A 111,481-nucleotide genomic window follows, 5' to 3' on the forward strand; every position below is an offset into this window, starting at 1 on the left:
GCGTTGTCCGAGTCAGCCTCGGACCTGCTGGACCTCAAGGAGACCCTCGACCAGCGTAACCAGGACGCGCAAAACCTGTTGCAGCAACAGGCGCGGATCAACACCGAGTTGCAAGAGGGCCTGATGCGCACGCGCATGGTGCCGTTCGAGCGCATGCTGCCGCGCCTCAAGCGTATCGTGCGGCAAGTGGCCGGCGAGCTGGGCAAGGACGTGGAATTCGTGGTCGGCAATGCCGAGGGCGAGATGGACCGCAACGTGCTGGAACGCATGGCTGCGCCCCTGGAACATATGCTGCGCAACGCCGTCGACCATGGCCTGGAATCGCGGGATGCGCGGTTGTTGGCGGGCAAGCCGGAGAAGGGCCGGATCACCCTGGACCTGAGCCACGAAGGCGGCGACATCATCTTCGACATGCGTGACGACGGTGCGGGCGTGCCTCTGGATGCGGTGCGGCGCAAGGCGATCAAGCGCGGCCTGCTGGACCCGGAGATGGAGATCAGCGACCGCGACGTGTTGCAGTTCATCTTGCAGCCGGGCTTTTCCACCGCCGAAAAAATCACCCAGATTTCCGGGCGCGGCGTGGGCATGGACGTGGTGCATGAAGAAGTGCGCCAACTGGGCGGCAGTATGGTGATCGACTCCACGCCGGGGCAGGGCGTGCACTTTCGCATTCGCCTGCCGTTTACCGTGTCGGTCAACCGGGCATTGATGGTGCAGTGTTTTGAGGATCAGTACGCGATTCCGCTGAACACCATCCAGGGCCTGGTGCGCGTGCTGCCCAATGAGCTGGAAGGGCATTACCAACTGGACCCGCCGGTGTATGAATACGCCGGCCAGCACTACGAGTTGTATTACCTGGGCGAGTTGCTGCACACCGTGGCCCGGCCCAAGCTATTGGGGCAAAGCCAGCCGCTGCCGGTGCTGCTGATGCAGTGCAACGAGCGGTACATTGCGGTGCAGGTGGACGATATGGCCGGCACCCGGGAAATCGTGGTCAAGGGCCTCGGCCCGCAGTTTGCGGCGGTGCAGGGGCTGTCGGGGGCGACCATCCTCGGCGATGGCCGGGTGGTGTTGATCATCGACCTGCTGGCGCATATCCGCGCCCTGGCCCCGGCCTTGCCGGCCCAGGCGGCGGACACCGCATTGGCGGTCAACGAGCCGCAGAAAAAACAGCGGTTGCTGGTGCTGGTGGTGGACGATTCGGTGACCGTACGCAAAGTCACTAGCCGCCTGCTGGAACGCAACGGCATGAACGTACTGACCGCCAAGGACGGCATCGACGCCATCGCCTTGCTTGAAGAACACACCCCCGACCTGATGTTGCTGGACATCGAAATGCCGCGCATGGATGGTTTTGAAGTGGCGATCCAGGTGCGCAACGACCCGCGGCTCGCGCGCCTGCCGATCATCATGATCACCTCGCGCACCGGCCAGAAACATCGCGACCGGGCCATGGCGATTGGCGTCAACGACTACCTTGGCAAGCCCTATCAAGAGTCGGTGTTGCTCGAAAGCATCGCCTACTGGAGCCCGAAACATGCTTGACCACCGCACCAGTCAACTCACCGGCTTGCTGCTGCCCCTGGCCGACCGCCACCTGCTGCTGCCCAACGTGGCGGTGGCCGAGCTGATCGACTTCCAGCGCGGCGAACCGGCCAGCGACGCCCCGCCGTGGTACCTGCGGCCAGTGACCTGGCGCGACCAGCAACTGCCCCTGATCAGCTTTGAAGCGGCCTGCGGTGGCACCAGCGTCGTCAGCGAACGCGCACGAATCGTCGTGCTCAACGCCCTGGGCGGGCGCCCGACATTGAAGTTTATTGCGCTGGTGATCCAGGGCATTCCCCGCTCGTACAAGCTCGACAGCCAGTTGAGCTATGTGGACGTCCCCCTGTCGCCGCTGGAACTGGCGGCGGTACAGGTCGGCGAGCATGTGGCGAAAGTGCCGGACCTGATGGGGCTGGAAGCGCTGCTGGTCGAAGCTGGCCTGGCCTGAACCCCCGTTCTCAGCACCTCTGAAGACCCAATGTGTGGAGACCTCCCACAGCTAGCTGCGCACGAAAGCTTGAAGCAGGCCGTAATCGTTCAGATCGGCTGCGCGCAGTGCCTGGATGTAGCGCATACGGACTTCATTGGCGGCGATCAGGTTAGCGCTTCCCCAGGAGAAAAGTGCGAGCCCTTGTTGTCTGAGCAGGCAGTCAGCCATCAAGCGCGCGTGGCGACCGTTGCCATTGGGGAATGGGTGCAGTGAAACCAGTTGGTGATGGAAGCGGACAGCAACCTCTTCGCACGGGAATACATCGTGTTCCAGCCAATACGTTGTGTTGTCTAGAAGGTGACGTAGGTTGACTGAAATCTTCGTCCAGTCGCAGCCGATATTTTTGTCGGAGTGCCTGAATGTCCCAGCCCATTTCCATGTATCACTGAACATTCTGACTTGGAGTTGACGGCAGAAATATTCATTCAAGACATCAAGCTTGTTTTGTCGCCCCAGCCAGCGCATTGCCTTGAGGATGTTTGCAGCTTCCCATTCATCCAGCTCGCCTTGGGTGGTGATGTGCCTAGGCTTGAGCCCTGCTACTTCGTCGGGATCCAGGGGTGTTTGGCCGGGTTTCAGCTCAAGTACTATCGCCACAATCGAGCCCATGAGCCGCGGAGCAATTCCATACGGCGAGCGGCCACCTGACGCTCGACGAACGTATCTGACGGGCGCTGGTTTTCGAGGCCCATCGTATGAGCGACACCCATCACTTCTTGCCTGGCCAGTACCTCGGCGCGCGCCTGCACCATCTCGCGCAGCGGTTTTCTTGGCACCAGAGCGTAAACAAGCTCACAGTCCAGACCTGCCGCCAACTTACGCAACTGGGCGAGTGTGATGCGATCATCGGCTTCGGCCTGCTCCGACTGCTGCAACGTCGCAAAGGCAACGCCAAGCAGGGCTGCCTGGGACCTCAGCGATCGGCCCAATGATTCTCTGATCGAGCGCAGCCATCCTCCAGGCGGGGTGGATTTACCGCTTAGTGTTTCAAACGGCTCCAGGGCCTTTTCTACTTGGGCAAGGCGCAGTTCGTTGAGTGAGGAGGAGGTCATGGGGGCACCCGTATTTGCCTATCAGATGTTCACACCGCGAAATTGCGGATGTGTTTGCATCGTTGATCTTAATTTATCGAATGCCTATAGGCATACATTTTAAGGCTATATGTATGCCTATAGGCAGTCAATATTGAATGTTTTGTATGTCTATAGGCATTCATTTTTAGTGTGGGCAAGAGGGTTCGGATACAAAAGGCTAGTGAGGCGATGTCCGAGCAACAACCCCCAAAACCTGTAGGAATGATCGTGCGGCATGATGCCTTCAGATTTTTCCCGCACGTTTACGCGCCGCCCATGAACTTGTCGCTCGCTGCCTTCGCGCCTAGGCTTGGTCGGTCATCGCAAAAAACGGTGACACGGACGTGCAAGTCCGGTTACATATCGGCGCACTAACGCCCATAGCCCTTCAACGGGCGTTTTTTATGCCTGCTGTGCTTGTTATGGCGGCTGTGCGTGGGAGACCTTCGGGTCTGCCGGGGTCCGATATGCCCGGTCTTGCACACCTGCGCACAGCTGCCACCCGATTTGCGTGCAAGCAAGCGGTGTAAGTCTCCTTCACATATCGGAGATGTTCACCATGATCAAACCCACCCCCAACCCACCTACCTCATCCAGTATCTTCACCGTCAACCCACACCAGAACACCGAAACCCTGCTGGTCAACGCCAGCGAAACCCTCGCCTCCCTCAACGCCCTGGCCTTTGAGCTCAACGGCGCCCAGCGCGGCGTACTCCTGGCTATCCAACAAATGACCGAACTGGGCCAAATGCTGGTCGAGCGTGCGCTGGAGCAAATATCGCCTGCGGCCGCTGCGTAAAACTTGATCAGTCCCAGAAAGGGACCGTTCGTTCCCTTTTTGGGACTGATGCCTGCTCGGGTAAAGCCCCACGTAAACCCGCCGATAACCCGAGGAGTCTTTCGGTGGAAGCAACAACACAATGTGGCTATTTGACGTATTTGCCTGGCTGTACAACCTCACCCCGTTTACCGGTGCTTTGCTGTTGTGGTTCCTGGTGTTGGTGCTCACTGCCTGCGCGACGATGAAGTACCCGACACGGCGCGGCAAGCTCGTAGGCTTCGGGATTTCGGTGGTGGGCGCGGTGTTTATTCTGGGGTACCTGGAAACCCTCGTGCTTAGCGACACAGGCAAAGAAATCAAGGAGGTTGTGAAAAACCTGGTGGTCATGAGCCTGGGCGGTTTGGGTTCGGGCCTGCTTGCGGTGGCCATATCGGACGGACCGAGCAAGGCCGAAATTGAACAGACCCGCGCAAGCATCCGGAACTGGGGCCTGACGGTCTTTGAATACCTGTTCGTGTTTATCCTGGTGTGTTCACTGGTGTTGGCTGCTATCTGCCTGCTCTTGTGGCTCCTGGATTGGCCCGTGGTGTCGGGGCAGGAAGTCACTGGCCTGTTGCTGGCTTTCCTGGGCGCAGCGTCGGGCTGTGCGATCGTCTCCTATCTGCGTCGGTTGATGAAGTGGGAACAGTTGGGCGTGGCCGTGTTGTTTGGGCTGTTGCTGTTTCTGCTGCCCGTGTACGTGCAGGCGATTTGGGGGCTGGTGAGCTGGAGCCTGGCGGCGGTGCTGGGGTTCCATGGCGTAGCCGGCATTGCGATGGGCTGGACCGTGTGGCGCCAGCGCAGGGAATGGCGGCGCTCCTGACCGTTACTCCAACCGTAACAGTCCACCACCGAGCTTGATTGATACCCCCCCGATTCACTCCTATGGTGAGCTCCACGACAGCGAACCCGTGGAGCGATCATGACAACAACAATAACCCCCGACTCGCGCTGGACGCGGCGCCGCGACGAGAAGCGGCGGCGGCTCGGGCTGGTGCAGGCGTTTGCCGACGGGGCCGTGCTGCCCAGCGACCGGATCGTCGAGGCCCTGCAAGCCCTGATCCTGCCCGGCGACCGGGTGGTGCTGGAAGGCAATAACCAGAAGCAGGCTGACTTTCTCTCGCGCTCCCTGGCCAAGGCCGACCCGGCCGTGCTCCATGACTTGCACATGATCATGCCCAGCGTCGGGCGTTCCGAGCACCTGGACCTGTTTGAAAAGGGCATCGCACGCAAACTCGATTTCTCGTTTGCCGGCACCCAATCCCTGCGCATCAGCCAGCTCCTTGAAGACGGCCTGCTGGAAGTCGGCGCGATCCACACCTACATCGAACTCTATGCGCGACTGGTCGTAGACCTGATCCCCAACGTGGTGCTGTCCGCCGGCTTTATGGCCGACCGCGCCGGCAATATCTACACCGGCCCCAGTACCGAAGACACCCCGGCGCTGATTGAGCCGGCGGCCTTCAGCGATGGCATCGTCATCGTGCAGGTCAACCAATTGGTCGACGACGTCAGCGACTTGCCCCGTGTGGACATCCCGGCCAGTTGGGTGGATTTCGTGGTGGTGGCCGACAAACCCTTCTATATCGAACCGCTGTTCACCCGTGACCCCCGGCATATCAAGCCGGTGCATGTGTTGATGGCGATGATGGCGATCCGTGGCATCTACGAAAAACACAATGTGCAGTCGCTGAACCATGGCATTGGTTTCAACACTGCCGCGATTGAACTGATCCTGCCGACCTACGGCGAGTCCCTGGGCCTTAAAGGCAAGATCTGCCGCAACTGGACCCTCAACCCGCACCCGACGCTGATCCCCGCCATCGAAAGTGGCTGGGTCGAAAGCGTGCATTGCTTCGGCACCGAACTGGGCATGGAAAACTACATCGCCGCGCGCCCGGATGTGTTCTTCACCGGTCGCGACGGCTCGTTGCGCTCCAACCGGATGTTCTGCCAACTGGCGGGGCAATACGCGGTGGACCTGTTTATCGGCGCCACCTTGCAGGTGGATGGCGACGGTCATTCGTCCACGGTGACCCGTGGCCGGCTCGCCGGGTTTGGTGGCGCGCCGAATATGGGCCATGACCCGCGCGGGCGCCGCCACGGCACCCCGGCCTGGCTCGACATGCGCCACGACGATGCACCCGAAGCCTTGCTGGAACGCGGCAAAAAACTGGTGGTGCAAATGGTCGAGACCTTCCAGGAGGGCGGCAAACCGACCTTCGTCGACACCCTCGACGCGGTGGAAGTGGCGCGCAAAAGCGGCATGCCCCTGGCGCCGATCATGATTTACGGCGACGACGTGACCCACTTGCTCACCGAAGAAGGCATCGCCTACCTGTACAAGGCGCGCTCCCTGGAAGAGCGCCAGGCGATGATCGCGGCGGTCGCCGGGGTGACTGCCATCGGCTTGCGCCACAACCCCAAGGACACCGCGCGCATGCGCCGCGAAGGCCTGATCGCCTTGCCCGAAGACCTCGGCATCCGCCGCACCGATGCCACCCGCGAACTGCTGGCGGCCAAAAGCGTGGCCGACCTGGTGGACTGGTCCGGTGGCCTGTACAACCCGCCCGCCAAGTTCAGGAGCTGGTAAATGCACGCACTCAAACTGCACACACTGACCCTGGCCGAGCAACTGGCGGACCTGGCGGTCGAGGCGCTGATCGACGAAGCGGACCTGTCGCCCAAACCGGCGCTGGTGGATCGGCGCGGCAATGGCGCCCATCAGGATTTGCACCTGGGCTTGATGCACGCCTCGGCGCTGTCCTTGTGGCCGGCCTTCAAGGAAATGGCCGAAGCGGCGATTGCCTTGGGTGAGATTGGCCTGCCGCTGCGCGAAGCCCTCGGACGGATCGGCCGCGAAGGCGAGCAGGCGATGCTCGCCACCACTCAGGGCGTGAATACCCACCGTGGCGCGATCTGGGCCCTCGGTCTGCTGGTGGCTGGCGCCGCGCTGGACCCCACCTCCCGTCACGCCAGTGCCCTGAGCCTGCGGGCTGCGCGCCTGGCCCTGCTCAATGACCGTTTTGCACCGCAACCGCTCAGCCATGGCGCGCAAGTCGCGCAACGCTATGGCGTGCGTGGCGCCCGCGAAGAAGCGCAACTGGGCTTCCCCGCCGTGCTGCAACGCGGCCTGCCGCAACTGCATGCAAGCCGCCTGCAACACCACGGCGAGCAGAACGCGCGCCTCGACGCACTGTTGGCGATCATGACCCAACTGGCCGACACCTGCGTGCTCTACCGCGCCGGCACCGACGGCTTGCAGGCCATGCAACGGGGCGCCCAGGCCGTGCTGGATGCGGGCGGCAGCGCGAGCCTGGCGGGGCGGCGTCGCCTCAATGAATTGGACCAGCAACTGCTGGCGCTGAATGCCTCCCCAGGTGGCGCCGCCGACCTGTTGGCCGCGTGCCTGTTTATCGACCGCATCGAGTCTTGCGACGGAGCGTTTTGATGGAAACCCTATCTTTTGAATTCCCCGCCGGGCAGCCGCCCAAAGGCCGCGCGCTGGTGGGTTGCGTCGGCTCCGGCGACCTTGAGGTGCTGCTGGAACCGGGCACGGCGGGCACCTTGAGCATCCAGGTGCAAACCTCGGTCAACGGCGCCGAGCAACGCTGGCAGCACCTGTTCCAGCGGATCTTCCAGGAACAGACCCCACCGGCCTTGAACATTCAGATCCACGATTTTGGCGCCACCCCCGGCGTGGTGCGTTTGCGCCTGGAGCAAGGTTTCGAGGAGCTTGGCCATGACTGATTTACTCAATAGGCACAGCTTCGTCGAACTCGGTGCCCGCCAGCGGGCCAAGGCCTTGCTGGATGCCGGCAGCTACCGTGAACTGATCGACCCGTTCCAGCGCGTGATGTCGCCGTGGTTGAGTCGCCAGGGCGTGGTGCCGCAGGCCGACGATGGGGTGGTGATCGCCAAGGGCACGCTCGACGGCCTGCCGCTGGTGATTGCGGCCATCGAAGGCAACTTCCAGGGCGGCAGCCTGGGTGAAGTGGGCGGCGCGAAAATCGCCGGCGCCCTGGAACTGGCCGCCGAGGACAACCGCAACGGCATTCCCACGCGTGCGGTGCTGCTGCTGGAAACCGGCGGCGTGCGCTTGCAGGAAGCCAACCTCGGGCTGGCGGCGATTGCCGATATCCACGCCGCGATTGTCGACCTGCGCCAGTACCAGCCGGTGATCGGCGTGGTGGCCGGCAGCGTGGGCTGTTTTGGCGGCATGTCCATTGCCGCAGGCCTGTGCAGTTACTTGCTGGTGACCCGCGAAGCACGCCTGGGCTTGAACGGCCCACAAGTGATCGAACAGGAAGCCGGCCTTGAAGAATACGACTCCCGTGACCGGCCCTTTATCTGGAGCCTGACCGGCGGCGAGCAGCGCTTCAACAGCGGCTTGGCCGACCGTTATGTGGCGGACGATGTGGCGCAGATCCGCCAGCCGATCAGTGAACTGTTGCAGCAAGGTTTGCCGGCAGTGCAACGCAGCCGTCAGGCCGACTATTACCTGGCGCGCCTGGCTGAGCTGGACGCCGAACCGCAGATCGAGCCGGCGACGGTTCGCGACCTGTATCAGGGAGAACGCCCATGAAAGGCTTGCAGTGGTTCAACGCATTGAGCGCCGGCGCAGCGCCAGTGGCGGGTTTGCCGGCGTCGTTGAAAGTCGCCGATGGCGTGCTCGGCGAGCAGGCCGTGCGCTTTATCGCGGTAGTGCCGGATGCTGCCAACCGCTTCCCGCGGGCGCGCCAGGGGGAAGTCGGTTTGCTCGAAGGCTGGGGCCTGGCCAAGGCGGTGGATGAGGCCGTCGCCAGCGGCGATCAACGCCCGATTGTTGCCATCGTCGACGTGCCCAGCCAGGCCTATGGCCGTCGCGAAGAAGCCCTGGGCATCCATCAAGCCCTGGCGGCGGCGGCAGACAGTTATGCCCGCGCGCGCCTGGCCGGGCACCCGGTGATCGGGTTGCTGGTGGGCAAGGCCATGTCCGGGGCGTTTCTCGCCCATGGCTACCAGGCCAATCGCCTGATCGCCCTGCGGGACCCTGGGGTGATGGTGCACGCCATGGGCAAAGCCTCGGCGGCGCGGGTGACCCTGCGCAGCGTCGAAGAACTGGAAGCCCTGGCCGCCAGCGTGCCGCCCATGGCCTATGACATCGACAGCTATGCCAGCCTCGGCTTGCTCTGGGAAACCCTGACGGTCAGCCAGATCGAACAGCCGACCGTCGACGACCTGGCGCGGGTCAGGGATTGCCTGGTGCAGGCGATCAAGGATGTGCAGAGCAGCGGCGTGCGCGATTTGCGCGGGCGCCTGGGCGCCGCCAACCGTGCCGCGTCGAGCCATGTGCGCCAGCTGCTGCGGGAACAATGGTGAACGCCCACGACCTGCTCTGGGGCATGACCCCGGCGCACCTGCCTGCTGACGCACCGGCCTGGGTACTGGCGGTGATCGGGGCGGGGCAGCCGGTGGTGGTACGCCGGGCGCTGGCCGAACCGGGCTACGTGGCGGTGGGGGTGCGTGGGCGTTTGCGCGAGCAGCGTTTTGCGGCCGTGATGCCCCTGGCGGCTGTGCAACGGCGAGTGACACCCGAGGCCCTGCGCGGAGTGATTTCGCCCCGGGATCTACCGGCGTTGCGCGCCCTTGATCAACTGCGGCCGGTGCTGGCGCAAGAGGCTTGGGGCGTGACCGGCAGCGCGGGGTTCGAGTTGGCCACGGGCATTGAAGCGCTGCATGCCCAGAGCGATCTGGATCTGCTGCTGCGCACTCCCGAGCGTCTTGATCGTGGCGATGCCGAGGGTCTGCTGGCGATTCTGGACACCGCGCCGTGTGCCGTGGACCTGCAATTGCAAACCCCTTATGGCGCCGTCGCCTTGCGCGAATGGGCCGGCCCAGCGCAACGGGTGCTGCTGAAAAACGCCAGCGGTGCGCACTTGGTCAGCGACCCTTGGCAGGCGGTGGCATGAGCAGCCTCCTGGTGTTCCCGGGGCAGGGCGCCCAGCGTCCGGGCATGCTCCAGCAACTGCCCGCCAGCGTCCTTGATGAGGCCAGTGATGCGTTGGTCGAAGATGTGCGCCAGCTCGATTCGGCGCACGCCCTGGCCAGCACCCGCGCCGTGCAACTGTGCCTGCTGATCGCCGGCGTGGCCCATGCCCGGCAATTGCAACGCACCCCGGATTACGTGGCGGGTCTGTCCATCGGGGCCTATCCGGCGGCGGTGATCGCGGGCGCCGTGGAGTTTGCCGATGCGCTACGGCTGGTCAGCCTGCGCGGTGAACTGATGCAGCACGCTTATCCACAGGGCTATGGCATGACCGCACTGATCGGCCTGGAGTTATCCACCGTCGAAAGCGTGCTCGCCGAGGTCCACAGCACGCAAGCCCCGGTGTACCTGGCCAATATCAATGCCGACAACCAGTGCGTGATTGCCGGCAGCGATACCGGCATGCAGCGTGTCGCGGATCGTGTCAAAGGCCAGGCCGTGGCCAAGCGCCTGGCGGTCAGCGTGCCGTCCCACTGCGCACTGCTGGAGCAGCCGGCCGAGGCCCTCGCCGAGGCATTCGCCAAGGTTGCGCTCAAGGCGCCGGCCATCACTTACCTGAGCAGTACCCGGGCGCGGCCGATCCGTGATCCCGCGCAGTTGCGCGACGACCTGGCGTTCAACATGTGCCGCATCGTCGATTGGCGCGGCACCGTGCAAAGCGCCTATGAGCGTGGTGTACGCCTGCAGATCGAACTGCCACCGGGCGCAGTCCTCACTGGCCTGGCGCGGCGTGTGTTTGAGCAAGGCACCGTGATCGCCTTCGAAGGCGCGCGCCTGGACACCTTGCAGGCCCTGCTGGAACAGGAGGGCCGCCACCACCGATAAAACGTGAGCTTGGCTTTCGAAGCACAAAAACAACAATTTCGATCAAGCATCAAGAGGACTACCAGCATGATTATTTACGGTGTGGCGTTTCTGGCCTTGTGTACCCTTGCAGGCTTGTTTGTCGGCGAGCTGTTGGGCAAATGGATGGGCATTCCGGCCAACGTCGGCGGGGTGGGCATCGCGATGTTGCTGCTGATCGGCCTGGGCAGTTACCTCGGCAAGCGTGGCCTGTTTACCGGCAAATCCGAGCAGGGCGTGAGCTTCTGGGCGGCGGTGTACATTCCCATTGTGGTAGCCATGGCGGCCCAGCAAAACGTGTATGGCGCGATCAGTGGCGGCCCCATGGCGATTCTCGCCGGTACGAGCGCGGTGGTGGTGGCATTTGCCCTGGTGCCGGTGCTGGTACGCCTCGGCAACCGTGAGCCGGATGCGGTCGTTCCCACCAAGTCGGCAGGGTGAGCGCCATGTACGAATCCTTGATGAAAGTCATCACCGGCTACGGCCTGATCAGTGGTTTTGCGGTGATCGGCCTGACCATGTGGGTGTCCTACTGGATCAGCGACAACTTCACCAAAGGCCGCCTGCATGGCTCGGCCATCGCGATCCTGCTGGGGCTGGTGTTGTCCTATGTGGGCGGTGCGTTTACCGGTGGGGCCAAGGGCGTGGTGGATATCCCGCTGCTGTCGGGCATCGGCCTGCTGGGCGGGGCGATGCTGCGGGACTTTGCCATCGTCGCCACCGCGTTTGGCGTGAGCGTCGATGAACTCAAACGTGCCGGGTATGTGGGGGTGCTGGCGTTGTTTGTCGGCGTCGGTTCGTCATTTATCGCCGGCGTCGGGGTGGCCATGGCGTTTGGTTATACCGATGCGGTGAGCCTGACCACTATTGGCGCGGGTGCTGTGACCTATATCGTCGGGCCGGTGACCGGGGCGGCGATTGGCGCCAGTTCCGAGGTGATGGCACTGTCGATTGCGGCGGGGTTGATCAAGGCCATTTTGGTGATGGTAATGACCCCGTTCGTCGCGCCGCTGATCGGCCTGAACAGCCCGCGCAGTGCGGTGATCTTTGGCGGGTTGATGGGCACCTCCAGCGGTGTGGCTGGCGGGTTGGCGGCGACTGATCCGAAGCTGGTGCCTTATGGCTGCCTGACGGCGGCGTTTTATACGGCGCTGGGGTGTTTGTTGGGGCCTTCGTTGTTGTTTTTGATGATGCGGGGGTTGGTGGGGTAGGGCACAACATTTCGATTGAATGATGGGGCCTCATCGCGGGCAAGTCGCACCGCCGCCCCCGCATTTTGATGTGTGAATACATTCAAATGTGGGAGCTGCGGTGCGACGATTCGACTTGCCTGCGATGGCGGTTTCAAATTTGCCGATTGGCATACATCCGACACTCCGCCAACAACGCCAGCAAGTTCGGATCACGCTCCTTGGCCTTCAAGAACACCACGCCAATGTGCTGCTGCAACCGGTAGCGTGGCTGCAACGGGATCAGCTTGACCCGGTTCTCATACACCGCCGCAATCCTCCCCGGCAGCAGCGCATAGCCAACGCCCGAGCTGACCATGCTCAGCAGGGTGAAGATGTCGTTGACCTGCATCGCCACCTTCGGTTCGAAGCCCGCCTGCTTGAACACCCGCGCACCGTCCTGGTGGGTGGCGAAGCCTTGGGTCAGGGTGATGAAGGTGGCGTCGCGCACCTGGGCCAGGTCGATTTCCTGTTCGCGGTCCAGGGGCGAGTCGGCGGGGGTGGCGAGGAAGATGTCGTCGGAAAACAGCTGGATCTGCGCGCAGTCCGGCTCGACGGCCTGGTCGTCGAGGGAGATCAGGATCGCATCCACTTCCATGTTCTTGAGCTTGTACATCAGGTCGACGTTGGAGCCCAGGATCAGGTCGATATTCAGCTCGCTGCGCCTGATTTTCAGGCCCATGATCAGTTGCGGCACGGTCTTGACCGTCAGTGAATACAAGGCGCCGAGCTTGAAACGTTCGGCAGAGAAACCGGCGGCTTCGCGGGTCAGGCGCACGCTGTCGACCACCTCTTGCACCAGCTTCTGTGCGCGTTCTTCGAGGACGTAGGCGCTTTCCAGCGGGGTGAGGTTGCGCCCTTCGTGTTTGAACAGCGGGCAACGCAGGGCGTTTTCCAGGGAGTGGATGGCCCGGTGCACGCTGACATTGCTGGTCTGCAACTCGGCGGCGGCGCGGGCCAGGTTGCCGGTGCGCATGAAGGCCAGGAAGATTTCCAGTTTCTTGAGGGTGAACTCTTCGTCGATCAGCATGGCGATGACTCTTATTCGAATGCGTTCGATTGTGCCCGCAAAACCTCGCTGCTCCCAGCCATGTAGCGCCATCTGTACCGCAGTCGTCATAACGGTCTTGCACTCTCGTCTGGCAGGCCTGAGCCTTATGGGGTAGACGCAGCAGTTTTGGAGGTCGGCGACACATGTATCACGGAGAACGATTCAACGCCTGGAGCCATTTGCTCGGCGCCGTGGCAGCCTTTATCGGCGCGGTGTGGATGTTGGTGGTGGCGAGTATGGACGGCAGCCCGTGGAAGATCGTCAGCGTGGCGATCTACGGGTTTACGCTGCTGGTGCTGTACAGCGCCTCGACGGTGTATCACAGCGTGCGCGGGCGCAAAAAAGCGATCATGCAGAAGGTCGACCACTTTTCGATCTACCTGCTGATCGCCGGCAGTTACACGCCGTTTTGCCTGGTGACCCTGCACGGGCCGTGGGGCTGGACGCTGTTCGGGATTGTCTGGGGGCTGGCGGTGATCGGGATCCTGCAGGAGATCAAGCCGCGTTCCGAGGCGCGCATATTGTCGATTGTGATTTATGCGGTGATGGGCTGGATTGTGTTGGTGGCGGTCAAGCCGTTGATTGCCGCGCTGGGCATGGACGGGTTTATCTGGCTGGCGTCGGGTGGGGTGTTGTACACGGTGGGGATTATCTTTTTTGCCCTGGAACACCGGTTAAGGCATTCCCATGGGATCTGGCACTTGTTTGTGATTGGCGGCAGCCTGCTGCATTTTGTGGCGATCATGCGCTACGTGCTCTGAAACTGTAGCCGCTAGCTTGTGTGGGAGCTGGCTTGCCTGCGATAGCATCACTGCGGTTTAACTGATGAACCGAGGCGCCTGCATCGCAGGCAAGCCAGCTCTCACAAAAGCCCAGTCCCACATGGGTTTTGTGGTGTTTTAGAGACGGTCTAACTGCTCCTGTGCACGGCTGCCAAAGATCTCCAACAGGCTCGCCAACATATGCGGCGGCGGTTCGTCGGCGCGGGTCAGGGCATACAGGGTGATGGGCAGCGGCGGGGCCAGGGGGCGGATGCAGGTGCTGTCGGTGGATGCACCCAGCGCGGTGAAAGGGTCGATCACCGCCAGGCCGGCGCCGGATTCGACCATGGCGCGGGCCAGGGAATAGGTCTGCACCGAGATCCGCACGCGCGGCGGCGGCTCGACCGCTTCCAGGTAGCTATCGAGCCGCGCCGACAGTGGGTCGGCACTCGACAGGCCAATCAACGGCGCGCCCGCCAGGGCCATCAAGGGCAAGGGTTTGCCCAGTTCCGCCGCCGGCCAGAAGCCCCGTGGCGCCAGGGCCACCAACACGCCGTGGGCCAATGCTTGGGCCTTGAGCCCCGGATGGTCCGGGGACTTGAGGGTCAGCGCCACATCCATCTCGCGCATCAACAGGTTTTGCACCAGCTCACGGCTGTGGGCGCTGGACAGTTCGCAGGCGATGTCCGGGTAGCGCTGGGTCCATTCGCCAATCGCTGGCGGCAGCAGCGACAAGGCCAGGGCCGGCGTAGCGCCGATGCGCAGGCTTTGGCCGGGTGCGCGCCGCAGGTTCTGCGCCAGGCGCCGCACGCCTTGCAGGCTTTCGCTGACCTTATCGACTTCGCGCTCCAGGGCCAGGGCTTCCGGGGTGGGCTGCAGCTTGCCGCGGATGCGCAGGAACAGCGGGAAGCCCAGTTGCAGCTCGGCATGTTGCAGCACCTTGGTCACCGCCGGTTGCGAGACATGCAGCAACTGCGCGGCGGCGCTGACCGAGCCGGTCTGGCGGATGGCCTGGAAGATTTCGATATGACGCAAGCGCATGACGAGTCCATAACCTTTGTTTATAGGTGGCCCATCTTTATTCATTGTCCGGCGCCTGTCACCTGCCCCTACCCTTGGACGCTCATTACAACGCTTGGGAATCGACATGGCTCAGCAGGTTTGCATCATTGGCGGTGGGGTCATCGGTCTGGCGAGTGCCTATGCCCTGGTGCGCGCCGGCATGGACGTGACGGTGGTCGAGGCCCGCGACAGCCTGGGCAGCGAGACCAGCTTTGCCAATGGCGGCCAGTTGTCCTATCGCTACGTTGCGCCGCTGGCGGACAAAGGTGTGCCGCTGCAAGCCATTGGCTGGCTGCTGCGCGGTGATTCACCCTTGAAGCTGCGCCCGCGCCTGGACCCGGCGCAATGGCGTTGGATGGCCTCGTTCCTTGGCGCCTGCCGGGCTTCGGTAAACAAGCGTAATGCCGGCCACTTGTTGCGCCTGGCCAGCCTGAGCCAGGGCATCTTGCAGCAGTGGCGCGAAGAAGATGGGCTGGATGGTTTCGACTGGAAACGCAACGGCAAGCTGGTGACGTTTCGCAGCCACCACACGTTTGAACACGCTCGCAATAAGGTGCTCGATCGCCTGCAACAGCAAGTGCTGTCGGCGGCCGATTGCACGCGCCTGGAACCGACCCTGGGGGCCACGCATTTTGTCGGGGGCATCTACACACCCAATGAAGAAGTGGCGGATTGTCATAGCTTCTGCCAGCAATTGGCGGCACGCCTGGAAGCGTCGGGTCGTTGCCGGTTTGTGCTGGGGCGCAAAGTCACGGGCATCCGCCATGCCAACGGCACGGTGCAGGCGATTGAGTTGGGTGGCGAGGTGATGCCGGTGCAGCACCTGGTGCTGGCGGCGGGGGTGCGCAGCCCCGAGTTGGCCTTGCCGGGCATTGCGTTGCCGCTGTATCCGCTCAAGGGCTACAGCCTGAGCGTGCCGATTGGCGAGCAGCACGCCGCGCCGAAAATCAGCATCACCGACTATGACCGCAAGATCGTCTACGCGCGGATCGGTGAGCAACTGCGGGTGGCGGCGATGGTCGACATCGTCGGCTTTGATACGGGCCTTGAGCCCAAGCGCCTGGCCCTGATCAAGCGCCAGGCCAGTGAGACGTTCCCCTTGGCCGGCGATTACAGCCAGGCCATCGAATGGGCCGGCATGCGCCCGGCCACCCCCAGCGGCGTGCCGCTGATTGGCGCCAGTGTGTACCGCAACCTGTGGCTCAACCTTGGCCATGGCGCCCTGGGTTTCACCCTGGCCTGTGGCAGCGGCCAGCTGTTGGCCGAACTGATCGGCCGGCATACCCCTTCCATTGATATGCAGGGCCTCGCGCCCCGCGCCGCATAGGACACTGCAATGACTATCACCCGGATCAACAGCAACAGTCGCCTGTCGGGCGCCGTGACCTACCAGGACCTGGTATTCCTCTCCGGCCAGGTGCCGGGCGAGGGCCAGGACGTCGCCACCCAGACCCAAGAGGTGCTGGCCAAAATTGATGCGCTGCTGGCCGAAGCCGGCAGCGACAAGGATCATCTGCTCAACGCGACGATCTACCTGAAAAACATTCAGGAGGGCTTTGCGCCGATGAATGATGCCTGGTCCGCCTGGCTCACGCCCGGCCAGGCACCGACCCGCACCACCCTGCAGGCGGAGCTGGCACGCCCGAGTGTGCTGGTGGAAATCAGCGTCATCGCTGTGCGCCGCCCATAACAAGAAAACCAACGGAGAATAACAATGCAAAAAATCACGTTGATCGGCACTGCGCTGGGGCTGTTGTTGACTGCCCAGGCCCAGGCCAATAAAGCGCCGCTGACGGGCACCCTGGCCAAGGTCGCGAACGCCAAGAGCATCACCCTGGGCTATCGCGATGCGTCGGTGCCGTTTTCCTATGTCGGCGACCATACCGGCAAGCCCATGGGCTATTCGGTGGACCTGGCGAGCAAGATTGTCGAGCGTATCCAACAGAAGACCGGCGTGCCCCAGCTCAACGTGAAGTACAACCTGGTTACCTCCCAGACCCGTATTCCGTTGGTGATCAACGGTACCGTTGACCTGGAGTGCGGCTCCACCGGGGTGACGGCCGAGCGGCAGAAGCAGGTGGCGTTTTCCTATGGCTTTATCTATGTGAAGGGCCAGTTGCTCACTGCCAAGGACAGCGGTATCCAGCGCTTCGCCGACCTGCGCGGCAAGAACGTGGTGACCACTGCAGGCACCACCAACGAGCGCTTCCTCAAGAGCTACAACCACGAGCACAAGCTGGATATGTCGGTGATCAGCGCCAAGGATCACGGCGAAGCGTTCCAGATGCTGCAATCGGGCCGGGCCGTGGCGTTCTATATGGACGATGCGTTGCTCTACGGCGAGCGCGCCAAGGCCAAGGACCCGCACAAGTGGGTGGTGGTGGGCGAGGAGCAATCGCGGGAAATCTACAGCTGCATGGTGCGCAAGGACGACCCGCAGTTTCTGGCGGTGGTCAACGAGACCCTGGGCGAGCTGTACAGCTCGGGGGAAATCAATGGGATCTACCAGCGCTGGTTTGAACAGCCGATCCCGCCGAAGGGCTTGAACCTGGAATTCCCCATGACCAGCGAGCTGAAGGCGATTATTGCCAAGCCGGTCAGCGATCCGGTGGAGTAACCCACCCATCCCGATGTGGGAGCTGGCAAGCCAGCTCCCACAGTTTTGATTGGGTTTGCACAGTGGGGTTAGAAGTCGCCCCACAGTTGTTGCGCAACGGATAGCGCAGCTACGGGCGCGGTCTCGGTGCGTAATACTCGCGGGCCCAGGCGTGCGGCGTGGAAGCCAGCATTTTGCGCGCTCTGGACTTCGCCATCGGTCAAGCCTCCCTCCGGGCCGATCAAAAACGCCAGGCTCGACGGTTTGGCATGACTCACCAGTGGCTCGGCCACCGGGTGCAGCACCAACTTCAAATCCGCCTCAGCCTGTTTCAACCAATCGGCCAGCAACAACGGTGGGTGAATCACCGGCACCGTGGAGCGCCCGCATTGCTCACAGGCGCTGATTGCGACCTGGCGCCAGTGCAGCAGGCGCTTGTCGGCGCGTTCGTCCTTGAGGCGCACTTCGCAGCGCTCGCTGAAAATCGGTGTGATGGCGTTGACCCCAAGCTCGGTGGCTTTCTGGATGGCCCAGTCCATGCGCTCGCCACGGGACAAACCCTGACCCAGATGAATGTGCAAAGGCGACTCCACCTGGCCGGCGAAGGCTTCGGTCAGTTGCACCGTCACGCGTTTTTTCCCGACTTCCAGCAGGCTGCCGCGAAATTCCTGGCCAGAACCGTCGAACAGTTGCACGGCATCGCCTTCGTTCATGCGCAGCACGCGGCTGATGTAGTGCGCCTGGGCCTCGGGCAACTCGTGGTCGCCAAGGCTCAACGGGGTATCGGTGAAAAAGCGGGACAGTCTCATTTCTGTTCTCGGGAAAATGCAAAACCTGTGGGAGCCGGGCTTGCCCGCGATGCGGCAGGCCAGGCGCCAGATTAATGGGGTGGGTTCAATCAGCCGGGGTCGCGAAAGCCTGGGTGGAAGTCCTTGGGTACGGCCACGCTGACTGTGCTGTTGGTGGCGATATCAATGCCTTCAGTGGCCACTTCAGCGAGGAAGTCGATCTGCTCCGGGGTAATCACGTACGGCGGCAGGAAGTACACCACACTGCCCAGCGGGCGCAGCAATGCGCCGCGTTCCAGTGCGTGCTCGAACACCTTCAGGCCGCGCCGTTCCTGCCAGGGGTAGGCGGTCTTGGTGGCCTTGTCCTGGACCATCTCGATGGCCAGCACCATGCCGGTCTGGCGCACTTCCGACACATGGGGGTGGTCCACCAGGTGCGCGGTGGCCGTGGCCATGCGCTGGGCCAGGGCCTTGTTGTTCTCGATGACGTTGTCTTCTTCGAAGATATCCAGGGTCGCCAGGGCCGCCGCACACGCCAGCGGGTTGCCGGTGTAGCTGTGGGAGTGCAGGAAGGCGCGCAGGGTCGGGTAGTCGTCGTAGAAGGCGCTGTACACATCTTCGGTGGTGACCACGGCGGCCAGCGGCAGGTAGCCACCGGTGAGGGCCTTGGACAGGCACAGGAAGTCCGGGCGGATGCCCGCCTGCTCACAGGCGAACATGCTGCCGGTGCGACCGAAACCCACGGCGATTTCGTCGTGGATCAGGTGCACGCCATACCGGTCGCAGGCTTCGCGCAGCAGCTTGAGGTACACCGGGTGGTACATGCGCATGCCACCGGCGCCCTGGATCAGCGGCTCGACGATCACCGCGGCGACGCTGTCGTGGTGGTCCGCCAGGGTCTGTTCCATGGCCTGGAACATGTTGCGCGAGTGTTCTTCCCAGCTCATGCCGGCGGGGCGCAGGTAGCAGTCCGGGCTGGGCACCTTGATGGTGTCCAGCAGCAGGGCCTTGTAGGTCTCGGTGAACAGCGGCACATCGCCGACCGACATCGCGGCGATGGTTTCGCCGTGGTAGCTGTTGGTCAGGGTGACAAAGCGCTTTTTATTCGGCTGGCCGCGGTTGAGCCAATAGTGAAAGCTCATCTTCAACGCGACTTCGATGCACGACGAGCCATTGTCGGCGTAGAAGCAGCGAGTCAGGCCTTCGGGGGTGAGCTTGACTAGGCGCTCGGACAGCTCGATCACCGGCTGGTGGCTGAAGCCGGCGAGGATCACGTGCTCCAGTTGGTCCACTTGGTCCTTGATGCGCTGATTGATACGCGGGTTGGCGTGGCCGAACACATTGACCCACCACGAGCTGACCGCATCGAGATAGCGCTTGCCTTCGAAGTCTTCCAGCCATACGCCTTCACCGCGCTTGATCGGCACCAGCGGCAGTTGCTGGTGGTCTTTCATCTGGGTGCAGGGATGCCACAGCACGGCGAGGTCGCGTTGCATCCACTGGTTATTCAAGCCCATCTTTTAGTCTCCTCGAAGCGCTGCCACTTCCTGCGCAGGCAAAACAATCGCGCAAGCCTATGCAATGGTGGGCTGTGTCACAACCCATGGGCGGTGAATTGGCAGTAAATGTAGGACGGTCTGTCACGTTTGTGCTGAATAGTCCTTAATCCCTAGTTAATTTACTGTTCATAGGCTCAATATCGGATAAGTCGATCTTTTGAAGCGAAATTTTCCGCTTTATGTCGATAAGTAAAACGCTAGTCTTGGGCACGGCTCTTACGGGATTTGGGGAATGCAACTACGAAACACATCGACCCGCTACGGCTGGGTCAGCATCGTTATCCACTGGAGTGTGGCGCTGGTGGTGTTTGGTTTGTTCGCGCTGGGCCTGTGGATGGTCGGCCTCGACTACTACAGCCTGTGGCGTAAAGACGCCCCGGACTTGCACAAAAGCATCGGTATTACGCTATTCGCCGTGATGCTGGTGCGGATTGTCTGGCGCCTGCTCAGCCCGCCGCCGCCCGCACTGGCCAGCTATAGCCGCATGACACGTATAGGCGCGGCGTTTGGCCATGCGTTCCTGTACGTCGGCTTGTTTGCCGTGATGATTGCCGGTTACCTGATTTCCACCGCAGACGGTGTCGGGATTCCGGTGTTTGGCCTGTTTGAAATTCCTGCCGTGGTTTCCGGTCTACCGGACCAGGCAGACGTAGCCGGCCTGGTGCATTTTTACCTGGCCTGGGTGCTGGTGGTGTTTGCCGGCCTGCATGGCGTGGCCGCGTTGAAACACCACTTCATTGATCGTGACGCGACCCTGGTTCGTATGCTGGGGCGCAAAGCCTGATGTTCAACCTCGACTCACAAGGAATAGAAAGCATGTTGAAAAAGACTCTCGCCGCTCTGGCAATCGGTACTGCTCTGCTGTCTGCCGGTCAGGTGATGGCTGCTGATTACAAGATCGACAAGGAAGGCCAGCACGCCTTCATCGACTGGAAAATCAGCCACCTGGGCTACAGCTACATCCACGGTACCTTCAAGGACTGGGATGGTACGTTCAGTTGGGATGCCGCCAAGCCTGAAGCCAGCAAAATCGCCGTCGACGTGAAAACCGCCAGCCTTTGGTCCAACCACGCTGAACGTGACAAGCACATCGCCAGCAAGGACTTCCTGGACGTTGGCAAGTTCGCCGATGCCAAGTTCGTTTCGACCGCAGTTAAACCAACCGGCGAAAAAACGGCTGACGTGACCGGCGACCTGACCTTCCACGGTGTGACCAAGCCTGTGACCTTCAAGGCCACGTTCAACGGTGAAGGCAAGGATCCGTGGGGCGGCGAACGTGCTGGCTTCAACGCCAAGACTACGCTGAACCTGAATGACTTCGGCGTCAAAGGCCCTGGCCCGACTTCCCAGACTGTAGACCTGGACATCACGCTGGAAGGTGTCAAAACGAAGTAAATTCGCAGGCTGCATAAAAAACCGGATTGTGAGATCCGGTTTTTTTTAGCCTGGAATACGCTCAATGTAGGAGCTGGCTTGCCTGCGATAGCGGCAGGTCAGCCACCTGCGATGCAGGCTGAAGTACCGTCATCGCAGGCAAGCCAGCTTCTGCAGTTGATCGTTGTCGAGCCCATAAAAATGCCCCGGATCTTTCGATGCGGGGCATTTTTCATGGTGCTTTGAAAATCAGCGGTTGCGGGTCAGCAACGCTGGTTTTTCACCACGAGGGCGGCCTGGCAGTTGATCCAACTGCTCAGGTGTCGGGAAGCGATCGCTTTTCGACTCCTTGTGGATGATCTTCGGCGTCGTGCCGCTGCGCGGGTTTTGCACGGCAGGTTCCGAGGCGCGTGGCTGCTCATCACGTGCAGGGCGGCGGTTGCGCGACTCTTCGCGACGGGCCTGGCCATCACGCGGTGCGCCGTTACGCGGACCATTGCGCTTGGCCGGTGGGGTGCCGGTGGTAGCGCCGTTGCTGCTGCGCGGACCGTTCTGGCGACCCTGTGGCTGGCCGCCGGTGCGCGGAGCGCCTGCACCAGCGCCCGGTGCCGGGGCACCTGGACGACGACCACGGCCCTGGGCCGGTTTGGCCTGTGGCACGTAGTCCACGCGGTTACCGAAGTTATCCACGTCATCGTCGAGGAACTCGTCCGGTGCGCGGTCGGCTGCGGCGCGTGGCGGCTGGCTCGGCTGGCGCTGTTCGCGGGCCGGGGTGCCTTCGCGGGGCTTTTGCTCGCGGGCTGGGCGTTCGCCACGGCCGTTGGTAGGTGCCTTGTCTTTGCCACCTTTGTCCTTGCCTTTGTCGCGACGACCACCGCCACCACCGCCGCCGTTCGGGCCATCGCCCTTAGGACCACGTGGGTTGCGCGGGTTACGCACGTCCGGACGCTCGCGCACTTCCGGTTTTTCGGCTTCTACAGTACTGGCATCGAAGCCCATCAGGTCGCCGTCGGCGATTTTCTGCTTGGTCATGCGCTCGATGCTTTTCAGCAGTTTTTCTTCATCCGGGGCGACCAGGGAAATGGCCTCGCCCGAACGACCGGCACGGCCAGTACGGCCGATACGGTGCACATAGTCTTCATCGACGTTTGGCAGCTCGAAGTTGACCACATGCGGCAGTTGGTCGATATCCAGGCCGCGGGCGGCGATATCGGTGGCGACCAAGATCCGTACGGAGCCGGCCTTGAAGTCGGCCAGGGCCTTGGTCCGCGCGTTCTGGCTCTTGTTGCCGTGGATGGCGACGGCGGTCAGGCCGTGCTTGTCCAGGTACTCGGCCAGGCGGTTGGCGCCATGCTTGGTGCGGGTGAACACCAGCACTTGTTCCCAGGCACCGGCGGTAATCAGGTGGGCCAACAGCGAGCGCTTGTGGCTGGCTGGCAGGCGGAACACCCGCTGCTCGATACGCTCGACCGTGGTGTTGGGCGGCGTGACTTCGATGCGCTCGGGGTTGTGCAGCAGCTTGCCGGCCAGGGCGGTGATGTCGTTGGAGAACGTTGCCGAGAACAGCAGGTTCTGACGCTTGGCCGGCAGGCGCGCGAGGACTTTCTTCACGTCATGGACAAAGCCCATGTCGAGCATGCGGTCGGCTTCGTCCAGCACGAGGATTTCCACGTGGGACAGATCGACGCTGCCTTGGCCACACAGGTCGAGCAAACGACCAGGGCAGGCGACCAGCACGTCAACCCCACGGGACATGGCCTGAACCTGTGGGTTCATGCCAACGCCGCCGAAGATGCAGGCACTGACGAACTTCAGGTCGCGGGCGTACAGCTTGAAGCTGTCATGCACTTGTGCGGCGAGTTCGCGGGTAGGGGTCAGGACCAGTACGCGGGGTTGGCGCGGGCCGTGACGCTGGGATTTGTCCGGGTGACCATTGGGGAACAACCGCTCCAGAATCGGGAGGGCGAAGCCGCCGGTTTTACCAGTACCTGTCTGAGCCGCGACCATCAGGTCGCGACCTTGCAACACGGCGGGAATAGCCCGCTGTTGCACCGGAGTAGGCTCGGTATAGCCCGCTGCCTCGATGGCGCGGACTAAAGCCTCGGAGAGACCGAGGGAAGCAAAGGACATGAGTAATCCTGTTTGTAGTTAGGGCTTGGCCCAAAGGGATAATCTTGCCGGGCGCGAATCGCGTTTAGAGGAACGCAACCCCGTCCGGTCCTGCTGGGGCTGGCAGGCACTCCAACGGCTCGCGCGGGCTGCAAAGCTGCGCAGTAGCGGGGTTGGATGCCTGTTATACGACCACAACGGCCGGGCGTAAGCCTGGCGGAAAGGCCGGAGTATAACAGAGCAATCACCGCGCGCCGCTTTCCTGCTGCTCAACGGTTTGCTCCAGCGGCGGCGAGGGGGCAGCTTTGGCACTGTTGCCGGCATATTTTGCACTCAGGGCGGCATAGGCGGGCTCTTGCTTGAAGCGCTTGAGCTCGGCACCAAAGCGCTGCACCAGCAAGTCCATGCCCGCGCCACGGCGTACGGCGAGGAATTGTTTCTGGCTGCTGATCACCGGCGACGCCTGGGTAACGTGGTGTTCCAGGCCCAACTCCTTGAGCACATGCTGGCCAACCCGGCGGTCGGTGATCACCAGATCAATCCGGCCACGGGCCAGTTTGCCGAAGTTGGCCTCATGGCTGGGGGCCGGCTCGCGGGTAAACAGGGTGGATTCGCTGAACGCGGCGCTATACAGGTAGCCGGGGGAGGTGCCGATGGTCAGCCCTTTGAGGTCATCCAGGGTCTGGAACGGATGTGGGCGCTCGTTGGCGTAGAACATCACAAACTCAACCTGGGACAGCGGTTCGCTGGGGTAAAGCAGCGCCGCGTCGCGTTCGTGGCTGTGGAAAATATCCAGCGCGCCATCGGCCAGGCCCTGGTCGAGCATGGCCAGGCAACGTTTCCAGGGCAGGAACTGCCATTGCACCTCGATCCCCAGGCGCTCGAACACGATGACGGTGGCCTCGTAGTCGAGCCCGCGCATCTGGCCGTTTTCTTCGTAGACGTAAGGGGCCCAGGGTTCGGTGACAATGCGCAATTTCTCGCCGTGGGCGGTCAGGCTCAGGCAAGTGAAAAGGACAGCGGTCAACAGCTGGAAAATGACGGGCATACCCTGAGGTTACGACTGTCGCAGGTTAAAGAGAAGCTCTGGATCGGGGATCTTCAGGCCGCAAACCTGAACTTTTATTGTGCCGCCGGGCCGGGAAGGAATCCCGGCTGGCGGTACAAAGGGGCAGCCTCAGCGTGGCAGCTTGAGGTTGTTCCAGATCGCCAGGCTCGGGTCAGCCTGGTTCAGGGTGTAGAAGTGCAGGCCCGGCGCGCCACCTTGCAGCAAGGTTTCGCACATTTCACTGATGACCTGCTCGCCAAAGGCCTGGATGCTTTTGACGTCATCGCCATAGGCTTCCAGCTGCTTGCGTACCCAGCGTGGGATTTCTGCACCGCAGGCGTCAGAGAAGCGCGCCAGCTTGCTGTAGTTGGTGATCGGCATGATGCCCGGCACGATTGGGATATTCACACCCAGGGCCTGCACGCGCTCGACGAAGTAGAAGTAGCTGTCGGCGTTGAAAAAGTACTGGGTGATCGCACTGTTGGCGCCGGCTTCGGCCTTGCGCACGAAGTTGCGCAGATCGTCTTCGAAATTGCGCGCCTGAGGGTGCATTTCCGGGTAGGCGGCCACTTCGATATGGAAGTGATCGCCAGTCTCTTCACGAATGAAGCTCACCAGGTCATTGGCGTAGCGCAACTCGCCGCTGGCCATGCCCATGCCGGATGGCAGGTCACCGCGCAGGGCGACGATACGCTTGATGCCGGCGGCCTTGTATTGGGTCAGCAGGCTGCGCAGGTCGGCCTTGCTGTCGCCTACGCACGACAGGTGCGGTGCGGCGGGCACTTTGGCTTCGCTTTCCAGTTGCAGCACGGTGTTGATCGTGCGATCACGGGTCGAGCCGCCTGCGCCGTAGGTGCAGGAGAAGAAGTCGGGGTTGTAGCTGGCCAACTGCTTGGCAGTCGCCATCAATTTTTCATGCCCAGCATCGGTCTTGGTCGGGAAGAACTCGAAGCTGTAGCGACGGTCTTGGGACATGGTCATACCCTTGGAAACTCAAAAAACCGGAAGACATACACCGTCAATGTGGGAGCGGGCTTGCTCGCGAAAGCGGAGTTTCAGTCAACATACCTGATACTGAAACATCGCTTTCGCGAGCAAGCCCGCTCCCACAGAAGCCTGCCCTCCACATGGAGAGCAGGCAACAGGCCGATCAGTAGCGGTAGGCGTGCGGCTTGAACGGACCTTCAACCGTCACGCCGATGTAGTCGGCCTGGGTCTTGGTCAGTTGCGTCACGACGCCGCCGAAGCCGCGGACCATTTCCAGGGCCACTTCTTCGTCGAGTTTCTTCGGCAGTACTTCCACGGTCAGGCGCTCGGCTTTCTGGGCGGGCGACAGGTCGGCGTATTTCTGGCCGAACAGGAAGATCTGCGCCAGTACCTGGTTGGCGAACGAGCCATCCATGATGCGGCTTGGGTGGCCAGTGGCGTTACCCAGGTTTACCAGGCGGCCTTCGGCCAGCAGGATCAGGTAGTCATCGTTCTGTGGGTCGAAATCGCCAGCGCCGGTACGGTGAACCTTGTGCACCTGAGGTTTGACTTCTTCCCATGCCCAGTTCTTGCGCATGAAAGCGGTGTCGATCTCGTTGTCGAAGTGACCGATGTTGCACACCACGGCGCGCTTTTTCAGGGCCTTGAGCATGTTGGCATCGCACACATTGACGTTACCGGTGGTGGTCACGATCAGGTCGATCTTGCCCAGCAGGGCTTTGTCGATGCTCGCTTCGGTGCCGTCGTTCTGGCCGTCGATGAACGGCGAGACCACTTCGAAACCGTCCATGCAGGCTTGCATGGCGCAGATCGGGTCAACTTCGGAGACCTTGACGATCATGCCTTCCTGACGCAGGGACTGGGACGAACCCTTGCCCACGTCGCCGTAGCCGATCACCAGGGCTTGCTTGCCCGACAGCAGGTGGTCGGTGCCGCGCTTGATCGCATCGTTGAGGCTGTGACGGCAGCCGTACTTGTTGTCGTTCTTGCTCTTGGTCACCGAGTCGTTGACGTTGATGGCCGGGATTTTCAGCTCGCCCTTGGCCAGCATGTCCAGCAGGCGGTGTACGCCGGTGGTGGTTTCTTCGGTCACGCCATGGACGCGGTCCAGGATGGCCGGGTACTTCTTGTGCAGCAGCTCGGTCAGGTCGCCGCCGTCGTCGAGGATCATGTTGGCATCCCAAGGCGCGCCATCTTTCAGGATGGTTTGCTCCAGGCACCACTCGTACTCTTCTTCGGTCTCGCCTTTCCAGGCGAAGACAGGGATGCCAGCGGCTGCGATGGCGGCAGCGGCCTGGTCCTGAGTCGAGAAGATGTTGCAGGACGACCAGCGCACTTCGGCACCCAGGGCAACCAGGGTTTCGATCAGCACGGCAGTCTGGATGGTCATGTGGATGCAGCCGAGAATCTTCGCGCCCTTGAGCGGCTGTTCAGCGGCGTACTTGCGGCGCAGACCCATCAGGGCTGGCATTTCGGATTCGGCGATAAAGGTTTCGCGACGGCCCCAGGCAGCGAGGGACATGTCGGCGACTTTGTAGTCGGTAAAACCTGCAGGCGTGATTACAGCGCTCATGAAGAGCCTCCATTCGTAGTGTGCGAATGGGCGCCGTTGTGCGTTTAGTATCCAGCCAGGACAACCCAGCCGGGCAACGCCCCATCCGAGCCTGACAGGCCAGGGCCTGCTGCAGCGCCCCTCGGACAGGTGGCGGGAGAACGGTATCAATCACAGATGACCGTTTTGAAGCGGTGGCGATTATAGCTGCCTGCGCCTGACTTCCCAAGCCTTTCTGTCGGGGGCATGAAGATCGTTCATGGTGCTGATAGGCAATGGCTCATAGAGCTTGGGCCGGCGCTCTGCCATGATGTTGCCCATCATTCGGCAAGACGCTTTGGAGTGAACATGAACTTCCACACCCGCAAATGGGTAAAACCCGAAGACCTCAACCCCAACGGCACCCTGTTCGGTGGCAGCCTGTTGCGCTGGATCGACGAAGAAGCGGCGATCTACGCCATCGTTCAACTGGGCAACCAGCGTGTGGTGACCAAGTACATCTCCGAGATCAATTTTGTCAGCGCCTCGCGCCAGGGCGACATCATCGAGCTGGGCATCACCGCCACCGAGTTTGGCCGCACCTCCATCACCCTGACCTGTGAAGTGCGCAACAAGATCACGCGCAAAAGCATCCTCACCGTGGAAAAAATGGTCTTCGTCAACCTCGGCGAAGACGGTCTGCCGGCACCCCACGGGCGTACCGAGATCAAGTACGTGAAAGACCAGTTCCAGGATGACAACCTCACTGAGTAACCCCGGCCCGGCCTGATTTGATTTACCAAATCTGTCCGGGTGGATCGCTTCCAGGCTTTCTCTGCACTCAGGACCACATCCTGTAGAGAGAGCCCGCAATGAAAGTGACCGCCAACCCGGCTGCCAAGACTCAGCCGTCATCGCGGCAACCCCCGCCACCCCCCGCCCAAGGCACCAAGACACCCTTGGTCGAGGGCGTCGGCCCGCGAAAGCTGAGCCTGTTTCGAGACAGTAAGGGGCAGGTGGAGGTGGTGCTGTCACCCCCTGCGGTCAGCCATCTGGTACTCAGCGGCGGTGGCGCCAAGGGCATCGCCTTCCCCGGGATGGTCCAGGCCCTTGAAGAAACCGGAACACTGCCAGGCATCTCTGCCATTTCTGGTTCATCTGCCGGTGCGATTTCTGCAGCGCTGCTGGCCAGTGGCATGGGAGCCAAGGCCTTCGGCACGCTCTCAAACAGCATTGATCTGCCCAGCCTGCTCAACAGCCCCAACCCTGTGACGGCCTGGCTGCAAAATGCCGGGGCGAGCCTCGGCAAACTTGCCGGGCGCCTGCCACGCCCGGCGGGCAACATTTCCCAATTGCTGCTGACGATGATGCCGCGCCTGCAAACCCAGGCGCACTCGCTCGAAGACCTGATCCGTAACGAGTCACGCAAGTCGATCCTGGCCCATATTGCCGCCATGCCCAGGGCAGCCCGCCCCGACGAAGTGATGAAAATCGCCGACAGGCTGAGCGCCGGAGGGGCACCGACCTTTGCTGATCTTGACGTGCTGAGCAGGCATATCCCGGCGATCAAGCAACTGAACATCACGGGGACCGGCATGTTCGATGGTCGCCCGCAGTTGGTGGTGTTCAACGCCAGCCTGACCCCGGATATGGACATTGCCCGCGCCGCGCATATCTCGGGCTCCCTACCGGGACTGTTCAAAAGCCCTGCCGAGCAAGGCCATGGGTTTCAGGCGGTGGGTGAAACCACTTTTTTCCAGGACGGTGGCTTGTTGCTCAACACCCCGGCTCCCGGGGTGATCGAGCGCTCGTTTCCCGAGAGCCCGCTGAGCCAGCCGGAGTCGTTGATCGTCAAATTCGAGTCCCAGGCTCCTGCATCGCAGAAAAAGAGCGGCAGCGTCATAAGCGCTGTTGCGGACAAACTGACAGGCACTGCCCAGACGGCTGCAGGCGCCTATCAACAGCAACGCCTCAAGGAATTTAACGAGCAAACCGTGGTGCTGCCGCTCAAATCCGCCAAAGGTGACTTTAGTGGCCTGCTCAGTGGCACGGTCAATTTCACCATGACCGCCGAGCAGAAAAAGCATTTGCAGACCCAGGCCCGGCAAGCGGTGACACAGCACCAGGAGCAGCGCAGCAAGGTGCGTGAGCGGCACTTGTTCGAGTCATTGGACGACGCGGTGCTGGCGATGGACGATGCAATGCTTGCCAGCGTGCAAGTGGCACTCCAGAAGGATCCCGCCGCGGCGAATGTGCTGCGTTTTCGCAAGCAGGCACAGCAGGGATTGCAAGCTCTGGACGCAGCGATTACCGAGGCCAACAAGGCAGGCAATACTTTGGTCTTCACGCCTGGGTTGCTCTCTGCGCTGCGTAACCTGGATGCACTGGTTACCCGGCCCCAGCATATCGAGTGGTTGGGGCGGCGGCTTAACGCCCCTGGGCAGCATAACTTCCAGCAACTGTTGCAGGTGGTTGCCAAGCACAATCAGGGGGCTTCCACGCCAACCTCCAAGGTCATGACCAGTGCCGTGGCTCAAATGCAGCGACGGGATATTGCCGTAAAAGCCGACAACTTCACCCGCGAAGTCATCTACCCCTCCCTCTACCGTGCAGGCCAGACGGCCGCCAACGTCGAGCTTCTGCAGCGGGCCGCGCGCGACCTGGCCACGGCCACGACGCCGGCCGAGTTCAATCGGGTGCTCGACGACATCATTGAACACTATGGTGCGCGTAATAAACCCTGGTCCAAGCCACTGAGCTCGACCACCGTGGAAATGGCCAAGGCCTGGCGCATCCCGCTTTAGTTCTCCGGCCACTGAACAGCCACTGCGCCAGCGTGTCGTAGCTACAGGCACCCCTTGGACACTGGAACATCATGGCCACCCAAAAAGACGGCAAAACTCCCAACCTGTCGCAGGAAGAGCAGCAGGATGTGGACAAGAACCAACCGCCCAGGGCAGCGGTGCTGCATGAAATCATTCGCACCCAGGGCGACCAGGAACTGGAGCGCAGCGTCGCGGCGCTGTGGTGGTCGGCGCTGGCCGCCGGCCTGACCATGGGCTTGTCATTGATGGCCATGGGGCTGCTCAACTCCCGCCTGCCGGGCGGTGAAGGCTTCAAGGTGATTGCCAGCTTTGGCTACTGCGCAGGTTTTCTCGCGGTGATCCTTGCGCGCCAGCAACTGTTCACCGAAAACACCCTGACCGCCGTGCTCCCGGTGATGAGCAAGCCGACCCTGGGCAATGCCGGGCGCCTGCTGCGGTTGTGGACGGTGGTACTGGTGGGCAACCTTTGCGGCACCTTGCTGGTGGCCTACGTGATGCTGCACCTGCCGATTTTCGACACCAAGACCGACCTGGCCTTCCTCGACATCGGGCGCAAGGTCATGGAGAACGACACGGGCCAGATGTTTGCCAAAGGCATCGTCTCCGGCTGGATGATCGCCACCATGGTGTGGATGATCCCGTCCATGGAAAGCGCCAAGATGTGGATCATTATCCTGATCACCTACCTGATGGCCCTGGGTGATTTCACCCACATTGTCGTCGGTTCGGCGGAGGTGTCCTATCTGGTATTTGCCGGCGAGCTACCGTGGAAGGACTTCTGGCTGGTATTTGCCGGGCCGACCCTGGCGGGCAATATCATCGGCGGCAGTTTTATCTTCGCGCTGATCAGCCATGCGCAGATTCGCAGCGAAGGCAGCCTGCCGGGCAAGCAGGCTGCGGACCCGAGGCATCCGCAGTCGATCGACAAGGATCAGTGATGTTCAGACGTGGCCTGGGGTTCAGCCTGGGTCATTCGCTTTCACGTCTATCGCCTAATCAGGTCGTGCGTCGACGATCCAATAGAGAGAACACGTACATACCGGCCAACATGGCCAATACGAATATGATGATTTGCCCATGCCCCGTAAGCAGAATAGCGACGGCTGGCCCAGGGCAGATCCCCGCAACTCCCCAACCTATACCGAACACCAGGCTGCCGCCAATCAAGCGGGTATCCAACTCTCGGCTAATCGGTAACTGCATGGGGGCACCTAGCAACGATCGCTTGTTCTTGCGCGCCCAACTCAGGGGAATAACCGCCACTGCGATAGCTCCTCCCATAACCAGTGCGAGTGACGGATCCCAGGCCCCGGCCACATCAAGAAAAGCCAATACCTTGGCGGGGTTCGCCATGCCTGCCAGGAGTAGACCCAGGCCGAAGATCAGCCCTGCAAAAAATGCGCTCGACTTGATCATCTTCATGCTCCCACCACATGACGAATGATGTACACCGTTGCAATGCCTGCGAACATAAAGCAGATCGTTGCTGCAATGGAGCGGGGAGACAATCGAGAGATCCCACAAACACCATGACCGCTTGTACAACCGGAGCCGTAGCGAGTTCCCGCACCGACGAGCAGGCCTGCGATAATCAGGGCCGGCCACTCTGCCTTGATCTCGATTTCCGGCAATACGGTAAACGCCCCCCACAACAATGGCGCCATCACCAGGCCAAGAAGAAATAGCGCCTTTTCGCTCCAGCCTTCACTGCCAAAATGCATCATGCTTCCAATCAAGCCACTGATTCCTGCGATACGGCCATTTGCGAGAACAAACAAGCTAACCGCCAGCCCTATCAAGGCCCCTCCGCCTACGGAAGTCCAAGGCGTAAAGTTGATCCAATCAATGCTCATTTTGCATCTCCTGCACAGAAGTGCTGATAAAGGACATGGATCACCGCGAGCGCTACAGAGCTGCTGATTCGGTAATAGACTTGCTTTCCTGCCCGTCGCGTTTCCACCATCTCCTTGCGACGTAGCACCGCGAGTTGCTGAGACAACGTAGGTTGCTGAATGCCTGACAAGGCCTCTAAATCGGTAACATTTAGCTCGCCCTGCGACAACTGGCAGAGGAGGAGCAATCGTTCAGGGTTTGCCAGCGCTTTCAGTAGCTGGCCAGCGGCTTCAGCACTAGCTCGCAGTTGCTGGATATCAAGTTCATGTTCAAGAGGTGGCATGACTGCTGACTCATTTAGTGTTTATATAATATATATATTTACATAGTGAACAGCTAAGGCTGTGGTGTCTAGACGGGTGTAGCCTGTATCCAGACCTGAAAAAGTCGACGCCAGTGAGACTAAACCTTATCCACCGATGGTGGGTGGCAGGCCGATAAAGCGGAAACCCACATAAGCGTGCAGGGTGCTGACACATGACGAATCAAATCTGGCCATTCTGACAAGGGGCTCCCTGTGGTTGCGACAGCCTTGGTGCTGGTAGCGGCGCTGTTGCATGCGACGTGGAACACCTTGATCAAGTTCAGCGGCGAGCGCCTGTTGGTGATCGCCTGCATGGACAGCGTGGCCCTGTTGTTTGTTCTGCTGGCAGTGGGATTTGTGTCGTTGCCGCCCCTGGAAATCTGGCCGTGGATCATCGCATCGGCCTTGTTCGAGTTGCTCTATCGCTACCTGCTGATCCAGGCCTACCGCGTTGGCGACCTGGGGCTGGTGTATCCGCTGATGCGCGGCTTATCACCGCTGGTGGTGCTGGCGTTGACCCTGGTGTTTGCCGGGGAAGTGCTCAGTACCCAGCAGATTGTCGGCATCCTGCTGATCCCGTTCGGCATGCTGTGCCTGCTTTGGCAGGGCGGTGGCGGGGAGCGGCTGCCCTGGTCGATGTTGCCGGTGGTGGCGCTGATCGGCCTGTGCATAGGCTGCTACACCTTCCTTGATGGCCAGGCGCTGCGGCGCTGGTCGCACCCGTTGGACTACCTGGTATGGCTGACCCTGCTCAGTGCCTGGCCCTTTCCCCTGCTGGCCATGGTGCGCAAGCGCGCGGCGTTCAGCCTGTTTTGGCGCACGCAATGGCGGTTGGGGCTGAGCGTGGGGTTGTGCGTGTTGTTGAGCTACGCTCTGGTGCTTTGGGCCATGCAGTTGGGCTCGATTGCCGAGGCCGCCGCGCTGCGAGAAGTCAGCGTGATCCTGGTGGTGTTGTTCGGTATGCGTTACCTGAAAGAACCTTTCGGCCGCTCCCGGCTCTTAGCCTGTGGGTTGGTACTGATCGGCATGCTCGTGATGAAACTCTAACCAGCGGATAAAACTAAAAAAGGAATGAGTGATGACTGTTGCTTTCTGGTGTGTGTTGATCGCAATTTTTCTGCCTTATCTGTGTACTGGCGTGGCCAAGTTCAGTGGTGGCAAATTCGGGCCCCGGCAGAACCACGACCCCCGGGCCTTCCTGGAAACCCTCGAAGGCTTTGCCAAACGCGCCCATAGCGCACAGCTCAACAGCTTTGAAGTGACCCCGGCGTTTGCCGCAGCGGTGATCATTGCCCACCTTGCGGGCAACGCGGAACTGGTGACCATCAACGTACTGGCGGTGCTGTTTATCACCAGCCGCCTGCTGTACATCATCTGCTACCTGGCGGACTGGGCGATCTTGCGTTCGCTGGTGTGGTTCGTGGGCATGGCGTTGATTGCGAGCTTCTTCTTCGTTTCGATCTAAGGCACGCAGCCAACCCTTGTGGGAGCTGGCATGCCAGCGATGGCGGATTTGAAACCGCCATCGCCGGTAAACCGGTTCCTACAAAGGCGCGTCCGGCACTTGAGGCAGCGCCGCACCCTTGGGCCACAGCATCCAGATCTGGCCTTGCTGCTTCATGTTCCCGGCCAGCTCGCCCGCTGCATCACCCGTGCCCCAGAACAGGTCGGCACGCACCTCACCGACAATCGCGCCCCCCGTATCCTGGGCCGCTACCGGCCGTACGATCGGTGCGCCATCGGGGCGGGTGGTGGACAACCACAGCAGGCTGCCCAGTGGGATCACCTTGCGGTCCACGGCCACGCTGTAGCCTGCGGTCAGTGGTACGTTCAGCGAGCCGCGCGGGCCTTCATTGCTGTCGGGCCGGGTGCTGAAGAACACGTAGCTGGGGTTGCTCGCCAGTAACTCCGGGATCCGCTCAGGATGGGCCTTGGCCCAGGCACTGATGGCGCCCATGCTCACTTCTTCTTTCTTCAACTCGCCTTGCTCCACCAGCCAGCGGCCGATAGGGCGGTAGGGGAAACCGTTCTGGTCGGCATAGCCCACGCGCAGTTGACGACCGTTCGCCAACTGGATGCGGCCCGAACCCTGGATTTGCAGGAATTGCAGGTCCATCGGGTGGGTCAGCCAGGCGATGGGCTTGGCGCTGGAGCCTTGCTGGTTGAGGGTGCCGGCATCGTCATAGGGCTTGAGTACCCGCCCTTCCAGGCGCCCACGCAGGCGTTTGCCCTTGAGCTCCGGGTAGATGCTTTCCAGGTTGACGATGATCAGGTCGTCCGGCACCCCGTACACAGGAACATGGGCGGTCTTGGTTTCGGTAAGGCTGCCGGGGTAGACCGGTTCGTAGTAGCCGGTGATCAGGCCATTGGGCGTGTTGTCTGCCGAGCGCAAGCCATACACGTCCAGCTGTTGCTTGAGGAAACCCCGGATATCACCGGCATTGCCCGGCACATTGGCCGCGGCAGCGCAGGTGGTGCCCCACACCGGATCGTTCTTCAGGCGTTGGCAGGCACTGCGCCAGGATTCGAAGCCGGCTTGCAGGTCAGTGTCCGAAACTTCCGGCAGGGCTTCCCAGGTGGCGCTGACATAGGTCGCCACGGCGTGGGGTTTTTCCGGCTCGGGCTTGGGGGCCGGGGCGTTGCCACCGTCGCATCCGGCGAGCAGCGCGATCATCGGCAGAGCCCATGCCAGTCGGCGGCTCCAGGGGTTCAACAGGTTATTCATGCACGTAATTCCCAAGGCGGTAGCCGGTACCGATTACGGCACAAGCGTCCATATTATTAATAGGGCTATTGGTCTTTCCGGGCGGGGCGGGGATACTGGCCGCCGTTTCCCGTGACCCTGAGCCACCATGACTTTTAAAAAACTGACTGTTGTATTGCTGGCCGCTTTGACGCTGACCGCCTGCGGCGGCGTGGATCCGAACTCGCCATTGGGCCAGCGCAAGGCCATCTTCAAGCAGATGCTCAAGACCGGCGAAGACCTGGGTGGCATGCTGCGCGGCCGTATTCCGTTCGACGGGGCGAAATTTGCCGAGGGTGCGGTCAAGCTCGACACCCTGTCCCATGAGCCGTGGAAGCACTTTCCAACGGTGCGCGAAGAAGATCACACCAGTGCCAAGGACGATGTATGGCAGAAACAGGCCCAGTTCCAGGAACTGGCGCGCAACCTTGAGGCGGCCACCGGTGAGTTGGTGATCGCCAGCCAAGTGCAGCCTTACAAAGCCAGTGACCTGAAGCCGGCCGTGCAGAAAGTCGAAGATGCGTGCAGCGCCTGTCATAAGCAGTTTCGCGACCATTGAGGCTCGGTCGGATGCGTCTTACTTGTCCAGGTCGTCGAGGGCTTGCTGAAGCTCTTTGCGCGACTCGGCGAGCTTGTCCTTACGCTTGTTGATCTTCTCGGAGTCGCCTTTTTTCATGGCCTTGTCGAGGTCAGCCTGACGACGGCTGACTTCGTGCTTGGCATCCAGCACCTTGTTCTCGCGTTCCTTTTTCAGGGAGGCGTCGGTGCAGTGGGCGGTGACTTCGCTCAAGGCTTTTTCCAGACCGGCTTGTTGCTCACTGTTGCCATGGGCCTTGGCTTGTTCGATCTGCAGGCTGATGGCCTGGCGCTTGGCAGCGCAACCGGTCAGTTGCGGGGCTGTCTCGGCAGCCAGCAAGGGAGTGGTCAGAAAACTGGTGACGGTCAACAGGGCAAGCGGTGCAAGAAACTTCATAAAAACTCCAAAATAAACAAGATCGTTGTCAGGTGTGCAGGATGATTTCTGCCGGTACCGATGAATGTAGCGGGCCGGGCCTAAAAACCGTCGATCCCGGCAGCCCGTAGTGTTTCGCTCATGGCCACCACCTGAGGGTCGCGAAAAAAGGCGCTCAACTGCGCCGCGCGTCCCGGGCCGATTCCTGCCTCGGCCTGCCAGGCTTGCGTGTCGCGGGCGGCCAGGGCATGCCAGCCACCCACCAGGTTATTGCGGGCGGTCGGTGGAACCCCCAGCGCCATCAGCCATTGAGCGAACGGTCGCTGACGTGCGGTCTGCAGGCTCGCAAGCAGGCGCGTCGTGCTGCGGTCGCCGAATCCGTCAATGGTAGCAAGCTCTGTCTCATCAAGGTTCAACCAATCCACCAAACCGCTGATTTGACCGGCCTGGATCAAGGAGTTCCAGGTCTCGCGGCCAATGTGTGGCAGATCCAGCCCCTGCTTGCCACTGAGCCAGGTCAGTCGGGCCAGCAGTTGCTCCTCGCAGGCCGGGGCCAGACGCAAGCAGCTCAGGTGATGGAAGTCGCCCGCCACCGGGGCCGCGACATCGACCCGTGGGTAGCTGCGCAGGATGACCTGGTCGAGCCTGGGAATCACTTGGCCGGCAAGGCTGATGGACACCTGGTCGCCGGGCCGGATATCGAGTTGTTGCCAGCGTTTCAACGAGCCGATGCTGACGCGCTTGATCTGGCGATCGTCGAGCATTACCGGGTGCAGTTCCAGGACCGGGGTGATACGGCCGGTGCGGCCGATCTTGAACTGCACCTGGCGCACATGGGCCAGGGCTGTGATGACCGGGTATTTCCAGGCAACAGCCCAGTAAGGTGTGCTGGCCTGCCAGCGTTCGGCCGGGGCGCGCTGGCTTTGATGCAGCACCACGCCATCAGTGGCGAAGGGCAAAGGGTGCCCATGCCAGAACGCTCGCCAGTGACGGGCCTGCTCGAAGGTGTCGATGGGCTGGCTGTAGCGACGGCTGTCGGTAAAACCCCAGTGTGCAAGGGTGTCCAACTGCTGCTTGAGGTCCGCCGGCCCTTGCGGCCAGGCCCAGACAAACAGGCCGATGCCGGCGGCGTCGGCGTCATTGAGGTGTTGGCGGTTCATCAGCCCGGAGATTTTGCTGCGGGCATTCATGCCGCCCGTCTCCCCTTGTATATGGGTGTCCAGGCGCCAGTACAGCTCGCCCTGCAAGAGCAGGTCGATGGCCTCGGGCAGTTGTTGCACAAGGCCGGGGATCTTGCGGGCCGAGGCCGTCCAGTCATGGCCGAACAGGCCGTCGCCGCGGCTGATCACCTGGGCCAGGCGGCCCCCACGATAGACCAGGCTCACGGCCACCCCATCGACCTTGGGTTGTATCCAAAGGTCGCTGCGTGTGCCGATCCAGTCTGCCACGGCGCGGTCGTTGACCAACTTTTCAAGGCCCGTGTGCGGGACGGGATGGGCGACAGTGCCCCGCGAGCTGGCCAGGGGATTTTGCGCAGGTGACGGCGTCTGCGCAAAGCAAGCCCGCCATTGCTCCAGGCGCATGCGGGCCTGGTCATAGAGCTCGTCGCTGACCAGGGATTGGCCGAGTCGGTGGTAGCTGTCGTCCCACAGGTCGATCTGTCGTTGCAGGGCGGTGATTTCGTCCCGGGCCTTGTCGGCTTGCCAGTCCGGGCAGCCCTGCGCCCAAGCGACGATAGGGAAGAGCATCAATAGCAGGTAGGTCAGCAGGCGTGGTGTCATCATGAGCATCCTTGCTCTGAAGGGGCGCCCAGCCTAAAGCAAGCAAACGCCCATAAAAAAGCCCCGCAGGCGCGAGGCTTTTTACCGGGTGTTTCTGCTTACTTGAACAGACCGCCCAGGGCTTTCACGGTGTCGTTGCTGTCAGCCTTGGCCTGCTGCTTTTGCGCGGTTTCGTCGAGCTTGCCTTGGGACTCGCCGACTTTTTTGCAACCTTTGTTTACCTGGTCCAGTGCTGCCTGCATGGCCTTCACTTTCAGGTCTTCGCCATTGGCTTTGGCGGCGTCGACTTTTGCTTGCAGCTCCTGGCTCTGTTTTTCGCAGTTGCCGGTAGCGCCGCCCAGTTGGGAAGTCAGGGCGCCAGTCAGGCCGCTCAGGTCAGCGGCTTGCACTGGCAGGGCGAACAGGCTGAGCAGTACGGCAGCAGGAGCGAAGGTGGAAATACGCATGAAAAACCTCAATGTTCGATTGCCTGCGCACTTGGCTGTCCCGAGCAGGCGCAGTGCAGTATCCAATGTGGTTAAGGGCTCGGGAGGGCGCGAATTCTAGTGGGCCATCATTTAGCCTGCAAGGTTTGGATCCAATAAATGTGAACTATTTGCCAGGTTCGCCGTCGCGCTAACCCCCGCCCGCAAAAAAGCGCAACAAAAAGCCCCACCGGGGAAAACCCGGTGGGGCTTTGGGTACTACGTGCTGCGATTACAGACCGGCAGCGGTGCGCAGGTCGTCGGCGCGGTCGGTTTTTTCCCAGGTGAACGTGGTGAAGGTGTCGTCGCCGACGGTCTTCTGTTCAGGGGTACGACCGAAGTGGCCGTAGGCCGCGGTTTCCTGATACATCGGGTGCAGCAGGTCGAGCATGGTGGTGATTGCGTACGGACGCAGGTCGAAGATCTCACGCACCAGCTTGACGATCTTGTCATCGCTGATCTTGCCGGTGCCGAAGGTGTTCAGCGAGATCGACGTAGGCTGGGCCACACCAATGGCGTAGGACACCTGAATCTCGCAACGCTCGGCCAGGCCAGCGGCGACGATGTTCTTGGCCACGTAACGACCGGCATAGGCTGCCGAGCGGTCAACCTTGGAGGGATCCTTGCCGGAGAACGCGCCACCGCCGTGACGGGCCATGCCGCCGTAGCTGTCGACGATGATCTTGCGCCCGGTCAGGCCGCAGTCGCCCACCGGGCCGCCGATGATGAACTGGCCGGTCGGGTTGATGTGGAACTGGGTGTCCTTGCTCAGCAGTTCGGCAGGCAGCACGTGCTTGACGATCAGCTCCATCACACCTTCGCGCAGGTCTTTGTAGGAGACTTCCGGATTGTGCTGGGTCGACAACACCACCGCGTCGATGCCCACCACTTTGCCGCCTTCGTAACGGCAGGTCACCTGGGACTTGGCGTCCGGGCGCAGCCAAGGCAGCAGCCCGGATTTACGGGCCTCGGCCTGGCGCTTGACCAATTGGTGCGAGAAGGTGATCGGTGCAGGCATCAGCACGTCGGTTTCGTTGCTGGCGTAGCCGAACATCAGGCCCTGGTCGCCGGCGCCCTGGTCTTCTGGCTTGGCGCGGTCGACACCCTGGTTGATGTCGGGCGACTGCTTGCCGATGATGTTCATCACGCCGCAGGTCGCGCCGTCGAAGCCGACGTCAGAGCTGGTGTAGCCGATGTCGGTGATCACGTCACGGACGATCTGCTCCAGGTCGACCCAGGCCGACGTGGTGACTTCACCGGCGATGATCGCCACGCCCGTTTTCACCAGCGTCTCGCACGCCACGCGGGCGAACTTGTCTTCAGCAATGATGGCGTCCAGCACCGCATCAGAAATCTGGTCGGCGATTTTGTCCGGATGCCCTTCAGACACGGACTCGGAGGTGAAAAGGGAATATTCGCTCATCTCGATGTTTTCCTGATATTTACCGATGGTGAGTGTCGCCAGTTGGCCGCTGAAAGTGGCGGACCTGAATCTGGAAACCATTACGTAAGCCTACATACAGGCTTTCCCCGGGAACGAGTCCCGCAGCGGTGGCCCAACGGGCCAGATCGTCCTGTTCAAACCCCAACCATAGATCACCGCAGGCCTCCCTGGCCCAACTCTGGTTGTGGCTGCATAAATCAGTTACTAGCAGGCTGCCACCCGGTTGCAGCAAACCGGCCATCTGCCTGAGAGCATCGGCCGGCGCGGCAAAATGGTGAAGAACCATGTTCAACACCACGCAATCGGCTTGCAGCCCGACCTCATTCAAGGCATCGGCCAGTTGCAGGCGGACGTTGCCCAATTGTTCGCGCTCGCACAGCTGGCGCGCCAGTTCCAGCATGGCCGGGCTGTTGTCCAGCGCCGTCACCTGGTGGAAGCGTCGTGCCAGGTCCGGCAGGAACCCGCCGTCGCCCGGGCCGACTTCCAGCGCCGTGGCACCTGGGTTGAAGCTCAGCTTGTCGAGCAGCGCCAATACGCTTTCGCGGTATTGAGGCAGCCCGGCAATCAGGTCCTGCTGGGCGCGGAACTTGTCTGCCACCCGGGAGAAAAAGTCCTGGCTGGCCGCAGCGCGTTGCCCGTGGACCTGGGCGATCCGCGACTGCACGTCAGCCGGCAGGGCCAGGTTGTCCACTTCTTCGAGCAATGCAGCGTGCAGCTTGCCACCCAGCAAATCGGTGTGGGGCAGGGCGCGACGGTAAAAAATCGCATTGCCTTCACGGCGGGTGGCCACCAGGTGGGCCTGGGCCAGCACTTTCAAGTGGTGGCTCATACCGGACTGGCCAATGGCAAAGATCCGCGCCAGTTCCAGCACACCAAACGAGTCGTTGGCCAGGGCGCGCAGTACATTCAGGCGCAGCGGATCACCGCCGGCCTTGCACAGGGCCGCCAGCTCATCGCAATCGTCGGGGCGAATGGAAGGCGCAGGTAAGTTCATAAGGCCAGCAGTCTAGTGATGAGGTCAAATCCTCGCAAGGCCAATATCAAAAAGTTTTGATATTGGTCGATAATCGGTGGTTATAAGCAGGCGCTATAACCTTTAGACGAACGGCGGGAAGTGTTCTTGCCGCCAATGCAGTCCAAACCACAGGAAAAACCTACATAAGTCGGTATCTGTCATTGCCCCTGAGGCCTTGGCTGAGGGAAAATGCCGGTCCTTTTTTCCGTTTCTTTTATTCAACCTCCAGGAGATCAGCGATGCCCAGCCGTCGTGAGCGTGCCAACGCCATTCGTGCCCTCAGCATGGATGCCGTGCAAAAAGCCAACAGCGGCCATCCCGGTGCCCCAATGGGCATGGCGGATATCGCCGAGGTACTTTGGCGTGACTACCTGAAACACAACCCGAGCAACCCGTCGTTCGCCGATCGCGACCGCTTCGTGCTGTCCAACGGCCATGGCTCGATGTTGATCTATTCGTTGCTGCACCTGACCGGCTATGACCTGTCCATCGACGACCTCAAGCAGTTCCGCCAACTGCACAGCCGCACCCCGGGCCACCCGGAATTCGGCTACACCCCAGGCGTCGAGACCACCACCGGTCCCCTGGGCCAAGGCCTGGCCAATGCCGTGGGCTTCGCCCTGGCAGAAAAAGTCCTGGCGGCGCAGTTCAACCGTCCTGGCCACAATGTTGTCGACCACCACACCTACGTGTTCCTGGGTGATGGCTGCATGATGGAAGGCATTTCCCATGAAGTCAGCTCCCTGGCCGGCACGCTGGGCCTGGGCAAGCTGATTGCTTTCTACGATGACAACGGCATCTCCATCGACGGCGAAGTCGAAGGCTGGTTCACCGACGACACGCCAAAGCGTTTCGAAGCCTACAACTGGCAGGTGATCCGCAATGTTGACGGCCATGATCCGGAAGAGATCAAGACCGCCATCGAAACCGCGCGCAAAAGCGAACAGCCGACCCTGATCTGCTGCAAGACCACCATCGGCTTCGGTTCGCCGAACAAGCAAGGCAAGGAAGACTGCCACGGCGCCCCATTGGGTGACGCGGAAATCGCCCTGACCCGCGAAGCGCTGAAGTGGAACCATGGCCCGTTCGAAATCCCGGCTGATATCTACGCCGAGTGGGACGCCAAGGAAGCCGGTCGCGCCGCAGAAGCCGAGTGGGACCAGCGTTTTGCGGCCTACTCCGCAGAGTTCCCGGAGCTGGCCAACGAACTGGTACGCCGCCTGGCCGGTGACCTGCCTGCTGATTTCTCGGAAAAAGCCTCGGCCTACATCGCCGAAGTCGCGGCCAAGGGCGAGACCATCGCCAGCCGTAAAGCCAGCCAGAACACCCTGAACGCCTTTGGCCCGTTGCTGCCTGAGTTCCTCGGCGGTTCGGCTGACCTGGCCGGTTCCAACCTGACCCTGTGGAAAGGCTGCAAAGGTGTCTCGGCTGAAGACGCCAGCGGCAACTACATGTACTACGGCGTGCGCGAGTTCGGCATGAGCGCCATCATGAACGGCGTTGCCCTGCACGGCGGCCTGGTGCCTTACGGCGCGACCTTCCTGATGTTCATGGAATACGCGCGCAATGCCGTACGCATGGCCGCGCTGATGAAGAAGCGTGTGATCCATGTGTACACCCACGACTCCATCGGCCTCGGCGAAGACGGCCCGACGCACCAGCCGGTCGAGCAACTGACCAGCCTGCGCACCACGCCGAACCTGGATTGCTGGCGCCCAGCCGACGCGGTGGAATCCGCGGTGGCCTGGAAGCACGCGATCGAGCGCAAGGATGGCCCTTCGGCGCTGATCTTCTCCCGTCAGAACCTGCAACACCAGGTACGTACTGACGCGCAGATCGCCGACATCAGCCGTGGTGGCTACGTGCTCAAGGACTGCATCGGTGAGCCGGAGCTGATCCTGATCTCCACCGGTTCCGAAGTGGGCCTGACCGTTCAGGCCTACGACAAGCTGACCGCCCAAGGCCGTAACGTGCGCGTTGTGTCCATGCCGTGCACCAGCGTGTTCGAAGCCCAGGACGCCGACTACAAGCAATCGGTCCTGCCGTTGCAGGTCAGCGCGCGTATTGCCATCGAAGCGGCGCATGCCGACTACTGGTACAAATACGTGGGCCTGGAAGGCCGCGTGATCGGCATGACCACCTACGGTGAGTCGGCGCCGGCGCCAGCGTTGTTCGAAGAGTTCGGTTTCACCCTGGAAAACATCCTGGGTCAGGCTGAAGAGCTGCTGGAAGACTAAGTCAGTCTGCGTTGTCTGTACTGGCGCCATCGCGGGCAAGCCCGCTCCCACATTTGGATCTCGGTCTAATGTGGGAGCGGGCTTGCCCGCGATAGCGATGGAACATTCAACACTGAACGAACATTGATCGAGAACCCCATGCCTCAACCCCGTCCCTACAAAGTTGCACTCAACGGCTACGGCCGGATTGGTCGTTGCGTCTTGCGTGCGCTGTTCGAGCGAGGGGCGGCGGCCGGGTTTGAAATTGTCGCCATCAACGATCTGGCCGACATGGCCAGCATCGAATACCTGACGCGCTTCGACTCCACCCACGGCCGGTTCCCCGGCGAAGTGCGGATCGACGGCGATTGTCTGCATATCAATGGCAACTGCGTGAAGGTTTTGCGCAGTGCCACGCCCGAGGGCATCGACTGGGCGGCGCTGGGTGTCGACCTGGTGCTGGAATGCTCCGGGGCCTACCACACCCGTGCCGATGGCCAGCGGTTCCTCGACGCCGGCGCGCCGCGCGTGCTGTTTTCCCAGCCGATGGCCAGCGAGGCGGATGTCGACGCCACCATCGTCTATGGGGTCAACCAGGACTGCCTGACCGGTGACGAGTTGCTGGTGTCCAACGCCTCCTGCACCACCAACTGCGGTGTGCCGTTGTTGCGCCTGCTGGACCAGGCGATTGGCCTGGAGTATGTGTCGATTACCACTATTCACTCGGCGATGAACGACCAGCCGGTGATTGACGCCTATCACCATGAAGACTTGCGCCGTACCCGTTCGGCGTTCCAGTCGGTGATTCCGGTGTCCACCGGCCTGGCTCGTGGTATTGAACGCCTGCTGCCGGAACTTGCCGGGCGAATCCAGGCCAAAGCAGTGCGCGTGCCGACGGTGAACGTGTCGTGCCTGGATATCACCATGCAGACTGTCAGCGACACCGACGCCAGCGAGGTCAACCGGATCCTGCGCGAGGCTGCCACCAGCGGCCCGCTCAAAGGCCTGCTGGCGTACACCGAGTTGCCGCACGCCAGTTGTGATTTCAACCACGACCCGCATTCGGCCATCGTCGATGCTAGCCAGACCCGCGTTTCCGGCCCCAGGTTGGTGAATATCCTGGCCTGGTTCGATAACGAATGGGGCTTTGCCAACCGCATGCTGGATGTTGCGGAGCATTATCTGCACATCGCTTCTTCAAAATTAGCCCTTCAAAATCAAGTAATTCAGGAACTGCGACCATGACCGTGTTGAAGATGACCGACCTCGATCTGCAAGGTAAGCGCGTACTGATTCGCGAAGACCTCAACGTCCCAGTCAAGGACGGTGTAGTCACCAGCGATGCGCGAATCCTGGCTTCGCTGCCGACCATCAAGCTGGCCCTGGAAAAAGGCGCGGCCGTGATGGTCTGCTCCCACCTGGGTCGTCCGACCGAAGGTGAGTTCTCCGCCGAAAACAGCCTCAAGCCTGTAGCCGATTACCTGAGCAAGGCCCTGGGCCGCGAAGTGCCGCTGGTGGCTGACTACCTGGGCGGCGTTGACGTCAAGGCCGGCGACATCGTGCTGTTCGAAAACGTGCGCTTCAACAAAGGCGAGAAGAAGAACAGCGACGAACTGGCCCAGCAATATGCTGCGCTGTGCGACGTGTTTGTGATGGACGCCTTCGGCACCGCGCACCGCGCCGAGGGTTCGACCCATGGCGTGGCCAAGTTCGCCAAGGTGGCCGCTGCTGGCCCGTTGCTGGCTGCCGAGCTGGATGCACTGGGCAAGGCCCTGGGCGCACCAGCCCAGCCAATGGCTGCCATCGTGGCCGGTTCCAAGGTGTCGACCAAGCTGGACGTGCTCAACAGCCTGAGCCAGATCTGCAACCAACTGATCGTGGGCGGCGGCATTGCCAATACCTTCCTGGCCGCTGCTGGCCATCCGGTAGGCAAGTCGCTGTACGAGCCGGACCTGTTGGACACCGCCCGTGCCATCGCGGCCAAGGTCAGCGTACCGCTGCCGGTGGACGTGGTGGTTGCCAAGGAATTTGCCGAAAGCGCCGAAGCGACCGTCAAGCTGATCGCAGATGTGGCGGCTGACGACATGATCCTGGATATCGGCCCGCAAACGGCGGCCAACTTCGCCGAGCTGCTGAAAGCCTCCCGGACTATCCTGTGGAACGGCCCGGTCGGTGTGTTCGAGTTCGACCAGTTCGGCAACGGCACCAAAGTGCTGGCCAAGGCGATTGCTGAAAGCTCGGCATTCTCCATTGCCGGCGGTGGCGACACCCTGGCGGCCATCGACAAGTATGGCGTTGCTGAGCAGATCTCCTACATTTCTACCGGTGGTGGCGCGTTCCTTGAGTTTGTCGAAGGCAAGGTCCTGCCAGCCGTTGAAGTGCTGGAAAGTCGAGCCAAGGGCTGAGACCCGCAGCCTGGAAAAGGAGCATTCCCATGATCAAGCCATTCGCGCTGGTGATTGCAGCAGGCCTGTTGGCCGGCTGCGGCAGCGCGCCCAAGGCGCCGGTAGACGACGCCCCAGGGGCTGCACCGCACAAGGGCTGCTACCAGGCCGACTGGCAGGCTGAAACCATGCCGGTGATCAGCAAGCGCATAGGGCCCGACGGGCTGGAGAAATACGATTCCCCGCCCAAAGGTAAGGAACAGGGTTGCCCTTGATGGGTCTGATTCACTAACCGACAGCAGTGGCGGCCTCGGGCCGCCGTTCGAGGATTGGCAATGAAAGGCGTTATCGCCCTGGCAGCACTGGCTCTATTGGCCGGTTGTGCCAACCTGAACATGTTCAACAAGGCACCAGCGCAGCAAGAACCATGGACCACCTGGGTATGCGACAGCCAGGCCCAGGTGAACTGGCGGTTTGTCGATACCGACCACAAGCAGGTGGATGTGCGCCTCGGCGGCTCCGACCTGGTGTATCGCCTCAAGGAAGATGTGGCCGCTTCCGGCGCGCTGTACAGCAATGAGCAACTGGCGTTTCACACAAAAGGTGAGGAAGGCCTGGTTTACTGGGTTGCCACCGATGATTTGATCGGCCGGGGCTGCAAGGCCCAGTAATACAGAGCACATGGGATCCGGTTCCAATTCGACAAAGATTGCGAACCTCACCCTGCAATAACGATTCAGCAGGCCAAGGCTCAACCCCTTGATCTGCAATAACTTGAATAGCAGCCGCCGCTACGGCAGGCTTGCACGATTAACGACCCTCGACCGGGAGAGAGACACAATGGCACTTATCAGCATGCGTCAAATGCTGGACCACGCAGCCGAGTTCGGCTACGGCGTCCCAGCCTTTAACGTCAACAACCTTGAGCAGATGCGCGCCATCATGGAAGCCGCTGACAAGACCGACTCCCCAGTGATCGTCCAGGCTTCGGCCGGTGCCCGCAAATACGCCGGCGCACCGTTCCTGCGTCACCTGATCCTCGCGGCAATCGAAGAATTCCCACACATCCCGGTGTGCATGCACCAGGACCACGGCACCAGCCCTGACGTATGCCAGCGCTCCATCCAACTGGGCTTCAGCTCGGTGATGATGGACGGCTCCCTCGGCGAAGACGGCAAGACCCCGACCGACTACGACTACAACGTGCGCGTCACCCAACAAACCGTGGCCCTGGCTCACGCCTGCGGCGTTTCGGTAGAAGGCGAACTGGGCTGCCTGGGCTCCCTGGAAACCGGCATGGCCGGTGAAGAAGACGGCATCGGCGCCGAAGGCGTGCTGGATCACAGCCAGATGCTGACCGACCCGGAAGAAGCCGCTGACTTCGTCAAGCGCACCCAGGTCGACGCCCTGGCCATCGCCATCGGCACCAGCCACGGCGCCTACAAGTTCACCAAGCCGCCTACCGGCGACGTGCTGGCCATCGACCGCATCAAGGAAATCCACAAGCGCATCCCCAACACCCACCTGGTGATGCACGGTTCTTCCTCGGTACCGCAAGAATGGCTGGCGATCATCAACCAGTACGGCGGCGACATCAAAGAAACCTACGGCGTACCGGTTGAAGAAATCGTCGAAGGCATCAAGCACGGCGTGCGCAAGGTCAACATCGACACCGACCTGCGCCTGGCTTCCACCGGTGCGATGCGTCGCCTGATGGCCACCAACCCGAGCGAGTTTGACCCGCGTAAGTTCTTCGGCGCCACTGTGACTGCGATGCGTGATGTATGTATTGCGCGTTACGAAGCGTTCGGCACGGCCGGTAATGCTTCGAAGATCAAGCCGGTGTCGTTGGAAGCGATGTATCAGCGGTATTTGAAAGGTGAGTTGAACGCTAAGGTCAACTAAGCCTCAGGTGTTAATAAAAAGCCCGCAGAGATGCGGGTTTTTTGTGCTCGCTATTTGAGGCCGCCTACAAACCAGTGTGGGAGCGGGCTTGCCCGCGATAGCGGTGTATCAGTCGATAAATGGATGACTGATACGCCCTCATCGCGGGCAAGCCCGCTCCCACATTTGGATGGTGTTCGGCTTATTTATCGACCAGTATTTTGGGGTTTGAATTCCCCCACACCGTATAAAGGTCAGCCAACAACGCCCCATTGATATCCTCTACCTCCGCCTGGGTGGTCTGGACATTCCCCTGCTTGCCAAACAGCACCACCTCATCCCCGCTCTTCACGGTTGGCACATCCGTCACATCCACCATCAGCGTGTTCATCGACACCTTGCCCACCACCGGCACCCGATGCCCGTTGATCAGCACGATGCCTTTATTGGTGAACGCCCGGCGATAGCCGTCGGAATAGCCCACGGTGATGTTGGCCAGTTTTGAATCGCGCTTCAGGGTGTAGGTGCGGTCGTAGCCGACGGTGTTGCCTTTCGGGTAGCTGTTGACCGAGGCTACGTGGGATTTGAACTGCATCACCCGCTTGTATTCGGTAAACGACGGCACGGTGTCGCCAAACAGCAGGCCGCCGGGGCGTACCATGTCCAGGCGGGACTCGGGCACTTCCAGGGTGGCGAAGGAGTTGGCCGCGTGCAGGGTGATTTTACTGCGGTCCAGTTGGGCGACGTTGATCAGCCAATTGGCCTGCTCGTTGAAGGCCTTGAGACCGGTGCGTACGTCGGCGGCGTCTTCGACGGCGAAGTGGGTCATGATCGCCTTCACTTCCAGGTTCGGCACCTTGGTGATGGCTACGGCGTCGCGGCGGCCCTGGGCAGTGGTCATTTCTACGCCATTGCGGCTCATGCCACTGGAGTTCAGCCCCAGGTGTACCACCAGCGGGCGGCCATGATGTTCGGCGATCAGGCTGGCGCGCACGGCGAAGTCGAGGTTGCCCACCAGTTCTTCGACGTTGTACGGCAGCGCCGCTTCCAGTTCGCTCAGGGCGGCTGTACGCACGCGGATCAGTTGACCCTTGAAGCCGCTTTCGCGCACGACGCGGGCTTCTTCATTGCTGGCCACGCCCACGCAAGGCACACCGAGCTTGATCACCGATGGCATCAGCAGGCCAATGCCGTGACCGTAGGCGTCGGCCTTGAGCACGGCGCAGATTTTCGACTTGTCGGCGAGGCTGGTTTGCAGGGTACGGATGTTGTGTTTAAACGCGGCTTTGCTGATCTCAACCCAGGCGTTGCTGTCCTGGATACTGACCTGGGCCACCCCGTCGGTCATCGACAAGGGCGGGGCACCGAAGGCCGGGTTTTGCAGCAGAACCATGCCCATGGACAGGGCGAGTAGGGTGCGAGTGAAGGGCATTGATGAGTCTCCATGACTTTCTTATAGGTAAGCATTGCGCATGCGCGGCGCCATACTCGAATTGTCCTACAAGAAAGTCGAGACCCAGGGTCGCGGTTCTGTCCTAAAGCGTCGTGAGAATGATCAGACTGTCAGTTGTGATCAATATCCAGCTTGGCAAATGTCACCTTGCCGCCTTCCTTGCTGTCGCCACTGTTGTCTTGCACATATACGCCGGCCTTGAAGTACAACGGCTTCTTGCCCCAGGCGGCACCGAGGCGTTCGTTCCATTGGCCGTTGGCGGCCTCGATGCTCAGCAGGCCGGCTTTGTTCAGGTGGATGACGTAGGTGAAGTTGCGCTGCAGGGGCACATTCTCGGCCACGATAATCACCCGGCCTTTGCTGTCATCGGGGCGCATGCGCACCTTGGCGACGATGTTGCCGGTCTGGGTTTTTTCCTTGTATTGGTATTCGACTTTGACCAGCGGTTTCTGGCTGTCATAGGCGTGAATCTGACCGATCACGATCTTGCCCGAGGAGGGCACCTGGTTGATGGCCAGGGTGGCGCGCAGGTAGTTGTCGGCCTCTGGGTAGGTCCAGTTGCGCAGCCGGCCGTCGGCATAGGTTTCCCGCAGTTCGCTGCGCGGGTAGATGGCGTTTTCGGTACGGGTACCGGTGACGGGGGACCAGAATTGCACGCTGCTGCCTTCGGCCTGGAAGTATTTGCCATTGAAACCACTGAGCAGTTTGGGGGTGTCGATGGTGGCTGGCGGGGTGCCAACAGGGATGCTCAGGTTCCAGGTGGACAGATCAATCATTGAGTGCGCCTTTGCTGTACGAAAGAAGGGTCAAAAGGCTTTGGCCCAAGGGCTGGCGCGTTCTTTATAAGCGGCTGGTAACGGTTTGTTAATGATTTTATGGCGGTTTATTGGCGCCAGTGGTCTGTCAAAAAGCCATCCTTCCCGTAATCCGTGGGCTGTAGGCGCTGACCGTTAGTCGGTTGTGTGGCCTTTGGCGCAATGATGGCATCGGCGCACCTTCTGCTTTATGGGATCCAAGGCTAGAGTGACTCCACATTGAATGTCCGGTTTTGTCGCAAAAATGACCGGAATGAACCCTCAAGGAAGAGATGCAGCATGGAATGCGCTCCAACCCCGGCCGAAGGCTGCTCAGTGCTCCTGGTGGTCGATGACTACCCGGAAAACCTGATCAGCATGCGCGCGCTCCTGCAGCGCGACGACTGGCAGGTGGTGACGGCAGCCTCCGGCGAGGAGGCCCTGGGGCTTTTGCTCGAAACTGACGTGGACCTGGTGCTGCTGGATGTGCGGATGCCGGGTATGGACGGCTTCGAAGTGGCGCGCTTGATGCGCGGCAGCCAGCGCACCCGCATGACCCCGATCATCTTCCTGAGTGCCACTGAGCAATCGCCCGCCGCAGTGCTGGAGGGCTATGCCAGCGGCGCTATCGACTACCTGTTCAAGCCCTTCGACCCGCTGATCCTCAAGCCCAAGGTCCAGGCCTTGCTGGAGCATCAGCGCAACCGGCGGGCCTTGCAGCGCTTGAGTCATGACCTGGAGCTGGCCCGGGCCTTCAATGCCTCGGTGCTCGACAACGCCGCCGAGGGCATCCTGGTGGTGGGCGAAGACGGGGTGATCAGCTACGCCAACCCGGCTATTTCGCGACTGCTCAACGCCACGGTGGGCGAGTTGCAAGGCCAGGCGTTCCTGGGCTTCCTGCAAAAACCCCATATGCCCGACTGGTTTGCCTGCGAGTTGTACACCGGCTACCTGCGCGGTGAAACCTGGCGCCTGCACGACGCGATCCTGCGCACGGCGCCCGGCCAGCAACTGCCGGTGGCCATGTCCTGTGCGCCCTTGCCCCGCGAACAGAAGGCCATGGTGGTGACCGTGCAGGACATGTCGCAAGTGCGCCATCTGCATCAGCAACTGGAGTCCCAGGCCGTCACTGACCCCCTCACCGGTTTGCTCAATCGGCGTGGTTTCTATCAGACCGTGGAGACGATCCTGTTGCGCAACGAGCGCAGCGAGCATTCCACGGTGCTGCTGTATATGGACCTGGATGGCTTCAAGCGGGTCAATGATTCCGTAGGGCACGACGCCGGCGACCGGGTACTGCGCTGGGTCTCGGAGCAATTGGCGCTGTGCCTGCGCAGTTGCGACATTCTTGGCCGCCTTGGTGGGGATGAGTTCGTCGCGTTGCTGGAACTGGAATACCCGGAGCAGGCTGCCAAGCTTGCCGAACAGTTGATCGAGCGGGTGTCGATCTGCCAGCAAGTGGACGGCCTGGAGGTGATGCTGGGGGTCAGTATCGGCATTGCCATCTTCCCCGATTGCGGCCGTGACCTGAGCGGCCTGCTGCGCGCCGCCGATATCGCCATGTACGAAGCCAAGCGCGCCGGGCGTCAGCAATATCGCTATTACGATCAGGAAATGAACGGCCGGGCCCGCTCGCGCCTGATGCTTGAAAGCAGTGTGCGCGAGGCCATCGACCATAAGCAGGTGACCTTGGTGTACCAACCCCAGGTGTCCCTGGTGGACGGGCACTTGCGCGGGGTCGAAGCCTTGTTGCGCTGGCAGCACCCGAGTGTCGGCGATGTGCCGCCCGGGTTGTTCCTGCCCTTGCTGGAGGAGGCGCGCCTGATCAGTCAGCTCAGCAGTTGGATCTTCCACCAGGTGGCGCTGGCGCGACAGGCCTGGGCCCCTGTCATGAGTGACGACTGGGTGCTGAGCGTGAGCCTGAGTAGCAGCCAGTTCAATATGCCCAACCTGGCGACCCAGCTGCAGCAGGCACTGGAGCGACATGGGTTGCAGGGGCGGCAACTGGAAGTGGAAATAGCCGAAGAAAGCCTGATGCACAATATCGAAGAGTCCACCAAGCAGCTCAAGCAGCTCCGGCGCCTGGGGGTGCGAATAGCCCTCGATGACTTTGGCTCGGGCAACTGCTCCCTGGCGCATCTGCGTGACCTGGAGTTCGACACGCTCAAGCTCGACCCCGGCCTGGTTGCCCGCGTACTCAACTCGCCACGGGAGGCCGCGCTGGCTCGCAGTATTATCGAGCTGTGTGGGCACTTCGGCTTGCTGGTGATTGCCGAGGGCGTGGAAACCCTTGAGCAATGCCACTGGCTGCAGGCCAATGGCTGCCAATTCATCCAGGGCCCGCTGGTGGCCCCGTCGCTGATGGCCGACGATATTTCCCAGTGGCCGCAGCCTTTCGCGCTGCGCGCAGGCCCCTGCTGAATTCGCTACACTGGCGGTCTCACGCCCCTGCCGTTCGAACCCATGACTGCGCTGAAATACCTCCAGGCCTATCCCGCCGCCCTGCAAGAGCAAGTGCGCCAATTGATCGCCAAGGATCAATTGGGCGACTACCTGCACCAGCGTTACCCCGAGCGCCATGCGGTGCAGAGTGACAAGGCGCTGTACAGCTACGCCCTGGCCCTGAAGCAGGAGCACCTGCGCAATGCACCGGCCATCGACAAAGTGCTGTTCGACAACCGCCTGGACCTGACCCATCGCGCCCTGGGCCTGCACACCACGATTTCGCGGGTGCAGGGCGGCAATCTCAAATCCAAGAAAGAGATCCGCATCGCCGCGTTGTTCAAGGACGCGGCGCCGGAGTTCCTGAAGATGATCGTTGTCCACGAGTTGGCGCACTTCAAGGAATCGGACCACAACAAGGCGTTCTATAAACTCTGCGAATATATGTTGCCCGGCTACCATCAGGTGGAATTCGACCTGCGGGTGTACCTGACCTATCGCGACTTGCAGGGCGCAGCGCGGGATTGAACCAAGAGGAAGCGAGCATGGATGTGAGCAAGACCAAGAGCAGTTTCTACCGCCGCCTGTATGTGGCGTATCTGATCGACAGCCAATTGGCCAGCAGCGTCCCGGCGTTGACCGAAGTGACCGGCATGCCCCGGCGCACGGCCCAGGACACTATCGCCGCATTGGCGGATCTGGATATCGTCTGCGAGTTCGAGCAGGAAGACGGCGCCCGCAATCATGCCGGGCGCTATCGGATTCGCGATTGGGGGGCGATTGACCGTGGCTGGATCGAGCGCAACCTGGTGCAGGTCAAGCAGGTGTTGGGTTATCCCTGAAATTGGGTTGGCAGGCCTGACGCTATCGCGGGCAAGCCCACTCCCACATTTGATCGCAATCAACCTGTGGGAGCGGGCTTGCCCGCGATAGCATCCTCAAGCGCGCCGCATCCCAATATGCGGAATATCATCCTCCAGGTATTCCTCACCCTCGACCTTGAACCCATATCTGCCGTAGTACCCCTGCAAATGCGCCTGGGCTGAAAGAAAAATCGGTGTCTGCGGCCAGATATCGTCGATCTGCTTGAGGGTTTCCTCCAGCATCTGGTGGCCCAGGCCAGTGCTCCGGGCTGCCTCGGCCACCAGCACGCGGCCGATTACCACGTCACCGCCATGCAGCTCCGGGTCCAGCAGGCGCAGGTAAGCCACCAATTGGTTGTCCTTCCAGGCCATCAGGTGGTGGGTGTCGCCCTCCAGATCCTGATCGTCGATGTCCTGGTAGATGCATTTCTGCTCGACGACAAATACCTCTGCCCGCAGACGCAAAATGGCGTAGAGCTGTTCCTTGCCCAGATCATTGTGGTGCTTGCAAACCCAATCGACAGTCATCGTTCCATCTCGCATAAAGACCTAGCCTGGATAGTAATGCCCTGGCCGGCAACTGTCTTGGGGGGTGGCATAAACACCTGTGAAACCTTATTTTTTGTGAATGACGTCAATTTGCCATCATTGAGTGCTTTCGCGGTTCAGTTCTTTGTGTAATCTGCTGTACACCGCGAGCGATAAGCTACAGTCAGGTGCCTGGGCATTGTTCTTCCAGACGCCATTGCCCGCAAGGAACTGCCCGCTGTGCAAGGACATTAAGCATGCTGCGACTGTCTCGTGCCGTTGCTTTGCTGGTATTGCTGTTGCTGGTCCCGACGGTGGCCGCAGAACGTTTGCGCCTGGTGGCAGATGCATGGCCGCCGTTTACCGATGCGACCCTGCTCAATGGCGGGCTGGCCACCGATATCGTCAGCACCGCCCTGGCGCGTGCCGGCTTTGCCAGCGATTTCGAGCAAGTGCCGTGGGCGCGGGCGTTGATGGGGGTGGGCGACGGGCGTTATGACGTGTTGATCAATGCCTGGTACGACGAGGCGCGTACGCAGTTGGGGCAGTTTTCCGACGAGTACCTGCTCAACCGCGTGCGTTTTATCAAGCGCCGTGATGATCCCATCGAGTTCCAGAACCTGCAGCAACTGCATGACTATCCCGTCGCCGTGGTACGCGGCTACGCCTATTCGGCGGAGTTCGATGCCGATCCCCAACTGCAAAAAGTCCCGGTGCATAACTTCGCCATGGCCGTGCGCATGCTCGCGGCCCGGCGCGTGCGGCTGACGGTCGAGGATGAGTATGTCGCGCGTTTTCACCTGGCGCGGGAATCACCCAGGGTGCGCAACGCGGTGGAATTCCTGCCCAAGACCTTGAGTGAGAACAGCCTGCATATTCTGGTCAGCCTGAAAAATCCCAGGCATGAGCAGATTGTTGCGGGGTTTGATCGGGAGATTGTCCGGATGAAGGCAGATGGCAGTTATGCGCGTCTTCTCAAGCAACACGGGATGTAGTGTTCTTGAGGTCGCCATCGCGAGCATGCCCGTATTCGCAGATCAAAATGTGGGAGCGGGCTTGCTCGCGATAGGGCTCTAAGCCGCACTGGTTTCCTTGATCAAATGCGCCGCCAGCGTGCGCAACGGCCCCAGTTGCCGACAGATCAATGCCAACTGCGTCTGCACCAGGCGCTGTGCTTCGTCGATCTCATCCGGCATCTGCTCCAGCTCCACTGCCAGCGCTTCCTCGGCATCGCTCTGCACCGCAATCGGCTGTTTGTTCGCCAACCCACTGGCGATTTCGTCGATGCTCGTGGCGAGGGTCTTGCCCGCGCCTTCGATCAGGTGCTCACGCACATCGGCCGGCAGTTGGGTGTCGCGGTGGGCACCCAGCCCCGACAGGTAACTGAGCAAGGTGTGGGACAGCACCAGGAAGCGGAAGCCAACGTCGGCTTCCTTACGGAAGTGCCCCGGCTCCATCAGCATATTGGCCAGGGTGGTGGACAGCGCGGCGTCGGCGTTGTGCGCATTGCGCCGGGCCAGGCGGTAGGCCAGGTCGTCGCTCTTGCCGGCGGCATATTGCTGCATGATCTGGCGCAAGTAGATGCTGTTGCAGGTCAGGGTGTTGGCCAGCACTTTGTTCAGGCGTCGGCCTTGCCAGTCCGGCAGGAACAGGAACACCGCCAGCCCGGCGATCAGGCTGCCGAGCAAGGTATCGAACAGGCGCGGCAGGAACAGTCCATACCCATCGCCCACCTGGTTGAAGCAGAACAGCACCATCAGGGTAATGGCGGCGGTGGCCAGGGTGTAGCGGGTGGTGCGGTTGATAAAGAACACCAGCCCGGCGGCGATGGCGAACATCGACTGCACCAAGGGGTTAGGGAACAGATCGAACAGGGCCCAGGCCACCGTCAGGCCGATGGCCGTGCCGACGATCCGCTGGCCAAGCTTGCGCCGCGTGGCGCCGTAGTTGGGCTGGCAGACGAACAGGGTGGTGAGGATGATCCAGTAGCCCTGGGACGGGTGGATCAAATGCACCATGCCGTAGCCGACACTCAGCGCCAGGGGCAGGCGCAGGGCATGACGGAACAGCAGCGAAGTCGGGGTCAGTTGGGTACGCAGGCGCGTCCACATTTCCTTGAGGTTGCGCGGCGAGCGGTCCAGCAGGCTGCTGTCGCTGGCATCTGCCAGGCTGTCGGGGTTGCTGGCGTCGCTGAGCAGGCGGTCGAGGGTCGACAGGTTGGCCGCCAGCGCGCGCAACGAACGCAGCAGGCCACGCCAGGCCGGGTTGCTCTGGATGCGCAGGTGTTCGAGGGAGGCATTCAGGTCGCCCAGGGCCTCGGCGAAGCTGGCGTCATAGACAAACGGCTGGCGCAGCTGGATCGACTCGGCGAGGGCCTGGCAGGCCTTGCCTTGCTGGCGCAGCAGGCGCTGGCAACGGAACAGCACATCGCTGTGGAAGAAGGCTTCGGCCAGGGCGTTGTAGGGGTAGTGGGAGGAACTGGCGCGCTCGTGGATGTCCTGGGCCAGGAAGTACAGCTTGAGGTAGCGACTGACCTTGGAACCAGGCCGGCCATTGCCGACACGGTGCAGGATGATTTCCTTGGCCGCATTGAGCGCCGCCACCACCCGGCCATTTTGTTGCGCCAGCTCCAGGCGCCGCGCTTCGACGTCCAGTTGGCGAATGGGCTCGAACAGCGATGACTTGAGCTTGAGGTAACGCCCCAGCTCGCGAAACAGCCGGGCCAGGCTCTGTTGCACCGGCTGGTTGGAAAACATTGCCTGCCACAGCACCGACAGCGCGCCGTACCAGGCGGCACCGGCCACCAGCAGCAAGGGTTCGTGCCAGAAGTCGGTGACGGCGCCGCCGCGCTGGTCCACGCCGATCATGGTGTAGACCGACAGAATCAAAGTGGCCGAGGCAATGGCGCCATAACGCTCGCCCAGGGCGCCGAGCATGGTCAGGCAGAAACTCGCCAGGGCGATGGCGATGGCAAAAATCCACGGGTAGGGAAACAGCAACTCCACCGACAGCGCCGCCACGCTGAAACACACCAGCGTCACCGCCAGCGCATTGAGGCGGCCCTGCCAGCTGTCATCGGTTTCGGCCAGGGCGCTGGCGATAATCCCCAGGAACAGCGGGATCAGCAGCGACATTTCATCCTGATACCAGCACAGCGCCATGCTGCCGGTGAGGGCGATAAACACCCGTACGCTGTAACTGAACTTATCCAGTGCCCAAAGGCGCCGCATGGACTGCTTGAACGAGGTCGAGGACATGAAGTCTGGGGTCTTCCGGGACGATGCCGCTAAATTGAGCCAGTAATGACGTCACGGCAAGCGTGGCGATCACATTCATAAGCAAAAATTGTTTTGGCACACCCCATCAAAATGTGGGAGCGGGCTTGCTCGCGAATGCGGAGTGTCAGTCGCTGAATGAGCTGACTGACCCACCGTATTCGCGAGCAAGCCCGCTCCCACAGTTGATCACATTACCGTTCAGGCGTACTGCGCCGCCGCATACCCCGAAGCCCAGGCCCACTGGAAGTTGAACCCGCCCAGGTGCCCGGTCACATCCAGCACTTCGCCGATAAAGTACAGGCCGGGGCTTTTCAGCGACTCCATGGTCTTGGACGACACTTCCCGCGTATCCACCCCGCCCAGGGTGACTTCGGCGGTGCGGTAGCCCTCGGTGCCGGCCGGGACCAATTGCCAACTGCCCAGCTTGGTAGCGATATCTGCCAGTTCGGCGTGGGTGTACTGCTTCATCGGTTTGGACACAAACCACGTCTCGGCCAGCAGGTTGGCCATCTTCTTGGTGAAGATCTCGCCCAGCAGGGTCTTGAGTTCGCTGTTGGGGCGCTCGGCCTGTTGCTGTTGCAGCCAGGCGTGGGCGTCGTGGTCGGGCAGCAGGTTGATTTCTACCGTGTCGCCGGGCTCCCAGTACGAGGAGATCTGCAAAATCGCCGGCCCGCTCAGGCCGCGATGGGTGAACAAAATGTTCTCGCGAAAGCTCTGGTCGTTGCAGCTGACCAGGCAATCGACCGAGGTGCCGGACAGCTCGCCACACAGTTCCTTGAGCTGATCGGTGATGGTAAACGGCACCAGGCCTGCACGGGTCGGCAGCAGTTCATGGCCGAACTGCTTGGCCACCTGATAACCAAAGCCGGTGGCGCCCAGGGTCGGAATCGACAGGCCACCGGTGGCAATCACCAGGGACTCGCAGCGCAACTCGCCGAGGGTGGTCTGCAGTTGGTAGCCGCTGTCGAGCCTGGCGATCTCCTGGATCGAGGTGTCCAGGTGCAGGCTCACGCCGGTCTGGATGCATTCGTCGAGCAGCATGCCGAGGATGTCGCTGGATTTGTTATCGCAGAACAGCTGGCCGAGCTTCTTCTCGTGGTACGGCACGCCATGCTTAGCCACCAGCCCGATGAAATCCCACTGGGTGTAGCGGGCCAGGGCGGATTTGCAGAAGTGCGCATTGTGCGAGAGGAAGTTGGCAGGCTCGGTGTACATATTGGTGAAGTTACAGCGGCCACCGCCGGACATCAGGATCTTCTTGCCGGCCTTGTTCGCATGGTCGATCAACATCACCTTGCGCCCACGCCCGGCGGCGGTCAGCGCGCACATCAAGCCTGCGGCGCCAGCGCCAATGATCACAACTTCGGTCGAGCGCAAAACGGTGTCCTCACAAAATATTGATCTCAAATGCAATCAGAAATGTGGGAGCGGGCTTGCTCGCGAATACGGACTGTCAGCCAACCCATCTGGCGACTGGTACACCGCATTCGCGAGCAAGCCCGCTCCCACATTGGATCTCCATTGAATCGAAGAGCTTTACAGGATCCGCACGCGCAACGAGCGGCCCTTGATCTTGCCGTCATTCAAACGCTGCAACGCCTGCTTGGCGACGCTGCGTTCCACTGCCACATAGGCCTGGAAGTCAAAGATCGCGATCTTGCCCACCTGGGCGCCCGGGATCCCGGCTTCACCGGTCAGCGCGCCGAGGATGTCGCCTGGGCGGACCTTGTCTTTACGACCGGCAGCAATGCACAAGGTGCTCATCACCGGCAGCAGTGGCGCGCCGCCCTGGGATTTGAGGTTGCTCAGTTGATCCCAGTTCAGCGGGGCCTTTTGCAGCAGTTCGATGGCCTGGGCACGGTGTGCCTCGGACGGCGCCACCAGGCTGATGGCGATCCCGGTCTCACCGGCACGCCCGGTACGGCCGACGCGGTGAATGTGGATTTCCGAATCGCGGGCCAGTTCGACGTTGATCACCATGTCCAGCGAGTCAATGTCCAGGCCTCGGGCCGCCACGTCGGTGGCCACCAGTACCGAAGTACTGCGGTTGGCGAACATTGCCAGCACCTGGTCACGGTCGCGCTGTTCCAGGTCGCCATGCAGGCCGACTGCAGAAATGCCCTTGGCGGTCAGGTGATCCACGGTTTCCTGCACTTGCTGCTTGGTAAAGCAGAAGGCCACGCAAGAGGCCGGACGGAAGTGCGATAGCACCTTGGTCACCGCGTCCATGCGTTCTTCCGGGGAGATTTCGTAGAAACGCTGCTCGATCTGCTCATCGGAGTGGAACGCTTCGGCCTTGACCTGCTGCGGCGCGCGCATGAATTTGGAGGCCAGTTGCTTGATGCTCACCGGGTAGGTGGCCGAGAACAACAGGGTCTGGCGACGGGCCGGGGTCTTGCTGATGATGTCTTCGATGGCGTCGTAGAAACCCATGTCGAGCATGCGGTCGGCTTCATCGAGGATCAGCGTGTTCAAACCGTCCAGCACCAGCGAACCCTTGCGCAGGTGTTGCTGGATGCGGCCCGGGGTGCCGACGATGACGTGGGCGCCATGCTCCAGGGAAGCAATCTGCGGGCCGAGGGACACGCCGCCGCACAGGGTCAGCACCTTGATGTTGTCTTCGGCGCGGGCCAGGCGGCGGATTTCCTTGGCCACCTGGTCAGCCAGCTCGCGGGTCGGGCACATCACCAGGGCCTGGCAACCGAAGTAGCGCGGGTTGATCGGGTTCAACAGGCCGATGCCGAAGGCGGCGGTCTTGCCGCTGCCGGTCTTGGCCTGGGCGATCAGGTCCAGCCCCTTGAGGATCACCGGCAAGCTTTGCGCCTGGATCTGCGTCATCTCGGCATAACCCAGCGAGTCAAGGTTAGCCAGCATGGCGGCGGAGAGCGGCAAAGTATTAAAAGCGGTGGCGATGGTGGTCACGGGACAGGCTCTGCAAAAACAAAATGTCGCGCAGTGTACCAGCCCCGTGGGAATTTCCCTGCAAGTTCTAGACGAGACGCCGCCTAATGCTCAATGTCGTGCTCGCGGCTGACCACTCGTTTGCCGTCTTTTGGCGACAATTGCAGGAAGATCGCCGCCGCCAACATCGCCATGATGCCCACGGTGAGGAACGTCAACTGGAACGCCTCAAGCACGGTGTTGACCCCATCGTTACCGGCTTGGGCAGTAAACCCGCCAAGCAGGGCACCGGCGCAGGCCACCCCCAGGCTCAGGGCCAGTTGCGCCACCACCGACAGCAGGCTGTTGCCGCTGCTGGCCTGGGCATCGTCGAGGTCGATCAGGGTCACGGTGTTCATCGCGGTAAATTGCAGGGAGTTGATCGCCCCCAGTACCGCGAGCATCGCCAGCAACAGCGGGTAGGGCGTCTGTTCGCTGACCAGGCCCATGCTCGCCAGCATCATGCCCAGCAGCAGGGTGTTGCCGGTGAGCACGACGCGATAGCCCAGGCGTTCGATCAACGGCCGGGCGACCGACTTGGCGACCATCGCCGCTGCCGCCAGGGGCAGCATGCTCATCCCGGCCTGGGACGGCGAGTAACCCAGGGCGATCTGCAGCAGCAACGGCACGAGGAACGGCAGGGCGCCGCTGCCCAGGCGCGCGAACAGGTTGCCGAGAATGCCCACGGCAAAGGTCCGGGTCTTGAACAGCACCGGCGAGAACAGTGGGTTTTCGATATGCCCGGCGCGCAGCCAGTAGGCCGCCAGGCACGCCATGCCGCCGAACAGCAGCAACATCACGCGCAAGTGCGGCAGGTGCAGCTCGCCCAGGCCTTCCATGGCAATGGTGATCAGCACCATTGCCGCGCCAAACAGCAAAAAGCCCAGGCTGTCGAAGCGAGTACGCTCGCTGCCGCGCAGGTCGGGGATGAATTTCCACACGGCGTAGCAGCCGATCATGCCCACCGGCAGGTTGATCAGGAAAATCCAGTGCCAGGTCAGGTACTGCACCATCCAGCCGCCCATGGTCGGGCCGAGCAGGGGGCCGAGCAGGCCGGGAATGGTGATAAAACCCATGATCCGTACCAGCTCCGAGCGCGGGTAGGCGCGCAGCACCACCAGCCGGCCCACCGGCAGCATCAGCGCGCCGCCCAGGCCCTGGATCACCCGTGCGCCCACCAGCATGCTCAGGCTGCTGGACAGGGCGCACAGCAGCGAGCCGATGCTGAACAACATGATCGCGCCAAAGAAAATCTTCTTGGTGCCGAAACGGTCGGCGATCCAGCCCGAGGCCGGGATCAGCAAGGCCACGGTGAGCATGTAGGCGATGATCACGCCCTGCATGCGCAGCGGGTTTTCCGCCAGGTCCTCGGCCATGGCGGGCAGTGCCGTGTTGAGAATCGTGCCGTCGAGCGACTGCATGAAGAAGGCAATCGCTACCACCCAGGGTAACCAGCGGGCGGTCTTGGCATCGAGCACGACACGATTCGGCATGAGATCCCTTTTGTTAGCAGGCTATGGGTTGCCGATTATGCGCCAACCTCTGCCGATTTTCCCACTGGCGGTTCGTCTATATCAGCGATGGCCACGTCCTTGCCCACCAGGAAGTCGATCAGCGCGCGATGCACCGCCAGCGCCGCCTCCCGCGACTCCAGGTCGAGCAAGTGGCCGGTGTGTTCGGCGCTGGCAAAGCTGCTGCGGCCCACGTATTGCTTGAACAGTTGGGCTTCATTGGCCGGGGTGTATTCGTCCAGCGTGCCGTTGAGAAAATGCACCGGGGTTTCGATCTGGCGCAATTGCGGCAGGTAGTTGCCATCGCCCAGGGCAAGCACCTGATGAATATGAAAGCGCGCCTGGCGGTACTCGGTGGTGGCCATGGTCGACAGGTGCCGATGGTTATTGCGCTTGAGCCGGCTGGAGAGGAATTTGCCGACGGTCTCATTGAGCAAGTGGCCGACGGCAGACTTGTCATCGGCCTCGATCAGCACCCGCACCCGCTCCACATATTCGAGCATTGCCGGGTTGAGATTGGGCGCCAGGGCCATCACCACCGAGCTTTCGATGGAAGGCGGGTTGCGCGCCAGGGTCAGCAGGGTCGAGATGCCACCCCAGGAGGCCGACACCAGGTGGTTGACCTGGAAACGCTCCACCAGCGCCCGCAGGATCTCGACTTCGTCGTCCTTGGTCACCAGGTCCAGATCAGTGTTGTGGGTGCGCGAATAGCCGGAAAACGGCAAGTCGAACATCAACACATTGAAATGCTCGGCCAGGCACTTGCTGGTGCGGGCGAATGAGCGGGTGGTGGACAGCGCGCCGTTGACCAACAGCACGGTCTTGCGTTGCGGATCGTTACCCAATTGCTCTACGTGAACGTTGTAGTGCTTGAACAACTTATCAATGACAAAACTTCCTTGGTACATGTCAACGCTCCGGCTCGCCCAGTCCCGGGCGAGGTCATGCATCATTTGCGAACAAATGGGTTGAGAGTGGCGGGATGCCACTAACCGTTATAACGAGGTTTTCGAGCGTCGACAACAGTCCGCCAACCAACGGGATGCTGCCAGGGAAGGTTCATCAGAACCCAGGGTATTCCCCTGTAGGAGCCAGCTTAAATTGTGGCAAGGCGCGCGCTTGTTGTGGCGAGAAGCCCCCTCGCCACAGCACAAGCCGGGCGTTTACAAGGTCAGGGTCAGGCGTTTTACCAACGCGCCCGGCAGCAGGTTGGACGAGGTGTTGCGCTCGCCATAGGTGCTGGCCGACAGCAGCAACTCGCGCTCGGCGGTCAGCGCTTCCAACTGCGACCCCAGCAGGTGATAGACGCTATCGTCAAAGCGCATGGTGCTGACCGGTGCCTTGATCTCGCCGTCTTCGACCCAAAACGTGGCGAAGCGGGTCATGCCCGTCAGGCGCGCCGCCGGCTGGTCGGAGTAGTTCAAGTACCACAGGTTGCTGATATACAGGCCGGTGCCCAGTTGCTTGAGGATATCGGCCTGGGCCAGGCTGCCGGCGGCCATCTGCAAGGCGCTGGGGGACTCATCGCCGCTGGCGCCGTTGGTGCTCAAGCCGTATTCGGCGGCGCTGCGCGAGTTGACCAGTTGCCCTTGCGCCTGGCCATTGGCGATCAAGGTCACGTCGTTGCGCGGATAACCGTCCCGGGAAAACGCCGGGCTCAGGGAGCCGGTGATCTGTTCGCCCATGCCCACCAGCGGGCTCAGGGCCTGGTCGCCGGCATACAGGCGCTGCAACGGGCTGCCCTTGCTGGCGATGGCCTGCGCAGAAAAACCACCCCAGGCGAGCATGCCGATGATTTCTTCCATGGCCGCCGGTGCCAGGTAGGCGCGGTATTGGCCGGGCGCCAGGGTGTGCAAGGGCCGGCCAAGAAACTCCAGTTGTTCGCGGGCTTGCTGCAAGCGCTGGGCAAATGCCGCGCTGTCCCAGGCATCGCCGGCGTAGCTGGCCTTGACCGCCTCGCCATTGGCATGGAACAGGCTGAAATCAAAGTTGAAGCTATTGGCCTGGTGCCAGCCAAAAGCTCCCGACGAGCTGGCGAACCCGCGACTGATCGGCCCGGCGGCATAGATGCCGACCAGGTCGAAACCTTGGGCGCCCTGGCTGATTTCGCCCAGGACTTGATCGAGGTCCGGCAGCGCCTGGGCCTGCTCGCTGCTGTTTTGCCAGGCCGTGTGATTGAGCAGCAGGTAAGGATCTTTGGGCAGCAAGGGCAAGGTGTCGCGCAATTGCTGCAGGCCCTCGGCCAGGCGCTGGCGGTCCACCTCGGGGGTGCCGGCCAGGGTGATGGCCAGGTCGGCGTGCCGGCCATCGTTGATCAGCTTGAGGTTGACGCTGGCCTGCTGTACCTGGCCGGCCTGGCGCACCTTGGCGTGGTTGAAACGCACGAATTCGGACGACTCCGCCGCGTAGCCCAGATGAAACTGTTCCCCATCGGCGATGGCCTGCTTGAGCCATTCCACCAGGTCCTTGAAAGCCTTCATCAGGCGTCTCCCCCAAACACATCCACATCGCTGAAGACACACGCCGGCGATGCATGGCCGACGCGGATCACTTGGTTCGGCTCGCCCTTGCCGCAGTTGGGCGTGCCCAGCACCTTGAAGGTGCTGGCATCGCCCACGGCACTGAGCTTGCGCCAGAACTGCGCGGAAATCGCCCGGTAGTTGGGGTTCTTCACCACGCCCTTGAGTTCGCCGTTCTCGATCAACTGGCCCCACTCGCAGCCGAACTGGAACTTGTTGCGCGCATCGTCGATCGACCAGGAACGGTTGGTCGACATCAGGATGCCGTGCTCGATGCCGCCGATCAGTTGCGCCAGGCTCTGGTCGCCAGCCTCGATATTGAGGTTGGCCATGCGGTCGATGGGTGCGCGGTTCCAACTGCTGGCGCGGCTGTTGGCTACGCCGCCCATGCCCGAGCGGTACTGCGACAGCGCCCCGCCCAGGGGCTTGAGCAGCAGGCCGTTGCGGATCAGGAACTGCTTGTTGGCGGGCGTGCCGTCGTCGTCATGGGCGTAGCTGGCCAGTTGCTCGGGAATGTCCGGGTCAAATGTCACGTTCAGCAGGTTGGAGCCGTATTGCAGGTGCCCGAAGTCGCTGGCCTTGACGAAGCTGGTGCCGGCGTAATTGCGCTCGTCGCCGAGAATGCGGTCCAGCTCCAGCGGGTGGCCGATGGATTCATGGATCTGCAGGATCATCTGGTCGGGCATCAACAGCAGGTCGCGCGGGCCCTGGGGCGTGTTGGGGGCCAGCAGCAGTTGCAGGGCCTCGTCGGCCACCCGTGGCGCGGCGCCTACCAGGCCGAAGCGGCTGATCACATCAAAGCCGCCCTGCTGGCCAAAGTTGCTGCCACCCAGGGTGCGGGTCTGGCTGTCGTTGCCGTGGTAGGCGGTCACATTGACGCCGGGGAACACAAAGCGCTGAGCCTGACGCAGTTGCGCGCCGGCACTGTTGAGGTAGATCTGTTCAACGTGGGTGGTGCCCAGGCTGACCTCCCAGTTCACCAGGCGCTCGTCCCTGGGCACGGCCGCTGACTCTGCGCCGAGCAGTTGGTAGCAGTCGCTCAGGGACGGGAAGGCTTGGTCGAGCTCTGGCGACAGGTAGTCGGCGATGTCGCTGGACACCGGCTGGTCGCGCAGGTCGAGCAGGGCGTGGGGCTTGATACGCCGGGCCTGTTGTTCGGCACGCTCGAGGGCCGCTTGCAGGCCGGCCAGGGAAATATCGTGGGTGGCCGCGTAGGCTTCGACACCGTTGAGGCGCACGGTGAGCATGGCGCCTTCGTCGCGGCCCAGGTGCGGCGGTTCGGCGACATTCTTGCGCACCGACAGGTACTGGCCGGACTCGCGCACGTAGCGCAGGGAGAAGAATTCGGCGCGGGTGCGCAGGGCGGCGAAATGTTGTTTGAGTTGCGGGTGTTTGTCGAACATGGGGCCTTCCTTGTGGGCGGTGATGGCTTTGAGGGCCCCATCGCAGGCAAGCCAGCTCCCACCTTTTGAATGTGCTCACAAATCAAAATGTGTGAGCTGGCTTGCCTGCGATGCTTTTGCCTTGGCTTTAGACCGGGCAACCCTTGGCGCGCAGGATGGCGTCAAAGCGGTCAGGGTCCAGGGTGCCGGCTTCGATGGCAGCCAGTGTGGCTTTCTCGCGGGCCAGCAGGTCATGGCAGCGCACCAGCAATTCCGGCAGTTCGCTGCGCGAGGCGGCGACCACGCCGTCGCCATCGCCGATCATCAGGTCGCCAGGGGCTACCAGCATGCCAGCGCAGGAGATCGGCACGTTGATCTCGCCGCCGCCGTCAGTGCTCGGGCCACGGTGTACGCCGCCGATGGCGTAGGCCGGCAGTTCGCCGGTCTGCCATTCGTCGAGGTCGCGCAGGGCGCCGTTGATCACCACACCGACAATGCCAGCCTTCAGGGCCATGGCGCGCATGATGCCGCCGAACACCGCGCGGGTCAGGTCGGCGCTGCCGTCGATCACCAGCACATCGCCCGGGCGGGCCATCTGCATGGCTTTGAGAATCATCAGGTTGTCACCGGGGCGCACCCGCACAGTGAGGGCGCTGCCGAGCATTGGTGCATTGCCGTGGAAGGCTTTCAGGCCCAGGCCACCGACGTTACGGCCCAGGCAGTCGCTGACGGCCGCCGCCGGGATCTTGCTGAATTCCTTCAGCCATTTCGGGTCCAGCGGTTCAACGTTTGGATTGATCAGGAAGCCGGTAGGCCATTTGCTCGAAGAAACGACATCAAACATGAGAAAGCCTCGTGGCCAGGCAGAAGCCGGCGTGTCGGTAGGAAGGTGAAACGTTTGCGCGAGGGACTAGATTAGGCCGGCGCGGGGGGTGGGATCAAGGGCGGGGCAGTGTAGGAAGAGTCTGGGAAGATGGGTGTTGGCTGGTCGGGTCTCATCGGGAGCAAGCCCCCTCCCACATTTTGATGTGTGAATACGTTCAAATGTGGGAGCGGGCTTGCCTGCGATAAGAGCGCCGCGGTGTAGCGGTTACTGCGCGGTCGGACCCACTTCACGCAACGGCTTGCCACGCACCGGCGCATCGCCGGCCACGTAGTAGTCCGCGGTGCTGCGCGGCAACTGGCGGCCACGCATCTTGTCGGCGATTTTTTCGGCGATCATGATGGTTGGCGCGTTCAGGTTGCCGGTGGTGATGATCGGCATGATCGAAGCATCGACCACCCGCAGGCCCTGCATGCCATGCACGCGGCCTTCGCCATCGACCACAGCCATTTCGTCGGTGCCCATCTTGCACGAGCAGGACGGGTGGAACGCGGTTTCGGCGTGCTCGCGGATGAACTTGTCCAGTTGCTCGTCGGTTTGCACGTCGATGCCCGGGCTGATTTCACGGCCACGGAACGCGTCCAGTGCCGGCTGCTGCATGATTTCACGGGTCAGGCGGATGCCATCGCGGAACTCCTGCCAGTCCTGCTCGGTGGCCATGTAGTTGAAGAGGATGCTCGGGTAGTCCCGTGGGTTCTTCGACTTCACTTGCACACGGCCACGGCTCGGCGAACGCATGGAGCCCATGTGCGCCTGGAAACCGTGCTCTTTCACACCGTTGCTGCCGTTGTAGTTAATCGCGACCGGCAGGAAGTGGTACTGGATGTTCGGCCACTCGAATTCTTCACGGGTGCGGATAAAACCGCCCGCTTCGAACTGGTTGCTGGCGCCGATGCCGGTGCCGTTGAACAGCCATTCGGCACCAATGGCTGGCTGGTTGTACCAGAGCAGCGACGGGTACAGCGAGACCGGCTGGGTGCAGGCGTATTGCAGGTAAAGCTCCAGGTGATCCTGCAGGTTTTCACCGACGCCTGGCAGGTCGTGGACCACCGGGATGTCGAGGCTTTCCAGGAGTTTGGCCGGGCCTACACCGGAACGTTGCAGCAATTGCGGCGAGGCGATGGCGCCGCTGCACACCAGCACTTCCTTGCGCGCGCGGGCTTCAACACGCTCTTCGGCGGCACCGATCAGGTAACGCACGCCGACCGCACGCTTGCCTTCGAACAACACTTTGTCGGCCAGGGCATGGGTGACGATGGTCAGGGTCGAGCGCTTCTTGGCGGTGTCCAGGTAGCCACGGGCGGTACTGGCGCGACGGCCGTTCGGCGTCACGGTACGGTCCATCGGGCCGAAACCTTCCTGTTGGTAGCCGTTCAAGTCTTCGGTACGCGGGTAACCGGCCTGCACGCCAGCTTCAACCATGGCGTGGAACAGCGGGTTGTTACCGGCTTTAGGCGTGGTCACGCTGACCGGACCTTCGCCACCGTGGTAGTCGTTCGGGCCGATGTCGCGGGTTTCGGCCTTGCGGAAATACGGCAGGCAGTCGAGGTAGCTCCAGTCTTCCAGGCCTGGCAGTTTTGCCCAGTTGTCGTAGTCCATGGCGTTGCCACGGATGTAGCACATGCCGTTGATCAGCGACGAGCCACCCAGGCCCTTGCCGCGACCACATTCCATACGACGGCCGTCCATATGTGGCTCTGGATCGGTTTCGTAGGCCCAGTTGTAGCGGCGGCCTTGCAGCGGGAATGCCAGGGCGGCGGGCATCTGGGTGCGGAAGTCCAGGCGGTAGTCGGGGCCACCGGCTTCCAGCAGCAAAACGGTGACGCCTTCGTCTTCGGTCAGACGGGTCGCCAGGGTGTTACCGGCGGAGCCGGCACCCACAATGATGTAGTCGTATTCTTGGGACATAAATGCACCCTCTTTGGAGTTGGTCAGGTCGGGCCCCATCGCAGGCAAGCCAGCTCCCACAATCAAAATGTGGGAGCCGGGCTCGCCCTCGATAGCGGCCCCGCAGGCAATACAGAACTCGGGTTTAGAACACCGAGGCGTAGTCGCCCAGCTCAACCTGTACCGATTTGATGCGGGTGAAGTTGTTCAGCGAGCTGATGCCGTTCTCACGGCCAACACCCGACTGCTTGTAGCCGCCAACCGGCATCTTCGCGTCGGACTCGCCCCAGGCGTTGATCCAGCAGATACCCGCCTCCAACTGATGAATCACGCGGTGGGCGCGGTTCAGGTCCTTGGTCACCAGACCAGCGGCCAAGCCGAAGTCGGTGTCGTTGGCACGACGGATCACTTCTTCTTCGGTCTCGTAGGTGAGGATGCTCATCACTGGGCCAAAGATTTCTTCACGCACGATGGTCATGTCGTCGGTGCAGTCAGTGAACACGGTCGGTGCCACGAATGCGCCCTTGGCGAAGTCGCCGTCGGTCAGGCGGTCGCCGCCGCACAGCAGGCGTGCGCCTTCTTCCTTGCCCTTGGCGATATAGCCCAGCACGCTTTCCATGTGGGCGAAGCTGACCAGTGGGCCGAAGTTGGTGTTTTCGTCTTCTGGGTTGCCAACGCGGATGCGCGCAACACGCTCAACGATCTTGGCTTCAAAGGCGGCTTGCAGGTGCTTTGGAATGAACACACGGGTGCCGTTGGTGCAGACCTGGCCGGAGCTGTAGAAGTTGGCCATCATCGCGGTGTCGGCGGCGCGATCCAGGTCGGCGTCGTCGAAAATGATCAGCGGGGATTTGCCGCCCAGTTCCATGGTGACGTCTTTGAGCGAGGAGCTCGAAGCGCTGGCCATGACCTTCTTGCCGGTGTCGGTACCGCCGGTGAAGGAGATTTTCTCGATGCGTGGGTGCTCGGTCAGCCAGGTGCCGACTTCACGGCCGCTACCGGTCAGAACGTTGAACACGCCATCCGGCACGCCAGCTTCGGTGTAGATTTCGGCCAGCTTCAGGGTGGTCAGCGAGGTGACTTCGCTTGGCTTGAAGATCATCGCGTTGCCGGCAGCCAGGGCTGGGGCGGACTTCCACAGGGCAATCTGGATCGGGTAGTTCCACGCGCCGATACCGGCGACCACGCCCAGCGGCTCGCGGCGGGTGTAGACGAACGAGGTGGTACGCAGCGGGATCTGCTCGCCTTCGATGGCGGGCACCAGGCCTGCGTAGTATTCCAGCACATCGGCGCCGGTGACGATGTCGACGTACTTGGTTTCAGAGAAGGATTTACCGGTGTCCAGGGTTTCCAGGGCCGCCAGTTCATCATTGCGCTCGCGCAGGATTTCCACGGCGCGACGCAGGATGCGCGAACGCTCCATGGCGGTCATGGCGGCCCAGATTTTCTGGCCCTTTTCGGCGCTGACCACCGCACGCTCAACGTCTTCGAATGTGGCGCGTTGCACGTTGGCGAGAACTTCACCGTTAGCCGGGTTGATGGCTTCGAAGGTGGCATCGCTGCCAGCGTCGCTGTAGCCGCCGTCAATGTAGAGTTTTTGCAGTTCGAAACGGGCCATAAAGTCCTCGCAAGTGCATAAGTGGTTGGCGTTAACCACCAAAAGGTGCAGCCATAAGGTTCTGGCAACACCGTTCAGTAGCCGTTCAGGGGTTGAGCGTTTATGTGTGCTCTAACTCACCTGCTTGGCCAATTGGAAATCCATGTATTCGTAAGCGATCCGTTGCGCCTGCTCCGTGTCGAAAGCGTCTCCCGACAGGGCGCCGCGCAACCACAAACCGTCGATCAAGGCCGCCAGGCCTCGGGCTGCGCTGCGTGCATCTTCCAGCGGCAGCACACGGCGGAACTGGCAGCACAGGTTGGAATACAGGCGGTGATCGTTGATCCGCTGCAACCTGTGCAAAGACGGGTGGTGCATGCTGGTGGCCCAGAAGGCCAGCCAGGTTTTCATTGCCGGGCCGTTGACCTGGCTGGCGTCGAAGTTGCCGCCGATAATCACTTGAAGGTGCGCCCGCGGGGTGTCTTCCTTCAATGCCTGCCGGCGTTCGTGGACATTCTCGATCAGCACATTCATCAGGTACCGCATCGTTGCGGCGATCAGGCCGTTCTTGTCCTGAAAGTAGTGACTGATGATGCCGTTCGAGACGCCGGCCAAACGGGCGATCAGCGCAATGCTGGCATCCCCCATCCCGACCTGATCTATGGCCGTCAATGTGGCTTCGATCAACTGCTGGCGGCGTATGGGTTGCATACCGACCTTGGGCATGTAGCACCTCTCCTTAGGCCTGCCAACGGGCGTAAACGTTCGTCGGCGTGAAGGCCAGTCTATTTTGTTTTGATTGAACGTTCAATCAACAAAGAATAAGATCTGCGACAAATGGTCGCTGCCTACAGGTATTTCCTACGTGTCGGCAGACGCATCTGACATCCGTAAAAACCCTTGAAACAGCCCATGACAGCGCGTTGCTGGGGTCTGGGGTTTTTCGGGATGTCTTTATAACACCCGTCCGTCGACTGCCGAAAAATCGATGGCGTGGGTCAAGCGCTGCCTTGTGTCCTCTCTCGCACTGCCCGGAGCCTCTGTGCCATGAGTTCTGCCTCTCTAATAAAGACCCCACCGGAAAAAGTGCGGGTCAACGGTTGGGTGTTCTACACCTCTACCGCGTTGATCCTGTTGTTGACCGCCGTTCTGATCATCGCCCCGCAAGAGGCCGGCAGAATGCTGGGAGTCGCCCAGACCTGGCTCTCGAAAAGCTTTGGCTGGTATTACATGGTGGTCATCGCCGCCTACCTGGTATTTGTGGTGGGTCTGGCGTTTTCGTCCTACGGCAAACTGAAGCTGGGCAGCAAGGCTGATACCCCGGACTTCAGTTACGGCGCCTGGGCCGGCATGTTGTTCTCCTCGGGCATCGGCATTTCGTTGCTGTACTTCGGCGCGTCCGAGCCGTTGGACCATTACTTCAACCCGCCCGAAGGCGCCGCCGCCACCCATATGGCTGCGCGCCAGGCGTTGCAGCTGACCTTCCTGCACTGGGGCCTGCATGGCTGGGCGATCTACGCGCTGGTCGGCCTGGCCGTGGCGTACTTCGCCTACCGCCATAACCAGCCGCTGGCCCTGCGTTCGGCGCTGTACCCATTGATGGGCGAGCGTTGGGTCAAAGGCGCGGCGGGTCACGCGGTGGACGGCTTCGGCATGTTCGTGACCCTGCTGGGTCTGGTGACAAACCTGGGGATTGGTTCGATGCAAGTGTCGTCCGGGTTGGAAAACCTGTTCGGCATGGAGCACAGCAACACCAACCTGCTGATCGTGATCATCGTGATGAGCACCGTGGCGACCATCGCCGCCGTGTCGGGCGTGGAGAACGGCATTCGTCGCTTGTCCAACCTGAACATCGTGCTGTTCAGCGGCCTGCTGATTTTTGTGCTGCTGTTTGGCCCGACCCTGCACCTGCTCAACGGCTTTGTGCAGAACATCGGCGACTACATGAACGGTCTGGTGCTGAAAACCTTCGACCTCTACGTGTACGAAGGCGATGGTGAGAAGTCCGAGCGCTGGATGGGCCTGTGGACCCTGTTCTACTGGGCCTGGTGGATTTCCTGGGCACCGTTCGTGGGCATGTTCATCGCGCGTATTTCCCGTGGCCGTACGGTGCGCGAACTGGTGGCGGGCGTGCTGCTGATCCCGCTGGGCTTTACCCTGGCGTGGCTGTCGATCTTCGGCAACTCGGCCCTGGACCTGGTGCTCAACCATGGCGCCGTGGAGCTGGGCAAGACCGCGTTGGAGCAACCCTCCATGGCGATCTACCAGTTGCTGGAGTACTACCCGGCGTCGAAAGTGGTGATCGGCGTGTCGATCTTTGTGGGTTTTGTGCTGTTCCTGACGCCGGCGGATTCCGGCGCGGTGATGATGGCCAACCTGTCGTGCAAAGGTGGCAACGTGGATGAGGATGCGCCGCACTGGCTGCGGATCTTCTGGTCGGCGGTGATCACCCTGGTGACCATCGGCTTGCTGTTTGCTGGCAACTTTGAAGCCATGCAGACCATGGTGGTGCTGGCGGGCTTGCCGTTCTCGGTGGTGCTGATCTTCTTTATGTTCGGTTTGCACAAAGCCATGCGCCAGGACGTGGCCATCGAACAGGAGCAGGCGCAATTGGCCGAACGCGGCCGTCGTGGTTTCAGCGAGCGCCTGACTGCCCAGGACCTGCAGCCGAGCCAGGCCGTGGTGCAGCGCTTTATGGACAAGAAGGTCACCCCGGCGCTGGAAGAAGCCGCTGTGGCCCTGCGCGCCCAAGGGCTGGATGTGCAGACGCTGCTGGGTAAATCCAAGCGCTGCATTGGCGTGCGGATCGAGATGGAAGGCAACCCGTTTGTCTACGAGGTGAGCCTGGACGGCTACCTGGCGGCGCCGAGTGAGTCGATCGAGGCCGACGAGGAGCGTGCGCGCTACTACCGCGCCGAGGTTTACCTGCACAACGGCGGCCAGGAGTACGACCTGATGGGCTTCACCCAGGAGCAGATCACCCGGGATGTGCTCGATCAGTTTGAAAGCCATCGGCAGCTCCTTGGCCGTGTCTATAGCTGATGGTTGAAGGCGGGTGGTGTCGTCACTGACACCATCTGGTCAAAATGTGGGAGCGGGCTTGCTCGCGATTGCGGTGTATCAGTACCAGATTCATTGACTGATACATTGCAATCGCGAGCAAGCCCGCTCCCACATTTGTTTTGTGTTGCCTTTTAGCCCAAGTTCTTGCCCAGCAGGGCGTGGTACAGCTCGCTGTCCCCCAGAATCCCCACCACTTTGTTGTTGTCGTGCAGCACCAGCTTGTTGCCGGTCTGGTAGCGAATCTGCAAGGCATCGCGCATGCCGATATTCGAATCCACCAAGGTCGGTAGCCGCCCCAGGCCTTCCACGGCTTGCCCCGGCGCCCAGTTCTGCAGGTTCATTGCCACGCCATTTTGCCGTGCGCCCTGGATGGTGTTGCCTTCGGCCAGGTCCAGCCACGAATCGCCGCCCGGATCCAGGCATACCGAGCCGTTGACCCGCTTGCAGTTGTCCAGGGTGCGCATCAGGCTGCGGCCGCACAACACGTTCAGCGGGTTGGTATGGGCGACGAAGGTGCGCACATAGTCGTCCGCCGGGTTCAGCACAATTTCTTCCGGCACGCTGTACTGGATGATCTTGCCGTCTTTCATGATCGCGATCCGGCTACCCAGTTTCAGCGCCTCATCCAGGTCGTGGCTGACGAACACGATGGTCTTGCTCAGTTTGCGTTGCAGCTCCAGCAACTCATCCTGCAGGCCTTGGCGGATCAGCGGGTCGAGGGCCGAGAAGGGTTCGTCCATCAGCAGGATATCGGCGTCCATCGCCAGGGCGCGGGCCAGGCCGACGCGCTGTTGCATGCCGCCCGAGAGTTCGTCGGGCTTCTTGTTGCGCCATTGGGTCAGGCCCACCAGCTCAAGCTTCTCGTCCACCAGCTTGCGCCGTTCCTTTTCGGGGCGGCCCTGCATTTCCAGGCCAAAGCTGATGTTTTCACGCACCGTCAGCCAGGGCATCAGGGCGAACTTCTGGAACACCATGGCAATGCGCTTGGTGCGCATCATTTTCAGCTCTGCCGGGGTGCATGAGGCGATGTCGATCTGGCGTCCTTCATGCTCGACAAACAACTGGCCACGGCTCACGGTGTTAAGGCCGTTGATACAGCGCAACAGGCTGGATTTGCCGGAGCCGGAGAGGCCCATCAGCACGCAGATCTCGCCTTTCTCGATATCCAGGCTGGCCTTTTCCACGCCGACGATCTGCCCGGTCTTCTTCAGGATTTCATTGCGGTGCATTCCCTCGTCCAGCAGCTTGAGGGCTTCGCGTGGGTCTTTGGAAAAAATCACATCGACATTGTCGAATCGGATAATGCTCATGCATCACCCCCTACTTTGGCGTCGGGTTGTTTGCAGATGCGGTCGAGCATGATGGCCAGCAGCACAATCGCCAGGCCGGCTTCAAAGCCCAGGGCAATGTCGGCGGTGTTCAGCGCGTTGACCACGGGTTTGCCGAGGCCGTCGGCGCCCACCAGGGCCGCGATCACCACCATCGACAACGACAGCATGATGCATTGGGTAATACCGGCAGCGATGCTCGGCATGGCGTGGGGCAGTTCGATGCGCGAGAGCAACTGGCGGCGCGAGCAGCCAAAGGCCTTGCCGGCATCCATCAACTCTTGCGGTACATCGCGGATGCCCAGGTAGGTCAGGCGGATCGGCGCGGCAATCGCGAACACCACCGTGGAGATCAGGCCAGGCACCACACCCAGCCCGAAGAGGGTCAGGGTCGGGATAAGGTAAACAAAGGTCGGCACGGTCTGCATCAAGTCGAGCACCGGGCGCATCACGGTGTAGAACATCGGTTTGTGCGCGGCAACAATGCCCAGCGGCACACCGATGACCACGCAGACCAGGGTGGCGAACAGCACCTGGGCCAGGGTCTCCATGGTTTCCTGCCAGTACCCCAGGTTGAGGATCAGCAGGAAGGAGGCAATCACAAATACAGTCAGCCCCCACTTACGTTGAATGTAGTGAGCAAGCAGCGCAATCAGACCGATCAATGCCAGCGGATTGAACCAGGTCAGCGCAAACGTCACGCCGTGGATCATCGTTTCCAGTGTCGATGCGATCGCGTCGAAATAATCGGCGCCGTTCTGCGTCAACCATTCGACGAAGGCAGCGATGTACTGGCCTAGTGGGATTTTCTGTTCAGTCAGCATGGTAGTGAATGTCCACATGCGAAGAGGGAAACATCCTGGGCCGGCGCGCCGGCCCAGGGTCAGCGGTTACTTGTCGAGGTAGGCTTTTACGGCGGCAAGTCCTGGTTTGCCATCAAGGGTGGTGACCCCGGCGAGCCAGGTGTCGAGCACTTGCGGGTTCTTCTTCAGCCAGGCCTTGGCGGCGGCGTCGGGTTTCATTTTGTCGTCGAGGACGTTACCCATCAGGGTGCTTTCCATGTCGAGGGTGAACACCAGGTTTTTCAGGAGCTGGCCGACGTTGCTGCACTCCTGCACGTAGCCCTTGCGGGTGTTGGTGTAGATGGTGGCCTGGCCGTAGTTGGGGCCGAATGAATCGTCACCGCCAGTCAGGTACTTCATCTTGAACCGGGTGTTCATCGGGTGCGGTTCCCAGCCCAGGAATACAATGGCCTGCTCCCGTTTGGTGGCGCGCTCGACTTGCGAGAGCATCCCCGCCTCACTGGACTCGACCACCTTGAAACCTGCGTCTTTCAAGCCGAACTGATTTTTGTCGATCAGGCTCTGGATCGTGCGGTTGCCGTCGTTGCCCGGTTCAATGCCATAGATCTTGCCGCCCAGCTCCTTCTTGAACTTGGCGATATCGGCAAAGTCCTTCAGGCCCTTGTCGTACAGCGCTTGTGGCACTGCCAGGGTGTACTTGGCGTTTTCCAGGTTGGCGCGCACGGTTTCCACGGTGCCGGCATCACGGTACTGCTTGATGTCGTTTTCCATGGTCGGCATCCAGTTGCCGAGGAAGATATCCATGTTCTTGCCATCAGCCAGGGACTTGTAGGTCACGGGCACGGAAATCATCGTGGTCCGGGGCTTGTAGCCCAGGCCCTTGAGGATTTCGCTGGTGGTGGCGGTGGTGACGGTGATATCGGTCCAGCCGACATCGGAGAAGTTGACGGTGCTGCACTGCTCGGGATCAGCAGCGTGGGCCGCAAAGGGAAGACTCAGCATGGCGGCCAACAACAACGGGGGGGAACCTTTCATGGGTTTGGACTCCTGGTGTTTTTCCGGCGGTGCGAGACCGCGCTTATAAGTGTTGCAGTTGGGGCGTGCGAGCAACGTGCAGCCTCGGTACCTTGCAAACGAGTCGAGACTGATCATGTACCAGTGAAAATCTGACGCCTACAGGGTGGGTCGCATCCAGTACAGGGATGGTCGTATCCAGTGTCGGTGACGTCGCATACAGGTTTTTCCACAGGCAAAACTGCACTTTTTCTCGATCTGCGCCGCAAAAAACGGCGATTACGCCCCATTGCGAGGGGACGACGCTGGTGAGCATGGGTATGTCGGTGTCAGACGCCGGACGGCGCAACGAAAGCTTGATGATGCCGCCATCTGGGCGACTTGAGCGTAGCAGCTCCGCCACCAGGCGTTACTGCGCCTGGCCTGTGCTATCGAGGAGTTTCGCGCAATGGCTATCAGCGTTTTCGACCTGTTCAAGATTGGCATCGGGCCGTCCAGTTCCCACACCGTCGGTCCCATGCGGGCCGCGGCGTTGTTCGTCCAGGACTTGCGTGAACGTGCTCTTTTGGAACAGGTGCAGCGCGTCGAAGTTCAGCTGTATGGCTCGTTGTCGGCCACCGGCATCGGGCATGGCAGCGACAATGCAGTGATCATGGGGCTGATGGGCGAGTGGCCGGATGCGATTGATCCGTCGCAGATCGGCCCGCGTATCGAGACCCTGCGTGAGACGCAGACGCTGCTGCTGGACAACCGTGTGCCGGTGTCCTTTGTGTGGTCGCGGGACATGCGCCTGATCGACGAAAACCTGCCGTTCCATCCCAATGCCATGACCCTGGTGGTCTACGGCGCCCAGACCGAGTTGCATCGCGATACCTACTATTCGGTGGGGGGCGGTTTTGTGGTGGATGAGGCCCAGGCGCGCAGCGGCGTGGCGGATATGGACCGCACCGAGCTGCCCTATGATTTTTCCAGTGCGGTGGAGTTGTTGCAGTTGTGCAACACCCACAACCTGCGGGTTGCCGACCTGATGCTGGCCAATGAAAAGGTCTGGCGCTCCGAGGAGGAAATCCGCAGCGGCCTGATGAAACTCTGGCGTGCCATGCAGGACTGTGTCGAGCAGGGCCTCAAGCATGAGGGCATCCTGCCCGGCGGCCTGAATGTGCGCCGCCGCGCCGCCAAGTTGCACCGCAGTTTGCAGGAGCTGGGCAAGCCGAATGTGATCGGCTCGACCTTGAGCGCCATGGAGTGGGTCAACCTGTTCGCCCTGGCCGTCAACGAAGAAAACGCCGCCGGTGGGCGCATGGTCACCGCACCCACCAATGGCGCGGCGGGGATCATCCCGGCGGTGCTGCACTACTTTATGAAGTTCAGCGAAGAAGTCACCGAGGCCAATGTGGTGGACTACTTCCTCGGTGCGGCGGCCATCGGCATCCTGTGCAAGAAGAATGCGTCGATCTCCGGCGCCGAAGTGGGTTGCCAGGGTGAAGTCGGTTCGGCCTGCGCCATGGCGGCGGCGGGGCTGGCAGAGATTCTTGGCGCCTCGCCGGAGCAGGTGTGCAACGCCGCCGAAATCGGCCTGGAACACAACCTTGGCCTGACCTGCGACCCGGTGGGCGGCCTGGTGCAAGTGCCGTGTATCGAGCGCAATGCGATTGCCGCGGTCAAGGCGATCAATGCCGCGCAGATGGCCCTGCGGGGCGACGGCCAGCACTTTATTTCCCTGGACCGGGTGATCCGCACCATGCGCGATACCGGCGCGGATATGCATGACAAGTACAAGGAGACCTCGCGGGGTGGGTTGGCGGTGAGTGCTGTCGAGTGTTAAGCGAACGCAATGCTCAAAGCAGTGAAGATCAAATGTGGGAGCGGGCTTGTCGGATCGCCGCATCGCCGCGAAGACGTCGGCCCAGCAAACATTGATGTTGACTGACCCACAGCTTTCGCGAGCAAGCCCGCTCCCACAGGGGATCTGCGTTTAACTGACTGGCATTGGGGCTTGCCCGCGATGGTGGTGTGTCGAACCCCACTGCTCATAAAGTGAACACTCAGCCCCCAACACGCCACCTTTTAGCGCGTCGCAAACAGATAAGTAGCCCCCAAACGATTTCCCTCCCGACCACCCGTCACCTGTGCGTGTGGTGACACACTTTTCCTATGCCCTGAAAGCGCCTTCCCACAAGTGCTACCGATCTGCTCACAGACCCTGAGCGTAGGCTTTTTCCGAGTCATATCCTCACGCCGCGCGCGGGCTTATATAGACACCTCAACAGGTCGTTTTCAGGAGTTATTGAATACCTATTCAACTTTAGGCATGGCATTTGCTCTATCAATTCAAAGCCTCTCTCCTGACGGATGACGAGCGCAATAACAAGAGCCTCGCCTGAGGCCATTACCTGCTTTGTGTGAGGAGATACCGCGATGACGTCGTTCAACTCCGGGGCCCAACCCCAGAACCGTGCGCCTCAATCCATCGGCTTTTTGCTGCTGGACAATTTCACGCTGATTTCCCTGGCGTCCGCAGTGGAACCACTGCGCATGGCCAACCAATTGTCCGGCCGCGAGCTGTATCGCTGGACTACCTTGAGCGTCGACGGCAACCAGGTATGGGCCAGCGATGGCCTGCAAATCACCCCCGATTGCTCCATGCACAAAGCCCCGGCCCTGGACACCGTGATTGTCTGCGGCGGCGTGGGTATCCAGCGCACCGTGACTCGCGAACACGTGTCGTGGCTGCAAAGCCAGGCGCGCCAGTCCCGCCGCCTCGGCGCGGTGTGCACCGGCAGTTGGGCCCTGGCCTGCGCCGGCTTGCTCGACGGGTTTGATTGCAGCGTGCACTGGGAATGCCTGGCGTCGATGCAGGAAGCCTTCCCACGGGTGTCGATGAGTACGCGCCTGTTCACCCTCGACCGCAATCGCTTCACCAGTTCCGGTGGTACCGCGCCGCTGGACATGATGTTGCACCTGATCAGCCGCGACCATGGCCGTGAACTGTCGGCGGCGATTTCCGAGATGTTCGTGTACGAACGTATCCGCAATGAGCAGGACCACCAGCGAGTGCCGCTCAAGCACATGCTCGGCACCAATCAGCCGAAGCTGCAGGAAATCGTCGCGCTGATGGAAGCCAACCTGGAAGAGCCGATCGACCTCGATGAATTGGCCGTCTATGTCGCCGTCTCGCGGCGTCAGCTGGAGCGGCTGTTCCAGAAATACCTGCACTGCTCGCCGTCGCGCTACTACCTCAAGCTGCGCCTGATCCGCGCCCGGCAGTTGCTCAAGCAAACGCCGATGTCGATCATCGAAGTGGCCTCGGTGTGCGGGTTTGTGTCCACGCCGCACTTCTCCAAGTGCTACCGCGAATACTTCGGCATTCCGCCACGGGATGAGCGCGTAGGTTCCAACACCACCCAGCAAGTGGCGATGATGCCGATTCCGCAGGCGCTGGTGTTGTCACCGCTGGCCGGGCCGATGTCGGCGTTGAGCCAGGCGCGCAATGAGTCGACGTTTGCCAGTGTAAGGCTGTAGTCCGAGGCGTCTGCATCGCCGGCAAGCCAGCGCCCACATTTTGATCTGTGAATACCTTCAAATGTGGGAGCTGGCTTGCCGGCGATAGCGGTGTATCAGGCCCCAGAATTCTGTTTGAACTGCATCAGGGCCGGCAACAACTGCTTATCAATCGCCTGGCGCACCGCCGGCAGAATCGTCGCGCTGCTGGTGTACATCTGCTCGACCATACCCTTGAGTGCCTTGGCCCGCGCCTCACTCAAACCGCGTACCGCGCATTCACAGGCCTGCTCGGCGGTGGCGCCGCTGGACACCTCGAAACCCAGGGAGCGCAGTTGGCTCAGCAGGTCATCCTGATCAATCAAATCCGCGTGCATCATGATGTTCATCCTGGTTAGGGGAGCCTTTGATTCTGGTGGGCCGCCAGCGGGTCGGCAAGGGCTGAATGACGCGATGGCTGGAACGACTATGAGCAGGTCGTTTTCGGGCCAGTTGCCGAGGGTGGTTGCGGGCACACTGGTTTTCAAGCAAGCAGAATGAAGGTTTGGTCACCCTCGGCCCGCACGCTCGCACAAAGCACTCTGCCCCGATCCTGTCACGGCTTGATCGGGGCTTTTTTTATTTGCCGGGCAGGCCGATGACGCGACCGAGCAGGGCCGGCCGGGGCAGGTCTGATTGCTCGGTGCTGATGGCCGTCAACCGCTGTGCAACCCCCTCACTGAAGGGGGCCGAGCGTGGCCCCGCCAGGTCGACATGCAACAGCATCTGCTCATTGCCCGCCAGCTCCCGCTCTTCGCCCACCAGGTGCAGGCTGTGATACAGATGCAGGCGCTTGTTGTCATGGGCGATCAACTGGGTATGCACCTCGACCTCGGCGCCGAGTTTCACTTCGTGCAGGTAATTGAGGTGCAGTTCCAGGGTGAACAGCGAGTGGCCGCTGGCTTCGCGGTGGTCGCTGTCCAGGCCCAGGGTGTCCATCAATGCATCGGTGGCGTAGCTGAAGATCAGCAGGTAAAACGCATCGCGCAGGTGGCCGTTGTAATCGACCCAGTCAGGGAGGATGTTGGTGGTGTAGGTCGTCAGTGCGGGCATGTCGTCAATTCCAGATCTGTACTCGGTCAACTGCAGGAACTGGCTTGCCTGCTCCCACAGATAGCAACCGCCGTTATTCGGCGAAGCTCATGCCGTGTTTTTGCTTGGTGGTCTTCACCGCCTCCAGCACCGCCAGCAGGCAATCATCACGATAGCGTTCCAGCGCCGAAATGCTATGGCTGCCCAACTGCTCACGGGTGCCATCAACCACATCATCAATCAGTTTGTCGGTCAGTTCCGGCGCCGGCAGGTACGTCCACGGCAACTGCAGCGCCGGCCCGAACTGCGCCATGAAATGCCGCATCCCGGCATCGCCGCCGGCCAGGGTGTAGGTCAGGAATGTGCCCATGAACGACCAGCGCAAGCCGGCGCCAAAGCGGATCGCATCGTCGATCTCGCCGGTGGTCGCCACCCCATCGTTGACCAGGTGCAACGCCTCACGCCACAGCGCTTCCAGCAAGCGGTCGGCGATAAACCCCGGGACTTCCTTGCGCACATGCAGCGGGCGCATACCGAGAGATTGGTAGACCTTGATCGCGGCCTGGATTGCTTCGGGCGCGGTGTGTTTGCCACCGACCACTTCTACCAGCGGCAGCAGGTACACCGGGTTGAACGGGTGGCCGACCACGCAGCGTTCCGGGTGCGTGGCGCCTTCATAAAACTCACTGGGCAATAGCCCCGAAGTGCTGGAGCCGATCAAGGCATCGGGTTTGGCCGCCGCGCTGATTTTGCTGTGCAGTTCCAGTTTCAGTTCCAGGCGTTCGGGGGCGCTTTCCTGGATGAAATCGGCGTCTTGCACGCATTCTTCGATGGTCGCGACAAAACGCAGACGCTCCTGGGAGGCGCCCGGCGCCAGGCCCTGTTGTTCCAGGGCGCCCCAGGCATTGGCGACGCGCTTGCGCAGGGCGGCTTCGGCGCCGGGCGCCGGGTCCCAGGCCACCACATCCAGGCCGTGGGCGAGGGCGCGGGACACCCAGCCGCTGCCGATTACACCGCTGCCCAGGGCGGCGAAGGTTTTGATTTCGGTGATAAAGCTCATTTTGGTAATTTCCAGTGTTAAAGAGGTTCATTGTGGGAGCCGGTTGCGGCAGGGGGATTAGCTGCGTTTGGTCAGGCCCATCCTGGTTCGGCCTTCAGCCGGGGTCAGCACTCGCGCGCCCAGGCGGCTGAGGATCTCCCCGGCCCGCTCCACCAGTTGCCCATTGGTCGCCAGTACGCCCTTGTCCAGCCACAAATTGTCTTCCAGGCCGACCCGCACATTGCCGCCCAGCAGCACCGCCTGCGCCGCCATCGGCATTTGCATGCGGCCGATGCCAAAGCCGGCCCACACCGCGTCGGCAGGCAGGTTGTCGACCATGGCTTTCATGGTGGTGGTGTCGGCCGGCGCGCCCCACGGGATGCCCAGGCACAGTTGGAACAGCGGGTCATCGAGCAAGCCTTCCTTGATCATCTGCTTGGCGAACCACAGGTGGCCGGTATCGAAAATCTCCAGTTCGGCCTTCACTCCCAGTTCCTGGATGCGCTTGGCACCCGCACGCAACTGGGCCGGGGTGGACACATAAATGGTGTCACCATCGCCGAAGTTCAGAGTGCCGCAGTCCAGGGTGCAGATTTCCGGCAGCAGTGCTTCGACGTGGGCCAGGCGGGTCAATGGGCCGACCAGGTCGGTGTTGGGGCCGAACTCCATGGGGTGCTCGCCGCCGCCGATTTCCAGGTCGCCGCCCATGCCGGCGGTGAGGTTGACGATGATGTCGATGTCCGCCTCGCGGATGCGCTCCATCAGTTCGCGGTACAGCGCTACGTCGCGGCTGAATTTGCCGGTGTGCGGGTCGCGCACATGGCAATGCACCACGGTGGCGCCGGCTTTGGCCGCTTCTACTGCTGCTGCAGCGATTTGCTTGGGGGTGACCGGCACGTGGGGGCTTCTGGCGGTCGTGTCGCCAGCACCGGTGAGTGCGCAGGTGATGATGACGTCGTGGTTCATGGGGCAGGTTCCTTACAGGCGGGCGTAGTGATGCCGTTCGCAGCCGGTATCAGCTGCGAAGCGGTGATTTGAAAGAGGTTATTTGCTGCTCAGTTGCAGGTTTTGCGCAGCCGGCTTGCCATCGAAGGTGGTCACACCTTCCAGCCAGCGCTGCTGGTCCTGGGGGTGGTCCTTGAGCCACTGCCTGGCGGACTCGAACGCATCCTTGTGCTCCAGCAGCGGCTGCATCATCCGGCTCTCGTCGGCGGCGGTGAAGGTCAGGTTGGTCAGCAGCTTGTGCACATTCGGGCATTGCTCGGCGTAGGTCGGGGTGGTGACGGTCCAGACCGTGGCCATACCTTCGTTGGGCCCCAAAGCGTCCTCGCTGCCGGACAGATAGGTCATCTGCACATTGACGTTCATCGGGTGCGGCGCCCAGCCGAAAAACACCACCGCTTCCTTGCGACGCACGGCGCGGTCCACGGCGGCGAGCATGCCGGCCTCGCTGGACTCCACCAGTTGGAATTTGCCCAGGCCGAACTGGTTCTTGGCGATCATCGCCTTGATCTGGGTATTGGCCCCCGAGCCGGGCTCGATGCCGTAGATCTTGCCGCCCAGCTCTTTCTGGAACTTGGCAATGTCGGCGAAGGTTTTCAGGCCCTTGTCTGCCAGATAGGTCGGCACCGCGAGGGTCGCGCGGGCGTCCTTGAGGCTGGGCGCGTCGAGGACTTTGACCTGCCCGGCGTCGACGAAAGGTGTGATGGTCTGGGTCATCAGCGGGTTCCAGTAACCGAGGAACAGGTCCAGGCGCTGGTCGCGAATGCCGGAGAAGATGATTTGCTGGGATGCGCTGGTTTGCTTGGTGCTGTAGCCGAGGCCGTCGAGCAGCACCTGGGTCATGGCGCTGGTGGCGATCACGTCGGTCCAGTTCACCACGCCCATGCGCACGTTTTTACAGGAGGCGGCATCGGCGGCCCAGGCGCTGGTGCTCAACACGGCGCCGAGTGCAAGCACGCAGCGGCTGATCAGTCGGTTCATGATGGATCCCTCGGCAGGTCGTTATTGTGGGTTCCGGCGTCTTTGTGCACCGTGCAGCCAAGTTACCCAGCTTGCTGCCCGGTAAAACGCACGGCGGCGACCCACTTTTGCACTGCAGCGACCTTGTGCCCTTGAATGGGCGATGGAACTGGCGTATCACAGTGACCACGCTACCCGTCCCACGAGTGCGCACCATGTCCCAGGATTTCTACTTCCTGCTGATGCCGGGGTTCTCCGCCATCGGCTTTATCTCCGCCATCGAACCGCTGCGCGTGGCCAACCGCTTTCGCGGTGAACTGTATCGCTGGCACGTATTGAGCGCGGACGGCGGCGCGGTGTTAGCGAGCAATGGCATGTCGGTCAATGCAGACGCCGGGCTGGAGCCCCTGAAAAAAGGCGCGACCCTACTGGTTGTGGCCGGCTTCGAACCGCTGGAATTCGCCACTCCGGCCCTGGAGCACTGGCTGCGCCGTCTCGACCACGACGGCGTGACCCTGGGCGCCATCGACACCGGCAGCTTCGTCCTGGCCCAGGCCGGCCTGCTCGACGGCTACCGCCTGACCCTGCACTGGGAGGCCATCGACGCCTTCAAAGAGTCCTATCCGGCGCTGACGGTGACTCAGGAACTGTTCGAGATCGACCGCCGGCGTATCACCTGTGCCGGCGGCACCGCGTCCATCGACCTGATGCTCGACCTGATCAGCCAGGCCCACGGCCCGGAGCTGGCGATCCAGGTTTCCGAGCAGTTCGTGCTGGGCCGCATCCGCCCGCGCAAAGACCACCAGCGCATGCAGATCGCCACGCGCTACGGCATCAACAACCAGAAGCTGGTGCAGGTGATTGGCGAGATGGAGCTACATACCGAGCCGCCCCTGAGCACCCTGATGCTGGCGCAGATGATCAAGGTTACGCGGCGACAGCTGGAGCGCCTGTTCCGCCTGCACCTGAACGACACCCCGAGCAACTTCTACCTTGGCCTGCGCCTGGAAAAAGCCCGGCAGTTATTGCGCCAGAGCGGCATGAGCGTGCTGGAAGTGAGCATTGCCTGCGGGTTTGAGTCGCCGTCGTATTTCACCCGCAGCTACCGGGCGCGGTTTGCCAAGTGCCCTCGGGAGGATCGGCGGCGGGAGGTGGTGTAAGTCTACTGGGCATATGCCGACCCCATGAGGGAGCTGGCTTGCCTGCGATCGCGGTGTATCAGTTGGCAGATAAGTTGCTGACCCACCGCTATCGCAGGCAAGCCAGCTCCCTCATGGGATGTGTGGTGGGGCTTATTTTTTTACCAAGGCCGAGCACGCGGTTTTAAACGCCTCATGCTGATACTTGTTCAGCGTCGCCGGCAATGCAAAGTCATGCTTCTTGTTCTGCGCATTGATGGTCTGCGGCGACAGCAGCGTCACTTCAACGCCGTCCAGCAACTGCAATACCCCTTCAATCTTGAACGTGGTCGGGCCGCCGGCGAATTCGCCTTTCTTGCTGCGTTTCTTGATCGCGATACGGGTGATGCCGTTGTCGCGCACAAACGCGGCCACCTGGTGGGCAAAGGCTTTGACGTTGGCGGCCTCGTCATCGTCCTCGAGGGCGATTTTCTTGGTGGCCAGGGCGACGTGGGTCAGGTCCTGGGCGGCAACGGCGATAATGGCTTCGCTGCCTTTGATTTCGATGCCGCAGAGAGTCATGGATAGCCTTGTTTCAGAGAAAAGGATGGGCGCGATTGTCGCTTATTCCTGGGCAATCGACTCCAAAAACTCCGACCGCTCATCACTCATCCGCGCCAGGCAGTCATTCTGCGCAATGGCATAGGCCTGGGTGCCGGTCACCGCCGGGAAGGTATCCACCGCGCAATCAGCATCCCGTAACTTTTCCCACTTCTGCTGGGCATCCTTCAGACGAGCGGTGATGTCTGCCAACTGTGCCTTGTTGCTGGCGTAGGTAGTGCCCATGCGTTCCAGCAAGCTCTGGTAGTTATCCTTGAGCAGCTGTTCGGCGGTGGTTTTGTTGTAGGAGGCGCATTCCAGGGTCTGTTTGTCGTTTTCGATGCCATCACACGGCGTGCTGTCAGTGTCTTCAGCCGCGTGGACGCCGGTGGCGAGGAGTACCAAAGCCAGGAAAATCGGTTTCATTGCGCCTTCTCATGTCAGGGGATGGGTCGAATTCTGGCTCAAGCGTAGGCCAAAGAACAGATGCAGGACAGACACGTCCGTGCACCCTTTGTCGTGGATTGACGCTTTCGGCAATTCCCCTGTCGTTTTTGCACCCGGCTCCGTCAGCCCCTGGGCATATGCTGGCCCCAAAGCGCCGGCAGACGATTCGGCGCATGAATCACCAATAAGGGGACGCCTGATGAGCCCAGCCGAACTGCACGCCGACAGCATCGTTATCGACGGGCTGATCATTGCCAAGTGGAACCGCGACCTGTTCGAGGACATGCGCAAGGGTGGCCTGACCGCCGCCAACTGCACGGTGTCGGTGTGGGAAGGCTTCCAGGCCACGATCAATAACATCGTGGCCAGCCAGACCCTGATCCGCGAGAACAGCGACCTGGTGATCCCGGTGAAGACCACCGCCGATATCCGCCGCGCCAAGGAGCAGGGCAAGACCGGCATCATCTTCGGCTTCCAGAATGCCCATGCTTTTGAAGACCAGCTCGGCTATGTCGAGATCTTCAAGCAGCTCGGCGTCGGCGTGGTGCAGATGTGCTACAACACCCAGAACCTGGTGGGTACCGGCTGCTACGAGCGCGACGGCGGCCTCTCGGGCTTCGGGCGTGAAATCGTCGGCGAGATGAACCGTGTCGGCATCATGTGCGACCTGTCCCACGTCGGCTCCAAGACATCCGAAGAGGTCATCCTCGAATCGAAAAAACCGGTGTGCTACTCCCACTGCCTGCCGTCCGGGCTCAAAGAGCACCCGCGCAACAAATCCGATGCAGAACTCAAATTCATTGCCGACCACGGTGGTTTTGTCGGCGTGACCATGTTTGCGCCGTTCCTGGCCAAGGGCATTGACTCGACCATCGACGACTACGCCGAAGCCATCGAGTACACCATGAATATCGTTGGCGAAGACGCCATCGGCATCGGTACCGACTTTACCCAGGGCCATGGCCAGGATTTCTTCGAAATGCTGACCCATGACAAGGGCTACGCCCGCCGCCTGACCAGCTTCGGCAAAATCATCAACCCGCTGGGCATTCGTACCGTGGGCGAGTTCCCCAACCTGACCGAGACCCTGCTCAAGCGCGGCCATAGCGAACGCGTGGTGCGCAAGATCATGGGTGAAAACTGGGTCAACGTGTTGAAAGACGTCTGGGGCGAATAAGCCATCGTTTTTTCTCCCCCGGCCATTCGCGCCGGGGCATTACCAAGAATTTTCTGGAGTTAAGTTTCCATGGCCAAGATCGCCCCGCAATTGCCTATCGAAGTCGACAGCGAAACCGGTGTCTGGACCTCCGACGCCCTGCCGATGCTGTACGTGCCGCGCCATTTCTTCGTCAACAACCATATGGGCATCGAGGAAGTGCTGGGCGCTGAAGCCTACGCCGAAATCCTTTACAAGGCCGGCTACAAATCGGCCTGGCACTGGTGTGAAAAAGAAGCCGAATGCCACGGCCTGGAAGGCGTCGCGGTGTTCGAACACTACATGAAGCGCCTGTCGCAGCGCGGCTGGGGCCTGTTCAAGATCCAGGACATCGACCTCGACAAAGGCACCGCCAGCGTCAAGCTCGAACACTCGGCCTTTGTGTATGTGTACGGCAAGGTCGGGCGCAAAGTGGACTACATGTTCACCGGCTGGTTTGCCGGCGCCATGGACCAGATTCTGCAAGCGCGCGGCAGCCAGATCCGCACTGTCGCCGAACAAGTCTACGGAGGCTCCGAAGAGGGCCACGATGACGGCTTGTTCACCGTCAAGCCGTTGTAAGCCGAGGACCGTGCCATGGCTTTCGAAGCAATGTTTGCGCCGATCCAGATCGGCAAACTGACCATCCGCAACCGCGTGCTCAGTACCGCCCACGCCGAGGTGTATGCCACCGACGGCGGGATGACCACCGAGCGTTATGTGAAGTATTACGAAGAGAAAGCCAAGGGCGGTATTGGCCTGGCGATCTGTGGCGGCTCCTCGGTGGTGGCGATCGACAGCCCGCAGGAGTGGTGGAGTTCGGTGAACCTGTCCACCGACCGCATCATCCCGCACTTCCAGAACCTGGCTGACGCGATGCACAAGCATGGCGCCAAGATCATGATCCAGATTACCCACATGGGCCGTCGCTCGCGTTGGGACGGCTTTAACTGGCCAACCCTGATGTCGCCCTCCGGTGTGCGTGAGCCGGTACACCGTGCCACCTGCAAGACCATCGAACCGGAAGAAATCTGGCGGGTGATCGGCAACTACGCCAGCGCCGCAGCTCGGGCCAAGGCCGGTGGCCTGGATGGCGTGGAACTGTCGGCGGTGCACCAGCACATGATCGACCAGTTCTGGAGCCCGCGAGTCAACAAGCGTACCGATGAATGGGGCGGCAGCTTCGAGGGGCGGATGAAATTCGGCCTGGAAGTGCTCAAGGCCGTGCGTGCAGAAGTCGGCCCGGATTTTTGCGTCGGCATCCGTCTGTGCGGTGACGAGTTCCACCCGGACGGCCTGTCCCACGAGGACATGAAGCAGATCGCCAAGTATTACGACGACACCGGCATGCTCGACTTTATCGGCGTGGTCGGCTCGGGGTGCGACACGCACAACACCCTGGCCAACGTGATCCCCAATATGAGTTTCCCACCGGAGCCGTTCCTGCACCTGGCCGCCGGGATCAAGGAAGTGGTCAAGGTCCCGGTGCTGCACGCGCAGAACATCAAGGACCCGAACCAGGCCACGCGCATCCTCGAAGGCGGCTATGTGGACATGGTCGGCATGACCCGTGCGCACATGGCCGACCCGCACCTGATCGCCAAGATCAAGATGGGCCAGATCGACCAGATCAAGCAGTGTGTCGGCGCCAACTATTGCATCGACCGCCAGTACCAGGGCCTGGACGTGCTGTGCATCCAGAATGCCGCGACCTCCCGTGAATACATGGGCGTGCCGCACATCATCGAGAAATCCACCGGGCCCAAGCGCAAAGTGGTGGTGGTCGGTGCCGGCCCGGCCGGGATGGAAGCGGCGCGGGTCGCTGCCGAGCGTGGCCACGACGTGACCCTGTTGGAGAAAAAAGACTTTATCGGCGGGCAGATCACCACGGCGTCCAAGGCGCCGCAGCGCGACCAGATCGCCGGTATCACCCGCTGGTTCCAGCTGGAACTGGCGCGGCTGAACGTCGACCTGCGCCTGGGCGTGGCTGCCGATGCCGCGACCATCCTCGACCTGCGTCCCGATGTGGTGGTGCTGGCCGTGGGCGGGCACCCGTTCCTCGAGCAGAACGAACACTGGGGCGCGGCAGAAGGCCTGGTGGTCAGCAGTTGGGACGTGCTCGACGGCAAGGTGGCGCCGGGCAAGAACGTGCTGGTGTACGACACCATCTGCGAATTCACCGGCATGTCGGTGGCGGACTTTTTGGCCGACAAGGGCTGCCAGGTCGAGATCGTCACTGACGATATCAAGCCTGGTGTGGCCATCGGCGGTACGTCATTCCCGACCTACTACCGCAGCATGTACCCCAAGGAAGTGATCATGACCGGCGACATGATGCTGGAGAAGGTCTACCGCGAGGGCGACAAACTCATCGCCGTGCTGGAGAACGAATACACCGGCGCCAAGGAAGAGCGGGTGGTGGACCAGGTGGTGGTGGAGAACGGCGTGCGTCCGGACGAAGAAATCTACTACGCCCTCAAGCAAGGGGCGCGCAACAAGGGGCAGATGGACGTTGAGGCGCTGTTCGCGATCAAGCCGCAACCGTGCCTGAGCGAGCCGGGGGAGGGCTACTTGCTGTTCCGCATCGGCGACTGTGTGGCCCAGCGCAATACCCACGCTGCGATCTACGACGCCCTGCGCCTGTGCAAGGATTTCTGACCCAACACCGAACCAATGTGGACTCGGTCAAAAATGTGGGAGCGGGCTTGCTCGCGAAAGCGGTGTGTCAGTCGATACATCCGGTGGCTGATGCACCGCCTTCGCGAGCAAGCCCGCTCCCACATTAGACCTGTGTGGTCTGTGGGAGCTTCACCATGTTGAACACCTTGCTTCCTGTTCTTTTGTTCGCAGCGATGGGCCTCGCCGTCCTCGGCGCCCTGCGCCGGGTGAATATGTGGCGCCGTGGCCGTGCCGCCAAGGTCGACTTGCTGGGTGGCCTGCTGGCCATGCCCAAGCGCTATATGGTCGACCTGCACCACGTGGTCGCCCGCGACAAATATATCGCCAACACCCACGTCGCCACGGCCCTGGGCTTTGTGCTGTCGGCGTTGCTGGCGATCCTGGTGCACGGCTTCGGCCTGCATAACCGTATCCTCGGCTACGCCTTGCTGCTGGCATCGGTGCTGATGTTTGTCGGCGCCACCTTCGTCTATCTGCGCCGGCGCAACCCGCCGTCGCGGCTGTCCAAAGGCCCGTGGATGCGCCTGCCGAAAAGCCTGATTGCGTTCTCGGTGAGCTTCTTCCTGGTGACGTTGCCGGTGGCCGGGCTCCTGCCTGCCGACTTCGGTGGCTGGCTGTTGGCCGCGCTGCTCGGTGTGGGCGTGCTGTGGGGCGTGTCGGAAATGTTCTTCGGCATGACCTGGGGCGGGCCAATGAAACACGCCTTTGCCGGCGCCCTGCACCTGGCCTGGCACCGCCGCGCCGAACGCTTTGGCGGTGGCCGTTCCACCGGCTTGAAGCCGCTGGACCTGGCCGACAAGAACGCGCCCCTGGGCGTGGAAAAACCCAAGGATTTCACCTGGAACCAACTGCTCGGTTTTGACGCCTGTGTGCAGTGCGGCAAGTGCGAAGCCGCGTGCCCGGCCTTCGCCGCCGGCCAGCCGCTGAACCCGAAAAAGTTGATCCAGGACATGGTGGTCGGCCTGGCCGGCGGCACGGATGCCAAGTTCGCCGGCAGCCCGTATCCCGGCAAGCCCGTGGGCGAACACGGCGGCAATCCGCACCAACCGATCGTCAATGGCCTGGTGGACGCCGAGACATTGTGGTCGTGTACCACCTGCCGCGCCTGCGTCGAAGAGTGCCCGATGATGATCGAGCACGTAGACGCCATCGTTGATATGCGCCGCCACCTGACCCTGGAAAAAGGTGCCACGCCGAACAAGGGCGCCGAAGTCCTGGAGAACCTGATCGCCACCGACAACCCCGGCGGATTCGCCCCGGGTGGGCGGATGAACTGGGCGGCGGATTTGAACCTGCCATTGCTCGGCGACAAGCAAACCACCGACGTGCTGTTCTGGGTCGGCGACGGCGCCTTCGACATGCGCAACCAACGCACTTTGCGCGCCTTCGTCAAAGTGCTGAAAGCGGCCAAGGTAGACTTCGCCGTACTGGGCCTGGAGGAGCGCGACAGCGGCGACGTGGCCCGGCGTCTGGGCGATGAGGCGACGTTCCAACTGCTGGCCGCGCGCAATATCCAGACCCTGGCCAAGTACCGCTTCAAGCGCATCGTGACCTGCGATCCCCATAGCTTCCATGTGTTGAAAAACGAATACGGCGCCTTCGACGGCAACTACCAGGTGCAGCACCACAGCACCTACATGGCCGAGCTGATCGACGCAGGCCTGCTGAACCTGGGCCAGCACAAGGGCAACAGCGTGACCTACCACGACCCGTGCTACCTGGGGCGCTATAACGGTGAGTACGAGGCCCCGCGCCAAGTGCTGCGGGCACTGGGGATTGAGGTCAAGGAGATGCAACGTTCGGGTTTCCGTTCCCGTTGCTGCGGTGGCGGTGGCGGCGCGCCGATCACTGATATTCCCGGCAAGCAGCGCATCCCCGACATGCGTATGGAAGACATCCGCGAGAGCGGCGCCGAGCTGGTAGCCGTGGGTTGCCCACAGTGCACGGCGATGCTCGAAGGGGTGGTCGAGCCCCGCCCACTGATCAAGGACATTGCCGAGTTGGTGGCGGATGCCTTGCTCGAAGAGGCTGCACCGGCCAAGAACACACGTGTGCCAGCGGAGGTCCACTGATGAGCGACATTATCCGCCGCGACCCACGGGCCGAATGGATCGCCCGCAACCGCTTGCACCCGCTGCATGCGGCGATGCAACCGGAGCAGCACAGCTGGATGGGGCCTAACGGCATCATCCGTAAAAATGTGCATGGCATCGGTTTTATCGGCCCCAACGGCATCAAGCGGATCGACCGCAGCGGCGCCCAGCAGGGCGGTGCGACCAAACGTACGGCCGCAGCGCAAGTGCAGTTGCCGCTGCACCAGGTGCCAGCCCCGGCGTTTTACATCAACGTGGTGCCGGACATGGTCGGCGGCCGCCTGAGCAGCCACGACCGCGACTTGCTGGGCCTGGCGCGGCAACTGGCCGGCAGCGACGGTGCGGTGCTGGCGGTGGTGTTTGGCGAACATAAGGAAAGTGCCTTCGACACGGCCGGCGTGGATCGCCTGCTGGTGCTCGACGGCAACGAATTCGAGGGTTATTCACCGGAGCAGCGGGTCCATGGCTTGCGGGCTGTGGATAACCAGTTCCGCCCGCGTCATTGGCTGCTGCCCGACAGCCGCAGTGGCGGGGGTGAACTGGGGCGGCGTTTTGCCGCGAGCCTCAAGGAGCGCCCGGCCACCCGGGTGTGGCAGATCAAGGGTAATGAGTGCATCGGCCGTGCCGGCGCAGGCCAGGAAGACCTGGCGCGCCCGCTGCCACGGCTGATCCTCGCGGCTGTGGAGTGTGCCGATCCAGTCAGCGAAACGCGCCATGAAGTGTTGCCGGTGGAGTTATCCACAGCCCTGGCGCGCAGCTTGCCGCGTATCGAGGATCTGGGTGCGGTGGCAGTGGATCCCGGTGCGATTCCCATGGCCGAGGCCGAGTTTATTTTCTCCGGTGGCAATGGGGTCAAGGACTGGGACCTGTTCCATCAGACGGCCGCGGCCCTGGGCGCTACCGAAGGTGCGTCGCGGGTGGCGGTGGATGATGGCTTCATGGCTCGTGATCGCCAGGTGGGTGCCAGTGGTATCTGGGTCACCGCCCGGGTGTATGTGGCGGTCGGGATTTCCGGGGCGATCCAGCACCTGCAAGGCATCGGTGCCTGCGACAAGGTGGTGGCGATCAACCTCGATCCGGGTTGCGACATGATCAAGCGCGCCGACCTGTCGGTGATCGGCGACAGCGGCGACATTCTCCGGGCCTTGATTGCTGCGGTCCAGGCCCACCGTAACGGCGCCAAGCGCGATGCGGCTTAAACAAAGGATATGGCCATGACCATCCATGTAATCAGCCTGGTATCCATAGGCGCCCACCCGACCTCCGGCCGGCCGCGCCGCGCCGAACAGGATGCGCGTGCCGTCGAGCTGGGGTTGCAACTGGCTGGGGATAACCTGCAAGTGCTGCATGCCGGCGATATCTCCGAGCCGACCCTGCGTGCTTACCTGGGCATGGGGCTGGCGCAGTTACACGTGCTGGAACAACCGGCCGGCGCCGATGCCCTGCCAGTGCTCGGCGACTACCTGCGGGACACTGGTGCGCAGGTGGTGCTTACCGGCAGCCAGGCCGAAACGGGCGAGGGCTCGGGGATGTTGCCGTTCCTGCTGGCCGAGCAACTGGGCTGGCCGCTGATTGTCGGCCTGGCTCAGGTGGAGTCCATCGACAGCGGCGTAGCCCAGGTACTGCAAGCGTTGCCTCGTGGTCAGCGGCGACGCCTGAAAGTGCGCCTGCCGTTTCTGGCCACGGTGGATAACGCCGGGCCCAAGCCGCGGCAAAGCGCCTACGGCCCGGCCCAGCGTGGCGTGCTGCAGGAGCACGACGTGGCGGTGGTGGACGATGAGTTATTCACAGGCGCCGTGCTGCAACCGGCCAAGCCTCGGCCCAAGCGGCTCAAGGTGATCAAGGCCAAGAGCGGCGCCGACCGCATGAAGGCCGCCACGGCCAAGGCCAGCGGCGGAGGTGGGCAGGTACTTAAGGGGATAAGCCCTGAGGCGGGCGCTGAGGCAATTCTCAAGCTGTTGATTGAGGAGGGCGTGGTTCGCTAGGGCTGAAATAATCGCACATACATACCGCGATGCCAGCCTTTGCCAGTGCCTGGGTGTGAGCTTAAATAAATTTTCAGCCAAAGGATCCAGCCCCATGCCCGTCAACTTCCGCGCGGCAGTGCCCGCCGATGCCCGCGATATAGCGCGTCTGTTCCTGATCTCTTCAGAAGGAGCCGCGGCTTACATCTGGAGCCAGCTCGCAGAGCCAGGCCAGGAACTCCTGGACGTTGGCGCCAGCCGTTATGCGCGCTCGGGTGTGGATTTCTCTTATGAAAATTGCCTGATCGCCGAATCAGAGGGCGTGGTGGTGGGCATGATGCACAGTTATGTCATGCGCCATGATCCGGATGCAGAGCCGGTTACCGATCCAGTCCTTGCTCCCTACGCGGACCTGGAGATCCCCGATACCCTTTATATTTCCAGCCTGGCGCTGCACGAAGGTTGGCGCGGCCAAGGCTTGGGCGTGCAATTTCTCGCCCATGCCCGACAGCGGGCCGAGCATCTTGGGCTTATCGGCTTGAGCCTGATTGACTATGCGGCCAATACCGGTGCCCTGAGGTTCTATGAGCGCCATGGCTTTCGGATTGTCGACAGTTGCCAGATAACCCCGCACCCGATGCTAGGTGTCACCGGCAAAGCTTATTTGATGCAGTACCCGTAGTCCTCGACTGGGGGTTACCCACAATCCCTGTTGGTTCACCTGTGGATAACCTGTTCGCGGTTGTCCACACCCCAGTGAAATCAAGCCCTGCAGCCCTCTGTACGAAAAACAACCAACCTAAGCGACGGTTTTTGCTCGGTTTTTTCTGTGGATAAGGAAATAGCCTGGTTCAGAGTTGCCCCCAAAGTCTGTTGGTGCTTCTGTGGATAAGATGTTCGTTATCCGCTGCAAGCCATAGGGATAAAGGCTTGTAGTGAATTGGTTGAAAAATGATCAATATCGCTATTTCAACCGATCTACGCGCGTAAAGCCTCGATTTTGCTCGGTTGCAGGCGGTTTTCCACAGAAGGGGCAAAGTTGCCCCCAAAGTCTGTTGGCGCTTCTGTGGATAAGGTGTTTGCGTTCCTCTGCAGGCCATATAGAACGTGGCTTGTGAGCTTCTGGTTAAAAACTGATCAATGTTGGATAAAACCTGCTGCTTTGAATAAGTCACGGATTTTCTTGGTTTTATTTCGAGGGAACAGGGCAGTTGCCCACAATTGCTGTGGGTGGGTTTGTGGATAAGTTGTTGGGCGATGGCTGGAGGGCAGGGTAGTAGCGGGCTGGAGCAGTGATGGTCAATTTATGAACAGATGAGTATCCAAATGTGGGAGCAGACTTGCTCCCACATTTTTGATCTCTGGTACGTCAGTTACTCGTGTGCGGCGACACCTTTGAGGTACGGCGCCGGTGCCGCCCCCAGGTTGTTCAGCATGCGCTCGCTGTACCAGTCCACAAAGTTCACCACGCCAAACTCATAGGTCTTGGAGTACGGCCCCGGCTGGTAAGCGGTGGAGTTGATCCCGCGCTGGTTCTCCTCGGCCAGGCGCCGGTCCTGGTCGTTGGTCGCGTCCCAGACTTGGCGCATGCGCTCGACGTCGTAGTCCACCCCTTCCACAGCGTCCTTGTGCACCAGCCACTTGGTGGTGACCATGGTTTCCTGGGCGCTGATCGGCCACACGGTAAAGACGATGATGTGATCGCCCATGCAGTGGTTCCACGAGTGCGGCAGGTGCAGGATGCGCATCGAGCCGAGGTCGGGGTTCTTGATGCGGCCCATCAGTTTCTTGCAGCCCTGCTTGCCATCCAGGGTCATCGACACGGTGCCCTTGAGCAGCGGCATGCGCACGATGCGGTTACGCAGGCCGAAGCTGGCGTGGGCGTAAGGGATCTTCTCGGCGTCCCAGGCGGCGGCTGAAGCGGCAACGTGGTCCTTGAAGGCCTGGTCGGCCCGTGGGTCGGTGACGTCGTCCCATTCCAGCAGGGTTTTCAGCAACTCGGGGTGGGAGGCGTTGCAGTGGTAGCACTCGCGGTTGTTTTCCAGCACCAGTTTCCAGTTGGCTTTTTCGAACAAGGTGGTCTGGATCGCCACCTTGGTGTTTTCCATGTCGTAGGGTTCCATGTAATGGTTCAGCGTCGACAAAAAGTCATCAATGGCCGGTGGGTTCTCGGCCAGGCTGATAAATATGTAGCCGCCGGCGGTCTTCACGTTCACCGGTTTGAGGCCGTACTGCTTCATGTCGAAGTCGGCGCCCATCTCGGTACCGGCGAACAGCAAGCGCCCGTCCAGTTCGTAGGTCCACTGGTGGTAATGGCACACCAGTTTGGCGACCTTGCCCTTGTCGCTGGTGCACAGGCGCGAGCCGCGATGGCGGCAGACGTTGTGGAAGGCATGCACCACGCCTTCGGCGCCACGAATCACGATGATCGGGTTCTTGCCGATCTGCAGGGTCAGGTAGTTGCCCTTGGCCGGGATTTCGCAGGTCATGCCGGCGATCAACCATTCCTTCTGGAAGATCTCCTGCATGTCGATATCGAACAGCCGCTGGTCAGAGTAAAACGGCTGGGGCAGCGAAAAAGTGCGCTCGCGCTCTTGCAGCATTTGCGCGGTGGCCTTGCGTGCGGGTTCCAGCGGATCGCCCAAGCTCAAGGTTGCGGTGACGTCCATTATGTGTGTCCTCAAGGCCATTCTGTGTGGCCGCGATAAGTGGCTGATCAGGTTTGCAGCAAGGCGTAAAGAAAGCGTCGTTGTTGGCTGCGAGTGTGGGCCCGGTGCTGCCCGCAACCTTATCCATTAACGACATGGCCCACTCTGTTCCCGACGCGCAACCCCAGTGGTATGGGGGCTGGTCGCGATAAGTATGCGAATGTCGCAGATAGGTAAATGGCAGGTCGCGGCGTTACGCAGAATCGCCAGCATCAAGCCGAACTACGGCCGTGGAGAACAGCATGTCCAACAGCTTCCTGAATCCTGTCACCACCCAGACCTGGGCCAATGGTCGGCACATCGTCCGTTGCGTCAAAGTCATCCAGGAAACCTGGGATGTGCGCACCTTCTGCTTTATGGCCGACCAGCCGATCCTGTTCTTTTTCAAGCCGGGGCAGTTCGTCACCCTGGAGCTGGAGATCGACGGCCAGCCGATCATGCGCTCGTACACCATTTCCAGCTCGCCATCGGTGCCCTACAGCTTCTCGGTGACGATCAAGCGCGTGCCGGGTGGCAAGGTCTCCAACTGGTTGCACGACACCCTGCACGAAGGCCAGGAGCTGGCGGTACACGGGCCGGTCGGGCTGTTCAATGCCATCGACTTCAGCAACCCCAAGGTGCTGTACCTCAGCGGCGGCGTGGGGATCACCCCGGTGATGTCCATGGCGCGCTGGTATTACGACACCAACGCCAATGTCGACATGGTGTTTGTGCACAGTGCCCGCTCGCCGAAAGACATCATCTACCACCGCGAGCTGGAGCATATGGCGTCGCGCATCGACAACTTCAGCCTGCACCTGATCTGTGAGAAGCACGGCCTGGGCGAGCCGTGGGCCGGTTATCGGGGTTACCTCAACCAGAAAATGCTCGAACTGATGGTGCCGGACTTCCTTGAGCGCGAAGTGTTCTGCTGCGGCCCTACGCCCTATATGAACGCGGTCAAGCGCCTGCTGGAAGCCAATGGCTTCGACATGAGCCGTTACCACGAGGAATCCTTCGGCGCCACGCCACCGGAGGCGCGGGCCGATGCTGTGGAACAAGCCGAACAGGCCGCCGATGCGCCGGAAATCGACCTGGCGGATCTGCACCAGGTGGAATTTATCTCGTCGGGCAAAAGCATTCGTGTGGCACCCGGAGAAACCGTGCATGCGGCAGCTGCCAAGCTGGGCCTGCTGATTCCCAAGGCCTGCGGCATGGGCATATGCGGCACATGCAAGGTGATGAAACTGGGTGGGGAAGTGGAGATGGAGCACAACGGCGGGATTACCGAGGAAGACGAAGCCGAAGGCTACATCCTGTCGTGCTGCAGCGTGCCGAAGGGCGATGTGCGGATCGAGTTCTAATACCCCCCCTGATCGTTCCCACGCTCCGCGTGGGAATGCCTCCCGGGACGCTCCGCGTCCCTTGCGTGCGATGTGACGCGGAGCGTCACAGGCTGCGTTCCCACGCAGAGCGTGGGAACGATCTTCAATACCAGCGCTGGATGTCGATCAACCCCTCCATGCCCAAATAGTTGCGAGCACTGGAGTACCTCCAGTGTTCAGCAAGGTCCACATAACCCCGCTTCACTGGGTTGTGGTGGATGTAATCAAGCTTCTGGCGCATCACCGCCTCGCTGTATACCAACTCGGCATGTGAGCCTTCCTGCCAGAGTTGATACACCCGATCTACCTTGTGTGCACGTCTGCAAAAGCGCAGACGTTGTAATACCCGTTCAGCGCCTTTGCTGTGCAGGTCATCGATGATGGTTCGAGCGGTGAAGGATTTGAATTGGCTGACGCATTTGCTCAGGTCAGGCGCCTGAGCGACGAAGTGCAGGTGGTTTTCCAGGACGACGTAGCCATAAAGGTTGAGGGCGTGGTGGTTTTGTTGATATCGCCAACAATCCAGAAGATGACTGACGAGGTAGTCACGGGTGAACAGTGGTAGCCACTCCATGACGGTACATGTCAGGAAGTGTGGTTTTTCGGGTTCGGTGATGACGTAGCGGCTTCTACCCATAGGCTCATCCTTGAGGGGGCGCAGAGCGTCCTGGGAGGCGTTCCCACGCAGAGCGTGGGAACGGTCAGGAAGTTAGCGGGCGTAGATATGAATCGCGAATTGCTCGCCTGAAGCTGTCGGTTCGAAGACTTTTTCGGTGATTCTCAAGGTCTGGCCAGGTTCCTGGATGATGTCACCGACCTTCGCCAGTTTGCGGAATTCATCCCAGCCGACGAGGGTGGTCGAGAGTTGGGTATCGCTTTGCAGGATGTTGCCGAAGGATTGATTTTCCATGGTGCAGTCCTCTGCTGGATTTCCGTTTCCGGCCGATAGTTCGGCAGGCAGTGTGGCCCGCAAGGTGGCCTGTGCAGTGGCCTTTCCTTGCGGGTTCCAAGAGGCTAGCCCATGAAGAGCAGGCTGGGTGCTGTCAGAAATATCAAAAAATAGTCTCGGCATTCCGCCAGTATCAGGCCCACACCGGCAAGCCGGATGAGATCAGGCGCCCATCACCTCACGAATATCCGCTGCCAGTTCACGCACCCGATCTTCCTCGGTATCCCACGCACACATGAAGCGCGCACCGCCCTTGCCGATGAAGGTGTAGAAGCGCCAGCCCTTGGCCGTCAGCGCCGCGATGGCCGGTTCCGAGAGTTGCAGGAACACGCCGTTGGCCTGCACCGGGAACATCAATTCCACGCCGGGAATATCCGCTACCAGGCTGCTGAGCAACTGGGCGCAGTGGTTGGCGTGGCGTGCATGTTTGAGCCAGGCGTCGTTTTCCAGCAGGCCGACCCAAGGGGCGGAAAGGAAGCGCATTTTCGACGCCAGTTGGCCGGCCTGTTTGCAGCGGTAATCGAAGTCTTCCGCCAGCTTGTGGTTGAAGAACAGGATCGCTTCACCCACCGCCATGCCGTTTTTGGTGCCGCCAAAACACAGCACATCCACACCGGCTTTCCAGGTCAGGTCGGCAGGCGAGCAGCCGAGGAAGGCGCAGGCGTTGGAGAAGCGTGCGCCGTCCATGTGCAGGTTCAGCCCCAGCTCCTTGCAGGTGGCGCTGATGGCGCGGATTTCATCCGGGGTGTACACGCTGCCCACTTCGGTGGCCTGGGTCAGGGTCACGACGCGGGGCTTGGGGTAGTGGATGTCCTGGCGCTTGAGGGCGATCTCGCGGATGGATTCGGGGGTCAGCTTGCCGTTTTCGGTGCGCGCGGTGAGCAGCTTGGAGCCGTTGGAGAAAAACTCCGGCGCGCCGCATTCGTCGGTCTCGACGTGGGCGGTTTCCGAGCAAATCACGCTATGGTAGCTCTGGCACAAGGAAGACAGGGCCAGGGAGTTGGCCGCTGTTCCGTTGAAGGCGAAGAACACTTCACAGTCGGTTTCGAACAGTTTGCGGAAACCGTCGGCGGCGCGGTGGGTCCATTCATCATCGCCATAGGCGCGTTGATGGCCCTGGTTGGCGAGCTCCATGGCGGCCCAGGCTTCCGGGCAGATACCGGAATAGTTGTCACTGGCAAATTGTTGGCTCTTGTCGGTCATGGCCCGTTCCTGTGGTCGATGTTGGTGCGCACTTTAACCAAGAATATCCGGCGCGCGCACGCACTGTTAATGCAAAGTCTCTGGGGAATTATGCACGGTACTGAAACGATTCCTTTACAGCGCGAGCGCGATGGCGCGCTGGACCTGCTCAAATGGCTGGCGCTATTGAGCATGGTGCTGGACCACTTGCGCTATGTCGGTTTAAGCCTCGATGGCCTGTACGTGCCGGGGCGCCTGGCGTTCCCGTGGTTTTGCCTGGCGATTGCGGCCAATTTGCAGCGGGTCCGTGATGCACCCGTCACCGGGCAATGGCGTTACCTGGGGTGGCTGCTGCTGTTCAGCGTGATCAGCGAGGTGCCGTATCGGCTGTTTATCGACAATGCCGATACATTGAATGTGCTGCCGACCCTGGCGCTGGGTTTGCTGGTTGCCCGAGGATGGCAGCGAAAGACGCTTTTTGACCGCGGATTGGCGCTGATTGCCCTGCTGGCCGGCGCTGTGTTCTCGGCGCAACTGATGTTCGGATTTTTTGGTGTATTGCTGCCGCTGGCGATGTTGTTGGTGTTTAGTCGCCCCTGGTATTTCAGCGTGTTGCCGGGGTTGGTGTGTGTAGCTGCCAATCAATGGCAGGTCTTACTCAATAGCGGCAATCTCGTCGCGATGTTCGGGTTGGCCACATGCCTGATTGCGCCACTGGCCGGATTGGTCTTGTTGCGACATTCCCAAGGCGCCTCGCCCCCGGCCATGCGCCGCTGGGCGTATGCACTTTATCCCGCGCATTTCTTACTGCTGCTACTCCTTCGAAAGGCCATCACATAGTCCCTGTGGGAGCGGGCTTGCTCGCGAATGCGGTGGCCCAGCCAATGCATGTGCTGCCTGACACACCGCATTCGCGAGCAAGCCCGCTCCCACATTTGTTCGGTGTTGTTCTGGCCATGTCGTAAACGCACCTTTGCGTGGCGTGCGTAGGCATTTGACCTGCCTGCGCCAGCCCTACCATCGCATCAAAGGGCCCTGCACGGGCCTCAACAATACGAAAGGCTGGGAGAGACGCGATGTTCAGCAAACAAGACCAGATCCAGGGATATGACGACGCACTGCTGGCGGCCATGAATGCCGAGGAGCAGCGCCAGGAAGATCATATCGAGCTGATCGCGTCGGAGAACTACACCAGCAAGCGTGTGATGCAGGCCCAGGGCAGCGGCCTGACCAACAAATACGCCGAAGGCTACCCTGGCAAGCGCTACTACGGCGGCTGCGAGCATGTGGATAAAGTCGAGGCCCTGGCCATCGAGCGCGCCAAGCAACTGTTCGGCGCCGATTACGCCAACGTGCAGCCGCACTCCGGTTCGTCCGCCAACAGTGCGGTGTACCTGGCGCTGATCAATGCCGGTGACACCATCCTCGGCATGAGCCTGGCCCACGGCGGTCACCTGACCCACGGCGCCAAGGTGTCGTCCTCGGGCAAGCTGTACAACGCGGTGCAGTACGGCATCAATACCGACACCGGGCTGATCGACTACGACGAAGTCGAGCGCCTGGCCGTGGAACACAAGCCGAAGATGATCGTTGCCGGCTTCTCCGCCTATTCCAAGACCCTGGACTTCCCGCGTTTTCGCGCCATCGCCGACAAGGTCGGTGCGCTGCTGTTCGTCGACATGGCTCACGTCGCCGGCCTGGTGGCTGCGGGTCTGTACCCGAACCCGCTGCCTTACGCCGATGTGGTCACCACCACCACCCACAAAACCTTGCGCGGTCCGCGTGGCGGCTTGATCCTGGCCAAGTCCAACGAAGAGATTGAGAAAAAACTCAACTCCGCCGTATTCCCCGGCGCCCAGGGCGGCCCATTGATGCATGTGATCGCGGGCAAGGCGGTGTGCTTCAAGGAGGCAATGGAGCCAGGCTTCAAAGCGTATCAACAGCAGGTGATCGACAACGCCCAGGCCATGGCCAGCGTGTTTATCAAACGCGGCTACGATGTAGTGTCCGGCGGCACCGATAACCACCTGTTCCTGGTCAGCCTGATCCGCCAGGGCCTGACCGGCAAGGACGCAGACGCCGCCCTCGGTCGCGCCCACATCACCGTCAACAAGAACGCCGTGCCCAATGACCCGCAGTCGCCGTTCGTGACTTCGGGCCTGCGCATCGGTACCCCGGCGGTGACCACCCGTGGTTTCAAGGTGACGCAATGCGTGGAGCTGGCGGGCTGGATCTGCGACATCCTCGACAACCTCGGTGACGCCGATGTCGAGGCCAATGTGGCCAAGCACGTGTCTGCGCTGTGCGCTGATTTCCCGGTTTATCGCTGAGCGCGGTTTTGGAGTAATGCCTATGCAACGCTACTCAGGCTTCGGCCTCTTCAAGCACTCCCTCAGCCATCACGAAAACTGGCAGAAGATGTGGCGCACGCCGACCCCGAAAAAGGTCTACGACGTGGTCATCGTCGGCGGCGGCGGGCATGGTCTGGCCACCGCTTACTACCTGGCCAAGGAACACGGCATCACCAATGTGGCCGTGGTCGAGAAAGGTTGGCTGGGCGGCGGTAACACCGCACGCAACACCACCATTGTGCGTTCCAACTACCTGTGGGACGAGTCGGCGCATCTCTATGAGCATGCGATGAAGCTCTGGGAAGGTTTGTCCCAGGACCTGAACTACAACGTGATGTTCTCCCAGCGTGGCGTCTACAACCTGTGCCACACCCTGCAGGACATCCGTGATTCCGAGCGTCGCGTGAGCGCCAACCGCCTCAACGGTGTGGACGGTGAGCTGCTGAATGCCAAGCAGGTCGCGGACGAGATTCCGTACCTCGATTGCTCGAAAAACACCCGCTACCCGGTACTGGGTGCCACCGTGCAACGGCGCGGCGGCGTGGCCCGTCACGATGCTGTGGCGTGGGGCTTTGCCCGTGCTGCCGATGCCTTGGGCGTGGACCTGATCCAGCAGACCGAAGTCATCGGTTTCCGCAAGGAAAACGGCGTGTGCATCGGCGTGGAAACCAACAAGGGCTTTATCGGCGCCAAGCGCGTCGGGGTGGTCACAGCCGGTAACTCCGGGCACATGGCCTCGCTGGCCGGGTTCCGCCTACCGATTGAATCCCACCCGCTGCAAGCGTTGGTGTCGGAGCCGATCAAGCCGATTATCGACAGCGTGATCATGTCCAACGCCGTGCACGGGTACATCAGCCAGTCCGACAAGGGCGACCTGGTGATCGGCGCCGGTATCGACGGCTACAACGGCTATGGCCAGCGTGGCTCGTACCCGGTGATCGAGCACACCATCCAGGCCATCGTCGAGATGTTCCCGGTGCTGTCGCGGGTGCGCATGAACCGTCAGTGGGGCGGCATCGTCGACACCACGCCGGACGCCTGCCCGATCATCTCCAAGACCCCGGTACCGAACATGTTTTTCAACTGCGGCTGGGGCACCGGTGGCTTCAAGGCCACCCCCGGTTCAGGCAACGTGTTTGCCGCGAGCCTGGCCAAGGGTGAGATGCACCCGCTGGCGGCACCTTTCTCCATCGACCGTTTCCACAACGGTGCGCTGATCGACGAACACGGCGCTGCGGCCGTCGCCCACTAACAGGAGAAATTCCCTATGTTGCATATCTTCTGTCCTCACTGTGGTGAACTGCGCTCCGAAGAGGAATTCCATGCCTCCGGCCAAGCGCATATCCCGCGCCCGCTGGACCCGAATGCCTGCACCGATGAAGAGTGGGGCGACTACATGTTCTTCCGCGATAACCCCCGTGGCCTGCACCACGAACTGTGGATCCATGCCGCCGGTTGCCGCCAGTACTTCAACGCGACCCGCGACACCCTGACCTACGAAATTCTTGAAACCTACAAGATCGGTACCCAGCCGCAATTCACCGCCAAGGCTTCTGGAGAGAAGGTATGAGCCAGATCAATCGCCTGTCCAACGGTGGCCGCATCGACCGTAATAAAGTCCTGACGTTTACCTTCAACGGCCAGAGCTACAAAGGCTTTGAAGGCGACACGCTGGCTGCCGCCTTGCTGGCCAACGGTGTGGATATCATCGGCCGCAGCTTCAAGTACTCGCGCCCGCGCGGCATCTTCGCCGCCGGCGCCGAAGAGCCGAACGCGGTGCTGCAGATCGGTGCCACCGAAGCCACGCAGATCCCTAACGTGCGCGCCACGCAACAGGCGCTGTACCAGGGCCTGGTCGCCACCAGCACCAACGGCTGGCCGAGCGTGAACAACGACATGATGGGCATACTCGGCAAGGTCGGCGGCAAGCTGATGCCGCCGGGTTTCTACTACAAAACCTTCATGTACCCGCAATCGTTCTGGATGACCTACGAGAAGTACATCCGCAAGGCCGCCGGGCTTGGTCGCTCGCCGACCGAGGACGATCCGGACACCTACGACTACATGAACCGCCATTGCGACGTGCTGATCGTCGGCGCCGGCCCTGCCGGCCTGGCAGCGGCCCTGGCCGCTGCGCGCAGTGGCGCGCGGGTGATCATCGCTGATGAGCAGGAAGAGTTCGGCGGGTCGTTGCTCGATTCGCGCGAAAACCTCGACGGCAAGCCGGCGACCGAATGGGTCGCCAGTGTAATCGCCGAGCTCAAGGCCCTGCCAGACGTGGTGCTGCTGCCTCGCGCTACCGTCAATGGTTATCACGACCATAACTTCCTGACCATCCATGAGCGCCTCACCGATCACCTCGGTGACCGTGCGCCGATTGGCGTGGTGCGCCAGCGTATTCACCGTGTGCGTGCCAAGCGTGTGGTGCTGGCGACCGGCGCGTGTGAGCGTCCACTGGTGTACGGCAACAACGATGTGCCGGGCAATATGCTCGCCGGTGCAGTTTCGACCTACGTGCGCCGTTACGGCGTGGCGCCGGGTAAAAAACTGCTGCTGTCGACCAACAACGATCACGCTTACCGTGTGGCGCTGGATTGGTTCGACGCTGGCCTCACCGTGGTCGCGGTGGCCGATGCACGCCACAACCCACGCGGCGCGCTGGTGGAAGAAGCGCGCGCCAAAGGCATTCGCATCCTCACCGGCAGTGCCGTGATCGAAGCCCGTGGCAGTAAGCATGTGACCGGCGCCCGTGTGGCCGCCATCGACGTCAAAGCACATAAGGTCACCAGCCCCGGCGAGTGGCTGGACTGCGACCTGGTGGCCAGCTCCGGCGGCTATAGCCCGGTGGTGCACTTGGCTTCGCACCTGGGCGGCAAGCCGACCTGGCGTGAAGATATCCTCGGTTTTGTACCGGGCGAAGCGCCGCAGAAACGTGTGTGCGTGGGTGGGATCAACGGTGTCTACGGCTTGGGTGATTCCCTGGCCGATGGCTTTGAAGGCGGCGTGCGCGCGGCCAGCGAGGCCGGGTTTGCTCCGGTGGAAGGTACGCTGCCCAAGGCCCTGACGCGCCTGGAAGAGCCGACCCTGGCCCTGTTCCAGGTGCCTCACGAAAAAGCCACTGCACGGGCGCCCAAGCAATTTGTCGACCTGCAGAACGACGTCACCGCCGCCGCCATCGAACTGGCGACCCGCGAAGGGTTCGAGTCGGTGGAGCACGTCAAACGCTACACCGCGCTGGGCTTCGGCACCGACCAGGGCAAGCTGGGCAACGTCAACGGCCTGGCCATCGCGGCCCGCTCGCTGAACGTGACCATCCCGCAGATGGGCACCACCATGTTCCGCCCCAACTACACGCCGGTAACCTTCGGCGCGGTAGCGGGCCGGCACTGTGGGCACATCTTCGAGCCGGTGCGCTACACCGCGCTGCAAGCCTGGCACGTGAAAAACGGCGCCGAGTTTGAAGATGTCGGCCAGTGGAAACGCCCGTGGTACTTCCCGCGCAACGGTGAAGACCTGCATGCGGCAGTCAAGCGCGAATGCCTGGCCGTGCGCGACAGCGTCGGCCTGCTGGACGCCTCGACCCTGGGTAAAATCGACATTCAAGGTCCGGATGCCCGCGAGTTCCTCAACCGCATCTACAGCAACGCCTGGACCAAGCTCGACGTGGGCAAGGCGCGCTACGGCCTGATGTGCAAGGAAGACGGCATGGTCTTCGACGACGGCGTGACCGCCTGCCTTGCCGACAACCACTTCCTGATGACCACCACCACGGGCGGCGCCGCCCGCGTGCTGCAGTGGCTGGAAATCTACCAGCAGACCGAGTGGCCGGACCTCAAGGTGTACTTCACCTCGGTCACCGACCACTGGGCGACCATGACCTTGTCCGGGCCCAACAGCCGCAAGCTGTTGAGCGAAGTCACCGATATCGACCTGGACAAGGACGGCTTCCCGTTCATGACCTGGAAAGAAGGTTTGGTGGGCGGCGTGCCGGCGCGGGTGTTCCGTATCTCGTTTACCGGTGAGCTGTCCTATGAAGTCAACGTGCAGGCCGACTACGCCATGGGCGTGCTGGAACAGATTGTCGAGGCTGGCAAACAGTACAACCTGACCCCGTATGGCACCGAGACCATGCACGTACTGCGGGCCGAGAAGGGCTTCATTATCGTCGGCCAGGACACCGACGGCTCGATGACCCCGGACGACCTCAACATGGGCTGGTGTGTGGGCCGCACCAAACCGTTCTCGTGGATCGGCTGGCGCGGGATGAACCGCGAAGACTGCGTGCGCGAAGAGCGCAAGCAACTGGTGGGCTTGAAGCCGATTGACCCGAAAGTGTGGCTGCCTGAGGGCGCGCAGCTGGTGTTCGATCCGAAGCAGAGCATCCCGATGAAGATGGTCGGCCACGTGACCTCCAGCTATGCGCACAACTCCCTCGGCTATTCGTTTGCGATGGCGGTGGTCAAGGGCGGCTTGAAGCGTATGGGCGAGCGGGTGTTCTCACCGCAGGCGGATGGCAGTGTGATCGAAGCGGAGATTGTGTCTTCGGTGTTCTTTGACCCGAAAGGCGAGCGCCAGAACATCTGATAGACCGAGGTGCGGCCTTCGCGAGCAAGCCCGCGCCCACTGGGGAAATGCATTCCGAAATGTGGGAGCGAGCTTGCTCGCGATGGCGGCAGAAGCCGCACAACAGAATTCAAGAAAGGTGCTTTATGACCGCAGCCAATGTGTACCAACAACGCCCCACCACCGGCGCCAAGGCCGAGTCGTCGCTGCACCATGCCGACCTCGCCAGCCTGGTCGGCAAGGGGCGCAAGAACGCCGGCGTGATCGTGCGTGAAAAGAAACTCCTCGGCCACCTGACCCTGCGCGGCGATGGCCACGATGCCGCGTTCGCCGCTGGCGTGCACAAGGCCCTGGGCATCGAACTGCCGGGTGCCCTGAGCGTGATCGTCAAAGGTGAAACCAGCCTGCAATGGCTCGGCCCGGATGAATGGTTGCTGATCGTGCCGAGCGGTGAGGAATTTGCCGCCGAGCAAAACCTGCGCGCGGCCCTGGGGGATTTGCATATCCAGATCGTCAACGTCAGCGGCGGCCAGCAGATCCTCGAACTGAGCGGCCCGAACGTACGCGATGTGCTGATGAAATCCACCAGTTACGACGTGCACCCCGACAACTTCCCGGTGGGCAAGGCCGTGGGCACGGTGTTCGCCAAGTCGCAACTGGTGATCCGCCATACCGCTGAAGACACCTGGGAACTGCTGATTCGTCGCAGCTTCTCGGACTATTGGTGGTTGTGGCTGCAGGATGCCTCGGCCGAATACGGCCTGAGTGTCCAAGCCTGAGCAGATGGGCTGTTGTGGCGAGGGGGCTTGCCCCCGTTGGAGCGCGCAGCGGTCCCGGTAAGGTTACTGCAGTTTTTCTGAAAGAACCGAGTGGCTGATTTCAGGGCTGCTTCGCAGCCCAACGGGGGCAAGCCCCCTCGCCACAAAGGCCTGAGGATTCAAGTATGAGCCGCGCACCCGATACATGGATTTTGACCGCCGACTGCCCCAGCGTGCTCGGCACGGTGGACGCGGTCACCCGCTATCTGTTCGAGCAGGGCTGCTACGTCACCGAGCACCATTCGTTCGATGACCGCCTCTCCGGGCGTTTTTTTATCCGCGTGGAATTCCGCCAGCCCGACGACTTTGACGAGCAAGGTTTCCGCGATGGCCTGGCCACCCGCGGCGAAGCCTTTGGCATGATCTTCGAGCTGACGGCGCCGAACTACCGGCCAAAAGTGGTGATCATGGTGTCCAAGGCCGATCACTGCCTCAACGATCTGTTGTACCGCCAACGCATCGGCCAATTGTCGATGGACGTGGTCGCAGTGGTGTCCAACCACCCCGATCTCAAGCCATTGGCCGACTGGCACCAGATTCCTTACTACCATTTCCCCCTCGACCCCAATGACAAACCGTCCCAAGAGCGCCAGGTGTGGCAAGTGATTGAAGAGACGGGGGCCGAACTGGTGATCCTTGCGCGCTACATGCAAGTGCTGTCGCCGGAGCTGTGCCGCAAGTTGGATGGCAAGGCGATCAATATCCATCACTCGTTGCTGCCGGGGTTCAAGGGCGCCAAGCCGTATCACCAGGCATACAACAAAGGGGTGAAGTTGGTTGGCGCCACTGCGCATTACATCAATAACGACCTGGACGAAGGCCCGATCATCGCCCAGGGCGTGGAAGTGGTGGATCACAGCCACTATCCCGAGGACCTGATTGCCAAGGGGCGGGATATCGAGGGGCTGACATTGGCGCGGGCGGTGGGGTACCACATTGAGCGACGGGTGTTCTTGAACGCCAATAGAACGGTGGTGCTCTGACTGACGCCATCGCAGGCAAGCCAGCTCCCACAGGGTGATATATGAACCCTGTGGGAGCGGGCTTGCCCGCGATGAGGCCCTCACAAACAACGCAAAAACAGCATCTGTAACCCGAGCACTCAAACGCGCTGCCCATCCAAAGGGGCAACGCAGTTCCATAAAAACAACAGCGAGGTGAAAGCATGTCTGGTAATCGTGGTGTCGTGTATCTCGGCAACGGTCAGGTCGAAGTACAGAAAATCGACTATCCCAAAATGCAGGACCCCCGTGGCAGGAAGATTGAACACGGCGTTATCCTGCGCGTGGTCTCCACCAATATCTGCGGCTCCGACCAACACATGGTGCGCGGCCGTACCACCGCCCAGACCGGCCTGGTGCTCGGTCACGAAATCACCGGCGAGGTGATCGAGAAGGGCAGCGACGTCGAGAACCTGAAACTCGGCGACCTGGTGTCTGTGCCGTTCAACGTTGCTTGCGGCCGCTGCCGCTCCTGCAAGGAACAACACACCGGCGTATGCCTGACCGTCAACCCGGCCCGTGCCGGTGGTGCCTACGGCTACGTGGACATGGGCGACTGGACCGGCGGCCAGGCCGAGTACGTGCTGGTGCCCTACGCCGACTTCAACCTGCTGAAACTGCCGGATCGCGACAAGGCCATGGAGAAAATCCGTGACCTGACCTGCCTCTCCGACATCCTGCCCACCGGCTACCACGGCGCGGTCACTGCGGGCGTTGGCCCTGGCAGCACCGTGTACATCGCCGGTGCCGGTCCCGTAGGCCTGGCCGCTGCCGCTTCCGCACGCTTGCTGGGGGCGGCGGTGGTGATCATCGGTGACGTCAACCCGATCCGCCTGGCCCACGCCAAGGCCCAGGGCTTTGAAATCGCCGACCTGTCCACCGACACCCCGCTACACGAGCAAATCGCCGCGCTGCTTGGCGAGCCGGAAGTGGACAGCGCCGTTGACTGCGTGGGCTTTGAAGCCCGCGGCCATGGCCATGACGGCGTCAAGGCCGAAGCCCCGGCCACGGTGCTCAACTCACTGATGGGTGTGGTGCGTGTGGCGGGCAAGATCGGTATTCCCGGCCTGTACGTCACTGAAGATCCAGGGGCGGTGGATGCCGCCGCAAAAATGGGCAGCCTGAGCATTCGTTTCGGTCTGGGCTGGGCCAAGTCCCACAGCTTCCACACCGGCCAGACCCCGGTGATGAAGTACAACCGCCAGTTGATGCAGGCGATCATGTGGGACCGCATCAACATCGCGGAGATCGTGGGTGTGCAGGTGATCAGCCTGGATGACGCGCCGCGTGGTTATGGCGAGTTCGATGCAGGTGTGCCGAAGAAGTTTGTGATTGATCCGCACAAGCTGTTCAGCGCGGCTTAACAGCAACAACCACTCACCAATGTGGGGGCTGCGGGAGCTGGGGCCCCACATTGGCGATTGGGTGTCTGGGGATCAGCGGATCGCCAGCGCACCCTGGTACACCATAGGGCCGGTAGGCTGCTTGCTCACCGAGCCACCCTTGGTTTCCGAACTGACCATCAATTCCACCGGCTGGCTGATAGTTTCCTGCTGACGTGGGTTGAGGCCGATGATGCCTTTGCCATCCTCCGGCAACAGGCCCAAAGACACCGGCGTGCCGCCTGCAGGCAGGGCCCACAGTTCGAGGCTGCGGTCCGGTTCCGGCGCAGTGGCCGCAATCGGCTGGACTTCCAGGTAATCCTTGTGCGCCATGATTTGCGCCGCCGGCTGTTGGGTGCTGCTGACCAGGGTCGCTGCAGACTTGACGCTGTCCTGGGTATAGAGCGCGCCGCCGATACCGGCAACCACCACCACGCAGACGCCGATGAACAGGCGCGGGCGGGTCCAGAATGAGGGCTTGTGCTCGATCACTGGGGGTTGGGACGCAGTCATAAGGCTCTTCCTGACAAGTTTTGTAGTGTGTTGATTGACCCTGTGGCTGGCGATGGGTTCCTAGTGGCAGTTTGATGGTGTCGGTTTTTGGGGCTTTTCTGAACAAATCTGTGAGCTGGAACAACCGGTGGGATGCTGGGTCAAACGGCTGCTTTAGCTCCTACATTTACGAGGTTGTCTCGATGAAGATTTCACGCGGTTTTGCCCTGTCCTGCCTCCTGACCGTGGCGGCCAGCCCGGTATTTGCAGCAGGCTTCAGCCTGGGTGATGTGGCCAACGCCGTTGCTGGCGCCCAGGGCACCAACAAGGCTGCCGCCGCTGCGCCGAGCGCACAAACCGCAGGTTTGCTGGGGGCGTTGACCAAACAGTTGAATGTCACCCCGGAGCAGGCCGTCGGTGGCACCGGTGCGATGTTGGGCCTGGCCAAGAACCAACTCAGCAGCACTGATTATTCGCAGTTGGGCAAAAGCGTGCCGGGCCTGGATAAGCTGTCGGGTGGCAACGCTTTGGGCAGCCTTGGCGCCTTGAGCGGCATGCTCGGCCAAACCGGTGGCAGCAAGACCAGCGGCCTCGATGGCCTGTTGGGGAACGTCAAGGACACCAACGATCTGAACACTGCGTTCAGCGCCTTGGGCATGGACAGCGGCATGATCGGCCAGTTTGCCCCGGTGATCCTGCAGTACCTGGGTGGCCAGGGTGCCGACAGTTCAGTACTGGGCAAGCTAGCCGGCATCTGGGGGGCGGGGAGCTGAAAAACACCTCGGTGTGAAGTCATCCAGGGAACTGAGCGGTCGGCTCTAACCACTGATCTACACCCGCCTGGAACTCGGCCTTCTCCTCCCCCAGCGAGGGGGCTCCAGACCGGGTGTCGTTCCCTTTAAGGAGATCTTCCAATGAGCGAATCAACAATATCGCGCAATTCATTCCCGGTATTTGGGAAACCCCCGGTCGACTACAGCAAGATGACCAGGGAGGAGTTCGAGAAGGCTGCAGGCATGAAGTTCATGTCTTACGATGAAATGATCAACGGCAATAAGCCTGATTCGGAGTCGGGTAATGCCTCGGGTAAGAAGCCCGATTCGGGATCGGGTAAGACCTCTGGTCTGAAGTTCATGTCTTACGATGAAATGATCAACGGCAATAAGCCTGACTCGGAAACGGGTCGTGTCTCCGGCGGCGCGGACGCCTCCGGGAGCGTTGCCGGTGTGGGTTTTAGTGCCGGTGCTGGGGCATCGATCAAGTTTTAAATGAACCAGCCTGCCAGGTGGCCGTCACGGGTTGCGACGAGTCACCTGATAAGCTCATCAAGGCGCGCATCCTTCTCCAGCCAGAGCTGGTTGACCCAGTTCTGGACGCTCTGGCGAAACGCCGGATCATTCTCGTAATCCCCCTGCCACAACGCCGGATCCAGCTCGCGGGTGCGGATATCAACAATCACCCGGGGCACCGCGCCGCTGATCAAATCCCAGAACCCTGGAATCCTGTCCTGTGGGTAGACCACGGTCACGTCGAGGATCGCATCCAACTGCTCGCCCATGGCCGCCAGTACAAATGCCACGCCACCGGCCTTGGGCTTGAGCAGGCGAGTGAACGGCGAGTTCTGCTGGGCCCGCTTGGCCTCGGTAAAGCGCGTGCCTTCCAGGTAGTTGACCACCGTCACCGGCTGGCGCTTGAACAGCTCGCAGGCCTGTTTGGTGATCTTCAGGTCCTGGCCCGCCAGTTCCGGATGCTTGGCCAGGAACGCCTTGGTGTAGCGCTTCATGAACGGGTAATCCAGGGCCCACCAGGCCAGGCCCAGGAACGGCACCCAGATCAGCTCCTTTTTCAGGAAGAATTTGAAAAATGGCGTGCGCCGGTTGAGGGTCTGGATCAGCGCCGGGATATCCACCCAGGATTG

At 61.5% G+C, this 111,481-nt stretch carries 105 protein-coding genes, 1 pseudogene and 1 riboswitch (2 of these 107 only partly in view); of the genes and pseudogenes, 57 read left to right on the forward strand and 49 right to left on the reverse strand.

All coding sequences use genetic code 11. The features are described 5' to 3' along the window. Window positions 1–1,545, forward strand: the 3' end of a protein-coding gene (locus HBO24_RS08115) for an Hpt domain-containing protein (protein WP_170059531.1). The gene continues 4,311 nt to the left of window position 1, outside the view; only the last 1,545 of its 5,856 coding nucleotides appear in the window; the start codon falls outside the window, past its left edge; it ends in the stop codon at window positions 1,543–1,545. Continuing rightward, window positions 1,538–1,993: a chemotaxis protein CheW gene (locus HBO24_RS08120; RefSeq protein ID WP_057440365.1), complete on the forward strand. Its 456-nt coding sequence runs from the start codon at window positions 1,538–1,540 to the stop codon at window positions 1,991–1,993. Before HBO24_RS08115 ends, HBO24_RS08120 begins: the two co-directional genes overlap by 8 nt. Window positions 1,994–2,044: 51 nt before the next feature. Here HBO24_RS08120 and HBO24_RS08125 read toward each other — a convergent pair whose 3' ends face one another. Both HBO24_RS08125 and HBO24_RS08130 read right to left on the reverse strand, forming a co-directional pair. Continuing rightward, window positions 2,045–2,644, reverse strand: coding sequence for a mobile mystery protein B (locus HBO24_RS08125; protein WP_178124529.1), 600 nt, complete (start codon window positions 2,642–2,644; stop codon window positions 2,045–2,047). Continuing rightward, window positions 2,623–3,087 (reverse strand): mobile mystery protein A, encoded by a 465-nt coding sequence (locus HBO24_RS08130; protein WP_057440363.1) that lies wholly within the window; start codon window positions 3,085–3,087, stop codon window positions 2,623–2,625. Before HBO24_RS08130 ends, HBO24_RS08125 begins: the two co-directional genes overlap by 22 nt. A 580-nt stretch (window positions 3,088–3,667) precedes the next feature. On the opposite strand from HBO24_RS08130, the gene HBO24_RS08135 reads away from it, so the two are divergent. From HBO24_RS08135 to madM, 11 genes are all read left to right on the forward strand, one after another. Then, window positions 3,668–3,907, forward strand: coding sequence for a DUF6124 family protein (locus tag HBO24_RS08135; RefSeq protein WP_170059532.1), 240 nt, complete (start codon window positions 3,668–3,670; stop codon window positions 3,905–3,907). 121 nt (window positions 3,908–4,028) lie between these two features. Continuing rightward, window positions 4,029–4,751, forward strand: a complete 723-nt coding sequence (locus HBO24_RS08140; protein WP_170059533.1) for a hypothetical protein — start codon at window positions 4,029–4,031, stop codon at window positions 4,749–4,751. A gap of 99 nt (window positions 4,752–4,850) precedes the next feature. Next, the gene (gene mdcA / locus HBO24_RS08145; protein WP_170045717.1) at window positions 4,851–6,521 is read left to right on the forward strand and encodes a malonate decarboxylase subunit alpha; all 1,671 of its coding nucleotides are present in this window, start codon (window positions 4,851–4,853) and stop codon (window positions 6,519–6,521) included. Beyond that, on the forward strand, window positions 6,522–7,379 hold the full coding sequence (locus HBO24_RS08150; protein WP_170059534.1) for a triphosphoribosyl-dephospho-CoA synthase: 858 nt from the start codon (window positions 6,522–6,524) through the stop codon (window positions 7,377–7,379). After that, complete coding sequence (locus HBO24_RS08155) at window positions 7,379–7,678, forward strand: malonate decarboxylase subunit delta (RefSeq protein ID WP_057960874.1); 300 nt, start codon at window positions 7,379–7,381, stop codon at window positions 7,676–7,678. Before HBO24_RS08150 ends, HBO24_RS08155 begins: the two co-directional genes overlap by 1 nt. Further along, window positions 7,671–8,513: a biotin-independent malonate decarboxylase subunit beta gene (locus tag HBO24_RS08160; RefSeq protein ID WP_170059535.1), complete on the forward strand. Its 843-nt coding sequence runs from the start codon at window positions 7,671–7,673 to the stop codon at window positions 8,511–8,513. The genes HBO24_RS08155 and HBO24_RS08160 overlap by 8 nt, the downstream gene beginning before the upstream one ends. Next, a complete protein-coding gene (mdcE, locus tag HBO24_RS08165; protein ID WP_170059536.1) occupies window positions 8,510–9,289 on the forward strand; it encodes a biotin-independent malonate decarboxylase subunit gamma in 780 nt (259 codons plus the stop codon). The genes HBO24_RS08160 and mdcE overlap by 4 nt, the downstream gene beginning before the upstream one ends. Continuing rightward, complete coding sequence (locus tag HBO24_RS08170; protein WP_170059537.1) at window positions 9,283–9,879, forward strand: malonate decarboxylase holo-ACP synthase; 597 nt, start codon at window positions 9,283–9,285, stop codon at window positions 9,877–9,879. Before mdcE ends, HBO24_RS08170 begins: the two co-directional genes overlap by 7 nt. Further along, window positions 9,876–10,781 carry a malonate decarboxylase subunit epsilon gene (gene mdcH, locus HBO24_RS08175; protein WP_170059538.1) on the forward strand — a complete coding sequence of 302 codons (906 nt, stop codon included), beginning with the start codon at window positions 9,876–9,878 and terminating at the stop codon, window positions 10,779–10,781. The genes HBO24_RS08170 and mdcH overlap by 4 nt, the downstream gene beginning before the upstream one ends. A gap of 66 nt (window positions 10,782–10,847) precedes the next feature. After that, entirely contained in the window at window positions 10,848–11,240 is a 393-nt protein-coding gene (gene madL / locus HBO24_RS08180) for a malonate transporter subunit MadL (protein WP_057440357.1), read from the forward strand. 5 nt (window positions 11,241–11,245) lie between these two features. Next, window positions 11,246–12,010, forward strand: coding sequence for a malonate transporter subunit MadM (madM, locus tag HBO24_RS08185; protein WP_057960868.1), 765 nt, complete (start codon window positions 11,246–11,248; stop codon window positions 12,008–12,010). A gap of 133 nt (window positions 12,011–12,143) precedes the next feature. Here the strand turns inward: madM and HBO24_RS08190 are convergent, their stop codons facing one another. Then, window positions 12,144–13,058, reverse strand: a complete 915-nt coding sequence (locus tag HBO24_RS08190) for a LysR substrate-binding domain-containing protein (RefSeq protein WP_057440356.1) — start codon at window positions 13,056–13,058, stop codon at window positions 12,144–12,146. Window positions 13,059–13,222: 164 nt separating this feature from the next. Here HBO24_RS08190 and HBO24_RS08195 point away from each other — a divergent pair, with 164 nt between their 5' ends. Then, window positions 13,223–13,840: a hemolysin III family protein gene (locus HBO24_RS08195; protein ID WP_057440355.1), complete on the forward strand. Its 618-nt coding sequence runs from the start codon at window positions 13,223–13,225 to the stop codon at window positions 13,838–13,840. Window positions 13,841–13,978: 138 nt separating this feature from the next. On the opposite strand, the gene HBO24_RS08200 is transcribed toward HBO24_RS08195, so the two are convergent. After that, a complete protein-coding gene (locus HBO24_RS08200) occupies window positions 13,979–14,881 on the reverse strand; it encodes a LysR substrate-binding domain-containing protein (protein ID WP_057960866.1) in 903 nt (300 codons plus the stop codon). A 106-nt stretch (window positions 14,882–14,987) separates the two neighbouring features. On the opposite strand from HBO24_RS08200, the gene HBO24_RS08205 reads away from it, so the two are divergent. From HBO24_RS08205 to HBO24_RS08215, 3 genes are read left to right on the forward strand one after another with little or no spacing between them, the layout of a single operon-like run. Continuing rightward, window positions 14,988–16,229, forward strand: coding sequence for a D-amino acid dehydrogenase (locus tag HBO24_RS08205; protein WP_170059539.1), 1,242 nt, complete (start codon window positions 14,988–14,990; stop codon window positions 16,227–16,229). A gap of 9 nt (window positions 16,230–16,238) precedes the next feature. Beyond that, the gene (locus tag HBO24_RS08210) at window positions 16,239–16,592 is read left to right on the forward strand and encodes a RidA family protein (RefSeq protein WP_115129190.1); all 354 of its coding nucleotides are present in this window, start codon (window positions 16,239–16,241) and stop codon (window positions 16,590–16,592) included. A gap of 24 nt (window positions 16,593–16,616) precedes the next feature. Then, entirely contained in the window at window positions 16,617–17,519 is a 903-nt protein-coding gene (locus HBO24_RS08215; RefSeq protein ID WP_170059540.1) for a transporter substrate-binding domain-containing protein, read from the forward strand. Between the two features lie 68 nt (window positions 17,520–17,587). On the opposite strand, the gene HBO24_RS08220 is transcribed toward HBO24_RS08215, so the two are convergent. Together HBO24_RS08220 and HBO24_RS08225 are read right to left on the reverse strand one after the other, a co-directional pair. Continuing rightward, window positions 17,588–18,307: a 16S rRNA (uracil(1498)-N(3))-methyltransferase gene (locus HBO24_RS08220; RefSeq protein ID WP_170059541.1), complete on the reverse strand. Its 720-nt coding sequence runs from the start codon at window positions 18,305–18,307 to the stop codon at window positions 17,588–17,590. A gap of 89 nt (window positions 18,308–18,396) precedes the next feature. Then, window positions 18,397–19,803 carry an adenosylmethionine--8-amino-7-oxononanoate transaminase gene (locus HBO24_RS08225; protein ID WP_120734277.1) on the reverse strand — a complete coding sequence of 469 codons (1,407 nt, stop codon included), beginning with the start codon at window positions 19,801–19,803 and terminating at the stop codon, window positions 18,397–18,399. Window positions 19,804–20,077: 274 nt separating this feature from the next. Between HBO24_RS08225 and HBO24_RS08230 the strand changes: the two genes are divergently transcribed. Together HBO24_RS08230 and HBO24_RS08235 are read left to right on the forward strand one after the other, a co-directional pair. Further along, the gene (locus tag HBO24_RS08230) at window positions 20,078–20,629 is read left to right on the forward strand and encodes a cytochrome b (protein WP_057440350.1); all 552 of its coding nucleotides are present in this window, start codon (window positions 20,078–20,080) and stop codon (window positions 20,627–20,629) included. Window positions 20,630–20,661: 32 nt separating this feature from the next. Continuing rightward, window positions 20,662–21,240 carry a YceI family protein gene (locus HBO24_RS08235; RefSeq protein ID WP_057440349.1) on the forward strand — a complete coding sequence of 193 codons (579 nt, stop codon included), beginning with the start codon at window positions 20,662–20,664 and terminating at the stop codon, window positions 21,238–21,240. A 228-nt stretch (window positions 21,241–21,468) separates the two neighbouring features. On the opposite strand, the gene HBO24_RS08240 is transcribed toward HBO24_RS08235, so the two are convergent. The 4 genes from HBO24_RS08240 to ahcY all read right to left on the reverse strand — a co-directional run bounded on the left by HBO24_RS08240 (window position 21,469) and on the right by ahcY (window position 26,936). Further along, the gene (locus tag HBO24_RS08240) at window positions 21,469–23,349 is read right to left on the reverse strand and encodes a DEAD/DEAH box helicase (RefSeq protein ID WP_057440348.1); all 1,881 of its coding nucleotides are present in this window, start codon (window positions 23,347–23,349) and stop codon (window positions 21,469–21,471) included. Between the two features lie 223 nt (window positions 23,350–23,572). After that, window positions 23,573–24,376, reverse strand: coding sequence for a transporter substrate-binding domain-containing protein (locus tag HBO24_RS08245; RefSeq protein ID WP_170059542.1), 804 nt, complete (start codon window positions 24,374–24,376; stop codon window positions 23,573–23,575). A 129-nt stretch (window positions 24,377–24,505) separates the two neighbouring features. Further along, window positions 24,506–25,351 carry a methylenetetrahydrofolate reductase [NAD(P)H] gene (metF, locus tag HBO24_RS08250; RefSeq protein ID WP_057440341.1) on the reverse strand — a complete coding sequence of 282 codons (846 nt, stop codon included), beginning with the start codon at window positions 25,349–25,351 and terminating at the stop codon, window positions 24,506–24,508. 175 nt (window positions 25,352–25,526) lie between these two features. Next, a complete protein-coding gene (ahcY, locus tag HBO24_RS08255) occupies window positions 25,527–26,936 on the reverse strand; it encodes an adenosylhomocysteinase (RefSeq protein WP_038444076.1) in 1,410 nt (469 codons plus the stop codon). Window positions 26,937–26,957: 21 nt separating this feature from the next. Further along, window positions 26,958–27,065, reverse strand: a riboswitch (S-adenosyl-L-homocysteine riboswitch). 198 nt (window positions 27,066–27,263) lie between these two features. Between ahcY and HBO24_RS08260 the strand changes: the two genes are divergently transcribed. The 3 genes from HBO24_RS08260 (at window position 27,264) to HBO24_RS08270 (ending at window position 30,657) form a co-directional block, all read left to right on the forward strand. After that, window positions 27,264–27,668, forward strand: a complete 405-nt coding sequence (locus tag HBO24_RS08260) for a hotdog domain-containing protein (protein ID WP_057440220.1) — start codon at window positions 27,264–27,266, stop codon at window positions 27,666–27,668. Window positions 27,669–27,766: 98 nt separating this feature from the next. Then, window positions 27,767–29,698 (forward strand): patatin-like phospholipase family protein, encoded by a 1,932-nt coding sequence (locus tag HBO24_RS08265; RefSeq protein ID WP_170059543.1) that lies wholly within the window; start codon window positions 27,767–27,769, stop codon window positions 29,696–29,698. A gap of 71 nt (window positions 29,699–29,769) precedes the next feature. Further along, window positions 29,770–30,657, forward strand: a complete 888-nt coding sequence (locus HBO24_RS08270; protein WP_057440222.1) for a formate/nitrite transporter family protein — start codon at window positions 29,770–29,772, stop codon at window positions 30,655–30,657. 58 nt (window positions 30,658–30,715) lie between these two features. On the opposite strand, the gene HBO24_RS08275 is transcribed toward HBO24_RS08270, so the two are convergent. From HBO24_RS08275 to HBO24_RS08285, 3 genes are read right to left on the reverse strand one after another with little or no spacing between them, the layout of a single operon-like run. After that, entirely contained in the window at window positions 30,716–31,135 is a 420-nt protein-coding gene (locus HBO24_RS08275) for a DUF6691 family protein (RefSeq protein ID WP_057440342.1), read from the reverse strand. Between the two features lie 2 nt (window positions 31,136–31,137). Then, complete coding sequence (locus HBO24_RS08280) at window positions 31,138–31,572, reverse strand: YeeE/YedE family protein (RefSeq protein WP_057440223.1); 435 nt, start codon at window positions 31,570–31,572, stop codon at window positions 31,138–31,140. After that, window positions 31,569–31,895 carry a metalloregulator ArsR/SmtB family transcription factor gene (locus tag HBO24_RS08285; RefSeq protein ID WP_057440224.1) on the reverse strand — a complete coding sequence of 109 codons (327 nt, stop codon included), beginning with the start codon at window positions 31,893–31,895 and terminating at the stop codon, window positions 31,569–31,571. The genes HBO24_RS08280 and HBO24_RS08285 overlap by 4 nt, the downstream gene beginning before the upstream one ends. Before the next feature lie 234 nt (window positions 31,896–32,129). On the opposite strand from HBO24_RS08285, the gene HBO24_RS08290 reads away from it, so the two are divergent. Both HBO24_RS08290 and HBO24_RS08295 read left to right on the forward strand, forming a co-directional pair. Beyond that, window positions 32,130–32,963: an EamA family transporter gene (locus HBO24_RS08290; RefSeq protein ID WP_057440225.1), complete on the forward strand. Its 834-nt coding sequence runs from the start codon at window positions 32,130–32,132 to the stop codon at window positions 32,961–32,963. Between the two features lie 31 nt (window positions 32,964–32,994). Continuing rightward, complete coding sequence (locus HBO24_RS08295; protein WP_057960859.1) at window positions 32,995–33,381, forward strand: MAPEG family protein; 387 nt, start codon at window positions 32,995–32,997, stop codon at window positions 33,379–33,381. A 78-nt stretch (window positions 33,382–33,459) separates the two neighbouring features. Here HBO24_RS08295 and HBO24_RS08300 read toward each other — a convergent pair whose 3' ends face one another. Further along, the gene (locus HBO24_RS08300; RefSeq protein WP_170045174.1) at window positions 33,460–34,641 is read right to left on the reverse strand and encodes an MltA domain-containing protein; all 1,182 of its coding nucleotides are present in this window, start codon (window positions 34,639–34,641) and stop codon (window positions 33,460–33,462) included. A gap of 127 nt (window positions 34,642–34,768) precedes the next feature. Here HBO24_RS08300 and HBO24_RS08305 point away from each other — a divergent pair, with 127 nt between their 5' ends. After that, window positions 34,769–35,218, forward strand: coding sequence for a cytochrome c (locus tag HBO24_RS08305; protein WP_057440228.1), 450 nt, complete (start codon window positions 34,769–34,771; stop codon window positions 35,216–35,218). Window positions 35,219–35,236: 18 nt separating this feature from the next. Here the strand turns inward: HBO24_RS08305 and HBO24_RS08310 are convergent, their stop codons facing one another. From HBO24_RS08310 to HBO24_RS08330, 5 genes are all read right to left on the reverse strand, one after another. Then, window positions 35,237–35,632, reverse strand: a complete 396-nt coding sequence (locus tag HBO24_RS08310; protein WP_057440229.1) for a DUF1090 domain-containing protein — start codon at window positions 35,630–35,632, stop codon at window positions 35,237–35,239. A gap of 80 nt (window positions 35,633–35,712) precedes the next feature. Further along, window positions 35,713–37,395 (reverse strand): NAD-dependent DNA ligase LigB, encoded by a 1,683-nt coding sequence (ligB, locus tag HBO24_RS08315; protein ID WP_170059544.1) that lies wholly within the window; start codon window positions 37,393–37,395, stop codon window positions 35,713–35,715. A gap of 95 nt (window positions 37,396–37,490) precedes the next feature. After that, window positions 37,491–37,838 carry a DUF1090 family protein gene (locus HBO24_RS08320; protein ID WP_057440231.1) on the reverse strand — a complete coding sequence of 116 codons (348 nt, stop codon included), beginning with the start codon at window positions 37,836–37,838 and terminating at the stop codon, window positions 37,491–37,493. A gap of 250 nt (window positions 37,839–38,088) precedes the next feature. After that, window positions 38,089–39,279 carry a methionine adenosyltransferase gene (metK, locus tag HBO24_RS08325; RefSeq protein WP_057960856.1) on the reverse strand — a complete coding sequence of 397 codons (1,191 nt, stop codon included), beginning with the start codon at window positions 39,277–39,279 and terminating at the stop codon, window positions 38,089–38,091. A gap of 19 nt (window positions 39,280–39,298) precedes the next feature. Continuing rightward, on the reverse strand, window positions 39,299–40,294 hold the full coding sequence (locus HBO24_RS08330; RefSeq protein WP_170059545.1) for a metalloregulator ArsR/SmtB family transcription factor: 996 nt from the start codon (window positions 40,292–40,294) through the stop codon (window positions 39,299–39,301). A gap of 260 nt (window positions 40,295–40,554) precedes the next feature. Here HBO24_RS08330 and tkt point away from each other — a divergent pair, with 260 nt between their 5' ends. From tkt to fba, 6 genes are all read left to right on the forward strand, one after another. Beyond that, window positions 40,555–42,552, forward strand: a complete 1,998-nt coding sequence (tkt, locus tag HBO24_RS08335; protein WP_057440233.1) for a transketolase — start codon at window positions 40,555–40,557, stop codon at window positions 42,550–42,552. Window positions 42,553–42,690: 138 nt separating this feature from the next. Beyond that, window positions 42,691–43,776 carry an erythrose-4-phosphate dehydrogenase gene (epd, locus tag HBO24_RS08340; protein WP_057960854.1) on the forward strand — a complete coding sequence of 362 codons (1,086 nt, stop codon included), beginning with the start codon at window positions 42,691–42,693 and terminating at the stop codon, window positions 43,774–43,776. Beyond that, a complete protein-coding gene (locus HBO24_RS08345; protein WP_057440234.1) occupies window positions 43,773–44,936 on the forward strand; it encodes a phosphoglycerate kinase in 1,164 nt (387 codons plus the stop codon). Before epd ends, HBO24_RS08345 begins: the two co-directional genes overlap by 4 nt. A 29-nt stretch (window positions 44,937–44,965) precedes the next feature. Further along, window positions 44,966–45,190 (forward strand): hypothetical protein, encoded by a 225-nt coding sequence (locus HBO24_RS08350; protein ID WP_169960124.1) that lies wholly within the window; start codon window positions 44,966–44,968, stop codon window positions 45,188–45,190. Window positions 45,191–45,250: 60 nt separating this feature from the next. Further along, window positions 45,251–45,586, forward strand: a complete 336-nt coding sequence (locus HBO24_RS08355; RefSeq protein ID WP_057960853.1) for an MliC family protein — start codon at window positions 45,251–45,253, stop codon at window positions 45,584–45,586. A gap of 169 nt (window positions 45,587–45,755) precedes the next feature. Beyond that, window positions 45,756–46,820, forward strand: coding sequence for a class II fructose-bisphosphate aldolase (fba, locus tag HBO24_RS08360; protein ID WP_029297347.1), 1,065 nt, complete (start codon window positions 45,756–45,758; stop codon window positions 46,818–46,820). Window positions 46,821–47,001: 181 nt separating this feature from the next. Here the strand turns inward: fba and alr are convergent, their stop codons facing one another. Both alr and HBO24_RS08370 read right to left on the reverse strand, forming a co-directional pair. Further along, window positions 47,002–48,231, reverse strand: a complete 1,230-nt coding sequence (gene alr / locus HBO24_RS08365; RefSeq protein ID WP_170059546.1) for an alanine racemase — start codon at window positions 48,229–48,231, stop codon at window positions 47,002–47,004. A gap of 131 nt (window positions 48,232–48,362) precedes the next feature. Further along, a complete protein-coding gene (locus HBO24_RS08370) occupies window positions 48,363–49,028 on the reverse strand; it encodes a polysaccharide lyase family 7 protein (protein ID WP_057440238.1) in 666 nt (221 codons plus the stop codon). A gap of 318 nt (window positions 49,029–49,346) precedes the next feature. Here HBO24_RS08370 and HBO24_RS08375 point away from each other — a divergent pair, with 318 nt between their 5' ends. The 3 genes from HBO24_RS08375 to HBO24_RS08385 are packed head-to-tail and all read left to right on the forward strand — an operon-like array spanning window position 49,347 to window position 52,330. Further along, window positions 49,347–51,467: an EAL domain-containing protein gene (locus HBO24_RS08375; protein ID WP_057440239.1), complete on the forward strand. Its 2,121-nt coding sequence runs from the start codon at window positions 49,347–49,349 to the stop codon at window positions 51,465–51,467. Window positions 51,468–51,509: 42 nt separating this feature from the next. After that, the gene (locus HBO24_RS08380) at window positions 51,510–52,016 is read left to right on the forward strand and encodes a M48 family metallopeptidase (RefSeq protein WP_057440240.1); all 507 of its coding nucleotides are present in this window, start codon (window positions 51,510–51,512) and stop codon (window positions 52,014–52,016) included. 17 nt (window positions 52,017–52,033) lie between these two features. Then, window positions 52,034–52,330 carry a winged helix-turn-helix domain-containing protein gene (locus tag HBO24_RS08385; RefSeq protein WP_038444032.1) on the forward strand — a complete coding sequence of 99 codons (297 nt, stop codon included), beginning with the start codon at window positions 52,034–52,036 and terminating at the stop codon, window positions 52,328–52,330. Window positions 52,331–52,426: 96 nt separating this feature from the next. Here the strand turns inward: HBO24_RS08385 and HBO24_RS08390 are convergent, their stop codons facing one another. Next, window positions 52,427–52,879: a GNAT family N-acetyltransferase gene (locus HBO24_RS08390; protein ID WP_170059547.1), complete on the reverse strand. Its 453-nt coding sequence runs from the start codon at window positions 52,877–52,879 to the stop codon at window positions 52,427–52,429. Between the two features lie 257 nt (window positions 52,880–53,136). Here HBO24_RS08390 and HBO24_RS08395 point away from each other — a divergent pair, with 257 nt between their 5' ends. After that, window positions 53,137–53,874 carry a transporter substrate-binding domain-containing protein gene (locus HBO24_RS08395; RefSeq protein ID WP_170059548.1) on the forward strand — a complete coding sequence of 246 codons (738 nt, stop codon included), beginning with the start codon at window positions 53,137–53,139 and terminating at the stop codon, window positions 53,872–53,874. Window positions 53,875–53,952: 78 nt separating this feature from the next. Here the strand turns inward: HBO24_RS08395 and yccS are convergent, their stop codons facing one another. The 11 genes from yccS to betI form a co-directional block, all read right to left on the reverse strand. After that, the gene (gene yccS / locus HBO24_RS08400) at window positions 53,953–56,136 is read right to left on the reverse strand and encodes a YccS family putative transporter (RefSeq protein WP_057440243.1); all 2,184 of its coding nucleotides are present in this window, start codon (window positions 56,134–56,136) and stop codon (window positions 53,953–53,955) included. A gap of 219 nt (window positions 56,137–56,355) precedes the next feature. After that, window positions 56,356–57,534: an NAD(P)/FAD-dependent oxidoreductase gene (locus HBO24_RS08405; RefSeq protein WP_057440244.1), complete on the reverse strand. Its 1,179-nt coding sequence runs from the start codon at window positions 57,532–57,534 to the stop codon at window positions 56,356–56,358. Window positions 57,535–57,693: 159 nt separating this feature from the next. Next, window positions 57,694–59,031 (reverse strand): ATP-dependent RNA helicase DbpA, encoded by a 1,338-nt coding sequence (dbpA, locus tag HBO24_RS08410; protein ID WP_232545553.1) that lies wholly within the window; start codon window positions 59,029–59,031, stop codon window positions 57,694–57,696. Between the two features lie 131 nt (window positions 59,032–59,162). Beyond that, window positions 59,163–60,590 carry a multidrug transporter subunit MdtD gene (gene mdtD, locus HBO24_RS08415; protein ID WP_057960848.1) on the reverse strand — a complete coding sequence of 476 codons (1,428 nt, stop codon included), beginning with the start codon at window positions 60,588–60,590 and terminating at the stop codon, window positions 59,163–59,165. Window positions 60,591–60,625: 35 nt separating this feature from the next. Next, window positions 60,626–61,516, reverse strand: a complete 891-nt coding sequence (locus HBO24_RS08420; RefSeq protein WP_170059549.1) for an alpha/beta hydrolase — start codon at window positions 61,514–61,516, stop codon at window positions 60,626–60,628. A gap of 255 nt (window positions 61,517–61,771) precedes the next feature. After that, window positions 61,772–63,088 carry a TldD/PmbA family protein gene (locus HBO24_RS08425; protein WP_057440246.1) on the reverse strand — a complete coding sequence of 439 codons (1,317 nt, stop codon included), beginning with the start codon at window positions 63,086–63,088 and terminating at the stop codon, window positions 61,772–61,774. Beyond that, window positions 63,088–64,530, reverse strand: coding sequence for a TldD/PmbA family protein (locus HBO24_RS08430; RefSeq protein ID WP_170059550.1), 1,443 nt, complete (start codon window positions 64,528–64,530; stop codon window positions 63,088–63,090). The genes HBO24_RS08425 and HBO24_RS08430 overlap by 1 nt, the downstream gene beginning before the upstream one ends. A 127-nt stretch (window positions 64,531–64,657) precedes the next feature. Then, complete coding sequence (locus tag HBO24_RS08435) at window positions 64,658–65,353, reverse strand: RraA family protein (protein ID WP_029297314.1); 696 nt, start codon at window positions 65,351–65,353, stop codon at window positions 64,658–64,660. 246 nt (window positions 65,354–65,599) lie between these two features. Then, window positions 65,600–67,300, reverse strand: a complete 1,701-nt coding sequence (gene betA / locus HBO24_RS08440; protein ID WP_057440344.1) for a choline dehydrogenase — start codon at window positions 67,298–67,300, stop codon at window positions 65,600–65,602. Between the two features lie 124 nt (window positions 67,301–67,424). Beyond that, the gene (gene betB, locus HBO24_RS08445; protein WP_057444317.1) at window positions 67,425–68,897 is read right to left on the reverse strand and encodes a betaine-aldehyde dehydrogenase; all 1,473 of its coding nucleotides are present in this window, start codon (window positions 68,895–68,897) and stop codon (window positions 67,425–67,427) included. A 111-nt stretch (window positions 68,898–69,008) separates the two neighbouring features. Continuing rightward, on the reverse strand, window positions 69,009–69,602 hold the full coding sequence (betI, locus tag HBO24_RS08450; protein ID WP_057440248.1) for a transcriptional regulator BetI: 594 nt from the start codon (window positions 69,600–69,602) through the stop codon (window positions 69,009–69,011). A gap of 378 nt (window positions 69,603–69,980) precedes the next feature. Here betI and HBO24_RS08455 point away from each other — a divergent pair, with 378 nt between their 5' ends. Continuing rightward, window positions 69,981–71,918 carry a BCCT family transporter gene (locus HBO24_RS08455; protein ID WP_232545555.1) on the forward strand — a complete coding sequence of 646 codons (1,938 nt, stop codon included), beginning with the start codon at window positions 69,981–69,983 and terminating at the stop codon, window positions 71,916–71,918. A gap of 152 nt (window positions 71,919–72,070) precedes the next feature. Here HBO24_RS08455 and choV read toward each other — a convergent pair whose 3' ends face one another. The 3 genes from choV to HBO24_RS08470 form a co-directional block, all read right to left on the reverse strand. Next, window positions 72,071–73,249: a choline ABC transporter ATP-binding protein gene (gene choV, locus HBO24_RS08460; RefSeq protein ID WP_029300678.1), complete on the reverse strand. Its 1,179-nt coding sequence runs from the start codon at window positions 73,247–73,249 to the stop codon at window positions 72,071–72,073. Next, entirely contained in the window at window positions 73,246–74,091 is an 846-nt protein-coding gene (gene choW, locus HBO24_RS08465) for a choline ABC transporter permease subunit (RefSeq protein WP_057440251.1), read from the reverse strand. The genes choV and choW overlap by 4 nt, the downstream gene beginning before the upstream one ends. Before the next feature lie 66 nt (window positions 74,092–74,157). After that, window positions 74,158–75,105 carry a choline ABC transporter substrate-binding protein gene (locus tag HBO24_RS08470; RefSeq protein ID WP_057960844.1) on the reverse strand — a complete coding sequence of 316 codons (948 nt, stop codon included), beginning with the start codon at window positions 75,103–75,105 and terminating at the stop codon, window positions 74,158–74,160. Window positions 75,106–75,532: 427 nt separating this feature from the next. On the opposite strand from HBO24_RS08470, the gene HBO24_RS08475 reads away from it, so the two are divergent. Both HBO24_RS08475 and HBO24_RS08480 read left to right on the forward strand, forming a co-directional pair. Continuing rightward, complete coding sequence (locus HBO24_RS08475) at window positions 75,533–76,909, forward strand: L-serine ammonia-lyase (protein ID WP_170059551.1); 1,377 nt, start codon at window positions 75,533–75,535, stop codon at window positions 76,907–76,909. Window positions 76,910–77,502: 593 nt separating this feature from the next. Next, window positions 77,503–78,606 carry a GlxA family transcriptional regulator gene (locus HBO24_RS08480; RefSeq protein WP_029300670.1) on the forward strand — a complete coding sequence of 368 codons (1,104 nt, stop codon included), beginning with the start codon at window positions 77,503–77,505 and terminating at the stop codon, window positions 78,604–78,606. Window positions 78,607–78,701: 95 nt separating this feature from the next. Here HBO24_RS08480 and HBO24_RS08485 read toward each other — a convergent pair whose 3' ends face one another. The 5 genes and pseudogenes from HBO24_RS08485 to HBO24_RS08505 all read right to left on the reverse strand — a co-directional run bounded on the left by HBO24_RS08485 (window position 78,702) and on the right by HBO24_RS08505 (window position 82,678). Continuing rightward, the gene (locus HBO24_RS08485; protein ID WP_057440253.1) at window positions 78,702–78,965 is read right to left on the reverse strand and encodes a hypothetical protein; all 264 of its coding nucleotides are present in this window, start codon (window positions 78,963–78,965) and stop codon (window positions 78,702–78,704) included. A gap of 215 nt (window positions 78,966–79,180) precedes the next feature. Continuing rightward, window positions 79,181–79,677, reverse strand: a pseudogene (locus HBO24_RS08490) (thioesterase family protein). Between the two features lie 73 nt (window positions 79,678–79,750). Next, complete coding sequence (locus HBO24_RS08495; protein ID WP_057440255.1) at window positions 79,751–80,716, reverse strand: L-carnitine dehydrogenase; 966 nt, start codon at window positions 80,714–80,716, stop codon at window positions 79,751–79,753. Between the two features lie 57 nt (window positions 80,717–80,773). Then, a complete protein-coding gene (locus HBO24_RS08500; RefSeq protein WP_057444316.1) occupies window positions 80,774–81,661 on the reverse strand; it encodes a 3-keto-5-aminohexanoate cleavage protein in 888 nt (295 codons plus the stop codon). 78 nt (window positions 81,662–81,739) lie between these two features. Continuing rightward, window positions 81,740–82,678: a choline ABC transporter substrate-binding protein gene (locus HBO24_RS08505; RefSeq protein ID WP_057440257.1), complete on the reverse strand. Its 939-nt coding sequence runs from the start codon at window positions 82,676–82,678 to the stop codon at window positions 81,740–81,742. A gap of 194 nt (window positions 82,679–82,872) precedes the next feature. Between HBO24_RS08505 and HBO24_RS08510 the strand changes: the two genes are divergently transcribed. Further along, on the forward strand, window positions 82,873–83,817 hold the full coding sequence (locus HBO24_RS08510) for a GlxA family transcriptional regulator (RefSeq protein WP_057440258.1): 945 nt from the start codon (window positions 82,873–82,875) through the stop codon (window positions 83,815–83,817). 132 nt (window positions 83,818–83,949) lie between these two features. Here the strand turns inward: HBO24_RS08510 and HBO24_RS08515 are convergent, their stop codons facing one another. Together HBO24_RS08515 and HBO24_RS08520 are read right to left on the reverse strand one after the other, a co-directional pair. Next, a complete protein-coding gene (locus tag HBO24_RS08515; RefSeq protein ID WP_057440259.1) occupies window positions 83,950–84,357 on the reverse strand; it encodes a DUF3010 family protein in 408 nt (135 codons plus the stop codon). 42 nt (window positions 84,358–84,399) lie between these two features. Then, on the reverse strand, window positions 84,400–84,801 hold the full coding sequence (locus tag HBO24_RS08520) for a lysozyme inhibitor LprI family protein (protein WP_057440260.1): 402 nt from the start codon (window positions 84,799–84,801) through the stop codon (window positions 84,400–84,402). Window positions 84,802–85,021: 220 nt separating this feature from the next. Between HBO24_RS08520 and HBO24_RS08525 the strand changes: the two genes are divergently transcribed. From HBO24_RS08525 to HBO24_RS08555, 7 genes are all read left to right on the forward strand, one after another. Beyond that, the gene (locus HBO24_RS08525) at window positions 85,022–85,999 is read left to right on the forward strand and encodes a dipeptidase (RefSeq protein ID WP_032858660.1); all 978 of its coding nucleotides are present in this window, start codon (window positions 85,022–85,024) and stop codon (window positions 85,997–85,999) included. 69 nt (window positions 86,000–86,068) lie between these two features. Continuing rightward, window positions 86,069–86,599: a DUF5943 domain-containing protein gene (locus HBO24_RS08530; protein ID WP_027606002.1), complete on the forward strand. Its 531-nt coding sequence runs from the start codon at window positions 86,069–86,071 to the stop codon at window positions 86,597–86,599. A 15-nt stretch (window positions 86,600–86,614) separates the two neighbouring features. Then, complete coding sequence (gene dgcA / locus HBO24_RS08535; RefSeq protein ID WP_057960840.1) at window positions 86,615–88,675, forward strand: dimethylglycine demethylation protein DgcA; 2,061 nt, start codon at window positions 86,615–86,617, stop codon at window positions 88,673–88,675. 155 nt (window positions 88,676–88,830) lie between these two features. Continuing rightward, entirely contained in the window at window positions 88,831–90,768 is a 1,938-nt protein-coding gene (gene dgcB / locus HBO24_RS08540; RefSeq protein ID WP_170059552.1) for a dimethylglycine demethylation protein DgcB, read from the forward strand. After that, window positions 90,768–91,988: an electron transfer flavoprotein subunit alpha/FixB family protein gene (locus tag HBO24_RS08545; protein ID WP_170059553.1), complete on the forward strand. Its 1,221-nt coding sequence runs from the start codon at window positions 90,768–90,770 to the stop codon at window positions 91,986–91,988. Before dgcB ends, HBO24_RS08545 begins: the two co-directional genes overlap by 1 nt. A gap of 15 nt (window positions 91,989–92,003) precedes the next feature. Beyond that, window positions 92,004–92,774, forward strand: coding sequence for an electron transfer flavoprotein subunit beta (locus tag HBO24_RS08550; RefSeq protein ID WP_170059554.1), 771 nt, complete (start codon window positions 92,004–92,006; stop codon window positions 92,772–92,774). 94 nt (window positions 92,775–92,868) lie between these two features. Then, the gene (locus tag HBO24_RS08555) at window positions 92,869–93,435 is read left to right on the forward strand and encodes a GNAT family N-acetyltransferase (protein WP_057960837.1); all 567 of its coding nucleotides are present in this window, start codon (window positions 92,869–92,871) and stop codon (window positions 93,433–93,435) included. Between the two features lie 691 nt (window positions 93,436–94,126). Here HBO24_RS08555 and gbcA read toward each other — a convergent pair. Beyond that, the gene (gbcA, locus tag HBO24_RS08560; RefSeq protein WP_057440265.1) at window positions 94,127–95,422 is read right to left on the reverse strand and encodes a glycine-betaine demethylase subunit GbcA; all 1,296 of its coding nucleotides are present in this window, start codon (window positions 95,420–95,422) and stop codon (window positions 94,127–94,129) included. A 281-nt stretch (window positions 95,423–95,703) separates the two neighbouring features. Between gbcA and gbcB the strand changes: the two genes are divergently transcribed. Continuing rightward, complete coding sequence (gene gbcB / locus HBO24_RS08565) at window positions 95,704–96,804, forward strand: glycine-betaine demethylase subunit GbcB (protein WP_057440266.1); 1,101 nt, start codon at window positions 95,704–95,706, stop codon at window positions 96,802–96,804. Window positions 96,805–96,928: 124 nt separating this feature from the next. Here gbcB and HBO24_RS08570 read toward each other — a convergent pair whose 3' ends face one another. The 3 genes from HBO24_RS08570 to HBO24_RS08580 form a co-directional block, all read right to left on the reverse strand. After that, window positions 96,929–97,462, reverse strand: coding sequence for a transposase (locus HBO24_RS08570; protein ID WP_120734262.1), 534 nt, complete (start codon window positions 97,460–97,462; stop codon window positions 96,929–96,931). Window positions 97,463–97,534: 72 nt separating this feature from the next. Then, on the reverse strand, window positions 97,535–97,735 hold the full coding sequence (locus HBO24_RS08575) for a hypothetical protein (RefSeq protein ID WP_057440267.1): 201 nt from the start codon (window positions 97,733–97,735) through the stop codon (window positions 97,535–97,537). A gap of 201 nt (window positions 97,736–97,936) precedes the next feature. Then, complete coding sequence (locus HBO24_RS08580; RefSeq protein ID WP_057960833.1) at window positions 97,937–98,977, reverse strand: low specificity L-threonine aldolase; 1,041 nt, start codon at window positions 98,975–98,977, stop codon at window positions 97,937–97,939. Window positions 98,978–99,067: 90 nt separating this feature from the next. Here HBO24_RS08580 and HBO24_RS08585 point away from each other — a divergent pair, with 90 nt between their 5' ends. The 8 genes from HBO24_RS08585 (at window position 99,068) to fdhA (ending at window position 109,053) form a co-directional block, all read left to right on the forward strand. Then, window positions 99,068–99,796 (forward strand): TraX family protein, encoded by a 729-nt coding sequence (locus tag HBO24_RS08585; RefSeq protein ID WP_170059578.1) that lies wholly within the window; start codon window positions 99,068–99,070, stop codon window positions 99,794–99,796. A gap of 236 nt (window positions 99,797–100,032) precedes the next feature. After that, window positions 100,033–101,286, forward strand: coding sequence for a serine hydroxymethyltransferase (locus HBO24_RS08590; protein WP_057440269.1), 1,254 nt, complete (start codon window positions 100,033–100,035; stop codon window positions 101,284–101,286). Between the two features lie 22 nt (window positions 101,287–101,308). After that, a complete protein-coding gene (locus HBO24_RS08595; RefSeq protein WP_010207084.1) occupies window positions 101,309–102,559 on the forward strand; it encodes a sarcosine oxidase subunit beta in 1,251 nt (416 codons plus the stop codon). 15 nt (window positions 102,560–102,574) lie between these two features. Further along, the gene (locus tag HBO24_RS08600) at window positions 102,575–102,877 is read left to right on the forward strand and encodes a sarcosine oxidase subunit delta (RefSeq protein ID WP_057440270.1); all 303 of its coding nucleotides are present in this window, start codon (window positions 102,575–102,577) and stop codon (window positions 102,875–102,877) included. After that, on the forward strand, window positions 102,874–105,891 hold the full coding sequence (locus HBO24_RS08605) for a sarcosine oxidase subunit alpha (protein WP_170059555.1): 3,018 nt from the start codon (window positions 102,874–102,876) through the stop codon (window positions 105,889–105,891). Before HBO24_RS08600 ends, HBO24_RS08605 begins: the two co-directional genes overlap by 4 nt. Before the next feature lie 125 nt (window positions 105,892–106,016). Continuing rightward, entirely contained in the window at window positions 106,017–106,649 is a 633-nt protein-coding gene (gene soxG / locus HBO24_RS08610) for a sarcosine oxidase subunit gamma family protein (protein ID WP_057440271.1), read from the forward strand. 164 nt (window positions 106,650–106,813) lie between these two features. Next, window positions 106,814–107,671 carry a formyltetrahydrofolate deformylase gene (gene purU, locus HBO24_RS08615; protein WP_057960830.1) on the forward strand — a complete coding sequence of 286 codons (858 nt, stop codon included), beginning with the start codon at window positions 106,814–106,816 and terminating at the stop codon, window positions 107,669–107,671. A gap of 182 nt (window positions 107,672–107,853) precedes the next feature. Beyond that, window positions 107,854–109,053 (forward strand): formaldehyde dehydrogenase, glutathione-independent, encoded by a 1,200-nt coding sequence (gene fdhA / locus HBO24_RS08620; RefSeq protein WP_032858631.1) that lies wholly within the window; start codon window positions 107,854–107,856, stop codon window positions 109,051–109,053. Window positions 109,054–109,125: 72 nt separating this feature from the next. On the opposite strand, the gene HBO24_RS08625 is transcribed toward fdhA, so the two are convergent. Further along, the gene (locus HBO24_RS08625) at window positions 109,126–109,584 is read right to left on the reverse strand and encodes an anti-sigma factor (RefSeq protein WP_057440273.1); all 459 of its coding nucleotides are present in this window, start codon (window positions 109,582–109,584) and stop codon (window positions 109,126–109,128) included. A 182-nt stretch (window positions 109,585–109,766) separates the two neighbouring features. Between HBO24_RS08625 and HBO24_RS08630 the strand changes: the two genes are divergently transcribed. Both HBO24_RS08630 and HBO24_RS08635 read left to right on the forward strand, forming a co-directional pair. Further along, on the forward strand, window positions 109,767–110,336 hold the full coding sequence (locus HBO24_RS08630) for a DUF2780 domain-containing protein (RefSeq protein WP_115129163.1): 570 nt from the start codon (window positions 109,767–109,769) through the stop codon (window positions 110,334–110,336). A 141-nt stretch (window positions 110,337–110,477) separates the two neighbouring features. Then, window positions 110,478–110,831 carry a hypothetical protein gene (locus tag HBO24_RS08635; protein WP_170059556.1) on the forward strand — a complete coding sequence of 118 codons (354 nt, stop codon included), beginning with the start codon at window positions 110,478–110,480 and terminating at the stop codon, window positions 110,829–110,831. A 41-nt stretch (window positions 110,832–110,872) separates the two neighbouring features. Here the strand turns inward: HBO24_RS08635 and HBO24_RS08640 are convergent, their stop codons facing one another. Next, a protein-coding gene (locus tag HBO24_RS08640; RefSeq protein ID WP_057960827.1) for an acyltransferase crosses the window boundary here: on the reverse strand, window positions 110,873–111,481 show its 3' portion. The gene runs 270 nt beyond the window's last position; only the last 609 of its 879 coding nucleotides appear in the window; the start codon falls outside the window, past its right edge; the stop codon is at window positions 110,873–110,875.

Origin of the sequence: Pseudomonas sp. WS 5410 (assembly GCF_012985645.1) — a bacterium.
GTDB lineage: Bacteria > Pseudomonadota > Gammaproteobacteria > Pseudomonadales > Pseudomonadaceae > Aquipseudomonas > Aquipseudomonas shahriarae.

Bases quoted from the DNA above. Each gene is read 5' to 3' on its own strand.
- HBO24_RS08120 (WP_057440365.1), top strand. From the start codon at position 1,538: ATGCTTGACCACCGCACCAGTCAACTCACCGGCTTGCTGCTGCCCCTG.
- HBO24_RS08125 (WP_178124529.1), bottom strand. From the start codon at position 2,644: ATGGGCTCGATTGTGGCGATAGTACTTGAGCTGAAACCCGGCCAAACA.
- HBO24_RS08130 (WP_057440363.1), bottom strand. From the start codon at position 3,087: ATGACCTCCTCCTCACTCAACGAACTGCGCCTTGCCCAAGTAGAAAAG.
- HBO24_RS08135 (WP_170059532.1), top strand. From the start codon at position 3,668: ATGATCAAACCCACCCCCAACCCACCTACCTCATCCAGTATCTTCACC.
- HBO24_RS08140 (WP_170059533.1), top strand. From the start codon at position 4,029: ATGTGGCTATTTGACGTATTTGCCTGGCTGTACAACCTCACCCCGTTT.
- mdcA (WP_170045717.1), top strand. From the start codon at position 4,851: ATGACAACAACAATAACCCCCGACTCGCGCTGGACGCGGCGCCGCGAC.
- HBO24_RS08150 (WP_170059534.1), top strand. From the start codon at position 6,522: ATGCACGCACTCAAACTGCACACACTGACCCTGGCCGAGCAACTGGCG.
- HBO24_RS08155 (WP_057960874.1), top strand. From the start codon at position 7,379: ATGGAAACCCTATCTTTTGAATTCCCCGCCGGGCAGCCGCCCAAAGGC.
- HBO24_RS08160 (WP_170059535.1), top strand. From the start codon at position 7,671: ATGACTGATTTACTCAATAGGCACAGCTTCGTCGAACTCGGTGCCCGC.
- mdcE (WP_170059536.1), top strand. From the start codon at position 8,510: ATGAAAGGCTTGCAGTGGTTCAACGCATTGAGCGCCGGCGCAGCGCCA.
- HBO24_RS08170 (WP_170059537.1), top strand. From the start codon at position 9,283: ATGGTGAACGCCCACGACCTGCTCTGGGGCATGACCCCGGCGCACCTG.
- mdcH (WP_170059538.1), top strand. From the start codon at position 9,876: ATGAGCAGCCTCCTGGTGTTCCCGGGGCAGGGCGCCCAGCGTCCGGGC.
- madL (WP_057440357.1), top strand. From the start codon at position 10,848: ATGATTATTTACGGTGTGGCGTTTCTGGCCTTGTGTACCCTTGCAGGC.
- madM (WP_057960868.1), top strand. From the start codon at position 11,246: ATGTACGAATCCTTGATGAAAGTCATCACCGGCTACGGCCTGATCAGT.
- HBO24_RS08190 (WP_057440356.1), bottom strand. From the start codon at position 13,058: ATGCTGATCGACGAAGAGTTCACCCTCAAGAAACTGGAAATCTTCCTG.
- HBO24_RS08195 (WP_057440355.1), top strand. From the start codon at position 13,223: ATGTATCACGGAGAACGATTCAACGCCTGGAGCCATTTGCTCGGCGCC.
- HBO24_RS08200 (WP_057960866.1), bottom strand. From the start codon at position 14,881: ATGCGCTTGCGTCATATCGAAATCTTCCAGGCCATCCGCCAGACCGGC.
- HBO24_RS08205 (WP_170059539.1), top strand. From the start codon at position 14,988: ATGGCTCAGCAGGTTTGCATCATTGGCGGTGGGGTCATCGGTCTGGCG.
- HBO24_RS08210 (WP_115129190.1), top strand. From the start codon at position 16,239: ATGACTATCACCCGGATCAACAGCAACAGTCGCCTGTCGGGCGCCGTG.
- HBO24_RS08215 (WP_170059540.1), top strand. From the start codon at position 16,617: ATGCAAAAAATCACGTTGATCGGCACTGCGCTGGGGCTGTTGTTGACT.
- HBO24_RS08220 (WP_170059541.1), bottom strand. From the start codon at position 18,307: ATGAGACTGTCCCGCTTTTTCACCGATACCCCGTTGAGCCTTGGCGAC.
- HBO24_RS08225 (WP_120734277.1), bottom strand. From the start codon at position 19,803: ATGGGCTTGAATAACCAGTGGATGCAACGCGACCTCGCCGTGCTGTGG.
- HBO24_RS08230 (WP_057440350.1), top strand. From the start codon at position 20,078: ATGCAACTACGAAACACATCGACCCGCTACGGCTGGGTCAGCATCGTT.
- HBO24_RS08235 (WP_057440349.1), top strand. From the start codon at position 20,662: ATGTTGAAAAAGACTCTCGCCGCTCTGGCAATCGGTACTGCTCTGCTG.
- HBO24_RS08240 (WP_057440348.1), bottom strand. From the start codon at position 23,349: ATGTCCTTTGCTTCCCTCGGTCTCTCCGAGGCTTTAGTCCGCGCCATC.
- HBO24_RS08245 (WP_170059542.1), bottom strand. From the start codon at position 24,376: ATGCCCGTCATTTTCCAGCTGTTGACCGCTGTCCTTTTCACTTGCCTG.
- metF (WP_057440341.1), bottom strand. From the start codon at position 25,351: ATGTCCCAAGACCGTCGCTACAGCTTCGAGTTCTTCCCGACCAAGACC.
- ahcY (WP_038444076.1), bottom strand. From the start codon at position 26,936: ATGAGCGCTGTAATCACGCCTGCAGGTTTTACCGACTACAAAGTCGCC.
- HBO24_RS08260 (WP_057440220.1), top strand. From the start codon at position 27,264: ATGAACTTCCACACCCGCAAATGGGTAAAACCCGAAGACCTCAACCCC.
- HBO24_RS08265 (WP_170059543.1), top strand. From the start codon at position 27,767: ATGAAAGTGACCGCCAACCCGGCTGCCAAGACTCAGCCGTCATCGCGG.
- HBO24_RS08270 (WP_057440222.1), top strand. From the start codon at position 29,770: ATGGCCACCCAAAAAGACGGCAAAACTCCCAACCTGTCGCAGGAAGAG.
- HBO24_RS08275 (WP_057440342.1), bottom strand. From the start codon at position 31,135: ATGATCAAGTCGAGCGCATTTTTTGCAGGGCTGATCTTCGGCCTGGGT.
- HBO24_RS08280 (WP_057440223.1), bottom strand. From the start codon at position 31,572: ATGAGCATTGATTGGATCAACTTTACGCCTTGGACTTCCGTAGGCGGA.
- HBO24_RS08285 (WP_057440224.1), bottom strand. From the start codon at position 31,895: ATGCCACCTCTTGAACATGAACTTGATATCCAGCAACTGCGAGCTAGT.
- HBO24_RS08295 (WP_057960859.1), top strand. From the start codon at position 32,995: ATGACTGTTGCTTTCTGGTGTGTGTTGATCGCAATTTTTCTGCCTTAT.
- HBO24_RS08300 (WP_170045174.1), bottom strand. From the start codon at position 34,641: ATGAATAACCTGTTGAACCCCTGGAGCCGCCGACTGGCATGGGCTCTG.
- HBO24_RS08305 (WP_057440228.1), top strand. From the start codon at position 34,769: ATGACTTTTAAAAAACTGACTGTTGTATTGCTGGCCGCTTTGACGCTG.
- HBO24_RS08310 (WP_057440229.1), bottom strand. From the start codon at position 35,632: ATGAAGTTTCTTGCACCGCTTGCCCTGTTGACCGTCACCAGTTTTCTG.
- ligB (WP_170059544.1), bottom strand. From the start codon at position 37,395: ATGATGACACCACGCCTGCTGACCTACCTGCTATTGATGCTCTTCCCT.
- HBO24_RS08320 (WP_057440231.1), bottom strand. From the start codon at position 37,838: ATGCGTATTTCCACCTTCGCTCCTGCTGCCGTACTGCTCAGCCTGTTC.
- metK (WP_057960856.1), bottom strand. From the start codon at position 39,279: ATGAGCGAATATTCCCTTTTCACCTCCGAGTCCGTGTCTGAAGGGCAT.
- HBO24_RS08330 (WP_170059545.1), bottom strand. From the start codon at position 40,294: ATGAACTTACCTGCGCCTTCCATTCGCCCCGACGATTGCGATGAGCTG.
- tkt (WP_057440233.1), top strand. From the start codon at position 40,555: ATGCCCAGCCGTCGTGAGCGTGCCAACGCCATTCGTGCCCTCAGCATG.
- epd (WP_057960854.1), top strand. From the start codon at position 42,691: ATGCCTCAACCCCGTCCCTACAAAGTTGCACTCAACGGCTACGGCCGG.
- HBO24_RS08345 (WP_057440234.1), top strand. From the start codon at position 43,773: ATGACCGTGTTGAAGATGACCGACCTCGATCTGCAAGGTAAGCGCGTA.
- HBO24_RS08350 (WP_169960124.1), top strand. From the start codon at position 44,966: ATGATCAAGCCATTCGCGCTGGTGATTGCAGCAGGCCTGTTGGCCGGC.
- HBO24_RS08355 (WP_057960853.1), top strand. From the start codon at position 45,251: ATGAAAGGCGTTATCGCCCTGGCAGCACTGGCTCTATTGGCCGGTTGT.
- fba (WP_029297347.1), top strand. From the start codon at position 45,756: ATGGCACTTATCAGCATGCGTCAAATGCTGGACCACGCAGCCGAGTTC.
- alr (WP_170059546.1), bottom strand. From the start codon at position 48,231: ATGCCCTTCACTCGCACCCTACTCGCCCTGTCCATGGGCATGGTTCTG.
- HBO24_RS08370 (WP_057440238.1), bottom strand. From the start codon at position 49,028: ATGATTGATCTGTCCACCTGGAACCTGAGCATCCCTGTTGGCACCCCG.
- HBO24_RS08375 (WP_057440239.1), top strand. From the start codon at position 49,347: ATGGAATGCGCTCCAACCCCGGCCGAAGGCTGCTCAGTGCTCCTGGTG.
- HBO24_RS08380 (WP_057440240.1), top strand. From the start codon at position 51,510: ATGACTGCGCTGAAATACCTCCAGGCCTATCCCGCCGCCCTGCAAGAG.
- HBO24_RS08385 (WP_038444032.1), top strand. From the start codon at position 52,034: ATGGATGTGAGCAAGACCAAGAGCAGTTTCTACCGCCGCCTGTATGTG.
- HBO24_RS08390 (WP_170059547.1), bottom strand. From the start codon at position 52,879: ATGACTGTCGATTGGGTTTGCAAGCACCACAATGATCTGGGCAAGGAA.
- HBO24_RS08395 (WP_170059548.1), top strand. From the start codon at position 53,137: ATGCTGCGACTGTCTCGTGCCGTTGCTTTGCTGGTATTGCTGTTGCTG.
- yccS (WP_057440243.1), bottom strand. From the start codon at position 56,136: ATGTCCTCGACCTCGTTCAAGCAGTCCATGCGGCGCCTTTGGGCACTG.
- dbpA (WP_232545553.1), bottom strand. From the start codon at position 59,031: ATGCTGGCTAACCTTGACTCGCTGGGTTATGCCGAGATGACGCAGATC.
- mdtD (WP_057960848.1), bottom strand. From the start codon at position 60,590: ATGCCGAATCGTGTCGTGCTCGATGCCAAGACCGCCCGCTGGTTACCC.
- HBO24_RS08420 (WP_170059549.1), bottom strand. From the start codon at position 61,516: ATGTACCAAGGAAGTTTTGTCATTGATAAGTTGTTCAAGCACTACAAC.
- HBO24_RS08425 (WP_057440246.1), bottom strand. From the start codon at position 63,088: ATGAAGGCTTTCAAGGACCTGGTGGAATGGCTCAAGCAGGCCATCGCC.
- HBO24_RS08430 (WP_170059550.1), bottom strand. From the start codon at position 64,530: ATGTTCGACAAACACCCGCAACTCAAACAACATTTCGCCGCCCTGCGC.
- HBO24_RS08435 (WP_029297314.1), bottom strand. From the start codon at position 65,353: ATGTTTGATGTCGTTTCTTCGAGCAAATGGCCTACCGGCTTCCTGATC.
- betA (WP_057440344.1), bottom strand. From the start codon at position 67,300: ATGTCCCAAGAATACGACTACATCATTGTGGGTGCCGGCTCCGCCGGT.
- betB (WP_057444317.1), bottom strand. From the start codon at position 68,897: ATGGCCCGTTTCGAACTGCAAAAACTCTACATTGACGGCGGCTACAGC.
- betI (WP_057440248.1), bottom strand. From the start codon at position 69,602: ATGCCCAAGGTCGGTATGCAACCCATACGCCGCCAGCAGTTGATCGAA.
- choV (WP_029300678.1), bottom strand. From the start codon at position 73,249: ATGAGCATTATCCGATTCGACAATGTCGATGTGATTTTTTCCAAAGAC.
- choW (WP_057440251.1), bottom strand. From the start codon at position 74,091: ATGCTGACTGAACAGAAAATCCCACTAGGCCAGTACATCGCTGCCTTC.
- HBO24_RS08470 (WP_057960844.1), bottom strand. From the start codon at position 75,105: ATGAAAGGTTCCCCCCCGTTGTTGTTGGCCGCCATGCTGAGTCTTCCC.
- HBO24_RS08475 (WP_170059551.1), top strand. From the start codon at position 75,533: ATGGCTATCAGCGTTTTCGACCTGTTCAAGATTGGCATCGGGCCGTCC.
- HBO24_RS08480 (WP_029300670.1), top strand. From the start codon at position 77,503: ATGACGTCGTTCAACTCCGGGGCCCAACCCCAGAACCGTGCGCCTCAA.
- HBO24_RS08485 (WP_057440253.1), bottom strand. From the start codon at position 78,965: ATGATGCACGCGGATTTGATTGATCAGGATGACCTGCTGAGCCAACTG.
- HBO24_RS08495 (WP_057440255.1), bottom strand. From the start codon at position 80,716: ATGAGCTTTATCACCGAAATCAAAACCTTCGCCGCCCTGGGCAGCGGT.
- HBO24_RS08500 (WP_057444316.1), bottom strand. From the start codon at position 81,661: ATGAACCACGACGTCATCATCACCTGCGCACTCACCGGTGCTGGCGAC.
- HBO24_RS08505 (WP_057440257.1), bottom strand. From the start codon at position 82,678: ATGAACCGACTGATCAGCCGCTGCGTGCTTGCACTCGGCGCCGTGTTG.
- HBO24_RS08510 (WP_057440258.1), top strand. From the start codon at position 82,873: ATGTCCCAGGATTTCTACTTCCTGCTGATGCCGGGGTTCTCCGCCATC.
- HBO24_RS08515 (WP_057440259.1), bottom strand. From the start codon at position 84,357: ATGACTCTCTGCGGCATCGAAATCAAAGGCAGCGAAGCCATTATCGCC.
- HBO24_RS08520 (WP_057440260.1), bottom strand. From the start codon at position 84,801: ATGAAACCGATTTTCCTGGCTTTGGTACTCCTCGCCACCGGCGTCCAC.
- HBO24_RS08525 (WP_032858660.1), top strand. From the start codon at position 85,022: ATGAGCCCAGCCGAACTGCACGCCGACAGCATCGTTATCGACGGGCTG.
- HBO24_RS08530 (WP_027606002.1), top strand. From the start codon at position 86,069: ATGGCCAAGATCGCCCCGCAATTGCCTATCGAAGTCGACAGCGAAACC.
- dgcA (WP_057960840.1), top strand. From the start codon at position 86,615: ATGGCTTTCGAAGCAATGTTTGCGCCGATCCAGATCGGCAAACTGACC.
- dgcB (WP_170059552.1), top strand. From the start codon at position 88,831: ATGTTGAACACCTTGCTTCCTGTTCTTTTGTTCGCAGCGATGGGCCTC.
- HBO24_RS08545 (WP_170059553.1), top strand. From the start codon at position 90,768: ATGAGCGACATTATCCGCCGCGACCCACGGGCCGAATGGATCGCCCGC.
- HBO24_RS08550 (WP_170059554.1), top strand. From the start codon at position 92,004: ATGACCATCCATGTAATCAGCCTGGTATCCATAGGCGCCCACCCGACC.
- HBO24_RS08555 (WP_057960837.1), top strand. From the start codon at position 92,869: ATGCCCGTCAACTTCCGCGCGGCAGTGCCCGCCGATGCCCGCGATATA.
- gbcA (WP_057440265.1), bottom strand. From the start codon at position 95,422: ATGGACGTCACCGCAACCTTGAGCTTGGGCGATCCGCTGGAACCCGCA.
- gbcB (WP_057440266.1), top strand. From the start codon at position 95,704: ATGTCCAACAGCTTCCTGAATCCTGTCACCACCCAGACCTGGGCCAAT.
- HBO24_RS08570 (WP_120734262.1), bottom strand. From the start codon at position 97,462: ATGGGTAGAAGCCGCTACGTCATCACCGAACCCGAAAAACCACACTTC.
- HBO24_RS08575 (WP_057440267.1), bottom strand. From the start codon at position 97,735: ATGGAAAATCAATCCTTCGGCAACATCCTGCAAAGCGATACCCAACTC.
- HBO24_RS08580 (WP_057960833.1), bottom strand. From the start codon at position 98,977: ATGACCGACAAGAGCCAACAATTTGCCAGTGACAACTATTCCGGTATC.
- HBO24_RS08585 (WP_170059578.1), top strand. From the start codon at position 99,068: ATGCACGGTACTGAAACGATTCCTTTACAGCGCGAGCGCGATGGCGCG.
- HBO24_RS08590 (WP_057440269.1), top strand. From the start codon at position 100,033: ATGTTCAGCAAACAAGACCAGATCCAGGGATATGACGACGCACTGCTG.
- HBO24_RS08595 (WP_010207084.1), top strand. From the start codon at position 101,309: ATGCAACGCTACTCAGGCTTCGGCCTCTTCAAGCACTCCCTCAGCCAT.
- HBO24_RS08600 (WP_057440270.1), top strand. From the start codon at position 102,575: ATGTTGCATATCTTCTGTCCTCACTGTGGTGAACTGCGCTCCGAAGAG.
- HBO24_RS08605 (WP_170059555.1), top strand. From the start codon at position 102,874: ATGAGCCAGATCAATCGCCTGTCCAACGGTGGCCGCATCGACCGTAAT.
- soxG (WP_057440271.1), top strand. From the start codon at position 106,017: ATGACCGCAGCCAATGTGTACCAACAACGCCCCACCACCGGCGCCAAG.
- purU (WP_057960830.1), top strand. From the start codon at position 106,814: ATGAGCCGCGCACCCGATACATGGATTTTGACCGCCGACTGCCCCAGC.
- fdhA (WP_032858631.1), top strand. From the start codon at position 107,854: ATGTCTGGTAATCGTGGTGTCGTGTATCTCGGCAACGGTCAGGTCGAA.
- HBO24_RS08625 (WP_057440273.1), bottom strand. From the start codon at position 109,584: ATGACTGCGTCCCAACCCCCAGTGATCGAGCACAAGCCCTCATTCTGG.
- HBO24_RS08630 (WP_115129163.1), top strand. From the start codon at position 109,767: ATGAAGATTTCACGCGGTTTTGCCCTGTCCTGCCTCCTGACCGTGGCG.
- HBO24_RS08635 (WP_170059556.1), top strand. From the start codon at position 110,478: ATGAGCGAATCAACAATATCGCGCAATTCATTCCCGGTATTTGGGAAA.